This window comes from Patescibacteria group bacterium, assembly GCA_041662665.1.
Lineage (GTDB): Bacteria > Patescibacteriota > JABMPQ01 > JABMPQ01 > JAQVVF01 > JAQVVF01.
In genome coordinates, this window is the sequence record JBAZSC010000001.1 from 461,371 (window position 1) to 576,713 (window position 115,343).

The following is a 115,343-nucleotide window of genomic DNA, read 5'->3' on the forward strand; positions in this document are numbered from 1 at the left end:
ATCATTGAGCCATCATCAGGGAAATTTAATTACTTCACCAAAAATTCAAGAACAAATCGATAAATTTAAAACCAAAAAATAAATGCCAAATCCAGAACAACCAATGCAAGAAAAAATAGCTGATGTTAAAGAACCTCAACAAAAAGTTGAAGGTCTTGAAATTGCGAAAACAGAAGAATTAAAAAAAGTAGTTGCTGCAGCAAATGTTTTAGCAGAAAAAATTGAAAGAAATGAAAATGTCACAGCCGGAGATGTTTTAGATTTAAAAGAGGCTTTGGGACAAGTTAAATTTGATTTCTACGGAGATCCATTAACATCAGAAGAAATAAAAAAGATTCCGAATTTACAAAAAAATATCGAAGTTTATAAAGGGATTAAGGCGAAAAAATTTTTGACTGGAGATTTATCTATACTTACTTATCTACCAGTAAAAATTGCAGAAACTATTAAGCGAGATTTTAAAAGCTCAATGCTATTTCTAAATGGCCTCACTTCTTTATCTGAAGAAGCTGCTAACAATCTCAAGGATTGGTTGAATGAATCAAATTTCAGGACTCTTAGTATTACTGGAATTACTTCATTATCGCCTAAAGTAATTCAAATTCTTGCTCAATTTAAAAGAGAGCCTGCTGTTTCTGAAGAAATTGGCAATCAAATTGATAAATATAGACGACAATCTTATTTATGAAAAAAATACTCATCTTCGGCACATTTGATCTCTTGCATCCAGGCCATCTTGATTTTTTAAAAATAAATATTTATAAAAGATGCTACAGAAATTTAAATTTAAAACCAAAAAATAAATGCCACATCCAGAACAACCAATGCAAGAAAATTTAGCCGACATTAAAGAGCCTCAACAACAAAAAGCTGAAGGTCTTGAAATTGCAAAAACTCCAGAATCAGAAAGAGTTATTGAATCTGCAAATAATTTAGCTGGAAAAATTGAACGAGATGAAAAAGTTACAGCTGGAGAAGTTTACGATTTAAGAGAAACTTTGGGACAAATGAAATTTGATTTTTATGGCAATAATCTGACAATCAAAGAAATTAGGCAAGATCCAAATATTCAAAAAAATATTGGAATATGGCAAGAAATAGAAAGTGGAAATTGGAGAAATCGTGAAAAGCTTACAATGCTTCCACCAAAAATAGCCAGAGCTTTTAAAAATGTACCTGGAGATGATGTTTATCTAAATAATCTTTCTTCGTTGCAACCAGAATCAGTCAAAGCAATAAAAGATTGGGAAAAGGTTAGATTTTTACATCTTGATGGGATATCAAATATTTCAAAAGATGTCGCAACAGCTTTAGCGGCCTGGCATGGAGAAAATTTACATTTACGCGGGCTTACAACAATATCACAAGAGGAAGCTAAAGCATTAAAAGATTGGTCAGGAACAAGGTTGTATCTTTCAGGACTCATTTCTATATCTGATGAAGCTGCAGAAGAACTTAAAAAATTTAGTGGTTTTATAGATTGTCCAGATGAAATTCAAAAACAGATTTATGGAATTAGTTTAGTTAGAAGAAGAATTCCAATGAGATAAAAAAGATTTATTAAAAATTTCTCAAATCTTAATATGAAAAAAGTTTTAATTTTCGGTACATTTGATCTCTTGCATCCAGGCCATCTTGATTTTTTAAAAATAAATATTTATAAAAGATGCTACAGAAATTTAAATTTAAAACCAAAACATAATGCCAAATCCAGAACAACCACAACCAATTCAAGAAAATTTAGCTGACGTCAAAGAACCTCAACAAAATAATGTAGAAGGTCTTGAAGTTGCTCATGGGGAAGAATTAGAAAATGTTGTTGATGCAGCAAATGCTTTAGCAGAAAAAATTGAAAGAGATGAAAAGGTTACAGAAGGAGAAGTTTATGATTTGCGAGAAGCTTTGGGACAAATGGAATTTAATTATGGTGGAGATTCAATGTCTATCACTGAAATTCAGAAAATTAAAGATTGGAAGAAAAATCTTGAAATCCTAAAAGAAATTAACGCCGGTAGCTTTAAGCATATTAGAGAGCTTACTTTTTTGACTGTCTCAGCTGCAGACGCTATAAGAAAAAAACGAGATGTAGATTTTTTGATAGGAGATTCAACCATACCTTTTGATAGTCTTGCTTCACTTTCTGATAGAGCCGCAGAATTGCTAAGTCATTGCAAATTGTCAAATTTACGCTTTGACAAGATAACCTCTTTATCTGATCAAGCTATTGAACATTTATCAAATTTTTTTGGAGAACTTTATCTCAAAGGTCTTACTTCTTTGTCTGATAATGCTGCAGCTTCATTATCTAAATCTGAATGTTTAGTTCTTGCGCTTGATGGTTTAACTTCTTTGTCTGACAAAGCTGCAGAATCACTCGCTGAATATAAGGGTCAATTAGCAATAAAAAAAGAATTCAGACTGAAAATCAATCAATTTAAAACCAAAAAATAATATGCCAAATCCAGAACAATCGCAACCAATGCAAGAAAATGTAGCAGATGTTATAGAGCCCAAACAAAATACTGAGCCAAATATTGAAATTGCCCAAACGCCAGAATTAGAAAACGTTGTTGACACAGCCAACGTTTTAGCAGAAAAAATTGAAGGAGATGAAAAAGTTACAGAAGGAGATGTTTATGATTTGCGAGAAGCTCTGGGACAAATGAAATTTGATATTGGCGGAAAAATGATGACCGCAAATGAGCTCAGAGAAAATCCAGAATTACTAGCAAATTATAGGATTTTGCAAGAAATGAAAAAAGGTAATTTTTCTAATATTCAAAATCTAACTAATCTTTCTTCTGAAACAGCAGAATTTCTTGTAAAACAAGGATTTAAGGTTGGAAATATATTAGACTTTAGAAAAATAAAAAAATTATCTTTAGATTCATTGAGAATTTTATCGAAATGGGAAGGAACTGCAATTGATTTTAGCGGATTAACTGATATGCCAAAAGAATTAGCTCGAATTTTGAAAGATTTTAAAGACGTTAGAAATTTAGACTTTAATGGTCTAACTGATTTGCCAAGCGAATCAGCAGCTATTTTAAAAGACTGGAATGGAGATTGTCTCTCTTTTGATGGACTTGCAACAATATCAAGAAATACAGCAAAAGAACTAAGCAAATGGAAAGGATTTTTTTTAGAGATAAGAGGAATCAAAACTCTTGATCAAGAAACAGCAAAAATTTTAGGAAAATGGGAGAGCACAAAACCCCGAGTACCATTATTTCCAAAAATAGGTCATCGTACTTACTCAAGACGTTTCATCGAGGCTCCAATCAATATTTTAAATCAAATTCATGGAAGATAAATAATATGTCAAACCCAGAGCAACTAATGCAAGAAAATTTAGCAGATGTCAAAGAACCTCAACAAAATGTTGAAGGTCTTGAAATTGCCAAAACACCTGAATCAGAAAAAGTTATTGAATCTGCAAATAATTTAGCTGGAAAAATTGAACGAGATGAAAAGGTTACAGAAGGAGAAGTTGATGATTTGCGAGAAGCATTGGGACAAATGAAATTTGATATCAATGGAGAAATGATGACCATAGAACAGATTAAAGAAAATCCAGAAATGAAAATAAATTTCAAAATATTTCAAGAAATTCAATCTGGAGATCTACAAAGAAAATATAATGTCGGACTTACGTTAGGGATTACATTTCTTCCTAAAAATATTGCTGAAGTGTTGAGCCATTATAATGGAACGCTTAACTTTCACAGACTTTCATTCATATCGGATTCAGCCGCAGAAGCATTGAGCCATCATAAAGGCACTCTTCATCTTAATAAACTTTCCTCTTTATCCGATAAAGCAGCGGAGTCATTGAGTCGTCATCAAGGATTTTTTCTCTATCTTATTGGGCTGTCTTCCTTATCTGATAAATCTATAGAATCATTGAGCCATTATCATGGTGGGCTTTTTCTCAGTGGTCTTTCTACTTTATCGGACAATGCCGCAGAATCATTGAGTCATCATCAAGAAAGTATTTATCTTGAAGGTCTTTCTTCTATATCTGATGCTGCCGCAGAATCATTAAGCCATCACGACAAGTATTTAGGTGTCTCGCCAAAAATTCAAGAACAAATCAATAAATTTAAAACCAAAAAATAATATGCCAAATCCAGAACAACCAATGAAAGAAAATATAGCCGACATTAAAGAGCCTCAACAACATAATGTTGAAGGTCTTGAAATCGCAAAAACACCTGAATCAGAAAGAGTAATTGAATCTGCAAACAATTTAGCAGGAAAAATTGAACGAGATGAAAAAGTTGCAGCTGGAGAAGTTTATGATTTGCGAGAAGCATTAGGACAAATGAAATTTGATGTTGGCGGAGAGATGATGACAAAAGAACAAATTAAGCAAATTCCTGATCTGCAAGAAAATCTAAAAATAATGAAAGAAATTAAAGCTAGAGATTGTCGTAGAGCAAAGCAACTTACATTTTTAACGCAAAAAACAATAGAAAATTTAGGCAAACTTGTTTATAATTTTCATTTAGACGGGATAACATTTTTGACTGATACTACCGCAGAATCATTAAGCCACCATCACGGAGATCTTTATCTGCTAAACCTCACTTCGTTATCTGACGCTGCTGCTGAATCATTGAGTCACCATCAAGCAGCACTTTTTTTTAACAGACTATCTTCTTTATCTGATGCAGCTGCCGAGTCACTCAGTCGTCATTCAGGACTTCTTGGCCTCAATAACAGCAATCTCAAAAGACAGATAGATAAATTTAAAACCAAAAAATAAATGCCAAATCCAGAACAACCACAACCAATTCAAGAAAATATAGCCGACGTTACAGAGCCTCAACAACAAAATGTTGAAGGTCTTGAAGTTGCTCATGGGGAAGAATTAGAAAATGTTGTTGATGCAGCAAATGCTTTAGCAGAAAAAATTGAACGAGATGAAAAGGTTACAGAAGGAGAAGTTGATGATTTGCGAGAAGCTTTGGGACAAATGAAAATAGATGTTGGCGGAGAAATAATGACACTAGAAGAATTCAAAGGAACTTATCTTGAAATCTTAAAAGAAATCAAATCTGGAAATTTAACAAGAAGTAACGAGCTCCGCTTTTTGACTGATTCTGTTGCTACGACGTTGGAAAACAGTAGAGGTACAATTTTTCTTAGTGGACTTACTTCATTGTCTGATTCAGCCGCTGAAATTTTAAGTCATCATCATTTTGATATTATTCTAAATGGCCTTACTTCTTTATCTGATTCTGCTGCCGAGTCTTTTGGCCATCACCGTGGAAATCTTTTTCTTAGAGGTCTTACCTCTTTATCAGACAAAGCAGCTAAATCTCTGGGCCATCGCTACGGAGATCTATACCTCGATAGTCTCAAAACTTTATCGGATTCTGCTGCTGAATCTTTGCGCCATCTTGATGGAAGCCTTTATCTTGATGGTCTTAGTACATTATCGGATTCTGCTGCTGAATCGTTCAGCAATCAAAGCTGGCGAGTTTATTTTATGGGCTTAGTCTCATTGTCAGACCAGGCAATCGAATCATTAAGTCATTTCAAAGGTAATTATCTTGGAGTTCCAGATAACATTAGTGATAAAATCAACAAATTTAAAACCAAAAAATAATATGCCAAATCCAGAACAACCAATGCAAGAAAATTTAGCAGATGTCAAAGAACCTCAACAACAAAATGTTGAAGGTCTTGAAATTGCAAAAACTCCGGAATTAGAAAAAGTTGTTGACGCAGCCAACGTTTTAGCAGGAAAAATTGAACGAGATGAAAAAGTTACAAAGGGAGAAGTTGATGATTTAAGGGAAGCTTTGGGGCAAATGAAATTAAATGTTGCAGGAATCGAAATGACACTTGAAGAAGCAAAAACAAAAGGAAAATTCTACATTGAATTTCTGCAAGGAAAATTTGAACATCATTCAGAGTTAACAATTCTAACTCCAGAAATGGCACAAATAATCGCTGATAGTCACCGTTGGTTCAGCTTCCCAAAAGTTACAGAAATTTCAGACGAGACAGCGAACATTTTGGGTCGGCATGACAGAGATTTAAATCTTTCGGGCTTAACCTCATTAACTGATAGCGCTGCTAGAGCACTTGCTAGACACAAGGGTAACATGAGTGCCTTAGGTTTATCTGGCTTAACCGAAATTTCTGATGAAGCTGCAAGATGGTGGGGAATGAACAGAAATAGCAGATTATTTTTTAACGGCGTAACAACTCTTTCTGGAGTTGCTGCAGCAAGATTATCAGCACATGAGTCTGATCTTTATTTGGAAAAATTAGTTGCTCTTCCCGAAGACGTTGCTGAAGGACTTGGTCGTTTTGGAGGCTATGAATATAATACTCATATTTTAGATCTGTCTGGCGTTGAAGATCTTTCAGCTGAAAGCGCAAAAAATTTAGTTTCTAATCCCTATAAAAAAATTAATTTAGGACTAAAAAATATTTCTGATGAAGTTGCTGAACATCTAGGTAAATTAAAAGGTGATTTGCATCTTGAATCTCTGACCGAAATTTCATTAGAAGCTGCTGAGGGGCTATCTCATATTGAAGGTGCTTTAGTTTTATCAGGACTTACCTCAATATCGGATGATATAGCGAAAAAATTGGCAAAGGTTAAAGGCGCTCTAAATTTGCAGGGCTTAAAAGAGTTGACTCCAGATGTAGCATCAGCACTCGCAACACATACAGACGAAGATGTTTTGTGGTTGCCAAAACTTCCTGATACTCCAAAAGAAGTTGAAGAAATTCTTGCTGACAAAACAAAAAAAAGATTAGTTATGTGGTGGAAGTAGCTTTAACAATAAATATATGAAAAAAGTTTTAATCTTCGGCACATTTGATCTTTTGCATCCAGGCCATCTCGATTTTTTCAAGCAAGCAAAAAAACTAGGGGACTATCTTGAAGTTATTGTTGCTCGTGATCAAACAGTCAGCGCAATCAAAAAACATCGGACATTATTCAATGAAAAAGACAGATTAGCCAATGTCAAAAATCAAAAGATTGTTGATGAAGCAAAATTGGGAAATTTAGATGATCCATACAAAATAGTAAAACAAGAAAAGCCAGATATTATTGCCTTAGGCTATGATCAAAAATCATATACAGAAGAATTAGAAGACAAAATCAAGGAATTCGGTTTTAAAACAAAAATCGTCAGATTAAAATCATTTAAACCAGAAAAATATAAATCATCGAAATTAAAATTAAATTTGTAAACGGTAGCGACAGGGCACTGCCCTGTCGCTACGCCATACAATATGAACATATTCTATGACATCCACACAACCTGTAAAAATCTAGAAGAAGCCAGAAAAATTGGCCATGCTTTAGTTTTACAAAAATTAGCAATTTGTGTTAATATAATAGAAAAGGTCAATTCAATCTATTGGTGGGAAGGAAAAATAGTTGATGAGAGTGAATCCTTGTTATTATTAAAAACAAAAAAAGAAAAAGTCGATCAAGTAATCAAGTTGATAACTAAAATGCACAGCTATAAATTGCCAGGCATTTCAGTTTACAAAATCGACAAAGTCACAAAAGAAATAGAAAAATGGATTAATGAGTCGTTGAAGTAGTATTCGTAATTCGCAACATTTGCATTATTTGTACTTTGTCCGCCGAAGTCCCGCAGGACGAAGGCGGAGATTTGTATTATATTTATTTAATAAAACCAAACAAATGAAAACAAAAATCCTCGTTTTTGCTTTCGCATTGTTGCTCTTGCTACCGATCGGCTTTGTTTCAGCTTATGACATCAGGAGTACAGAAGGAACAGCAACAATCTCAAGCACAGAAACAATTCAAGACGATCTCATGATCGCCGGACAATCAGTCCAAATTGATGGCGTTGTCTCTGGCGATGTTTATGCAGTTGGACAAACAGTCACAATAAGTTCAGACGCAAAAGTTTTAGGAAATTTATTTACTGCTGCTCAAATAGTAAATATTGATGGAACTGTTGAAGGCGATGTTTTTGCTGCTGGCGCAAATGTAAATATTACTGGCTCAGTAAAAAATGGCATTATGGCTTTTGCTGGAATGATTTCTGTTGCTCCAAAAGCAACTCTAGATAGCAATAATGCAACATTTTTCGGTGGCACAATTGATATTAGTAAAAATGCCAATTTCTCAAAAGATTTAATTGTTAATGGCGGTGTAACTAATTTCAAAGGTACAGTTGATAATAATTTAACAATTAATGCTGGTACAGTTGATGTTTCAGGACAAGTCAAAAAAGATGCAACAATTACTGCTTCGGACAAATTAGTTTTTAATTCCGGTGCTAAAGTTGATGGCAATTTAAATTATACAGCTCCAGAAAAAGCAGAATTTAAGAGCGGATCAAGTGTCTCTGGTGAAACAAAATTTACTCAATTTACAAAAGAACAACAAAAAAATGTTGGCAAGAAAAATCATTCAAACTGGTTTGCAATGTCAGCATTCAAAATCGCTTCAGGTTTTGTCAGCATGATTTGTTTAATTGTTGTTTCAATTATTACGGCTGCAGTTGCAAAAAAATACAGCTTAAATTTTGTTGAACAATTAAAAACAAAGACTTGGGCATCATTAGGTTGGGGCCTATTAGTTGTTTTTGTTGCACCGATTGCTATGCTAATCTTGTTTGTAACAATTATTGGAATTCCATTGGCTTTGCTAGTTTTACCAATTTACATTGTCTTAATGTATTTTGCAAAAGTATTTGCTTCAATCTGTACAGGCTACTTCATTATCAAATCAATCAACAAAAAAGAACCAAATTTGATCTTATCAGCAGTTTTAGGTGTTATTGTTTTGAGCATAATAATGATGATTCCATTTATAGGATTTTTAGCAAAATTAGCTGTAATTTCTCTAGGTATTGGTGGTATTATTCTAGCTTGCAAAGCATATCATAAGAATTCTTCAGCAAAAAAAGCCTAACTTAGTTACAGATTGACAATTTCGTGATTTTCTTATAACTTATAAGCAAACAGTTAACAGTTAACATTTTACAGTTAACAGTTAATTGTTAATAGTTAAGTGTTATTTTATGCTTGATATTAATCTTATCAGAAAAGACAAAAAATTAGTCATGAAAGCTCTTCATGACCGCAATATGAAGTTTGATATTGATCATCTTTTAGATTTAGATTTGGAAAAAAGAAGATTGCAAATGAAAGTTGACGAACTTCATGCCAAACAAAATAAAGCATCTGATGAGATTGCAAAGCTTGAAGGCTCAAAAAAACAACAAGCCATTCTTGATATTAAAGGTACTTCTGAGAGATTAAAAGACCTAGAATCAAAATGCAACAAATTAGATGAAGAGCTTGAAAAATTAATGTATGAACTTCCAAACATACCAAGACCAGATGTTAAAGTTGGCAAGAATGAATCTGAAAATGAAGTTATTAAAAAAGTAGGCGAGCCAACTAAATTTGATTTTGATCCAAAAGATCATTTAGCCTTAGGCGAAAAATTAGATTTAATTGACACAAAGAGAGCTGGAAAAGTTTCTGGTTCTCGTTTTAATTATTTAAAAAGAGAATTAGTTTTGTTAGAATTTGCTTTAGCCAGATTTGTCATTGATGAATTAACTAAAGACGGATTTATTCCAGTTATTCCTCCTCAAATCGTTTCTGAAAAATCAATGCAAGCAATGGGTTATCTTGCTCATGGCGGAGAAGAGGAGACTTATCATTTTGCAAAAGACAAACAATATTTTATCGGTACTTCAGAACAATCGGTTGGTCCAATGCACATGGATGAAATTTTTAAAGAATCAGATTTACCAAAACGTTACATTGCATTCTCAACTTGCTTTAGACGAGAAGCAGGATCCTATGGCAAAGATACTTATGGAATTTTACGCCAGCATCAATTTGATAAATTAGAAATGTTTGTTCTTGCCAAGCCAGAAGAATCAGACAAAGAGCATGAATTTTTATTAGGTCTTGAAGAAAGATTAGTCAAAGCTCTAAATTTGCCTTATCAAGTTGTCAAAATGTGTACAGGCGATTTAGGTGATCCAGCAGCTCGAAAATATGACATTGAAACTTGGCTTCCATCACAGAAAAAATATCGTGAAACTCATTCTGCATCAACTTGCACAGATTTTCAAGCTCGCAGATTAAACATCAAATATCGCGATACAGAAAAAAATAAAAATGAATTTGTTCATACTTTGAATGGCACAGGTTTTGCCATCGGCAGAATCTTAATTGCTATCATGGAAAATAATCAACAAAAAGACGGCTCAATAAAAATTCCAGAAGTTCTATGGGGATATTGTAATATCAAAGAGATCAAGCGTTCATAATTTTTGTCCATTTGTTTCATCCGCGTGAAATCAGTTGAATCAGTTTCGGCGGATTTAACGGATTGCAAGCGGATATGTATCGATTTAAATAATGTAATTCAGCAAAAATGATTAATTACAGAACATGGCTTGAGATAAATGAGCAAGCCCTAATTTATAATTTACAGCAATTCAGAAAAATTATCGGCTCTCAAAAAATTTTAGCAGCAGTAATAAAATCAAATGCTTATGGGCATGGACTTTTAGAAGTTGCTAAAATTTTAGAAAAATCAGAAGCTGATTGGTTTATTGTTGACTCAATTGATGAAGCACTCACACTAAAACAAAAAAACACTAAAACAAAAAAACAAATAATTATTTTAGATTATACAATTTTAAATAGATTAGAAGATGTTGTTAAAAATGGTTTTCGTCAAGTAGTTTATAATAAAGAAACAATACAAAAGCTTGGTGAAATTTCAAAAAAATTAAACAAAAAAGTTTATATTCATTTGAAATTAGAAACTGGTATTTCTCGCCAAGGAGTTTTAGAAGAAGAGATCAAGGATATAATTAAATTAATTAAGAAATTTCCAAATTTAATTTTGGAAGGTATCTTAGCTCATTTTGCAAATATAGAAGATACAACTGACCATTCTTATGCGCAAATGCAATTAGAGAGATTCAAGAAAATGATTGCTATTGCTGAAAAAGAATATGGCCAAAAAATTAAAATCAAACATACTGCAAGTTCTGCAGCAACAATATTATTTCCAGAAACTCATTTTGATCTAGTTAGAACTGGCATTAGCATTTATGGCTTTTGGTCATCAAATGAAACAAAATTATCAGCTACTCACAAAAAAATTAATTTTAATTTAAAGCCAGTTCTAGAATGGAAGACAATAATTGTAAAAATTAAAAATCTAAAAGCTGAAACTCCTGTTAGCTATGGACTAACAGAAATTTTGCATCAAGATTCAAAAATCGCTGTTGTGCCAATTGGATATTATGATGGTTTTGATCGCAAATTATCTAGCATTGGAAATGTTTTGATTAAAGGCAAGCGCTGCAAAATTTTAGGTCGTATCTGCATGAATATGTTTATGGTTGATGTCTCGCATATTGAAAATTTGAAGCTTGAAGATGAAGTTATTTTGATAGGCAAGCAAGGCAATGAACAAATTACAGCTGATGAAATTGCCAAAAAGATTAATACAATAAATTATGAAATTGTGACACGTATTAATCCGCTGATTAAAAGAATTATTGTATAAATTACAAATCCCAAATCCCAAATCCCAAACAAATTACAAATAACAAATTACAAAGATTTTTGTTTGTGATTTGGAGCTTGTGATTTGTTTGGAATTTGTCACCCTTCGGGTGATCTCCCGTAGGGAGAGAATTTGGAATTTGTTTTTTAAGTTAATATTATGATAGGAATTTTCGATTCCGGCGTCGGCGGTCTGACCGTTGCTCGCCAAATTATAAAAAAATTACCAGAATATCAGATTATTTATTTTGGTGATACAGCTAGGACTCCTTACGGAAATAAAAGCAAAGAAACAATTATTAAGTATGCAATTCAGGATACTAAATTTTTATTGAAAAATGGTGCGAAAATAATTGTTATTGCTTGCCATACAGCCTCAGCAGTCGCTGCAACAGAACTTCGAAAAAAGTTTCCAGATGTCCCAATTTTTGATGTTGTAAAAGCTGGATTGATTAAAGCTGAAAGAGTCACAAAAAATAATAAAGTTGGAATTATCGGAACAAGAGCAACAATTTTTAGCCAAGTCCATGAAAATTATTTAAAAAAACTTAATAAAGACATCAAAGTTTATACTGAAGCTTGTCCATTGATTGTTCCACTAGTTGAAGAAGACTGGATCAATCGTCCTGAAACAAAAAAAATTGTAAAATATTATCTAAAGCCTTTTCGAAAACAAAAAATAGACACTTTAGTTTTAGCTTGCACTCATTATCCTTTAGCAAAAGAAGCAATCAAAAAAGCAATCAAAAGAAAAATTAACATTATCGATCCAGGAGAAGAAGTAGCAAAAGAATTAGAGCTATTTTTGAAAAATCATCCAGTAATTGAAAAAAGATTATTAAAAAGCAAGAAACACAAATTCTTTGTCAGCGATATTCCATTCAAATTTCAAGAATTTTCCGAAAAAATATTAGATCAAAAAATAAAAGTCAAACAAATAAGTCTTGATTAATGGAAATATTATTTACCAAATTTAATTTCGTACTAGCATTTGCTTTGGCTTTTTTGGTTACTTTATTATTCACTTATCTAATTAGAAAAGTAGCTTTACAGTATCAGATTGTTGATCGTCCCAACAAAAAAAGAAAAATTCACCGAAATAATATGCCACTCATGGGAGGACTGGCAATTTATCTCGGTTTTTTTATTTCGCTTAGCTATTTCATTTTAATCGACAGAGATTTTTTTAGTGGTTACATGTTGCCAAAATATATTTTAGGATTAGCACTGGGAGGATTAATCCTAATTATTGGTGGAATTATTGATGACAAATATAATCTAAGTCCAAAAAAACAATTTATTTTTCCTATTATTTCTTGTTTAATTGTTATAGTTTCTGGAATCGGAATTACATTTATCAGTAATCCATTCGGCAACACAATCAATTTAGATGAAATAAAAATACAGCTTTTTACGATTAATAATATTCCATATTTTTTCACAGTTTTTGCTGATATTTTTACATTGATTTGGTTGCTTGGCATGATTTACACTACAAAATTCTTAGATGGTATGGATGGATTAGTTTCTGGAATTTCTGTAATTGCATCAGTCATATTATTTTTCTTAAGCTTGAGTACAAAAGTCATGCAACCAGAAACAGCTTTGCTCTGCATTATTTTAGCTGGTGCATCATTAGGATTTTTAATTTTTAATTTTCATCCAGCCAAGATATTTTTAGGCGAAGGCGGAAGCACACTCATCGGATTTATGTTAGGCGCACTAGCTATAATATCTGGTGGCAAAATCGCAACAGCATTATTAATAATGGGCATACCAATTCTTGATGTTATTTGGGTAATTTTAAGACGTATCTTTAAACACAAATCTCCATTCGAAGCAGACAGGCAACATCTTCATTTTCGCCTTTATGATTTAGGCTTCTCACAAAGAACAGCTGTCATTTTTCTCTGGTCAATTTCAGCATTATTTGGCCTTTTTGCACTCTTTATTCAAGGCAAGGATAAAATATTAGCCTTTGCTATATTACTTGGCTTAATGGTCATTTTAGCGATTTTACTTGTAATTTTTTTCAAGAAAAAACAGACTAGAAAGTCTGTAAAAGGTTCAAGGTAAAATGCAACAAGGATCAGCAATGATTTGATCACAAAGATCTTTACAAAGTGGCAAATGAGGGATGCCTTTCATTTGGCAAAGTTCAACAACCTGAGGCCCAATAATTTGTCCGCCAACTTCTTCTGCATAAAGTACGATTTTGATTTTGCTAGCAACACCATCCATTAAATCATTGTTAGCAGCATGAATGTCAGTTACTTGAATAACAGTATAGGTTTGCATCAACTGTCTGTTCATTCTAACTCGAAATTCATTTCTTAAATCACTGACAATATAAATAACGAAATTCTTATACTTATCGCTTTCTTCATCAACACTTGGTTTTCCTTCAGTTTCGCTATCTACAGCAGGATCCTTAGCAAGCTTTTTTCGGCCCATCTCTTTTTTCCCTCCGCGCCTCCGATCCAAATATAGAATAGCAGATTATTTGCATCTGCACAAATTTAAATAAAAAAAAGACAGGTTTACTGTCAAAAAAAGAGCTACAGCTTTGAAAAAATTGAATGAACGAGGTCGACCAAGATCGGAATCTCAGTCTTCCCCCAGAAATACTCATAGTTTTCCGCCAGCTCTTCTCTCGCACTGCTCATCACAATGCAAGGAATATTGGCAGAATCACAGTATCTCTTCACCACATCGCCACAGGCAATAGGCATGTGGTAATCAGTGATCACGAGGTCGAAATGCCCCTGATTATTGAGAACATCCAGGGCGTTTCGTCCATCGCGAGCACATGAAATTTCATAATCTTCCATCTCCAGAAACATCATGATCGTTTCCCTGTTATCAGCATTGTCATCGACCACCAGGATCCTCTTGCTCCCCCCCATTTCACCCCCCCTTTGCCACCCCCCAGGTGACAAATAATGATATCATAGAACATCAAAAAAGTCAAGAGAAAAAGACTTGACCAATCTAAAAAATAGGCATATACTGAATCTATGACAAAATTTGCAATTATAAAAACAGGCGGAAAACAATACAAAGTCTCTGAAGGAGACATTATTTTAATTGACAAAATTCTAGAGCCAAAGAAGACTTTAGAATTTAAAGAAGTGCTTTTATTCGTTAATGAAAAAGATACTAAGATTGGTGCACCAAAAATTTCAGGAACAAAGGTAGAAGCTGATGTTTTGAGAGCAGAAGTAAAAGGCGATAAGGTTTTGACTGTTAAATACAAGTCTAAAAAAAGATTCAAAAAAACAGTTGGTTTCAGACCAAGATACACAGAAGTAAAAATTACAAAGATTTCGTAATATAATACGAATTTACGAATTTATGCAAATGTTGCAAATATGCGAATCATACAAATACTAATATAATAATAAAAAAGACTGCTAGAAATAGCAGTTTTTTGTTATTAAAAAACCGCATATAAATTAACGGTTTTAAAATTAGAAATTAGAAATTAACGCTAGTATTCTTTTCTTCCTTTCATCGCATTACTTAAAGTCACTTCATCAGCATATTCCAAATCTCCGCCAGAAGGAAGACCGCGAGCAATTCTTGTCGTTTTTATACCTAATGGTTTTACTAATTTTGCAATATACATTGCTGTTGCTTCACCCTCAAGATTTGGGTTAGTTGCCAATATAATTTCTTTTGTTTCTGGATTTTGTTTTAAGCGATTCAGCAATTCATTAATTCTAAGATCTTCAGGACCGACATTATTTATCGGAGAAATTGAGCCATGCAAGACATGATATTGACCATTGAATTCGCCAGAAGAATTAATCGCTACAATATCCATTGGTTCTTCAACAACGCAAATCAAAGATTTATCGCGTCTAAAATCAGAACAGATCGGGCAAGGATTTTTTTCAGTCAAATTAAAACAGCAAGAACAGAAAGTTACAGTCCTTTTTAATTCAGATAAGGCTTTTGCAAAAGATTCAACATCAGAAGCATTGGATTTTAATAAATAAAAAGAAAGCCTAGAAGCAGTTTTAGGACCAATGCCAGGAAGTTTGGAAAATTCAATTATTAAATTTTGTAATGGTATTGGGAGTATGTTCATAAATAAATAACAATTAAGATACAAGAAACAAGATACAAACAAATTACAAATTCAAAAAATCAATAACCAAACACTTTTAACACTAGCTAGTTTGGTTATTATAATTTGGATATTGAATATTGTTTGTTTCTTGTATCTTTTAGTTCTACATTTGTGGCATTTGGATTTCACCAGATTGCATTTTTCTCATCATCATAGCTTGCAATTCTTTGTTTGCTTTTGAAAAAGCATCTTTGATTGCGTTTTGCAATTTGTCTTGATTACCAGCAACTAACAATGATTCGTCAATAAAAACTTCTTTAATTTTCTGACTGCCATCCATTGAAATTTTTACTTGGCCATTTAATGCCTCGCCAGTTATTAATTCTGATTCTAATTGTCTTTTCATTTCGCTAGCTTGTTTTCTTAAACTAGCTAAATTTTTTAGCTGCTCAAACATTATTTTAAAAATTACTTTATAAACTTTATAACTTTAAGAACTTTATAACTTTTATATTTCGCGTCTTTTCTCCAGATTTCTAAAACTCGCTACATTTTGTTCAAAGAATAAATCAACAACTCCTGTTGGTCCATTTCTATGTTTTTTAATATGAATTTCTGCAATATGTTTTCGATCTGTATCTTTTTTATAAACTTCTTCGCGATAAATAAACATAACAACATCAGCATCTTGTTCAATACTACCACTTTCTCTTAAATCTGACAATTGTGGTATCTGCGGAGTTCTATTTTCTACAGCACGAGACAACTGCGATAATGCCAGTACTGGCACATTGAGTTCGCGAGCAATACCTTTTAGCGCTCTAGATATTTCTGAAACCTCTTGAACTCTGCTTTCTGTATTTCTTCCTTCCATCAACTGCAAATAATCAACAACCAAAAAACCTAATCCATGTTCAGCATGCAATCTTCTTGCTTTTGTTCTGATTTCCATAATGTTTGAAGAAGGGGAGTCATCAATGAATAATGGCGCTTCTGATAAGACGCCCATTGCATGTCCAATTCTTGGAAAATCATCATCTTCTTCGCGATCAGAAAGTTTTCCAGTTCTCATTCTCCACAAATCAACATTCGCTTCAGAACATAATATTCTATCAACCAATTGTTCTTTTGACATTTCAAGACTGAATATGCCAACTGGAATCTTTTGCTTGGCAATATTTTTAGCAAAATCAAGAGCAAGAGATGTATTATGTACCAAAAAATCATTAGCGATAAAATTGTGCGTTGAATTTATTGATAAATCATAAACTTGTTTTTTGCCAATATATTTTATACTTTTTATTTTATCCCAAACTATGTCGCTTTCAGCTAATTCTAAAAGCTTTTTTGATTTTAAAACTGTTGCTAATTTTTTAATAGTTTCTCTTCTTGGATTTCGTCTAAAAGCATGAATATTATGAGTTAACGGCAAATTTAATTTTTTATAAATTTCTTGCCATGTTTTTTTGCCTTTCGCTTTTTTGACTAAATGCCAAACCTCAATTGGCAGAGTATCATAAGTCCAGCCAGATGTTTTTTTATTTACGAATTTTTCTAATTTTGCAAGCTGTTTTTCTTTGCCAAAAATTCCAATTTCTTTTGCAAATCTGCTAATATTTTCTTTATTCCTTATTTCTATTTCAAAAGCAGTTCTTACTTCATTATTATATTTAATTTTTTTAATTCTTAATTTGCTTATTATGCCAAATCTCAATAATAAATGTTGGATTTGTTTTATTAATTTTTCCGATATTGATGAATAGGATAATCCATAATTATTTTTGCCTAAATAAGCAGAGCCATCACAAGAGAATAGGCGATTCAAAAATAATGCAACAAATTCTTTTTTTAAGCTAAATATAATCTCTGGTACGAACTTATTGCCAGCTGATTTACCCATTAGATCTAATTGTTTTAACCACTTAGTAACAGAATTACTATCTTCCAATTCATTACGCAACTTTTTAATTTGGTTTTGAGTTTTAAGCGGCAATTTTAAATAATCTAATATACTTTTTAAAGTTTCACATGTTGGCAACCAATGACCATTGATAATAGCTGAAAAACCCGCGTGGCTTAAACCAATACTTTTTTCAATATCCATTTGTTTTTGATTTGTTTTTATAACAAATGTTTTTAGCAATTCGCCAAACTTTTTTATTTTTTGCTTATCTTTAATTTTCGTACTAGAAACTCTAAAACTTGGAGTTCTTTTTCCGTTAAAATCAGATAACATAAATTTCACATTAGGAAATTTAGTAACTGAATTTTGAAAATCAGAAATTATCTTTTTATTATTGTTTGTAAAAATAGGGCAGTGTGTTGTTAAACCACCATCAGCAATAAAATAAGCAAGGCATTTAACTTTATGAGATTCAAGACTTTTTTTACCAAATATCGGAATGACTCTAGGACGACCAATCCGCTGACCAGCTTTTAATTTTAATAATGGCTTCCATCCGTCAATTGTCAAAAAAGGATGCGTCAAAGTTGTCTTGATTTTATATCCAAGCGCTGTTTCAATTTCATAAACTGGTTTTATATGATCATCCAAATAATTGCTAATTTCAGTTTTCTGTATTTTTAACTCATTATTTAGAGTCAAAATATTTCTTAATTTTTCTTTGTATGCCTTTTCAATTGTTAACATACTGCCTGTTTCAGGATCAATTATTTCCGTATCTGCTGTAACGCATTTTCCCATACTAGGTCTAGCAGCTAAAATAATCAAATCAGATCGCTGAAATCCAGCCAATACATTATCAAGATCTGGAAAGCCAGTTGGAATTCCACGCAATTTACTGCCATCTCGATGCAATTCATCAATTCTCTCAAAAGCATCAGTTAAAACATCTTTAATAACAATAAAATTTTGTTTTAAATATTTTTGAGAAATGCCAAATAATTTTTGTTCAGCTTCATCCAATAATTTTTCTATATCTTTTCCTTCTTGATAACCTAATCTTGAAATATCGCCAGCTGCAGTAATCAATTTTCTTAAGGTTGATTTTCTCTGAACTATTTTAGCATAATGAATAATATTTCCAGCTGTTGGCACAATGTTTGCAAGAGAAACAAGATAGCTTCTTCCGCCAATTAAATCCAAATGTCCTTTGTCAGTTAAAGAGTTCGCCAAACTTACCACATCAATTGGTTCTCTTTTTTCGTACAACTCAAGCATTGAAGAAAAAATCATGCTATTCTTTTCTTCATAAAAATCTTCAGACCGCAAAAAATCAGAGACTTTGATAATCGCATCTTTATCAATCAAAAGAGAGCCTAAAACAGATTTTTCAGCTTCTTTGTTTCTTGGTGGCAATTTTTCAACAACGTCGTTTTGGTTTTCCATGATATAACAATACATCTCGTTATGGCTGGTTTCAGAGTCCTCTCTGAAACCACATCAACGATTATTAAGTGGTTGCAGAAAGGATTCTGCAACCAGCGATTACGTGAAATTAAATTACAATGTATTCATATCAATATATCATTTTAACATAAAAAAACAATCCTCAAAGTTGAGGATAATTTAATAATAAAAAAAGATCCAGAAGGATCTAAATAAAGAACATGATTATGTTTAGGCAGAAGGCGCGTGCATTACAATGAGGTTGAGAAGCTGAGTCTTATCGAGTCCAAGCCTCGTTGCCCAAGAACCAAATGTGTCATGACGAGAGTCAACATTCATCTGACGACTCAATTCATCAATAAAGAAATGAAGGCAGGCTCCCATTTGCTTTTCGTCTTTGCATGGGCATACCATTTTTACAATGCGACCACGACGCTTTTCGCGAGTGTAAATAAAAATGGAACGGCTTTCTGCACCAGCTTTTGGACAATCCTCAGTAACGTCAACAACCTTTTCAGTCACGCAAGTTACACCTGTGGCAGAATCAGACAAGCCACTTTTATACGTAAAAGGATTGAGCACCTTTGCCATGTCTTTCTCCTCCTTGGCCTGGTTTTCCGGCCATCAAAAAAAGCATTAATCATAATAGCTCTTTTTTAATAAAATATCAAGATTTTGTTATCTTTATAAGTTCCCTTAAGGTTGAGGATAATTATGGTATAAAAAAATTCTCAAAAAGAGAATCATCAAGGATCTTCGTAAAAAGCATAAACAAAATCATCTTTGTCATAATCATATTCAGTTTTAAGACGTGCACAAAAATTTACCTTCCAAAGACATCTTCCCAGGGATTTGGATCTACATAAAGAGCATAAACATAATCATCTTTGTCATAATCATGGCCAGTTTTAGACGTGCCCAAAAATTTACCATTACAAGTTATTTCATTCCATTTCTCTAGTGTCACCGTTTGAATAATTATTCCAGTAGTGCCTGGCGAAGCATCAGTTTTTTCTTTGCAATTAAGCTGAGCATCTTTTTTTCTCAGAACAATATAAACAACACCATCTGATGAAAATTTTTCAATCTTCCTAATATAACCGTCGAGACATAACACTGTGAACTCGAGTTCATTACCCGTAAGATCAGATATCCCAAGATGTCCAATCTTTTTTGCTAATTTGTTATAAAGAGCAAGCTTTTGACGCATTTCTTGAATTGGCGTCTTCGATCCCATCGCTTCCTCCTTGGCCTGGTTTTCCGGCCATCAAAAAAGAGCTTTAATAATAATAGCTCTTTTTTAATAAATTATCAAGATCTTGTTATCTTTGCTCCTTTTTCAGTATCTTCAATTTCAAATCCTGCTTCTATAATTTTGCTTCGCAATTCATCGGCTTTTTTCCAATCCTTATTTTGACGGGCAAATTCACGTTCTTCTACTAATCTGTTTACAAATTCCGGAACATCAATTTTTTCAATCTTTTTTAAATTTAATCCCAAAACTTTATCAAAATCAATTAGAGTTGCTTTTTTAATTCCATCATCTAAATCAGACTTTAGCATTTCCCAAACAACAACCAAAGCCTTTGGCATATTTAAATCATCATTTACAGCCTCTAAAAATTTTAGCTCATACTCTTTATCAATTTTACCAATCTTACTAATTTTACCGATTCTTTCATGAAGTTTATTCAAAGAATTTTGAGCAGATTTCAATCCAGACCAGCTGAAATTTAATTTTGTTCTATAATGCGCTGTTAAACATAAATATCTAAAGTCAAGAGGGGAGAAGCATTCTTTTTTTAAGTCATTTAGAGTATAAAAATTGTGCAAGCTTTTTGACATTTTTTTGCCATCTGCTAAAAGATGCTCGCCATGAATCCAATAATTTGCCAAAGGTTTTCCTGTTTTACTTTCTGATTGAGCAATTTCATTTTCGTGATGGGGGAATATTAAATCAACGGCACCAGCATGAATATCAATTGTGTCTCCCAAAGCATCTTGAGCCATTGTTGAACATTCAATATGCCAGCCAGGTCTCCCCTTGCCTAATTTTGTCTCCCAAAAAACTCCGCCATCTTTTTCTGTCCAATTTTTCCATAGCACAAAATCCCGTAAATTATCTTTATCATATTCATCAACATTTACTCTCGCGCCAATTTTTATTCCTGCTTTATCAAGATGGGAGAGTTTGCCATAATCTTTAAACTTATTAATTTTGAAATAAACAGATCCATCATCTACCTTGTAAGCAAAGCCTTTGTCTAGTAGTACCTGAATAAAATCAACCATTTTTTCGATATACTTTGTTGCATTTGTAACAACATCAGGTTTGATTATATTTAATTCTTTTAAATCTTCAAAAAATTTATTTTCATAATTCTTTGTCAATTTTGCCAATTCATTTTTATTGCCATTAGCTGCTTTAATAGTTTTATCATCAACATCAGTAATATTCATGACATGTTTTACTTTGAAATTATTATAAAGCAAAACTCTCTTTAGAATGTCTCCTAAAGTATAAGTCCGCAAATTACCAATCTGAGCATAATTATAAACAGTCGGCCCGCAAACATATAGACCAACTTGATTATCTTTTAATGGTTTAAATTCTTCAATTTCTCTTGATAATGTATTGTAAATTTTTAGCATAGTTTTGGTTAAGGGTTACTACCCAGCTTTTGCTGGGGTTCGGTGAACTTTAGTTCACAGTCGAGTTTCTTGCTGCAACTAAAGTTGCCCAAACCCCAACTAAAGTTGGGTCATAGATTTCTACCTTTAAAATATCATTTTTAAAATTATTTTACAAATAGCGCATTCGAAAAAGAATTAGTAAGATTCGAAAACGCATTCGAGTGAGGCACAAAAAAAGAGACCAATAATAGTCTCTAAACCTCCAAAAAATGAACGATTTCTGCCTCAATTAATTCAAAAGGACGTCCTTTCTTGATCTTTAAAATCATTCCAACATCAATTCCAGAAAATTCAGAAGAAGTCAAAAGCGCCAAGAAATGCGGATTAAAATTTCCGATCATGACAAGCTTTTTCTTTGTCTTCAATCTGCCAACAAGTTCATCATATGTTCCAATTCCGCCCTCAAAAGCAATCACCAAATCTGGCGCATCAATCAAAAGTTGCCGTCTGATTGCAGGTCCGAAATCAATTTCTTCAAAACCAGGAAATTGAAGTTTTAACAAGCTTGTATTGATTGAGCCAGGCGTTGTGATCTTTTTTTCAAGCAATGACTGATAAACGATTCCAGTTCCGCCTCCAATGAAGCAAGCCTGCATAATACCCGAGTTGATACCTCCATGAACTACTAAATGTCCTAATTGAATCAATCTTTGCGTAATTCTTTCCGCCAATTCTTTGTCCAAACCACCGCACACTGCTCCGCCAATGATTGCGATTCTGGCCATCTCTCTCCCTCCTTCTTTGTGGCTAGGAAAACAGAAGACTAAGCACAATGAAGATAATTATTGTTACGAGCGCAATAATCCAATGAAATGACGTTTCAAGATAAATAAAGAATAGATCATACTTCGTCAGTGGTGTCGTTTTCTTAGCTGCAAGGCAAAGTATCTGGAGTCCAAACATCAACGCAAAAAATACAATGATTAGGGTATTCAGCCAAGATGGTGAATTATAAAAATATGTTGCGGTCCGAGAGTGAAAAGAGACAGCTACTGTACAAACGCAAGAAATAAGAAATGCCATGGCAAGCTTGATATTAGTCGGAGAATGTGTTTCATAAAGCTGATCTACGCTTATTCTCTTACCAGCATTATAGTCAGCGAGAGCAGTCATCAGAGGTCTAACTTTTGATGCAATATATTTGTAGGTTAGAACAATTGCAACTGTCATAGCAAGAAAAATAATAACTTCAAAAACAATTGTTCCTGTGCTCATTGTTCCTTATCCTCCCTCTCTTCTGGACTATACATTTTATTGTCAAAAGAACAATCAAAAAATTATATAATCAAAATACTTTTTTGTCAAATCAAAAAAGCCAGTATTTAACTGGCTAATATTTCACCCTTTGGGTGACCACCCGTAGGGTGGTAATATCCGAATTTCCTAATATCCGAATATTCTAATTTCTAATATTCCAAAATATTTCTAAAAATCAAAACGAAAATTAAAGACTTCCAGAATTACGGACATCAGCTCTTTTCATCGGCCATTCTGCTTTTCCAGATTTATCAAAAAAATCAGACAAATTCCAGATATAAACGGAACTATCAGAAAGGCTAGAAATAACTTCCAAAACCTTGTTATTATCAACATCAGATAAAGATGGATATGTTAAAAAATTTCCACCTTTTGATTCAGTAGCTAATGGCCATGAATCTCTAATTTCTTCGCCATTATTTTTCCAAGCATAAATTCGATCATCAGAAGTACCTAAGACTTCAATATTTTTATCATCATTAATATCCGCCAAATTAATATATTTTATTGTCTGTGCAGCAGTTTTTGGCCAGCCCTTAATTTCGGATCCTAATTCGCCTAAGACATGTACTCCAGATTTATTAGCAAAAGAAATATTGGCAATTTCATTATTATCAACATCACCAAGAGCTAAATCAGAAACTCCATCTTCAAAATTTATTGTCAGTAATTGCTCTCCAGTTTTTGAATAAACTAAAATGTCTTTTTCCTTTGTACTAACAATAATATTCATGTCAGTCTTGTTAGTAACATTTCCAATTACAACTTCCATATTAGCAGAAGCAGAATCAATTGTTTTAGGATATCCAGATAATGTTTGTCCATTATTTTTTAAAACAGAAAGCTCATTTTTTCCTGAAGACAAAGAAGTGAAAATAATTTCAGATTTTGTGTCAGAATCTAAATTGGCAGTTGCTAAATCAGAACTTATTTTTTCACTTGTTTCTTTTGGCCAGCCAGACACAATTTCGCCAGCATTAGATATGACATAAATAATTCGATCGCCAAATGCAGCAATTTCCATTTTATTATCAGAAGTAATATCAGAAATAACAGGAGTTCTTTCTGATGCCAAATTATCTAATGTTTTTGGAAAACCATTTTTAATATCAGCATTGCCGCTAAACGCGTAAACAGCTTTGTTTGTTGAAATCACAACATCAAGCTTGCCATCCAAATCCAAATCTCCAATTGCTGGAACTGATGTACCTAAATATTCATCAATTTTTATTGGCCAATTTGGAACTTCGGATCCATCATCATTTAAAGCATAAACTAAATGCTCATTTGTCCCAAAAATAATTTCTGGCTTTTTGTCAGCATCAATATCACCAACAGTTGTTCTTGATGGAAGACCGCTGATACTTCTTGGCCAGCCAGCTTTGTAAACCAAAACAGGAAATAAATCTTTAATGTTTGGTCCGCTAGCTTTTTTCTTTACAATTGATTGTGGAATGATCTGTTCATTTTTGTAGGCGCCTTTATATACAGTATATCCCATTGCTGCCATCATCGCAGCACCAGCAAATAGAACGCCAATCAAAGTGCCAACACGAACTTTGGTTTTTGTTTGTGTTAGTGTTTCGGGCATAATTTTGTTATTTAGTTATTTTGTTATTTAGTCATTAATTTCTTTTCCAGTCCATTCTTCCAAAACTTCATCAATATCAATAGCTTTTATTTCAGGAAGTTTTGTTCCTGCTTTATCCTCTTGTGCTGACAATTGCAATCTTTCAATTTTTTCATTAACCTCTAATTCTTTTTGAGATAATTTTTTAATTTCTAATGGAGAAGTTGTTTTTTCTCTTTGTTGCTGAACTTTCAAAAGTTTTTCTTCAAGTTGCTTAATTTTGCCAGGAGCATCAATAACTTGCAATCTAACCATTGCCGAAGCTTCATCAATTAGATCAATTGCTTTGTCTGGCAGATATCTATTTTTGATATATTTATCAGATAATCTAGCAGCTGCCTCAATTGCTTCAGGAGTAATAATTACTTTATGATGATCTTCATAAACTTTTTTTAGACCATTTAAAATTCTAATTGTCATTTCAACATCAGGTGGCTCAACCATAACAGGCTGAAAACGTCTCTCCAAACTCGCTTCTGGTTTTATGTATTGATTATATTCATCCAAAGTTGTTGCACCTACAGCCTGCAGATCACCACGAGCTAATGCTGGCTTAATAATATCAGAAGGATCCAAAGCGCCTTCAGCGCCTTTTGATTGAACAATAAGATGAACTTCATCAATAAATAAAATAATTGTTCTATTTGAAGCTTTTAATTCATCCATTACTTTTCTTAATCTTTGTTCAAATTCTCCTCTATATTTTGTGCCAGCAATCAAACTACTAACATTGAGAGCTAATACTCTTTTGTTTTGCAAACTTTCTGGAACTTTTTTCTCAACAATTCTTTGCGCTAATCCTTCAACAATTGCAGTTTTTCCAACGCCAGCTTTACCTAAAAGAATTGGATTATTTTTTGTTCTTCTAGATAATATTTGAGTGATTCTTTCAATTTCAGATTCGCGGTCAATGACTGGATCCAATCTTTTTTCTCTGGCATCAGTAGTTACATCTCTAGAATAAGAATCCAAAATTGGAGTTTTTCCTCCGCCCTTAGGCATTTTATAACTAGATCCTCCTGATCTTTTGAATCGATCGCGATTCATCCAAATTAAATAACCTAAGGCAACAACAACCAAAAAAACAATTCCCCAAATACCAGTTGACATAAAATTTTATTTTAATTTTAAATTTGATCTTAGAAGAATTTAACTTTCTTCTTCTACCTATATTTTAATAAATAAATTATACAATAAAATAAAAAAAATAACCAACTAACAATTAACAATAAAGCAATTTAACAATTTTTAATTATATGTTAATATATTTGTAAGTTAACATTTATCTATGGCAACAAAACAACACGAAACAGCTCCAGACGTAGAATCGGAAATCGAAAAACTAAAAGCTCAACTTGAAGAAAAAGAAAAAATGCTTGCAACTCAAAAAGCTGAAGCACCACAAGAAGCAACACAACAAGTTGAACAAAAAGAAGAATTAGAAAAAAGAGAGCAAGCAGAAAAAGCAGTCGCTGAAATAAAAACAGCGCCAGCAAAAGAACAAAAAACTGTTTCACCTTCAATGACTGATGCTGATTTAGTCAAAGATCTCCAAAGTGTAATGACTATGGACAAGCCTCAACAAGTCAAGACCTTGATCTATTTAGCATTTAAAAAAGGAGTTCGATATTCTTTTAGCATTGCAAAACAATTAAAAGATCCATATCTTTTAGACGAATTCCATGATACACTAGTAGATGAACTTTATCAGCAATTGTTGAAAAAACGCAAAATTTAAATAAAACAAATCTAAAAAATGCAAAATCAAATCCAAAGCTTAATTAGCTCAATTAACCAGTCTTATTTTGGTATTATTTTTATTATCGGTTTTTTTGTTTTAGGAATAATTTTGATTTTCATTTTATTATCAGTAATGCGTAATAGAAATGTCATTCCGCATTCTTTAAATATGATTACTTTGCTTATCTCGGTTCCAAAAGAAGGCAAGCAAGCCATGGAAGAAGCAAGAAAGGAAGAAAAAGAAATGATTTCTGTTGCTGAAACAATGTTTGCAAATATTTATTCAATAGAGACAGCATCAAATCGTTTTATGTCTGGACTTTATGGCAAGGAATATGTTGCTTTTGAAATTGTTGCACACAATGGAGAAATTCGTTTTTATGTTTCAACTCCAAGAAGACTAAAAGATTATGTAGAGAAAACAATTCATTCTCAATATCCAAAAGCCTACATTTCCGAAGAAGGCGAATACAATATTTTCAAACCAAAGAGCCAAGTAAAAGGCACAATGTTAGTTTCTGAAAAACAAAATTTTTTACCTATTAAGACTTATCAAACACTAGAATCAGATCCTCTTAATGCAATTACTAATGCCTTAAGCAAATTAGATGAAAAAACAGAAGGCGCAGGAATTCAGTACTTAATTAGACCAGCAAGTAAGGCTTGGATGAAAAAAGGTCCATTTATCGCCAGAAAAATGCAACGAGGTGAAACTTTTGAATATGCTTCTGCAGGTCTTTTTGGTAAACTTTTTAAAAGAAAACAAGAAGGCAAATCTACAGTTTTAGAGCAAGCTATTTTGCCAGGTACGAATCCTCAACAGCAACAAATGGAACAAACAATGCTCTCTCCAATGATTCAAGAACAATTAAAAGCATTGGAAATCAAATCTTCTAAGCTTGGCTTTGAAACAAATATCAGAATTATTTCGTCATCAGATATGGAAACAAAAGCAGAAGCAAATTTAAGAAATATTGTCGGTGCTTATACACAATATGTTGATAATAATGCTAACAAATTTATAGAAAAAAAAGTCAGCACAAAAAACGTTGTTCAAGGCTTCATTTTTCGAACTTTTGATGAAAAGAGAAAATGCATTCTAAATACCGAAGAATTAGCTTCATTATTTCATTTGCCAACAAAATTTACTGAGACTCCAAATATTCATTGGCTATTAGCGAGAGATGCTCCAGCTCCTCCAAACACTCCAAAAGAAGGATTATTATTAGGTAAAAATGTTTTTCGTGGAATTGAGACTCCTATTCATATTAAAGATGATGATCGAAGAAGGCATATGTACATTATCGGTCAAACTGGTGTCGGTAAGTCAAATCTTCTTACAAATATGATTATTCAAGATATTCAGAATGGCAAAGGACTTTGCGTTATTGATCCTCATGGCGATTTAGTAGAAAGCATTTTACCTTTTGTTCCAAAAGAAAGAGTTGATGATATTATTTTATTTGAGCCATTTGATATTAATCGTCCAATGGGTTTGAATATGCTTGAATTTAAGACCGAAGATCAAAAAGATTTCGCTGTTCAAGAAATGATGGCAATTTTCTATAAATTATTTCCTCCAGAAATGATTGGTCCTATGTTTGAGCACAGCATGCGTAATGTCATGCTGACATTGATGTCTGACAAAGAAAATCCAGGAACTTTAGCAGAAATTCCTCGTATGTTTACAGACAATGATTACGCAAAAGAATGGATTGCAAAATTAAAAGATCCAATTGTTAAAGCTTTCTGGGAGAAAGAAATGGCAAAGACCTCAGATTTCCACAAATCTGAAATGCTCGGTTATTTAATTTCAAAAGTTGGTCGTTTCGTTGAAAATGAAATGATGAGGAATATTATTGGTCAAAGCCATTCTTCATTTGATTTAAGAAAAATAATGGATGAAGGCAAGGTTTTGCTCGTTAATCTTTCCAAAGGCAAAATGGGAGAAGCAAATTCATCTTTGCTTGGTTTAATTATCGTTTCAAAAATCCAAATGGCTGCATATTCAAGAGCTGATATTCCAGAAGAAGAAAGACGAGATTTTTATCTTTATGTTGATGAGTTCCAAAATTTCGCAACAGATAGCTTTGGCTCCATTCTGTCTGAAGCTAGAAAATATCGACTAAGCTTAATTGTTGCACATCAATATATTGCTCAGCTTGAAGAAAAAATTAGAGATGCTGTCTTTGGCAATGTCGGTTCTTTCTGTTCATTTAGAGTCGGCGTTGCAGATGCCGAAATCGTTGCCAAAGAATTTGATCCAGTTTTTAATGAAAACGATGTTATCAATATTGAAAAATTTCATGCTTATATCAGATTAATGATTGAAAGCGCAAAATCAAAAGCATTCACAATGGGAACTTATCCGCCATCAGAAGGAGCAAATCAAAAAATCGCTAATGCTGTTCGAGAATTATCTCGCTTGCAATATGGCAGAAGCAGATCAATGGTAGAATCAGAAATCATGGAACGAGCTCAAATCGGTGTTGCCGAAAAAAAGGCACTTGAAGTAGCTGGAGAGAAAACTTTATAGCGAGAATTATGAATCAAGAATTACGAATCATGAAATCATTATTCTTTATTCATAATTCATTATTCATCAAAAATACTTGCTTATTTTAATAAATATGCTAAAATAAAACCATTACATTCGCATATTTGTAACATTTGCATAAATTCGTATATTCGTATTATACTTTAAATAAAATAAAAACAAATATATGTCAAATCAAAAACCAGTAGACTTAGAATTTTTGCGACAGATGCTTCAAAGCGCTGAGCGCAATATTCAAAGCGCAATGCGACTTTTAGAAGACAAAAAAGAATTAACTTCTGCCGAGATCAAACAGCTTGAAAAAAGAGATAATGATTTCAAGAAAAAAGCAAAGAAACTTTCTATATTAGAAAAAGACAAGATAATCGAAGGTGTTTTTGATGGACAAAACATGATTGGACCTGATGAAAAACAATATCCAATTCCTGCAAATTATGCTTCAAAATCAAAATTAGTTGAAGGCGATGTTTTGAAATTGACAATTGCTGGTGACGGCACATTTATGTACAAGCAAATTGGTCCAATAGAGAGAAAGAAAATAATTGGTACGATTATCAAAGAAGATGGTGAAATAAAAGTTAATGCAGAAAATAAAAAATACAAATGTTTGACAGCATCTTTGACATATTTCAAAGCTGAAGAAGGCGATCAAGTCACAATTATTGTTCCAAAAGATAAAGAAAGCACTTGGGCTGCTGTAGAAAATGTCATCAAAAAAAATAATGGTGACGCTGTTTTGTCAGATGATTTAGAGATCTAACGCAACAGATTTTCACAGATTTAAGACAGATAATGACAAATTACGCAGATTAATTTTACTTATGAACTTCATAGATAAAATCACTCAAAAATATCCAACAGTATATCAATTTTTTAAATTTGTTGTTACTGGCGGTATAAATACTATTGTTGATTTTGGCGTTTTGAATATTTTAATTTTTTCGACTAGCAAATCATCTGGAATTTATTTTTCAGTTTTTAAAGGTATTTCATTTACTGTCGCAGTTATCAACAGTTATTTTTTCAACAGATTCTGGACATTCAAAGACCGTCAAGAAAAAAATCCAGCAGCTCAATTTGGTAAATTCATTTTAATTAGTGTTATTGGTTTTGGAGTTAATGTCGGAGTCGCATCTTTGATTGTAAACGTTATTGGCGCGCAATTTGGAATTACCGAACATCTATGGGCTAATATCGGTGCTCTTTTAGCAACTGCAGTCTCATGGATTTGGAATTTCACAGGTTATAAATTTTGGGCTTTCAAGAAAACAGTTAACAATTAACTTTTAACAGTTAACAAACTAAAAATGTTTACGAGGGATAAAACATTTAGGTTCCGAAATTTTAAGGTATACAAAGATTCTAAAATTTTTTATAGAAATATAAATAATATTACAAAGATATTTCCAAAAGATTGCCTTTATGAATTAACTAGTCAGTTAAAAAGAAGTGCACTATCAATTGTTTTAAATATTGCTGAAGGATCAGCAAAAGAATCGGATAAAGATTTCAAGAGATATTTAGGCAATTCTCTTGGATCAATTAATGAGGTAGTAGCTTGTTTAGATATAGCTTTTGAAAGTAAGTATGTTTCAAATGAGGTCTACTTGAAACTTGTTGACCAGGCTCAAGGTATAGCAAAACAGTTAGGAGGATTTTACAAAAAATTAAAAAATAGTTAGTATTTAATAGTTAACATCAGTCAATTGTTAACTGTTAAATGTTAACTGTTAACTGTTAATTATGTTGGCTCTATACCGTAAATACCGACCGAGCAAATTTCAGGAGGTTATCGGCCAGGATCATATTACACAAACATTAATCAATTCTTTAAAGATGGGCAAAATGCAACATGCCTATCTTTTTTGTGGTCCAAAAGGAACAGGAAAAACAACAATGGCAAGGATTATTGCCAAAGCTGTCAATTGTTTAGATTTAGAAAATTTAAAACAAACAGGCGAGCCATGTTTGAAATGCGAAAATTGCAAAGAAATCCAAAATAATTCTTTAGATATTATTGAAGTTGATGCTGCTTCAAATCGAGGTATTGATGAGATTCGAGAGCTTCGCGATGCTTCCAGATTTACGCCATCAAAATTAAAATTTAAAGTTTTCATTATTGATGAAGTCCACATGTTAACAAAAGAAGCTTTTAATGCGCTTCTTAAAACATTGGAAGAACCGCCAGCTCACATTCTCTTTATTTTAGCAACAACCGAACATTTTAAAGTTCCAGATACAATCAAATCTCGTTGTCAGCGCTTTGATTTAAGAAAGATTTCAATTGATAATCTAATTTCTCATTTAAAAACTATTGCAGAAAAAGAGAATATTAAAATAGATGATAATTCTTTAAAATTAATTTCTGCAAATGCCAGCGGTTCATCAAGAGATGCTTTAAGTTTATTAAGCAGTCTATCCGCATTTGCTGATTCCAATTTAACTTATGAAAAAGTTAAGGAAATATTAGGCATTACTGATCAAATCATTTTAACAAAGTTTGTTGATTTCATAATTAACAAAGATTGCCAATCAGCAATTAAACAAATTAATGAATTAGTTGATAATGGCGTTAATTTAAATCAATTCAGCTTAGATCTAATTGATTATTTAAGAAAATTATTGTTATTGAAAGTAAGTCCAGAATTATCAAATCTTTCCGGATTTAGTATTTCGGATGAGCAAACAAAAAAAATGCAAGATCAAGCTTCAAAAATTGATCAGATTTTTTTATTAAAATTTATTGATTCAGTAATAAAAAGAAGCAAAGAAATTAACGATACGCCATTTGTCCAACTTTCACTTGAATTAGCAATTATTGAAAATTTGCCAGAAAAAACAAATGTTCAACAACAACCAGAATTGCCAGTAGCGCCAGATTTGCAAAAGCCTATTGTCGAAAATAAAATAGAACAGCAAACTGTTAGCCAAGCAAAACCAATAATCAGCGAAACACCAAAAACAGAAATTGCCAAGCCAGTTGTTGCAAATAATAATGAAGCTGCAAAACCAATTACTCAAAATAACTTGCCAAGCCAAAATCAACCATTTAGCGATTTGAATATTTCTAAAATTCAAGGACAATGGCCGAAAATAATTGCCGAGATAAAAAAAGCAAATTATTCTTTAGCAGGCATTTTGAATACTTTGAAATTAATCAGTTTAGAAAATAATTTCTTAACTCTTGCATGTCCATATCCATTTCATCAAGAAATAATTCATGAAATGAAAAACAAGATTTTACTTGAGGAAGCAATTACTAAAATAGTTAATACAAAAATATTAACGAAGCTCATCTTGATGAAAGATTTGCCAAAAGAAGTTCAAGAAAATATTAATAAAGAAAACGTCCAAAAAGAAAAACAAAAAACAGCAGATCTTTATAATGCTGCTGTCTCTGCGTTCACAGACAATATATAATTTTTATAACCATTAGATATATTTTCTGCATTTTCTGCGATTAATAATTTTGCAATCAAAAATTATTAATTCTGCGTCAAAAATTTTGTCACAAAAATTTTTGACTCAGCGTAGATAATTATTCTTCGCCTCCAGTCCCGCCACCGCCAGTTTCACCTCCGCCTCCTCCTTGTCCGCCAGAAAGCATTGAGTCAATTTTTGCTGCATTATCCTCTTCAGCTTTGTCCAGCTTTTCAAATTGATTTGATTTAGACGCTCTATCAAAATATTTTGTTTGTTCACTTTGTTCCAATCTATCAATTTCTTCTTGAGAATATCTACTTCGATCAACATCAGAACTTGGCTGTCTCTGTAAGCCTTGCTGTTGTTGGCCAGCTTTCTGCAATCTAACGTCTTCTTCAACTTGTCTTCCAAAAGCTCCTGTTTGAGATATCTCGCCTTGTTGCTCAACTTTTTCTACCCATTCAGGAGTTTTCATTCCACCTTTTTGCATTTCGCCTTTTTGTATCTCCTGTCCTTTTACTTCTCTTGAAGGCATTTCTGGTTTTTTGAAAGTTTCTTGTTTTGCTTGAGTTGGTTGCTCAATAGTTTTCATTACCTTTTTGGCACCGGATTCACTCATGCCTTTTTCCTTAAGAAATCTCTCAGTTTCACTTGTCGACATCTTGTAGCCTGGAGCTTCTTTTAGAATATTTTTTGCTGTTTGTCCGCCTCTTTGCGACCAAGATGTTTTTGAGCCTTTCATTGCTTGTTTTAATTCTCTTTTTCCGATGTATGCCATATTTTTATATTTTAATTTTTTAAATTATAGGATTGTTTAAGCCATTTCATCAATTCTGCATTAATATCTTTTTGATCATGAACATCTATGCAAATTTTATAAAAATTTGCAGAAATTAAAACGCATTGTTTCAATCTTAATTTTTTAATTTTCTTATCAAAAGCAAATCTTATTTCCAGACCATCTTTTTTAGGTAATATTGCGACAAAATCATAATTGCCATATAAATGTATGCAACACGGCAAAGAAATTATTTTGCATTTTCCAACTTTTTTATTAACTTGTTCAACAAAATAATCAAAAATTTTCTTAGCCTTTTCTTTATTTTTAAAATGTTGTTGAAGAGGAATTTTTTGGCAGCTATGAGGTTGTCCTGTTTTTTCAAAAATCCTTCCGCATTTTTTGCAAGTCCACATAATTATTTCTTAATATTTTAACATTTTTAGTATATCATATTTGACAATATTTTAAAGCAAGGATAAAATATTCGTAATGTTAAGTTCAAAGTAATTTTTCATTTATAATTTAGCATTTATAATTCGCAACGTTCCGGGGTCGTCTAATGGTAGGACAGTAGCCTTTGAAGCTGCTTATCTTGGTTCGAATCCAAGCCCCGGAGTTTTTGTACTTAAAAATTAGTAAAACATGAAAATAAATTGGGATAAAATTAGCGAAAAAAGTATAGAAAAATCAAAATGGCGTAAAATGATTAGAAGAAAATTTGCATTTCCAAATGGCAAAGCAGTCGATTTCGATTTAAAAAAAGAAGGTCCATTTGTTTGCATTTTAGCGATAACAAAAAATAATAAAGTAATACTTGCAAAACAATTTCGTCCAGGTCCAGAAAAAATATTATTAGAATTGCCAGGCGGTTATATAGACAAAGGCGAAACACCAGCAAATGCAGCTAAAAGAGAATTATTAGAAGAAACAGGATATATTGGCAAAATAAAATTTATTGGCAAAAGCTTAGACGATGCATATTCAACTTTAATTAGATATAATTTTGTTGCAACTAATTGCATTAAAAAAGATGTTAAAAATATTAAAAAAGATCAAAATGAATTTATTAAAATTGTCGAAATGCCAATTAAAAAATTTCGTCAGCATTTACAAAGTGGTATGCTGACTGATATTGAAGTCGGATATCTTGGATTGGATTTTCTCAAATTACTTTAAAATTATAAAAAAAGCTGCAACAAAAAATATTACCATTTTTAATTGCCAAAAAAAATGATATACTAAATATATAAAAATTATCTATAAAACAAAATTAAATTTTAATTTATGGCATGTTTTGTAGCACCAACTGTTGCAGCAATTATTGCAACTGCAGTTAGAAAAAAAGTTAGTCTAAAATATCATTTCGATTGGCTATTATTAATGCTTTGGGGAGGTGTAATTGTTTTAGTTGTAGACCATTTAGCTAGTGGAGAATTAATTTTAAGATTCCCATTTTTGACAAGGAGTTTGTCTGATATTGTTCCAGAAATAATAAAAGTCGGAATACCAATGACCATTGCAATCTTTAGTGCATGGATAATAATGGTTTTTCTCTCGTTAAAGATTAAAAAACCTAAAAACAATTTATTAACTAATCATTAGCAAATAATTAGCAGTTACAAAAAATTGAATAAATTTTTTTAACAGCAAATGATTAGCGACTTATTAATTAACATAAAAACAAAATGGAAATCTTAGCATCAATCCTAGGGATCATGCTTGCAGCTGCAGCCATTGCCGCAGTCATCAGCGCATTTTTCTTTTGGATTGGAGGTAAAATCGTCGGTGTAAAAAAAGCAACATTCGGCAGAGCAATTTTAGCAGCTATTGCTGCAGCAGCTGCAACTTGGATGATTTCATGGTTAATGTCATTCATTCCAGGTGTTGGCACAGTTTTAGGATTCATTTTAGGTGCAATTATCGTCATTTTCATTATTAAAGCATCATTTGAAATTGACACTTATGGCAAGGCATTTTTGGTTTGGATTTTCTATTTAATTGCACAAGGAATTGCAATTTTTATCGTTCTTCTTACTTTTGGCGGAGCTTTGATTGACTTATTCAACAAATAAAAGCTTTCAATTTAAAAAGACTAGTATCATCATATTAGTCTTTTTATTTTGTAAAAATTTAAATTTACTAAAAGCATTGCAAAATTTTAGTAATGTGGTATAATAATATACCGTAAATTCTAAGCTAATTATCAGGAAAAATCTATACTTTAAATTTCATGAATTCAAATAAACTTCAGGATAAAACAAAATTTATCAGACGTAAAATAATCCAATGTTTTTTGGCATTATTTGTCTTGGCAATTAGCTCTTTATTAATTAAAGAGCATTATTTCAATAAAAAAGATATTAATATTACAAAAGAAGCAGAAGCAAAGTCAGAAGAAATAGTGCCAAAACCTGTACAATTGCCAAAGGAGATTGATCCGACCCAAACAACAAAATCATTAGAGAATTATTTAACAAATTTGTCTGGAGAATATGGATATTCTGTCATTGATTTAAAAAGCAACAAAAGTTATGGTTCAAGAGAGAGTAATCAATATTTTATGGCTAGCACTTGCAAAGTTGCTATTTCAGCCTATTTGTATAGTCAGATAGAATCAGGTAAGATTAATCCAAATACTAAACTTATTTTCCAAAAAAGGTTTTATGAAAATGGTACTGGTATTTTGCAGTTTGAAAAACCAGGAAAATCATACAAAATTAGCTATCTAAATGAGTTAATGATTCAAAAAAGCGATAATGTTGCGACAAATATTTTAATTAATTATTTAGGAGTCTCAAATATTCAGACTTTCTTAAATAATTATAAAATCACAGGAATGAATATTTCAAGCAATACTACAACTCCAAAAGCGATGTCATCTTTACTGCAAAAAATTTATAAAAATGAGATCATTTCCAAAGAATCAACAGACAAGTTAATTTATTTAATGATTAATTCGATTGATGATGATCGCATCGTTGCCGGTGTTCCAGCAAATATCATTGTTGCTCATAAAATTGGCAGTTATGGAAAAACAACTAATGATGTTGGCATAGTTTACTTGAAACATCGACCATACGTAATTAGCATCTATTCCAAAAAAACATTAAAACAAGATATTGCCGAAATAGCGATTGCCAAAATTTCGCAAACAATTTTTGAATTTGAAGATTCACAATAATTATAAATAAAATGAGGTAGCATGTCTGCATTTTCCGCGTTAGCTTCCGCGCAATTCCGCGTAAATATATAATCACAGAAAAACGCATAAATGAACGCAGAAAACACAAAATAATATCTCAACATAAATGAAAATACAATACGATTTAATAGTAATTGGTGCAGGTCCAGCTGGAATCATAGCTGCTGGCAGAGCAGGCGAGAGAGGTCTTTCCGTACTTTTGATTGAAAAAAATCCAAGAATTGGCGCAAAATTATTATTAACAGGCAAAGGCAGATGCAACATTACTCATCAAGAAGATGATCCAAAAAATTTCATCAACCAATTTGGCAAAAACGGAAAATTTTTATACAAAGCTTTAAATAATTTTAGCATTCAAGATACATTAAATTTCTTTCATAAATTAGGTATTAAAACAAATGTTGAGCGAGGCAATCGAGTTTTTCCATCAACTGGTTCAGCATTAAACGTTGTTATGGCATTAGAAAGATATTTGATCAGAAACAAAGTTCAATTATCAGCAGACACTAGAGTTTTAAAAATTGTTAAAGAAGGCAACAGAATAATTAAAATCAAAACATCAAAAGGCGATTTTATAGCCAAAAATTATTTATTAACAACTGGCGGAAAATCATATCCAGAAACAGGCGCAACAGGCGATGGCTTTGAATTTGCAAAAGAATTAGGGCATAATATAATTCCTCCAAAGCCAGCATTAACTCCAATTCTAGTTAAGGAACAATTGATTAAAGATCTGCAAGGTCTGAATTTAGAAAATGTTAATATCAGTGTTTACCAAAATAACAAAAAGCAGGATGAAAGATTTGGTGAAGCGTTATTTACTCATGAAGGAATGAGCGGACCAATCATTTTAGACATGAGTAAAAAAATTGGAGAGTTGCTAAAAAATGGACAAGTTGTTTTGCAAATAGATTTTAAACCAGCACTAGATTTTCCAAAATTAGATTTAAGAATTCAAAGAGATTTCAAAGAATTCCATAATAAAGAATTTAAAAATAGCTTAAATAAACTTTTACCGCAAAAATTGATTCCAGTAATTGTTAAATTATCCAATATCAATCCAGATAAAAAAGTAAATTCAATTACCAAAGAAGAAAGAAAAACCTTGATTCATTTATTAAAAGAATTTAAACTAGAAGTTCAGGGGCTAACTGGTTTCAAAAAAGCAATTGTAACTTCAGGCGGAATAGATTTGAAGGAAATTGATCCAAAGACAATGAAATCAAAAATTATTAATAATTTATATTTTGCAGGTGAAATCCTAGATTTAGATGGACCAACTGGCGGATATAATTTGCAAGTTTGCTGGAGTACTGGATATTTGGCTGGAGAAAACGTTACTAAATAAAAAAACGGTATGAACCGTTTAGTAATGAGCAAAAAATATTCTTTAAAAGTTTAGTGGAGAAAAAGATTAAGGCAAAGGAAATCCAAGAACAAAATGGCCAAAAGCAATGTAACCTGCACAGAACAAAAAGCATAAAAACATTAATTTTAAAAAAGCCTGCCAATCGACATAATCAATATTCCATGAGACTGTCCATTTGCGCATCCGTCTTCTCCTTTTCTAGAATGAGCTAAACTAATCATAATCTTACCTAATAATTTGTCAATTAATTAAATCTAATGAAAAAAAGTTACATCGCAATCGCAGTCGTTATCATCGCAATTATTTTAATTTTTATTTTTACAAAAATGAACAACAAAACAACAACAAACGAAAATCAAAATCAAGAAAATACAAATCAAACAGAAGTTGCTAAAAATGAGAATGCTAATGTAAATGCAAGCGTTAACGAGCCAAAAAAAGCTAATGAAGCTAACGAAGTTGGAGATGCAAAATTAGGAGATGCTAATGGTCTTAAATCTGAAATTTTGAAACCAGGAACAGGTGATAAGCAAGTCAAGAATGGTGATCTTGTTTCAGTTCATTACAAAGGAACATTAGAAAACGGCAAAGAATTTGATTCAAGTTACAAATATAATCAGCCATTTGAATTTACAGTTGGAGCAGGCGAAGTTATTAAAGGTTGGGATTTGGGTTTAGTTGGCATGAAAATTGGAGAAAAAAGAAAATTAACAATTCCATCAGAATTAGGCTATGGCGAAAGAGGTGCAGGTACTGTTATACCTGGCAATGCAACTTTAATTTTTGAAATAGAATTATTAGAGATAAAATAATATCAGATTTGACACAAAGATAATAATTTAGTATACTAAATCTACGAAATTCTACTGAATTTTCAGTAGAATTTTTGTTTTAAGCTTCCGCATTTTCTGCGTAAGCTTCTGCGTTTTTCCGCGTAAAAATAATTCTTATGATAAACATTAGAAATATCGCAATCATCGCTCACGTTGATCATGGCAAAACTACTTTAGTTGATGCGCTTTTGAAGCAATCAAAAACACACATGAAAAAAGAGGTTTCTGAAAAAACCTGCATTATGGATAGTAACGAATTAGAGCGTGAAAGAGGAATTACAATTTTCTCCAAAAATGCTTCAGTAATTTATAAAGGAACAAAAATTAATATTATTGATACTCCAGGTCACGCTGATTTTGGAGGTGAGGTGGAAAGAGTATTAAAAATGGCTGATGGCTGTTTGCTTTTGGTTGATGCCAAAGAAGGTCCAATGCCTCAAACAAGATTTGTTTTGAAAAAAGCATTAGAAATGAAACACAAAATTATTGTTGTTATCAATAAAATAGACAAGCCATTTGCAAGACCTCAATATGTTTTAGACAAGACTTTTGAATTATTCTTAGAATTAGGCGCTGATGATGAATCAGCTGATTTTCCAGTTATTTATGCATCAGCAAAACAAGGAAAAGCTGGCACAACTCCTGAATTAGAAAAAATGACTGATATCACTCCATTGTTTGATTCAGTTTTAGAAAATATCAAAGCTCCAACTGGAAGTGATAGCGAGCCATTGCAAATGTTAGTTACTTCAGTTAGTGAAGACAATTTTAAAGGCAGAATTGCAATCGGCAGAATTTACAATGGCCAAATTAAAAATAAGCAAGAAGTTATTCAAATCAATCGCGAAGGCAAACACATCAAAGCTTGGTTAACAGCATTGATGACTTTTGATGGTTTAGAGCGATGCGAAGTTGATCAAGTTGGTTGTGGAGATATTGTCGCAATTTCTGGAATTCCAGAAGTTAAAATTGGCGAGACAATCGCTGATCCAGCAAATCCAAAAGCATTGCCATTATTGAGTATTGAAGAGCCAACTATAAAAATGACTTTCAGTATTAATGATTCTCCATTTGCAGGAAATGAAGGTAAATTTACAACTTCAAGACAAATTGCTGAAAGATTACACAAAGAATTAAAAACTGATATGGCTCTAAAAGTTTTAGATACTGCCGAAGGAACTTGGATTGTTTCAGGACGCGGTGAATTGCATTTGGCAATTTTAATCGAAAGAATGAGACGTGAAGGATTTGAATTCCAAGTCTCTCGTCCTCAAGTAATTTACAAAGAAGTCGATGGACAAAGAATGGCTCCTTATGAGAGAATTTTTATTGAAGCTCCTGAAAAATATCAAGGCATAATTATTCAAAAATTAGGCAGTCGCCATGCCGAATTAGTTGATATGAGAATTGACAGCGGAATCGTTTATTTAGAATTTACAATTCCAACAAAAGGCTTGTTCGGTTATCGCAGTCAATTTAAAACAGATACTCATGGCTTAGGCATTATGAATGCAAGTTTTTACAAATATCAGCCAGATAATTTTGTATGGAAAGAAAGAGATCAAGGATCTTTAATCTCAAATGAAAAAGGCAAAACTTGTCATTATGGTTTAACAAACGTTCAAGATCGCGGTGTCATGTTTTTCCATCCTGGTATTGATGTTTACGAAGGCCAAGTTGTTGGTCAGCATTCTAGATCAAATGATTTAGTTGTTAATGTTTGCAAAGAAAAAAAATTATCAAATATGCGTTCAAAAGGCGAAGGTGTTGCTGTCCATTTTAATGCTCCAAAAGTAATGGATCTAGAAGACGCATTAGAATATATTGCTGATGATGAATTAGTCGAAGTTACTCCTTTAAATATCAGAATCAGAAAGAAATATTTATCAGAAAATGACAGAAGAAAACACACACGTAAATAATAACCGCTAATTTCTAATTTCTAATTTTAAATTTCTAATTTTCATTAAATTTTCAATATTTAATTTCTAAACACTACGAAAAGCAAATGAAAATTTAAGCATTAGATATTTAATAGAAATTAGTAATTAGAAATTGAAAATTCGTCAGTTCAGAAAATCTATTTACTTTTTTAAATAATAGTATATACTATATTTAAGCTTACAAGTTGTCTTAAACAACTTGAGGTCGAGTAGGCGGTTATATTAAATTTTAATTACAAAAAACGATGTTTAATAACGATAACGGCGCTCCAAGACAAATGGTACAAGGTAACTGGACATGTTCAGATTGTGGTAAAGAAATCACAGAATTACCTTTTCAACCATCAGGAGACAGACCAGTACATTGCAAAGAATGTTGGGCAAAAAAAAGATCAGAAAATAGATCAAGTTTTCAAGACAGAGCACCAAGACAAATGGTGCAAGGAAATTGGGCTTGCTCAGAATGTGGCAAACCAATAACAGAATTACCTTTTGAACCAAAAGGTGATCGCCCAGTATTATGCAAAGATTGCTGGAGAGCAAAAAGACCAGCAAGATTCTAATTAGATTCTTAAAAAGTCTTTCTTAGTCAGCCGTAGTGCTTTGCACGAAGGCTGATGATAAATAAGACCGCTGTAAAAGGCGGTTTTATTGTGCAAAAATATTTTCTTGATTTAAATATTTATAGTGCTATACTAAACAAACTGGCAACAAGCCAGTTCACGCGACAAAGGAGGAAAGAAAAATGGGACCAGGTGAAAAGCCGATCCATTTGCACGTTGCTGAATTAATCCGAGTTTGTGCCTGCAGATGCTCCAATTTAGCAGAAATTCCTGCCGAAGAAAAAATCCACTTGCCTCGAATTTTGCGACTGCTATGTTCAATCCTTGAAAATTCAAAGCTAAGTGAGATTGAAATACCAGAAATTGAGCATGAATTAGAAGGAGTAATCGGCATATACTGCAGAAAAGATGAGAGAATTAATCCTAATGATGAAGCAAATGTAAATGAAATCAGATTCGATGATTTTGATGCCCAAACGAGAATAACATTGTTAAGTCTAAAATTAGAACTGGAAAGAAAGCGTCAAGAATCAAAGAAATCAAGTTAGCTGTACCTTTTTATGAGCATTTGCTCATTTTTTTATCCACAATTATATTATCTTTACATTAAAAATCATGTTGTTATACTTAAGCATACATAATTTTCAATTACAAAACATTAATTTAGCATCCGAATAATCCGCATGTAATCCGTAAGACTCCGTGAGAATCTATTGACAAAAGGTAGGGTATCTGCTATACTAATATATTAATTTTTAACAAGGCAAAGACCATAATACAATGATGCAAAACGATGATGTCCCTCTTCCTGAGGAAAATTATCAAGTAAGCAAAACAATCATAAATTTAATAACTACTAACAGAAGTCACTAGTTTTTTGGGCTTCTTTTTTAATTTACAAAATAATTTATATATGAAAAAAAACAATTCTTTAGAAGGCAAAACAATTCTCTTAGTCAATACTGGCACATCCAAGAAAAAATTTATCATCCAAAGATTAAAAAAACTTGGCTTGAATATTGTTGTTTTACATAAAGAAAAAAACTGGGCAAAAGATTATGTCAAAGATTGGATTATTGCCGATACATATAATCATACCGAATCATTATCAAGAGTTCGAGAATATATTGAAAATCATCCAAAAAGAAAAATTGATGGTGTTATTACTTTCTGGGAAGATGATATTTTGTTAACTTCAAAAATTGTTGATCGATTCAATTTTATTGGCATTCCTTATGACATTGCTCGTCAATGCCGTAACAAATATTTATTCCGCCAATTCTGTGAAAAAAATGGCATCAAAGCTCCAAGACATAGAATTGTTCATACAAAAAAAGATTTAATCAAAGTTGCCAAAGATTTTAAATTTCCATTAGTTATAAAACCAGCTTTTGGTTCTTCTAGTGCTTATGTTGTCAAAGTTCACAATATGGAAGAATTAGCTGAAACATTTAATTATGTTAAAAAGAATATTTCTACAGATTCAGAATCAGCTTTGACTGATGGTTTTGAAATTTTCGTTGAAGAATATTTAGATGGCGATGAAGTTGATATTGATATTTTAATGCAAAATGGCAAAGCTAAATTTCATTCAATTTCTGATAATTATAATAAAAGCCATAATCAATTTTTCGTTGATAGTGGACAAGCTATTCCTTCCAGTTTGCCAGCAGAAAATCAGGAAGAATTATTAGACTTAGCTGAAGAAACATTAGAAAAATTTGGCATTCAAAATGGCTGTATTCACTTTGAAGCAAAATCTACTCCAAAAGGAGCTTATCCAATTGAATTGAATTTGCGTATGGGTGGAGATTATGTTTATTCTTATACTAAATCAGCTTGGAATATAGATTTGATTGAAAATTCTGTCAAAATCGCAACTGGTGAATTTATAAAAATTAAACAAAAAGAAACACCAGATAAATATCTAATTGGTTGGGATTTGCATCCTGATCAATCAGGCATGCTAGTTGAATTAGACATTGATGAAGAATTAAAAAATAAAAAATGTTTAGAAGATCTTAATTTATATAAAGAAATAGGTGATCCAATTTTGATTCCTCCAGAAGGTTATGAAAGAATTGGCTGGCTTACTGTTTCTGGTGAAAATCCATTAGACGCTCAAGATAATTTAAAAGATGTTTTAAAGCACATCAATTTTCGAGTTACCAAATTTGATAATGAATCATCTTTAGGCAAGACATCTCGTCTTAATAGTTTATCAGCTGCAGTATTCAATAAAAACTTATTATTAAGCGCTGCAAAATTCGCCAAAGTCAGACGCATTGATAAAAAAGACCAGCGTAATCTGCATATTGGCATAGTTGGCAATGCAGTTGATTATTCAGTTTCAAATACTTTTAAAACTGAATCAATTGGTCAAGCAATGGTCAAAACTTTGCGCAATCGCGGTTATCAAGTTACTTTTTTTGACTTCAATAATTTAACAAAAGCGTTTAACGAATTAAAGCACAGCGATATTGATCTAGCCATAAATATTTGTGATCGTTTAAATAATTCTGAAAAAGCGCAAGCAGAAGCTGCTGCAATTCTTGAATCATTGCAAATTCCTTATGTCGGTTCTGATTATTTTACGCTTGCTTTATGCCAAGACAAAATCAAAGTTAAAAAATTATTAAGTTATCACAACACACCAACACCAGCTTGGGATTATGCTTATGAATTAGATGAAGAAATTAATCCAGATTTAAAATATCCATTAATTGTCAAGCCAGGAAATGCAGACAGCGCTATTGGCATTACAAATGATTCAGTTGTTAAGAATAAAAAAGAATTAAAACGACAATTGAAAAAAATTATCGGCGAACTTGGCATGCCAGCTTTGGTTGAAGAATATATTGAAGGCGATGAATATGATGTTTCAATTTTAGGAACAGAAATAGAAGACATTAAAGTTTTACCTTTAGCTCGTTCTAGTTTCAAAAAACTTCCAAAAGATTATTGGCACATTTATACTTATGACGCAAAGCATCAAAAAAATCATCCAATTTACAAAAAAATTAGAGTTGAACGTCCAGCCAAAAATTTAAGCAAAAAATTAGAAGCTTTAGTAACAGAAATTGCAATTGATGCTTATGCAATTCTTGATTGTCGCGATTATGGTCGCGTAGAAATCAGAGTTGATTCAGATGGCAATCCATATGTTTTGGAATTAAATCCAAATACATCAATTGGTAATATTGACTTTTTGCCTCAAGCAGCAAAATTAATGGGTCTTGAATATGCGGACTTTTTAGAAGAAATAATTAATCTAGCAATCACTAGATATAAATCTCAAAAAACTCCAGTGCCATTTGCTAATGGACATGCTAAAAAGAATAATGTCCTAAGGCAAACTGCAAAAATCAAAAATATTTCGCCAGAAGCAATAGCTGTTCAGCAATAAAATATAATAAAATAAATCCTCGCTCATGCGGGGATTTTTGTTGACTTTTTTAAATTAAAATAGTATGCTCTAACACGTAACCAACTCAACCAGAGTTGGTCGCTCATTCAGGAGGAGAGAACAATGGCTGAAGAAAGAGAAAGATTTGATCAATTGATTTGTAAGGCAATCAAAGATTCATTCCGTAAAGTATTTTTTAGTAATGAAGTCAGTGAAGAAAGAGTTGAGATTGCGCGTCAAACTTTAAGGGACCTATGCGAAATGCTGGAGACTGCAGCTTACAAGAAAGAGCACATTCAAGAAACTGTTGATTTCTTAAAGCATATCAGTTACGATCCTTATCGTCACGATGATTGGGCAAGAAGATGTTTGGATAGTTGTATTTATCGACTAAAGGCAAGAGTAAATGCTCCTGAAGAAAGCAAGGTGTTGCAACCAAACGATTTTCCAAAAGACAAGCCAGGAGATGAATAGCTGAACCTTCTTATTTAGTGAGTTACCCTCACTTTTTTTTTACATTTTTTAGAATTTAGTATAATCTAATTAGTTGTTGCTCTGGCAGAACAGACAGGAGGAAACATGCCGAACCCAAAGTTGTTTCGAGAAAATGTGCTTGCAAATATTGACGCCTGCTGTCAAAAAGGTTTTTCTTTATCGCTTGCAAGACCAGATGATAAAAGTTATCTATCAATTCGCCTTGATTATCTGATTGCGCAATGTGAATTACTCGAAGGGTCAGCAATGAATGCAGATGAAATGAAATCAACAATCCATGCATTGTTGCAAGCTAGCATCAAAATTGTCATCGATTCAGGTTCTCGTAGTTTTGGTATTTTGGGATGTAGAATCATTGAAAGCTGCATTTATCGTCTTCAAAACAGATTGGCAACTTTGTAAAATATAATCAGTAGGCGATCTTTTTCATAGTGAGTTACCCTCACTTTTTTATTTGCTCAAAAAAATAATTTCTCTTTACTTTAAGCAAAGAAATGCTATCTTAGAGCTAGCTGGCTCGCAGACAAGAGCCATGTACTTTGGAAGAGGAGGAGCAAATGGCAGAGCCAGAAAAATCAAAGTTGATGCACGAATTGATTTGCAAGGAAATGCTAAAAATCGTTGAATTGGCTTTTGGAAAGATTGAAGGTGTTGTTTCCGCAAATTCTGCAAAGAATATTTGTTTGGATGTTGTGAGAAGGCTTTGTTGTATTCTTGAAGAAGTTGAAATGAAACCAGAGCACATCAAAGAGACAATAAAATCTCTTGGCCGGACGCAAGGTTTCATCAGATTGCTTGAAGGTGCAACTTTTGAAATTTCGACAGATGATTCAGACCGGCTTGACAGAATTCTTGAAAGTTGTATTTCGCGCCTTCATATCAAGCTAAATCCGCCTGAGCAACCAGGTCCAAGCTTTGTTGGGAGTTGTGAAAGAAAACCTGATCCAGGTGCATTGCGATAAACAGAACCTTTAGTGAGTAATCCTCACTTTTTTATTTGTCCAAAAAAATAAAATCATGCTATAATAAATTCAACAAAAAATTAGTGTATTCGCAGTATTCGCATATTCGTATCATTTGCATTATTTGTATATTCGTATTATATATTTAAAAATAAAAAACAATATGAAAACAGGTACATTGTCTAGTTATTCGTGGGCGATGATTCTTAGAGGTGTCATTGCAATTTTATTCGGCGTTCTAGCATTATTTTGGCCAGATTTGACATTAGAATTGTTAGTCTTTTTATTTGCATTCTATGCTTTGTTTGATGGCATTATCGCAATTATCGCTTCAATCAGTTCAATCAAGCATCACAAAAATTGGTGGGCATTTATGTTAGAAGGTTTGCTTGGCATTGCCGCTGGAATTTTCGCTCTAATTTTACCGGAAGTTACATTATTTATTTTGCTTTATGTCATTGCTGCATGGGCAGTAATAACAGGATTAATGGAAATAATAGCTGTCTTTTCTGTTGGTTGGGACGAGCCAACAAAATTATTAATCGGTTTAGCAGGTTTAGCTTCAATTATTTTGGGAGTAATTATGTTCTTATATCCATCCGGAAGTTTATTAGTTTTGTCATGGCTATTAGGAATTTATGCTTTAATATTTGGAATATTATTAATGATGTTCGGTGTCCAAATAAAGAAAATTGATAAATAATTTTAAAGTATTTGTATTATTCCGCATGTAATCCGTCGAATCCGCGTACGCGGATATAACGGATTAAATGCGGATAAAAATTTATGCAGGAGCATATTAAACCTCACAAACTTAAAGATGTTTTGAAGGAAAGTGATCTGTGGATAAAAAATGTAAAAAATACTGAACGCATAATGGATTTTTGCAGTGCGATTTTTGCTTTTTCCGTTACCTTACTAATAATTCAAATTGCTGTTCCGATAGATTGGACTGAAAAATCACTTTATGATGAATTTCAAATTTTATGGCCAGAGGTCTTAGGTTATCTTATTTGTTTTTATGTTATTGTAAAATTTTGGATGAGCAATCTGCATATGTTTAGTTACATCAAGATTTTAAATAGAAATTTCTTGATTTTAATCTGTGTTATGCTTCTAACAATTACTTTTTTGCCATTTCCATCAGATCTTTTTAGTACTCATTTTAATAAAATTACAACAACTATGATTTTCGGTTTGAGCATTGCTCTTGTTGCTTTTATGACTTTTCTAGTCTGGCTTTATTTATACTTTCACAAAGAATTGCATTTCGAAAATATCGATAAAAAAGTAATTTTATACAATTCATTTTTAGCTTTCAACATTGCATTATCATTCGGATTAGCTGTTGCTTGTATGATGTTAACAAATAACATTAATCTGATGTGGATATTCTATTTAATCTTTATCATTTTATTCAATTTCATCACTCGCAAAATCGCAAAAAATTACGCAATCAAATAATAAATCATAAATCAAAATGAAAAAAATTATTGTAAGCGCATTAGCACTTATCGGTTTGTGTTTTAGTCTTAGTCAAGTATTAGCTTATGACACATCATCTCCAGAATTAAAAATCTATAATGCTAATACATTACGATTAAACAAAGGTTTTTTTGCTTACGACAAAAACTTTAAGGGCGGTGCAAGTGTTGCTTTTGCAAAATTAGATGACAGCAATAATAATTTTATAATCACTGGTGCTGGTTATGGTGGCGGACCTCAAGTTAAAATTTTTGATAAATTTGGAAACGAAAAATATTCATTCATGGCTTTTTCATCAAACTTCAAAGGTGGAGTTAATGTTTCTGCTGGAGATGTTAATAAAGATGGCTATGACGAAATAATTTGTTCTCAAGCAAGTTCTGGCCAAGCTTGGATAAAAGTTTATGACAAAACAGGTAAAAAAGTTATTTCAAATTTTTTAGCATTTTCATCAGGCTTTAAAGGCGGAGCAAATGTTGCCTCAGGCGATATTAATGGCGATAAAAAAGATGAAATAATTGTTGGCGCAGGCTATGGAGGCGGTCCACAAGTTCGAGTTTTCAATAAAAAAGGCAATCCAATATTTTCTTCTTATCCTTTCGCATTTGATTACAAAGGCGGAGTAAATGTTGCGTCTGGAGACGTTGATAATGATTTAAAAGATGAAATTATTGCAAGCCAAGCATCAGAAGGTCAAGCTTGGGTAAAAGTTTTCAAAGCTAATAAAGATGTCACTGTTCTTGGAAATTTTTTAGCCTATGATAGCAAATTTAAAGGCGGTGCAACTGTTTCAGCAATTGATGTTAATAATGATAAAAAAGCAGAAGTCATAACAGGTGCTGGATTTGGTGGCGGTCCTCAAGTCAAAGTTTTTACAGCTTCAGGCAATTCTTTAGGCAAAGATTTTTTTGCCTTTGACCAAAATTATAAAGGCGGAATTAATGTTGCTTCTGGCAAATTAACTAATACAGGAAAAAACAAAATTTTAGCATCAGTTGCAAGCTACAAAGGAGAAAGAGGAAATTATCCATATCAAAAATACATTGAAGTTGATATTAGCGAACAATGGTTGAAATATTTTCAAGATGGCAGAAAAATAGGTTATTCTCTAGCATCAACAGGTAATTATGGCACAGACACTCCATTGGGCACATTTTTCATTTTTTCCAAAAGGCTTTCAGTTCGAATGTCAGGGCCTGGTTATGATCTTCCAGGAGTTCCTTATGTATTATCATTCTTAGGTCCATATACAATTCATGGCACTTATTGGCATAGCAATTTTGGACACAGAATGAGCCATGGCTGTGTTAATCTGCCAACACCTTTTGCAGCACAAGTTTATAATTGGGCAGATATTGGTACTCCAGTTGTGATACATTCGTAAAAATATAAAAAACTAAAAATAAACTTTTTTAATAACATTTTTTATATTTTTAAGTTTTTAGTTTTTATCAGCAGTCATTCGTATGTGCCCTTTCGCTAAGGCTATTCGCATACTGTGTATAACTCAATTTACTTTTTACCCTATTTTTGCTAAGCTTTTATAAGAACGAAGAGAGACAAATTTATTAATAATTTAATTTTCCCACAACTGGGAAACAGGAGAAAACAATGGAAGCATATTGTGTAAAATGTAAAGCTAAACAAGAAATGTCAGACGCAAAAGAAATCAAGATGAAAAATGGCAGACCAGCAACAACTGGTAAATGCCCAAAATGCGGAACAAAGATGTTCAGAATCGGAAAGGCAAAATAATTTTTTAGAAAACTAAAAATATCAAAAAGAGCGCAAAGCTCTTTTTTGATTTGTAAAATTTGTTTCTGCGTATTTCGCGATTAATAATTTTGCAATCCAAAATTATTAATTCTGCGTTATTCTGCGAAAATATGATTTCGGATTTAACGGAAAATGATTCAAAAAATATTAAAATATTGTAATCCATAATTTGAGCTGTTATAATCAAATTAAGTCAACCTGCATGCCTTAATTTACATTTGAAATTTATTTCTGGATTCATCTATTTTTCTGGATCTAATTTTTCAAATAGTATGCATTCCGGTTGACAGGTGAAACATTATGATTAAGAAATTAGCTTATAGCATTATATTTCTGGGTTTATTGGAATCAATTATTTATTTTCAAAAATCAAATATTATTCTCATTATTGCTTGTGTTCTATTATTTCTACTTTCAATTGTCTCATCTGTTCGTCTTAAAGCATTACAAAAAATTGGTTTTTGGGGACAAGTAAATATTTCGATTTTGCCTTTATCTTATATTTTGAGTACTTCTGTCTTTCTGTTTTTCATTCCGGAATTATTCAATCTCCAGCAGATTTATATTGCGCTCGTTGTTATTATATTTTATGGCGCTTTAAAACTTGTTGATAATGTTTGTAAAGATATTAACAGTCGTAAATCATTTAAAACCTGTGATTTTCTGATTACAATTTCAGCTTTTCTATTTTATTCTAGTATTTTTGGAATGTATCTTTTTTTAAAATGGCCATCATGGATTTTTCTCATCCTCTTGGCTTTAGTCACTTTTATTTTAACTTACGAATTTTTTTGGCATAATATGCTCCTCAAAAAGCATATTGTTTATTCGTTGATTTTGACCTTAATAATATCAGAAATTAGTTGGGCACTGACACTTTGGCCAACAGGCTTTTTGCCAAGATCAATGGTGATTTTTGCAGTTTTTTATGCTTTTACCACTCTATCTAAACATAATTTTAATAAGACTTTAAACAAGAAAACTGTTATCAGCATAATCATAATTTCTATAATAATGCTATGTTTGGCTTTGCTAACGACACAATGGGAATTCTAACGTGAATTGCTCCATTGCTCCATTGTTAAATTGTTAACTGTTTTTGAAGATTAACAATTTAGCAATTTAACAATTAAACAATTTAGCTTAATTAAAGCAAAAGACGCTGTATTACCAAAAAGTCTTGACAAATAAACCGCGTTATGTTATATTTAGACGTATGAAAAATTTACTTAATCTAAAAAAATATTGGTTAATTCTTATTGCCTTCACTCTAATCTTTAGTGTGATAGGTTTTGTTGCTTCTGTTGTCCAAACTCAAAAATATGAGTCAACAGTCCAACTTTTAGTTATTCAGAAATATGGTGATCAGTTTGATGCTTTTACAGCCAAAAGATCAGCAGAAACAGTTGCTGAAACATTATCAAGCGTTGTTTATACAAGCTCATTCATGAATCAAACTTTAAATGCGCCTCTTGGCATAACTGATAATTTTCCAAAAGATTTAAAGGAAAGAAAACAAGCTTGGAAAAAAGAAATCAATGCTAGATTATTAGAAGGCGGTAATTTCCAAATTATCGTTCGTGATAAAGATAGAGATCAAGCTGAAAAAATAGCTTATGGCGTTGCCTATATATTTGTTACAAATGGTAGCGAATATCATGGTGGTGGTCAGCAAGTTGATATTAAAATGGTTGAAAAACCAATTACTTCAGTCAAACCTGTTAGCCCAAACATCTATTTAAATACAATCTTAGGCTTTGTTGCTGGTTTATTCACAGCAATTGGAATTATATTCTTGCTTCCTGAAAAAAAGGAAGTAAAGAAGACTAAAATAATTAAAAAAGCAGAGCCAAAATTTCCATTCAAAAAAGCTACTTCAACTGTTCCAGAGAATTTACCAATAGCTAAAACTTTCGAAAAATCAGAAGATAAAAAAGGTTATACTGGCGAGGAATACTCTGAAAATAAGGTTGATGAATGGGTGAAATCAGGAAGAAAATAATTTAATAATTTCAATATAAAAACGAGTTTCAAAAAGAGACTCGTTTTTTGTTTGTAAAAAAATATTAGAAATTAGAAATTAGAAATTTTTACGAGTAAATTATCCAATATCTAATTTCCAATTTCTAATATTTTAGCTAATTTCTTCACCAACTCGTTCCAATCAAAATCCTTCTTTACGCGTTCATACCCATAATTTCCTAGATCATTAGCTAATTTCTCATCACGTAAAATTTTAATTAAACTATCAGTAATTTCCTTAATATTCTCTGGATTTACTAATATGCCAGTTTGACCATCTAAAACAGCTTCAGCAACACCACCGGAATTTCCGGCAATTACCGGCTTTTTACAGGCATTTGCTTCAAGATAAACAAGACCAAATCCTTCAATATCTTTTTTATTTTCCATCTCTTTTGAAGGCATAATAAAGACATCGCAAAGATTATAATAAAAATTCAAATCTTTATCAGTGATTTTAGTATAGATTTTGACCTTGTCATCTAGCCTTAAATTTCTGATTAATAATCTTAATTTTTCAAGAGTTGGTCCATTGCCAATAATGTAATATTTTGCATTTGGAACGCGTTTCAAAACATTTGGCATTGCTTTGATCACTAATTCATGATTTTTGCGTGGCACCAATCTTCCGCAAGTTAAGATAATCTTTTGATTCTCTAGTTCAAATCTTTGTTTAATTTTAAGGGAATCTAAAGGATGAAAAAGCTCGGTATTTACGCCAGGTGGAATTTTAATAAACTTTTCAGATAACATGTTTTCAGTTTCTGAATTAGTTGTTTTATCATCGCTTTTCAAAAAGCCAAATTTAGAAGCAATATAATCACGCATAAAATCAGTTGTCACAACAATATTCTGCGCATCGTCCAAAACCCTTTTCATCATCTTTTTGTGAAATCCAGACTTGCTATCAATCTCTTTGATTTCTGTTCCATGAGTATAAACAATGTAGGGGATATGTAATATTTTTTTAGCCAAATAAGCAGTCATGCCCATTGGATGAATATGACCGCAGTGGATAACTTTTACTTCATTTTCTTTTACTATTTTTCGTAATGTAAAAAAGTAATCAACAGAGCTCAAGCCAAACATTCTAAGAGAGCTATTATAGCTTTTTCGGATAATTTTAAAGCCTTGTTTTTTATCAAAATCGGACGCATTAGAATTAATTGGTGCCCAAACTACGACCTTATCAGAAGGCAATCTTTTGCAAATGTTATAAAGATAATTTTGAATTCCACCTCTTTCTGGAGGAAAGAAATAGGTGAGAAATAATGATTTTTTCATGAAATTTATGAATTGAATATTGAATATTTAATATTGGCGTCGAGAGTCGGATAATATTCAATATTTAATATTCAGTAACTTTATTCTACCAAATAATCAAAAATCACACAAATATTGCTATTATATTGGCTTAAACAAGGGAAAGTGATAAAATCCCATTGACAAGATTTTTAGATTGTGCTAATCTACTAAGTTACAATCCTCAGGTTCTGGAGAGAAAGGCAAGAACACTCACAACGAGAGAGAAAACGAGGAGGCAAGGGAAATGAAGCGCACCAACAACATGCTCAAGATCGTGGCGGCGGGTTTCGTGATGTTCATGATGATGTTCAACTTCAACCCCTTCTACAACTACTTCTACGACGAGGACGAGGGTGTCGCGTACGCGCAGGGCGAGCAGAGCGAGAAGGTGGAGTGGAAGATGTTGGACGCTGGGTTCCAGGGTCAGAACGTGGCCTGGAAGAGCGAGTGGTCCTCCATGGTCATGGATGCGAAGTCGATGGTTGATATGAATCCGCTGAGTTGTGTAGAGGTGAAGGGTTTCGAGGACGTGATTGGCTACGGCCAGTCCAAGCAGGAGCGCCTGGAGATCCGGGTCGCGGGTGGCGAAGAGCCCCTGCGGCAGGATCGGGCGCGCAAGCGGATGATCTACGTGATGAGCAAGATTCGTGAGACTGGGCTGGAAGGTGCACAGGTCAAGGAAGGAATCCCCGTCATCAACGCCCCCAAGGGGCAGCGTGGCGCGGTGATCACCCTGATCAAGGATTGCATTCCCAAGCCGCCTGTTGCCTGCTGGGATACGAACCAGAACAGCCAGTGTGACTACGAGGAAGACGTCAACAAGGACAACAAGTGTGATGTCATCGACTGCAGGGGCGACGATGGATCGAACGGTCGGAACGGCAAGATGGACATCGACTACGACTTCATCGGCCAGTACATGGTGAGCTTCGAGCGACCTGACTTCTACGGCTTCGAGCTTCGCGTCAACTTCCCGGTCAGCGACATGCTGATGCTGGGACTGGGCGCGGAAGCAGGGAAGTCGGACGGTGTGGCGGCGGCGGGATTCGAGCTGGCTGGAGAGTACGATCTGAACCGCTACTTCAAGCCTCGTCTCTCCCTGGTCGGTCGGGCGTTCGAGCTCGACAATCATCTCTACTTCGGTAGGGGTGAGATCGGCGGAGGGCTGGGGTTCGTCGGCGAATTCGCGGAGTTCGACCACCTCTCCCTGATCTACGAGCTCCGAGGAGAATGGAAGGGAGAACTGGCGACGGGCAGGCGGGAATGGAAGGACGTGAAGTCCGGGGTCTTCGACCTCGGCCTCCGGTTCTAGTTCGAGAAGCTCCGGGCGCCCGACAAGACAACCGGCTGACAAGAAGTCGGGCGCCCGGTTCCGGTGGCAAGAACGGTTCGAGAGGAGGTGTGCGATGAACGCGTTCGCGAAGTTCCTGTTCTGCCTGCTGATCGGTCTGTGCCTGTCCATCAACTGGAGCTGCGCGCTCCGCGAGGACGCCCAGCCGCCGGAAGACGGTGGCGAGGGCGAGGGAGAAGGCGAGGGCGAGGGTGAGGGCGAAGGTGAAGGGGAAGGTGAGGGTGAAGGCGAAGGAGAAGGCTGCGAGGGCGAAGGTGAGGGCGAGGGCGTGGAGTGCCAGGACGGTGAGCTCCGCCCGTGCAACTGCGACAGCGGCGACGTCGGCTACCAGACCTGCAAGGGAAGCTGGGGCGAGTGCGTCTGCGACTGTGGCGGCGACTGCGAAGGTGAGGGCGAGGGCGGCGAGGGGGAGGGTGAAGGTGAGAGCTGCTCGGTGTGGATCCAGGATGGGATGCTGTGTGGTGACATCGCTGGTCTGACTTCGTGGACGTTCGGCTGCATGCCTCCGGGTGTGGAGTCGGTCTGCGAGCTGAAGACCTTCGGTGGAACCTGCACGATGATCCCGACTGGTGTCGACTCCGCGTGGCCCCGTTCGATCAACGGTGTCTGGCTGACAGTCGTGGGCTGCATGGCTCGCGACGGTCTCCAGATCACCAGCGATCCGAGCGGCGGCCACTACCTGACCCTGCCGTAAGATCTTCAATCCCGCCCGACAAACGCAAGTGCGTCGGGTGCGGCCTCTCTCAACACAACAACAAGCAATTCCTGTACATTCTGTTCCTTTAAGAGTTCACTTCAGTGAGCTCTTTTTTTATCCGCCGAAGCCTGAAAGGCGAAGGCGGATTTTGTTCAAATTTTAGAAACTCGGTTTTATGGGTAAAGAAAAATTAACGTATTTCTGGGATAGTTAATTTAAGTTAAGTAAAATGTTGCTTTGCACAAAAACCGAGTTTCGTAACGTCGTAATCAACACGCGAAACTCGGTTTTTTCGAAAACCGAGTTTCAAATCAGCTGTGATTTTACGTATTTATAAAATCACATAGAATTGCCCCAAAAGGCATATTTTACTATAAAAGCAATATCATACCAGCTCTATATCAATCTCACGCTAGGCCAAAAACCTTGACAAATTTAGCCATTGTAGTATACTTATAAGTTAAAAATCCAGCCACCTGTACTTTCGGTAAGCGCCCATAGCTCAGCTGGTAGAGCTGCGGACTTTTAATCCGTCGGTCGAGGGTTCGAATCCCTCTGGGCGTACCACGTCAGTCGTTCCTTCAGCCCGGATGGCGAAAAGGCAGCCGCGCTGGGCTTAAAACCCGGTGGTCCTGAACCAACCGTGCGGGTTCGAATCCCGCTCCGGGCACCATCAACAGCATCTAATCGTGCTGTTTTTTTCTTGTCCAAATTTTTTGTTCAGTTGCTAATCGAATATCAATACTGATTTGAAACTCGGTTTTCGAAAAAACCGAGTTTCGCGTGTTGACTGTAACACTACGAAACTCGGTTTTTGTGCAAAGCAATATTTTATTTTATCTAAATAAACTATTTAAAAAATACACTAATCTTTCTTTACCCATAAAACCGAGTTTCTATTCGAGCGATTTGTGGCCTTAAGGCATTCGTGAGATTAGTAATGTAAAAAGAGTTTGACATAAATACAAAATAGTAGTATTCTCTAATATCCTGTTTAAAGCAAGCAACTTTTATTTATCAATGGAAAAAACTTCGAAGACAGAAACCAGGAGAGCAAAAAGGGAGGAAAAAGGGAATGAGCAAGTTCAGACGTGCTTTTATTATTGCAGGCATTCTTTTGTTTTCGCAAACAACATATGCTGCAAATACTTGTCCAAATTCTCAAGTTTCAGCTTGGACTGAAAAAGGATCAGTTTGTGTTACCGCAAATTTGACTGGATCCGTTCAGATTTTTGCGCCAGAGAATTTCTTGATCTATATCAACAAAGTCAAGGTTTCTGGAATTCAGTACAATCGTGGAAAAGCATATTTCAAGGTTTATTTGATGCCAGGCAAATACGATATTTATGTTGGCACCAACTCAAACAATTACAGGCACGAGACAATTCAGATTCATGCCTCAAAGACTGAATCAGTAACTTTCGCATCGCCAAAGTTGATGTACAATGCTCCGAATGTTTCATATCCAGAAATCAATCCAGAGAAGATTGTGCAGAAATGGGATTTGGTTGATGCTGCTTTGAAGGGAATGGATTGTGTTTATAAGGAATCATGGAAAAAAACTCTGCAAGAGGCAGCAATTGCTTTGTCAAAGGAAGAGCCAACATCCTGTTTGGATATTGCTGGAATCGATGATGTCAACGATTTTGTCGACTTGGCAACGCCAGAAGTCAGAGCAGCAGGTAGTCAAGATGCATTTCATACCATCAGAGCGCAAGGTAGAGCAAGCTTGATCATGTATCGTTTTGAAATGGATTTCAATGTTCCGCCAAAGCGTTTGCGCGAAGGCAAGATTGTGATTAGAGGTGAAAAGGGAATTCGAGGAGTCAGGATTACGCTCGTCAAAGGATGTTTGTCTCAAGCTGTCAATTCAAATCCTGTTGTAAATGTTCCTGATTCAGTAATGGATGTTTGGAGAGCAGGAGATGATGTTGCTAGGAAAAGGAAGCATTGGGAAGCAATCTATGGCGCAAGACTTGTTTTTGGCGCTGGATATAGCACTTACCTTGATAATGTCTTGCAGACTCATCAGATTGAATTCCCAACTGACTTTAATTCAATTCTAGTAATTCCAGGAATGCGTCTTGGAACATCAGACTATGACAATTTCTATCCTTCTGCGATGTTTTCACTTGGCTATGACCTTGTATATCTCAAGCCAAGGATTGGTGGAATTGTTACTGGTCATATCTCAGAAAGAGAAATTGAACGAAGCCTGTTTGCTGGAATTGTGTTTCCTCTGCCTGTCGAAAATTTGACCTTGGGTTCGCAATATGAGTATGGCAATTTTGGCCAAAACGGTTTTCTTTCCATTGGATTCGATCTTTAATAGCTCACATTAGTTGAGCTTTTTTTATGCTTACAAATCTCACAAATGCCTTCTGGCCACAAATTAACACCAATAATTTAGAGAAACTTTTTTTTATTCAAAAAATATGTTACACTAAAAAAAAGTCAATTTCTTAATTTCCGAATTTCTTAATTTCTAAAATTATTAAATGGAAACCATTAAAAACCAAATAAAAAATCTATCAAAACCGGCAATCTATACAGCATTATGTTTTCTTTATGTCAGTATTTTTATTTTGCCAACATTTTTTATTCCTTTTAATATTTTTCTATACCTTTTCGGCATTGGTTTTGCTTCATTATTTATCCTCAAAATTCCAGAAGTTGGCTTATATACCATAATATTATGCACAATGGTTTACGAAAGATTTTTTACTTTGCAGCCAATTGTTTTTGATATTAATATCTACAAAATTTATCCAATTGATGCAATATTATTAGTTACTTTTATCAGTTTTTTAATTCATCATTTTGGCAATCTAAAAAGCAAAGAAATAAAATATACCAGATTAGAAATTGCCACTTTTATTTTCTTTTTAACATTAGTCGTTGCAGTAGTTTACAGTATTATCAAAAATCCAGACAAAGAATTGGCAATTGCAACATTCAAGAATTATAGCTATTTATTAATTTTATTTTTAACGATTTTTATAATAAGGACAAAGATTCAGTTCAAGAGAATTATAAATGTCATTTTAGCTGGTGGCATTATATTAATTGGCTTTATTATTTATGGACTTGCCTCAGGAAATGGGCTTTGGAGTGAATTTACTCCAGGAACAAGATATTTAGCGCAGACACACACGTATTATCTATTATTGCCAGTTTTTATTGCAATTGTTTTTCTAACATATGGCAAGGAAATTTATGGGCATATCAGAACTCAAGCTATAATTTTAATTCAATCAACAGGCATTATCGCAGGTTTGCACCGACATTTATGGCTTGGATTTGGAGCTGGACTTGCTACAATTTTATTACTATCAGACAAAGAAAAAAGAAAAATCGCTCTAAAAAATATTTTAAGCGTTCTTCTTGCAGGTTTGATAATTTTTTCTTTAGTAATTTGGATTGCTGCTTTATCAAATGCCAATCTTAATATTAAGGCTTCATCTTATGTCCAAAGATTTACAGAAAGAGTTCAATCATTGTTTACCTTAAAATCAAGTAATATTGAAGATGCTGCTGGTTGGAGATTAAAAGCATGGCAAGAAGGCTTAATTTTGTATGCCAAAAATCCAGTTCTGGGCATCGGTTTTGGAAAGATGATCAATGTCGAATTCAAAGGTTTCGTTTCTACAGTTGAAATGAGAGCTTTGCATAATGAGCCATTAGGACTATTGATTCAAGCTGGTTTATTAGCTCTTATTCCATTTATAATAATAAATATTTATTTAATAAAATATTTTATTAAGCTTTACAAGACAAAAATAGAAGAACAGCCAGAATTAATTGCCTTATTTGCTTTTTATATCGCTACAATGGTCAGCATGTTTTTTTCCTTGTATTTAGTTACGAATATGCTTAATATATTCTATTGGATTGCAATGGGATTAATTGTCAGTTTGTATAAGATGTACAAGCCTGAGATTAAATAATTATCAATTTTACAATTTACAATAAATTACCAATTTACAATTTTCAAATTATGGTTTTCTGCTTGAAAATTGGTTATTGAAAATTTATTGTAAATTGATAATTGGAAATTGAAAATTTTATGAGAATAGTTCAAGCCAACAAATTTTATTATCTAAAAGGCGGTGCAGAGCGCTATTATTTTAATTTGATAAAATTGCTTGAATCAAAGGGTCATGAGATTATTCCTTTTTCAATGCAGGATGAAAAGAATGAACCAAGCGAATATTCTAAATATTTTGTTAGCAATGTTGATTTTGATAAAAAAGGGCAGAGTTTTAAAAAGGCAAGAAGAGTATTATATTCACTTGAAGCCAAAAAGAAGTTTGAACAACTAATTTGTTCAACCAAGCCAGATCTAATTCATATTCATAATATTTATCACCAGATCTCACCATCAATTCTTACAATTGCTAAAAAATATAAAATTCCAGTTGTTGAAACTTTGCATGATTTTAAGCTTATCTGCCCTAATTATACTTTGTATTCAAAAAACGAACTTTGTGAACAATGCAAAAAATATCGCTATTACAAATGCGCATTAAGAAAATGTATTAAGAATAAATTCTGGCAAAGTTTGTTAGCATCTAAAGAAATGTATTTTCATAAGTTCATCAGAATCTATGAAAACAATGTTAATCAATTTTTAGCGCCAAGCAAATTTGTTTACGATAAAATTTTGAAATTTGGCATTATAAAACCAGATCAAATTACAATTTTACCTGAATTTATTTTTGATTCGACTGGTGAAGGAGTCCTCTCCTTCGCCAAATCGTCGCAATCATATATTTTATATTTTGGTAGGCTTATCAAAGAAAAGGGAATCAAGACTTTAATCAACGCAATGAAACAAGTTAAAGGCTTAGAATTACATCTTGCAGGAACAGGACCAGATGAACAGGAATTTAAAGATTTAGTAAAAAAAGAAAACTTAAATAATATTAAATTTTTTGGCTTTTTAGATCAAGAAAAATTACAGCAAGAAATAAGCAATTCATTATTCGTTATTCATCCTTCCGAAGTCTATGAAACTTTTGGCTTATCGATTTTAGAAAATTATGTTTTAAATAAACCTGTCATCGCATCTAATTTAGGCGCTTTGCCAGAGATAGTAAAAGACAAACAAACTGGTCTTCTGTTCAAAGCAGGCGATAGCCAGGATCTTGCAGATAAAATAAATTATTTAGCTAATAACCAAGATTTAGCTAAGCAAATGGGAGATAACGCCAAAATTTTAACCGAACAAAAATATAGTTCAGATGACCATTATCAAAAGATAATCAAGATCTATGAAGGATTATTATAAATTTTACTAATTCTTACAGTAGGCGAGAAAACGTTTTCTCGCCTTCGTGTTAATTTAGGCAAAGAAAAAATCAGCTCAAGGCTGATTATTTTTAGTGTACAATTATTAGCGTAATCTCAACTGTATCAAGTTTCTGCAAGGTTCATCCGCAATTGAAAAAAGTGCGACAGGACCGTTACTATTATAGAAAATCATTCCTTCTTTGCTCAGAGATGTTATTTCTACGAGCTTATAATCTTGCTTGAAGGATTCAAGACTAGCAGTAGAATCTAAGCCCTTAGCTAGACATTCCCAAGCAGTAACTTCACAAAAAGCTAAAATTCCATAGATATAATGTCGAGGCATTTCAAACACTTCTCCAGGTTTTGGCATGTCAGTTCCAGTACTTTTTCTAAACCAATAGATATGAAGTTCTTTCTGGCCAAGGCAGATAAATTCGCACTGCATTGACTCAAAGATTCTACCTGCGTAGATTCCCTTTGATGCAACTTTAAAAGACAAAGGATACAGATTATAGACATATGCATCAAGTAAGTGTTTTTCTTCGCCATGTTCAGAAATTCGAATAATGACACCCTGACCAACTTGCCATTCATTTTTCATTTGTCCCTCCATTGTCCGCCGTAGCCATTTGAATTGTGGCGAAGGCGGGCTTTTTCTAGGGTGCGACTGTCATAATATTATGCTAAAAATAATCAATTTGCAAGAGTCTAGATGTAATGAATAAATAACTTGTTCACGAGCGTACAACTTTCGTACGTTTTTTTATACCCAAAACCACATTATCCACAAGAAAAGCTTGACTATTAAGCCAAAAACTGCTACACTGCTTAGTCAAATTGAAAATGTCTTAAATAAGCCAAAAAAACAAAGATTTACAAAAAAGCCTTGACAGCAAAGGCTAAAAGTGCTATATTTATACGTCGATAAATAGACATCTAAAATAACCAAAAAACTGAATTATATGCATTTCATGAGGGAGATTTATCCGTTAATTCGCATATTCGTAGATTAGCATAAATTCGTATATTTGTATTATATATTATGAAAATAGCTTTTATAGGACAAAAAGGAATACCAGCTAAATCTGGCGGTGTCGAAAGACACGTTGAGGATTTAGCCACTAGATTGGCAAAACAAGGCCATGAAGTTTTTGTATACACAAGACCAAATTATACTGATCCAAATATTAAGTTTTACAAAAACGTCAAATTGGTATCTTTGCCTTCAATAAACTCAAAAAACTTTGATGCTATTTCTCATACCTTAATTTCAACATTTCACGCTATATTTCAAAAATACGATATTATTCATTATCAAGGTGTTGGACCATCAACTTTAGCATTTATTGCTAGATTATTTACAAAATCAAAAATTATCTCAACTTTTCACTGCCAAGATCAATACCATCAAAAATGGGGTTGGTTTGCAAAATTATATTTAAAATTTGGTGAATTCGCTGCATGTAAATTTCCTCACCAAACTATTGTTGTCTCAAAAATTATTAGACAAATTGCTAAAGAAAGATTTAATACCGAAGCTATCTATATTCCAAATGGTATTAACTTTTTAGATCTTAAAAATCAAAATAGCAATATTTTACAAAAATTCAATTTGGAACAAAATAAATATATTTTGACTGTTGGCCGTTTAGTAAAGCACAAAGGCATTCATTATTTAATTGATGCTTTCAATAAAATCCAAACTGACAAAAAATTAGTAATTGTCGGTGATTCAGCATGTTCTGATGATTATGTTGAATTTATTAAAGAAAAAGCAAAAAGCAACCCAAACATTATTTTAACTGGTGCTGTTTTTGGTAAAGATTTACATACATTATATAAAAATGCTTATTTATATGTTCAGCCATCAGAAGCTGAAGGTTTGCCAACTACAGTATTGGAAGCAATGAGTCATGGAAGATGTGTTCTTGTTTCAAACATTCCAGAAAATATTGAAGCTTTCGCTGGATTTGGATATTTATTCATGAACAAAAATGTTGATGACTTAGCTTCAAAATTAGAAATCTTAAATCAAAGAACTGATTTGATTATGGAAAAAGGTGAAAAAGCAAAAACTTACGCTTTAGAAAATTACAATTGGGACATTTTAAGTCTTCAAACAGAAATTTTGTATGAAAAAACTCTTCAAAATAGAGAAGAGTTATCTTTCAGTTTGCGTAAAATCGAAATCTAGATTATTTCCTGAAAAATAATTTTAAGCTAATTTTCAGCAATTAGTATTAAAGTTATGTTTCAGGAGATAAACTCCAAAATCGAGTTAATCTCCTTAAAGCAGGTGTGGCGCTACTATGTCACCCTGCTTTTATATTACACTAAATTTTAAAAATAAGAATAATGAAAAATAATCTAGCCCTGTTGATAAATATGTTTTATACTTTAATAAAGCGAAAATTGCTTCATTGCTAAATTATTAAATTGCTGTAGCGACAGGGCAGTGCCCTGTCGCTACGAAATAAATAAAATTTTATGATTCAAGGTGTCAAAATCAAACAGTTAATAATTCGTAAAGACAAACCAGATCTAGATCAGAAAAAAGTTAAACCAGGACATTTGCTAGAAATTTTAAGATCTGATGACAAATTATTAACAAAATTCGGACAAACAATTTTTACTGTTGCTTATCCTGGTACAATCAAAGCTTTTCATTGGCACAAAAAACAAGACGATCTTTGGTTTTTCGCGACTGGCAAGGCAACTATTGTATTGTATGATACTCGCAAAAAATCAAAAACTTTTGGCGAGACTCAAGTAATTGAATGCAACACTGAAACAGATCCAAAATTAGTATTAATTCCAATCGGTGTTGCTCATGGCTACAAAGCTCAAGGTAAAAAACCAGTTATGCTTTTTTATCATACAACAAAACCATATAATGCTAAAAATCCAGATGAGCAAAGACTTCCATACAATGATCCAAAAATCGGATTCAATTGGAATAAAATATAAGTAGCTGGTTGCAGAGTCCTCTCTGCAACCACATCAACGTATTAAAATAATTTCAGAAAAGATTCTGAAATCAGCAAATTAGTTTTAAATTTTAAAGATGATATCGATAGATCAAAATCTAATTTCACAAACCTTAGAACAGGCAAAGGATAATCCTCGTCATCGACAAATTTTTCGTTTTCACAAATTAAAAGAACCAGTTCAGAGAATGCTCAATGCTTTATTGCCAGACAGCTATGCTAGACCGCATTACCATTCTGACAAGCCAGAAGTATTTATAATTTTAAAAGGCAAATTAGCAATTATAAAATTTAATAAGCAAGGAAAAATAATTCAGCAAGAAATAATTAAAAGTTCAGGTCCAAATTTTGGCGTTGAAATAAAACCTAAAGAATGGCATAGTATTGTTGCTTTAATTCCATCTGTTGTATACGAAATTAAAAAAGGACCATATATTAAAAAGACTGACAAAGTTTTTGCCAAATGGGCGCCTGAAGAAAACACTGATGAAGGACAAAAATATTTAAAAAAACTTAAAAATATAATACGAATATACAAATAATGCTAATCTACAAAAATACGAATTCGCATATTCGTTGATTAGCATAAATTTATAGATTCGTATCACACTAATGAAGAAATGCATTTTCTGTCAAATTGCAAAAAAAGAATTGCCGTCAGATATAATTTTTGAAAATAAAAATGTGATGGCAATTTTAGATATTATGCCAGTAAATCTAGGCCATGTTTTAGTTATTCCAAAAAAACATTTTGCTACAATGGTCGATGTTCCAGATAAATTATTACAGGAAATGATTGTGGTTTCCAAAAAAGTTGGCAAAGCAATTATGAAAGGTCTGAAAGTAAAAGGTTTTAATTTAAGTACAAGCAATGGTAGAGTTGCTGGACAAAAAATTGATCACGTCCATTTTCATCTTATTCCAAGATTTGCAAATGATGGTTTAAAATTATGGCCACAAAGACAAGGATATAGAGCAACTGAAGCTGAAAAAATTGTTAAAAAAATTAAGAGCAAACTTTAGAAAACAGGAAATAGAAAACAGAAAACAGGTGTGGTCGTTAACTTTTTTCTCTTTTCTATTTTCTATTAACTATTTCTAATCATATGAAAATTTTAGTCACAGGAGGTCTAGGTTTTATAGGCGCAAACTTTATTCGCTACATGTTATCAAAATATCCAGACTATCAAATTGTCAATTTAGACAAAGTTACTTATGCTGGAAATTTTGAAAATTTAAAAGGCATTGATAAAGATCCTCGCTACCAATTTTTAAAAGGCGACATTGCTGATTCTAAATTAGTTAATAGTTTAATTTCAGTTCAAAAGCCGGATGCTATCATTAATTTTGCAGCTGAAACACATGTTGATCGATCAATCATGAATCCAGGCGATTTTATCAATACTGATGTTTTTGGCACACATATTTTACTTAATGCAGTTAAAGATCATAATATAAAACGCTATATCCAAATTTCAACTGATGAAGTTTATGGTGATTTTGATAATGGCGGATTTGCAAAAGAAAATTCACCACTTAGACCTTCATCTCCATATTCTGCATCAAAAGCAGGAGGAGATCTTCAAGTTTTAGCATTCAGACGAACTTACAATTTACCAGTTATGATTACAAGATGCACAAATAATTATGGACCATATCAATATCCAGAAAAAATTATTCCACTTTTTATTACAAATTTATTAGAAGGTAAAAAAGTTCCAGTCTATGGTGATGGCCAACAAATTCGTGATTGGTTGCATGTTGATGATCATTGTTCTGCAATTGATTTGGTTTTACATAAAGGCAGAGATGGCGAGATTTATAATATCGGCGCTAACCAAAATCCAGAAATTCCAAATTTAGATTTAACAAAAAGAATTGTTTTGGTATGCAACAAAGATGAAAAATCAATTGAATATGTCAAAGATCGTGCTGGCCATGATCGTCGTTATGCTGTTGATGTTACAAAAATCAAAACAGAATTAGGCTGGCAACCAAAATATGATTTTGATTCTGGAATTGCACAAACTATTTCTTGGTACCAAAATAATTTAGACTGGTGGAAAAAAATCAAGACAGGAGAGTATTTAAATTATTACAAACAGCAATATGTTCAAAGATAATCTGGCAAACAAGATAATTAAAAAAATTTCATCAAAAGAAATATTTTCTTGCAAATGGTATAAATTAAAACATGATAAATTAATTCTTCCTAATGGTAAAAAAGGCGATTATTTTTATATTCATAAAAAAGGTTGTGTAATGATTATTGCAATTGAGAATAATAATATTATATTAACTGAACAATATCGATATCTATCAAAGAAAAATAGTATAGAGCTACCAGCTGGCGGTTTTGATAATGGAAATCCTAAATTCCATGCTCAAAGGGAATTTGAGGAAGAAACAGGTTACAGAGCAAAATATTGGAAAAAAATAGGAATTTTTTATCCGTATAATGGAATTTCAAATGAGATTTGTCATGTTTTCTTAGCAAAGAATTTAATAAAAACTAAAGTAAATCCAGACGAAACTGAATTTATTAAGATAATAAAAAAACCAGTTAAAGAAGTTTACAAAATGGCAGAACAAAATAAAATTACTGATGGCATGACAATTTCTGCATTATTTTTAGCTAAAAAGTATTTAAAAATATAAATATGAAAATATTAATAACCGGCGCTCGTGGCATGTTAGGCCAAGATTTATGTTCTCTTTTAGAAAAAGAACATGAAATAATAAAATATGATCGCGAAGAATTAGATATTACAAATGCAGAAATGGTTGACGAAGTTCTGCCAAAATTAAATCCAAATGCAGTTATAAATTGTGCTGCTTTTACTGATGTTGATGGTTGTGAAGAACAAACAAAAAAAGAAATTGCCATGAAAGTTAATGGCTATGGACCAGGAAATCTAGCCAAAGCTTGTGCAAAATTAGACATCCCATTTTTTCATTACAGCACAGATTATATTTTTAATGGCCAAGAAAAAAATGGCTATAAAGAAGATTATGACAAAATAGATCCAATCAATGCTTATGGCGAAACAAAAGCATTGGGTGAAAAATTAATTAAAGAAAATTGTACAAAATATTATATTTTAAGAACAGCCTGGCTTTATGGAAAATTAGGCAAAAATTTTGTTGACACAATGTTGCAATTAGCTCAAAAAAATGATAATTTAAGGGTAGTCAACGATCAGCACGGCAAGCCAACTTTTACTTTAGATTTAGCCAAAAGAACAAAAGAAATTCTGGATCAAAAAGTGAAGCCAGGAATATATCATGTAACCAATGAAGGAGAAGCGAGTTGGTACGATTTTGCTAACGAAATTTTCAAAATTAAAGGCGTAAAAATAAAAGTTACGCCATGCAAAACTTCTGAATTTCCAAGGAAAGCTATAAGACCAGAATATTCCGCATTAATAAATACTAAATTACCGGCAATGAGAAAATGGCAAGAGGCGTTAGCCGAGTATTTAGCAAACTAATTTTCAATTATCAATAATCAATTTACAATAAATTTTCAATTCACAATTCTCAATGAGCTGTTTGTAAATTAGTTCATTGGAAATTGATTGAAAATTGGAAATTGTAAATTGAAAATTAAATCATGAAAGGCATTATTTTAGCTGGAGGGTCGGGAACACGTCTATATCCGTTAACTCAAAGCATCTCAAAACAGATCATGCCAATTTATGACAAGCCGATGATTTATTATCCATTGTCGATTTTGATGCTTTCAGGAATTAGAGAAATTTTAATTATTTCAACTCCAAGAGATATAACAACTTATCAAGATTTACTTGGCAACGGCAAAAAATTCGGCCTAAAAATTTCTTATGCAGTTCAACCTTCTCCAGATGGATTAGCACAAGCATTTATAATTGGTGAAAAATTTATCGGCAAAGATAGCGTCAGTTTAATTTTAGGCGATAATGTTTTTTACGGTCATGGATTTAAAGGCATGTTAAAAAAAGCATCCAGAATAAAAAAAGGCGCTGTAATTTTTGGCTATTATGTTAATGATCCAGAAAGATATGGCATCGCTGAATTTGATAAAAAATTTCGAGTTTTAAGTATTGAAGAAAAGCCAGAGCATCCAAAATCAAATTACGCAATTACTGGTTTATATTTTTATGATAATTCAGTTGTCAAAAAAGCAAAATCTTTAAAACCATCAGCAAGAGGCGAGTTAGAAATTACAGATTTAAACAGATTATATTTAAATGAAAAGAAATTAAAATTAGAAATGCTCGGCCGAGGATTTGCTTGGCTAGACACTGGCACTCATGAAAGTCTTTTAGATGCCTCAAATTTTATTCAAACAATTGAAAAAAGACAAGGCTTGAAAGTTTCTTGTCTTGAAGAGATTGCTTATACAAATGGTTATATTAACAAAAAGCAATTATTAAAATTAGCAGAACCGCTGAGCAAGAATCAGTACGGTCAATATTTGCTAAAGATTGCTAATGAAAAAAACTTATTCTAATTTATGAAAGTGATAAAATTAGATGGTGCAAATATGGATATCGATCTAGTATCTGAAGACAAAACATCTTGGAAACAAATGAAATGCCCATGGAACGAAAAAGATAAAAATAATATTCATAAGTGTGCAATTAAAAATATATCAATCTGTAAATATTTTTGCGGTGTTGAATACTTAGATAATGTTTTATGCTGTTATCCAGAAAAAAATATTGTGAAAGATAATAAACAGAAAAAGTAATTTATATATATTAGCTTTGCTATAGCCAATTTTATGTACAAAATCAAAATCAAAACAAAAATTTTAATAACCTTAGCGTTATTATTCATACCGATCTTCTCAATTAAAGCAGCGTACTTCAACCCTGACAATATTTTAACAGACGAAGAATATACAAATTCCAAATCATTAACAACATCAGCGATTCAAAGATTTTTAATAAAAAAGGGAAGTGAATTGGCAGTTTTACAATACAATGGTAAAAGCGTTGCTAAAATTTTTCATGATTCAGCTGTAAAATACGGTATTAATCCAAAATTATTAATTGCAACTGCACAAAAAGAACAAAGCACTATCACTGATTCGAGTCTTTCAGATTATCAAAAAAAATATTTAATGGGTTATGCTGTTTTTGATCGATTCAACCCTATTCAATACAAATACCAAGGAATTCCAAAACAAATTGATAGCGCAGCTTGGCAATTTCGCCAATATATAGACAATCCAAGTTATTATGGCTATCAAAAAGGTTTAACAAAAACAACTTCTGATGGTTATACAGTGACTCCAAAAAATAATGCAACAGCAGGATTATATAATTACACTCCACATGCAGGTTTAGGAAAAGGTGCAACAGTTGATGATTCAGGAAATGGAAATTTTTTGTTCTGGCAAATCTGGACAAACTGGTTTGCAAATTATTATCCAAATGGAACTTTATTAAAAATAGAAGGAGATGATACTCTTTATGTTTTGCAAGGAGAAAAAAAGAAACCTTTTCTTTCAGACAGAATAATCACAACCTCAAAATATAAAGATACTCAAGCAGTTGTACTGTCAGCAGATCAAGATAAATATTTGACTGGCAAGCCAACAATTTTTCCAGATGGCACATTACTTTATGATCAAAATAATAATTATTTCATAATTAGTCATAAAAAAATCAGGCGTTTTCAATCACTAGATGTCATGAAAAAATTAGGTTATCACAAAACTAATGCCCAATTTATCGATCAAAAAGGAAAAGATTATTATGAAAAAGATTTACGAATTAAAGAAGACGTTGTTTTTCCAATCGATGGTACAGTAATTTATGAAAAGACATCAAATATAAAATATTTACTGGAAAATAGTCAGAAGCGTCCAATTATTAGTGACAAAATTTATAATAATCAATTTGATTCAAGAAATTTAGTTGCAGTTTCAAAAGCAACATTAAACAAATTAGAAACTGGCAGTCCAATTTTATTTCGAGATGGCACATTAATCAAAGATGGCGCTTCTAATTTATATGTCATTGAATATGGCAAAAAGCGACCAATTTCCAAAACAACTTTTGAAAAAATGGGTTATAAATATGAGAATGTAATTTTGACTCAATATAAACTCAGAAAACTTCATGAAACAGGAAAAAAAGTTAAAATCTAGTTTAGTTAAATGTACGTCATTGTACGGAAAAAAGTGTTTAATTGATAAGAAAAAAATAAGGAATAGGGTCTCTGTTTATGCTGTCATAATTGATAATGGAAAAATATTATTAACAAATTCAAGAAACACGAATAAGCTCTTTTTACCTGGCGGAGAAGTTGAGAATGATGAAACAATAGATCAGGCATTAAAAAGAGAGCTCAGAGAAGAAACAGGAATTAAAATAAAAATAAAACATTTTTTAAATTTTAAAGAAGTGTTTTTTTATTATGATCCATGGGATGAGGGATACCACAATTTTTCTTTTTTCTATCTTTGCAAACCGATCACCAAAAAGCTAACAGAAAAATATCAAGTTGAATTTGATGAATCAGAAAAACCAGTCTGGAAAAAATTGTCAGAACTAAAAAAGAAAGATTTTCAATTTCCAACCTACGACATTATTAAAAAATTCTTGATTGTAAAATAATTTATGATTAAAGAAAAAGACTTTAAAATTACAATGAATCAGATTTGGATATTAGCAAAGCCTTATTTAGAAATGGGGACAATGAAAAATTTTATTATCCATTCAAAAGGAGTTTTGTTAGCTATGACAATGTTGTTGAAAAAAGAAAAAGGTGACAAAGAAATTTTATTGCCTGCAGCTATTTTACATGATGTTGGTTTCTCTAAAGTTTCAAAAGAATTGCAAAAAAGTAATGATAAGGCTGTAAAGACAAAAGTGTTAAGACAGCATTTAGAATTTGCGCCAGAAATTATAAAGGAAATTTTAAATAAAGTCGGTTATAATAAAAATGATATTGATGAAGTTATTCAAATTGTTATAGCTCATAAATTTCAAGATCCAAAAGAATTAGATAAACAATTATTAATTGACGCAGATACATTATCCGATGTTTTTAAAGAACAATTTTATTCTGATGCAAAAGCCTACAATAAAACTCCTCAGGAATTTTATAACGTTAGAAAAGATAACAAATTTTATACAAAAACAGCAAAAAACATTTTTTATCAAGAATTAAAAAATAGAAAAGAAGAAATTTTTATAAAAAAATAATTCACGTAGCGACAGGGCACTGCCCTGTCGCTACCAAAACATTATGAAAATATTAGTCACAGGCGGTGCAGGCTTCATTGGCTCGCACATTGTCGATAAATTAATAGCAGAAAATAATGAAGTTGTTGTTATTGATAATTTATCAACTGGCAAAAAAGAAAATTTAAACAACAAAGCAAAATTTTATCAAGCTGATATCAAAAATTTTGAAGATGTAGAAAAAGTATTTGAGCAAGAAAAACCAGAATATATTTGTCACCAAGCAGCTCATGCCTCAGTTTCAGAATCAGTCAAAGATCCAATTTATGATGCTGAAAATAATATTTTAGGATCAATAAATATTATAAAATTAGCAATCAAATATAATATTAAAAAAATAGTTTTCGCTTCAACAGGTGGCGCAATGTATGGCGATGCTGAAATTATTCCAACGCCTGAAAAATCAGAAACAAAGCCGGTTTCTCCATATGCTGTTACAAAGCTTGCAGTTGAAAAATATTTATATTGCTTCAATTTTTTAAATAAGTTAAACTATACTATTCTACGCTATGCAAATGTTTATGGCCCAAAACAAGATCCATTTGGTGAGGCTGGAGTAGTTGCAATTTTTAGCCAAAAAATAGTTAATAATGAACAGCCAATAATCAACGGCGATGGCAAATACACTAGAGATTATGTTTATGTTACAGACATCGCAAATGCAAATTTATTGGCATTGAAAAGTGAAAAATCGCAAAATATTTACAATGTAGGAACTGGAATAGAGACAGATGTTAATACAATTTTCCAGAATTTATCTAAAATTTCTGGAAAAAATATTCCTGAAAAACATGGTGAAGCAAGAAAGGGTGATCATAGAAAAGGTGCAATCGATTCAACAAAAATTAAGCAAGAATTAAATTGGCAACCAACAGTTAAATTAGAAGATGGTTTGAAAGAAACATATAAATGGTTTTCGAACTTAAAATCCTAAGCACTAAATCCTAAATACTAAACAAATCCAAATTACTAAAACTCAAATTTTCAAAGGTCGCAACATTGTTTTATATTTTGTAAATTAGAATTTTGAATTTGTTTTGAGTTTAGTATTTAGGATTTAGTGCTTTCTAATCTAAATTAATTTTAACAAGTCAAAAATAAAACATGAATAAGTACATCTTTACATCAGAGTCAGTAACAGAGGGACATCCTGACAAAGTAGCAGATCAAATTTCAGACTCAATTCTGGATGAATTATTAAAACAAGATCCAGATTCAAGAGTCGGCTGTGAAACACTAGTCACAACTGGATTAGTTGTTGTTGCAGGCGAAATTACAACCAAGGCATATGTTGATATTGCAAAGATAGCAAGAAAAACAGTTAAAGAAATCGGTTACAACAAGCATGAATATGGTTTTCATCATGAAGATTGTGGTGTTGTCGTAAGTATAGATGAACAAAGTCCAGACATTGCCATGGGTGTTGATAAAACTAAAAAGAAAAAACAAGGAGCAGGCGATCAAGGCTTGATGTTTGGTTATGCGACAAATGAAACAGAAGAATTAATGCCATTGCCAATTATTTTGGCTCACAAGCTTTGCCAAAAATTAGCAGAAGTAAGAAAAAATGGGACTTTAAATTATTTAAGACCAGATGGAAAATCAGAAGTTGCTGTAGAATATGAAGACAATAAACCAAAAAGAGTTAATACAATTGTTATTGCAGCTCAACATGATGAAGATATAAAATTAAGCCAAATAAAAAAAGATATTATTGAAAAAGTTATTAAACCAGTTTGCGGTAATTGGTTAACTAGAAAAACAAAATTCTTTGTTAATGCTACTGGTAAATTTGTTAAGGGCGGACCTCCAGCTGATTGCGGTTTAACTGGCCGAAAAATAATTGTTGATACTTATGGTGGTCATGGAAGTCATGGTGGAGGCTGTTTTTCAGGTAAAGATCCATCAAAAGTTGATCGTTCAGGTAGCTACATGGCAAGATATATTGCCAAAAATATTGTTGCATCTGGAATAGCAGAAAGATGTGAAATTCAAATCGCTTATGTCATTGGTGTTGCTGAGCCAATTAGTATTTTAGTTAATACTCACAACACTTCAAAAATCAGCAATGAACAGATTGAAAAAATAATTCGACAAGTTTTCGATCTAACTCCAGAAGGAATTATTGAAACATTGAAATTGAAACGTCCAATCTACAAAAAAACAGCAGCTTATGGACATTTTGGTCGCAAAGACAAAGATTTCACTTGGGAAAAAACGGATAAGGTAAAAGAAATCAAGAAATTAATTTAATACAAATCTACGAATTTTATGCTAATCTACGAAAATACGAATGCGCCGATTCGCATATTTGTAGATTAGCATATATTCGTAAATTCGTATCACACTTATGAAAATCGCAGTTGTCGGCACTGGTTACGTTGGCTTAGTCACTGGTGCATGTTTGGCAAAAGTAGGTCACACAATTACTTGTGTAGATATAGATAAAAATAAAATTGCCAGATTAAAAAAAGGCATTATTCCAATCTATGAGCCAGGCTTGGACAAAGTTGTCAAAGAAGTAATAAAAAAGAACAAGCTTAGTTTTGATATTTCATTAAAAAATGTTTTAAGCGAAGTGCAAGCTGTATTTATTGCAGTCGGCACTCCAGCCAGAAAAGATGGCAAAGCTGATCTAAAATATGTTTTTGACGTTGCAAAAGAAGTAGGTGAAACCTTGGCCGCCGAAGCCAGCAGGCGAAGGCGGCAGGATTATAAAGTCATTATTAATAAAAGCACAGTACCAGTTGGAACAGCAAAAGAAGTCACAAATATTATTGCAAAATATTATAAAGGCGAATTTGCTGTTGTCTCAAATCCAGAATTTTTGAAAGAAGGCTATGCAGTTGATGATTTTATGAAGCCAGACCGAATTGTCGTTGGCACTTCTTCCAAAAAAGCTAAGAAAATAATGCAAGAAATTTATAAACCTGTAAAAGGTAAAAAAGTTTTTACGGAAGTGCAAAGTTCAGAGATGATTAAGTATGCATCAAATGCTTTTCTAACAACCAAAATTTCTTTTATCAATGAAATAGCAAATCTTTGCGAATTAGTCGGTGCTGATGTAAAAGAAGTTTCCTTTGGAATGGGATTAGACAAAAGAATTGGCAAGAGTTTTTTGAACGCTGGAATTGGTTATGGTGGTTCCTGTTTTCCAAAGGACACTACAGCCTTAAATCAAATTGCTGGTACAAAAGGTTATGATTTTAAATTGCTAAAGGCAGTTATTGAAGTTAATTCAAAGCAAAGAAAATACGTCATTGATAAATTAGAACAAGTTTTCGGCAATTTAAAAAATAAAAGAATCGCAGTTTTGGGCTTAGCTTTCAAAAATAATACCGATGATGTTAGAGAATCAGCTTCGATAGATATTATCAGAATGTTGACCGGAGTTGGCGCAAGAGTAAAAGCCTATGATCCAAAAGCAAATGATAACGCAAAAGAAATTTTAAATTCTGGAGTTAAAATTACTAATGATCCATACGAAGCAATAAAAAATTCAGACGCATTAGTAATTGCAACAGAATGGCCAGAATTTGCTAATTTAGATTTTGATAAAATCAAAACATTATTAAAAAAGCCAATCATAATTGATGGCCGAAATTTGTTAAATTCTGTTATAATAAAAAAACTCGGCTTTCAGTATTATGGAATTGGCCGAGCTTAAAATCAAAAATATAAAAACTTAAAAATATTTTTCTACCCTGGCCATGTTTATCCGCCGATTTATCTGCCGTAGTTTTTAACGAAGGCAGAAGTAACGACGGAGGCGGACCAGGGGTTTTTATTTTAAATCATTTTGACTATTATCTAACAACAAATAAGATATTAGCCATATTAAAACACCAGAAAGTATTGAAATTATAATACTTAAAACAATTCCCAAAGACATAATTTTTACAAAAATTAAAATTGCAGCAATTAATCCTAAGAAAAAAGCAAGTATCGAAAATTTCCAAGAATTTTTTTCTTGATTTTCTGTAACTAATTTATCATCATTGTCTTTAATAAGAATTAACAATATTCCAGAGATAATAACAATTGCAAGTATATAATTCAAATTGATAAAATTACTAACAAAATTATCAAATATCTGATCAATCAAAAAGAAAAATAAATAGCCAATCAAAAAAATTCCAAATATTTGTTGAAAAATAATATTTAATATATCTTTATAATTTTTTTGCCCAGACAAATTTTTTTCCATAATAAACTAAGTAAAACAATTAAATTTTGTAAGTAGTGTCCGCATATTCCGCGTAAGTTCCGCGTATTTCCGCGCAAAAAATTAATTTAACAAACATATCTTATTATCAGTTTAAAATAAAACATACAAAAAATGTATTTTTATCGGCTATATTTTAGATCAATTCTATTTATTTTGACATCTCCAGCATCATTACGGTTGTATTGAGGAAATATCAATAATAAATTAAAATTATTTTTTTCATCTAAATATAAATTATTAACATCAAAATCAGCACTTGCATTTGTAGTACCATTTTTTTCCTCAGGCTTTTCAAAATAATCAGAAATAATATAATTGCAACTCTCTTTATTGAATTTTGCAAAATCAGAAAAATTAATCAAATTATTTACATTTAATGCTTGTAAAGATTCCATATTAGTAGCAATCAAATTATTAAAATCAATGTTCAAGTCAGCCTTTGGCATAAATATTTTTGAATATATATTGCGATTAAAAATATATGGCTTATCAATTTTTATGATATCTAGTTCTTTCTTTTGAAATTCTGGACCAAATTCAGTAACCATTCCTTTTTCTTTAGTGATTGTAACAGTTTGCAAAGCAGAATCGCGAAGAGCTGTAAAAGACATATTTCCGCTATTTGAATATAAATCAACGCTTTTTTCTGGATCTAAAAGTTTAATATTGTTGACAAAAGCCCAATATTTTTGTTTTGTTATTAAAGAATCAAATACAATATCATCACTAGCATCAAGATAAATATTATAAAAACCTTCTTTTAAATTTGGTATCGTAACACTTAAATTTTTGATAGCTGAAGCAACTTCATCGCCTTTTTCATTTCCATCATCAGATATATTTTTTTCTAAGATCTTTTCATCTCCTCTAAAAATAAAAATATTAAAATCACTTTTTTCTTGTAAAGTATTCAAGTCTTGATAATCAAAATTAAAATCTAAATCTTCATTTGCTAAATATGTTTTGATTATCGTAAATCCATTTAATTGATAATCAAAACTATTAGTGGAAGATGCAGGAGAATAATCAGGCACTTTAGCAAGATCATTAAGTCCATCTATATTAAAAGTGCAGATTTTCTCTTTTTGTATTAGATTTGGAATATCATTCATAAAACTGCCAACATCTTCATAATCATAATTTACCCAATTTTTTTTAGGATTTTTTTCTTTCAAATATTCACTATCTTTGTCATACATCAATGCGCAATTTTCATATTCAGCAACTGGATCAATATCACTTTCTGATTGAAGTTCCTTAACTTTTTTTTCGCAAATATCATCGCCTTTCTGGTATAAAATTTTGCTTTGATTTTTATCAGCTATTCTATACCAATCCAAATTATCAAAAAGCTTATTCTCTAAAATTTTCGTTGCATTTTTGTATGTTGGTTTATATTTAAATGGACTCTTTAAAGCAATTGATGCCATGACAAAATTTGTATTTTGATTTTCGTATTTTACTTTTACATTCAAGTTATTAAAAGTCTTAAAAACTTTAATTTTTAATTGTGCTAAAAATCCAGTAACTCTGCGGTAAGTCTGGCCAGTTTTTAAATTTTTTTCAGCATTATCCAATCCAATAGTTTCAGTTACATAAGCAGGTAACTTACTCGAATTAAAAACTATTGCTAACTTTGTAGATCCAAATGGCCCAAAATAAGAAAACAGAGCATAAATCAAAATAATAGCAATTACTACAATTGAAAAAATTCGCGCTATTTTTGCGTAAGTTTTTGTATTTAGTTTCATATATTAAAAGTATACCATATATTTTACATCAATAATATAAAATTGAAAACTTGACAAGTGGATAATCTTTTGTTACGCTATTTTGAAGCAAATCTGTGCCGAAGTACCGAAAAACAACCCGTTTCCGAGAGAAGAGGAGGAGAAAAAGATGAGAATCCTGAACTTTCTAGTATTTTGTGGAGTTGCTTGTTTTTCATCGACTGCTTATACTCAAGAAGAATCCGAAAGCAAGTCGGATATTGCTATTGTTTTGATGTCTGAAGAAACTCATGATCAGAGAATGGTAGATGATGCTGTTGAAATGATTATTGCCAAATTTTCAAATGAAAAGATCCAGTCTTCTGGCAAAGAAATGTTTGGCAGTGATTCTGATGAACAGATCAAAACTTGTCTGAAAGACAATTCTTGTGTACAAAAAAAAGCTGTGGAAAAACATGTTTCCCGAGTATTTTATGGAACTTTGGCTAGTGACAGAAGAGTTGAAAATGTTGTAGTTATCACTCCTGGCAAGAGATACAATAAGATCAAGGATGTTGTTCCAGTAGAGAAGAAAACTCTGACTATTAGACTGACTATGTTTGATGCAGTCAACAACAAGGTTGAAATGTCATGGGTGAGCAAAAAGATTGAACCAAGCAAACTCGCTTCTGAAGTTCTGACTGACATTGCTTCCGAAGCTGTTCGTATCTACAAGGCAAGTCCACTGACCTGGCCAGAAACAAAAAAGCCAAATACTGAAGTCAAGGTTGAAATTGTAAATGTCGATCCTGTTTCAGAACCAGCCAAGCCAGTTGTCGAAGAAGTGCAGGAAAAGCCAATCGTTCTGCTGGATCCTGAAGTGAGCAATTTGGATTGGCATTTCTGGACGAGCGTTGGCGGTGCAAGTGTCGGTGTAATCTTGATTTCTGCAGGCAGTTACTACGGTCTCAAGTCAAGCAATGCTAGCGACAATTATGATGCAACCAACATTCAGACCCAGGCAGAAAGCTTTAAAGATGAAGCAGAATCTGCTGGATCAACTGCTAACATTATGTTTGCTTCTGGTGGAGTTCTGATTGCAGGCAGTGCAGCTCTTTATGTTCTTGATCAATTCGGTATTCTCGATGCCAATGAATCACCTCAGGCAGTTTTCGTGCCAAAAGACGGCATGTTCTGTTTGAACCTTTCGTTCTAAACGCTATTTTTGGCGTTTTTTTATTGCCTGAAATCCTATATTTTACGTTCAGCTTAAATATTATATTTGAAAATAATAATGCTTCTAGGCTCAAAAATTGACAAAATTATACAAAATATCCATAATAAGCCATTTTCTCTTGCCAAAATTTTATGATTATGCTATTATAATATGAACAGAAAACCAGGAAAGGTCGGTTACAGGACCGAACCTTCACATCAAGAGAGGAGGAAGAGAGATGAGACAAACAGCATTAATGTTTTTGTTGTCCTTGTATTTTGTTGGTTGTATTGCAGAGTTGGCACCTGCTGATGAAAAGAATGGAAAGAATCTTTGTGATGAAAATGCACGTTGCTCTGATGGCTATACTTGTGTTTGCAACATGAATAATCATTCCAAGATTTGCGTGAAGAATCCGAATGCTGAAATGATTTTGGCAAACAAGTCTACTGTCTGTGAAGAGACTATGTCTGACACCGGACCCGATGCTGAAGCTGACGCCGAAGTTGGAACAAGCGCTGATATCGACGCTGATTCTAACGCTGAAGCGGACGCTGAAGTCGGAACGCCTGATGAAGATTCGACGACTGATACAGATGCCAACGCTTCTACCGATGTCGAGCCTGATGAAGGCAACGATGTTGGTAATGACGCTCAGCCTGATGTCTCGCCTGACAATGGAACCGATCTCGGTTCTGATGTCGGTGAAGATGTTCCTTGTATTCCCGCAACCGAAATCTGTGATGGCGTTGACAATGACTGCGATAGCTATACTGACGAAGATTTCAACAATCTGAATCAGTCCTGTTCTGTCGGACTCGGTTTGTGTGAGAACGAAGGCGTTTACGTTTGTAGTACCGATAGAAGCACAACTGTTTGTAATGTTGCAGCTTTTCAAGCTTATCCTGAAGAATGTGATGACATGGACAACGACTGCGATGGCCAAACTGACGAAGATTTGGTTGGCTGTTGCGACGTTGACGCTGTTCAGGAATGCGGATCTGATGTTGGGGAATGTGTGAAGGGCGAGATGACTTGTCAGGAAGATGGCAGTTGGGGCGACTGTGAAAACGCTGTTGGTCCGACTGTTGATCTTTGCGACAGTCTTGACAATGACTGTGATGGCGCAACTGACGAGGATTTTCTGAATCGAGGGATGGAATGCCAGATTGGTCAAGGCAACTGTCTTTCTAATGGCAATTATGCTTGTACTGAAGATATGTTTGGAACTTTCTGTGCAGCTCTGATCATCCAGCCGTCCAATGAGGCTTGCGATCAGCAGGATAATGACTGCGATGGCGCAACTGATGAGGACTTGGTTGGATGTTGCGAGCCTAACGATCAGGTCGAATGCGGATCCGCTGTCGGCGAATGCCGTAAGGGTCACAAGACTTGTTCGATTGATGGTGTGTGGAGCGAATGTCTTGAAGAAGTGAAGCCAATGGCTGAACTTTGTGATGGCAAGGATAACAACTGCGACGGTCAGACAGATGAAACCTTTGCTAATCTGAACAGCGAATGTCAGATTGGGCGTGGTGAATGTCTGTCGATTGGTCGCATGACTTGCGGTGTTGATCAGCAGTCAACGTCTTGTAATGCAGATATCCTCACCGGCAACGATGAGATCTGTGATAACAAAGATAATGACTGCGATGGCGATGTTGACGAAAATCTGCTGCGTGAATGTGGCAGTGACGTCGGTGAATGTGAGATCGGTATCCAATCTTGTTTTGCTGGTGGCTGGCTTGCCTGCGAAGGTGAGATTCAGTCGAGCGACGAGATTTGTGATAACCTTGATAACAATTGCGACGGTAATACAGATGAAGGTTTCAACATCAACGATCAATGCTTTGAAGGTCTTGGCGAATGCCAGGCTGAAGGCGTGATCGTTTGTGTTGATGAGAATATGAGTGCTTGCAATGCAGTTGTCGGTCAGCAGTCGGAAGAGACATGCGATGGCTTGGACAACGATTGCGATGGCAATACAGATGAAGAGTTGGAAAATTGTTGTATTCCTGATACCATTTCCGAATGCGGTATTGACACTGGCGAATGTGTGAAGGGAACTTCCACTTGCCAGGCAGACCGTACTTGGGGTTGGTGTTTGGATGCAACTGGACCATCGGATGAAATCTGCGATGGATTGGATAACAACTGCGATGGCGAAACAGACGAAGGTTTGACTGGTTGTTGCTCACCTTCCGTTTCTCGCAACTGCGGATCTGATGTGGGCGAATGCTCTCATGGGACGCAGATTTGCTGGGAAAGCCGTGAGTGGGGCGAATGCCAGAATCAGACTTTGCCTGCAAATGAAATCTGCGATGGACTTGACAATGACTGCGATGGCCAGACAGACAATGGATTCGACCTCATGGCTGAAGCCAATAACTGCGGCCAATGCAATTATGTTTGTGGCAGTCAGGGGACAGTGAGTACTACTTGCGAAGCAGGTGAGTGCGTTCTGACGTGCAGCCGCTTCCGAGTTGATTTGAACACTGATCCGACTGACGGCTGTGAATGTGAAGTCACCAATTGCGGTGTGGAAATCTGCGATCAGGTGGACAACGATTGTGATGGTGCAATTGACGAAGACTGTGATTCTCTCGTCATGTACCTGAGCTTCGATGGACACATGAATGATGGATCTACCAATGCCAACAACGCTCTCAACCATGGCGCCACTTACACTGCTGATGCAGTTTGTGGCCAGGCAGCATCGTTCGACGGAGTCGACGATTATGCCGAAGTGGCTGATAGCGTGAGCATGGATTCGATTGTGAATGAGTTTACGATTTGCGTTTCAGCAAATGTGACTGATTACGAAAGAGGTGATGTTGTATTCTCAAAGTTTAGGCTGCAACCAGCACTTGGAATCGAATGGAACGATGTAACTATGGAAAACAACTGGACATTCTTTTTAAACCGAGTAAAGCTTGCTCAGGGAAGAACTGTTAATGTGAATCAGTGGATTACTTTCTGTGGGAAATTCAAGCAAGGAGTTTTTACTGCATACATTGATGGCGAACAAATTTGGCAAGGTAATGCTCAAAACCCAGTTGGCGGTATTACCTATATTGGGTCTAACGATATGCCACCAGCCAAGAACAGCCACACAAAGATTGATGAGACTACATTTTATAACGTTGCACTTTCCGATGAGGAAATCCAGCACTACTTTGAAATCATGAAACGCTAGCACTTTTTTTACCACAGATTTTTCTGTGGTTTTTTTGTACAAAATAAAAACTTCCTTGCATATTTAGCAAGGAAGTAAAACAAATAATATTAAATTAATAAACAGTTAGATAAAATCCTGTAGGATCTGAACCTGCACCAGTATCATCATAAAAATCAATCGTAACCGATGTTGTACCAACAGACCTAATAACAGCAAATAAACTTGTACCAGAAATAAGAGGAGTAACATTAAAATAATTAGAAGAAATATTTGTTGTTGCTCCAAAATCAACTGTATATCTTCCAGCTGTTGAATTATAGCTAGGCGTTATTGTTGTTCCATTAGCTAGTTTGTTAAATTGGGTGGCTGCTGTTGGAGTAGAGGGAGTCGAAGTGTTAATATACGCTGCCGCCTTTACAACTCCATCCATAGAAAAATCCATTTTATCACCAGTTACAGAAGCACTTTGCAAATTACCAGAAGTTATAGTTTCGCTAGCAATTTTATTTCCAGTTACAGCGCCTTCGCCAATTTTTCCATTTGTAACAACACCAGTTCCAAGATTATCAGCACCAACAATATTGCTACCTTGCAAAATTCCGCCAACTTTGACATTTCCTTGAACTTTCAAATGATCCTTGATATAAACTTTTTTGCCTTTGACAGGATTTCTGATAAAACCTTTTACTAACAATTGTCCTTTATTGCTGTTTGTTCCAACAGTCAATGTTTTTTTTACTAGACCAGTATCAATGGTCCAGACAGATGCTGCGCTTGCAAAAGCAGTTGTAAACAACAACGCGCTTCCTAAAACAAGCGACAACCCTAAAAATCTTTTTTGTTTCATTTGTTTGTATTAATTATTTTTTAAATTTATAAGTAATTTTAATTAATTTTTATGCGTAAATTCTGCGTTTTCTGCGTTCGATTCTGCGTTAGTCTGCGTTATAACAAATTAAATATTACGAATTGTGCTTAATTTTTCAGCCTTTGTAATTAATTAGCACTTCTTATCAATTTATGATTTAAGCTCAATAGTTGGAAAAGCTTTTATTTTACTAATCTTTTCATACTCGATATCACTTAGAATTCGATGACCTTTTAAAGTATCAACTAAAACAATTATTTTTTCATCTAACTTTCTAATAATCAAAATAACATCACCCTTTGCAGAATCAATTTTATTGATCAAAGATTCTTCAACATGATCAATTTTATTTGTTAATTCTTTTTTAATACCATCAACTTTAATATTTAATATTTCTAAATCTTCTTTTGTTGCGGTCTCTTCAAAACCTTTTGCAACCATTAATGCAAGTTCTGAAATTTTTTTATCGAATTTTTTATCAAGTCTTTTTTCTTGTTGATTAAAACCAATATCCATTTTTTTATCAAGTCTTTTTTCTTGTTGATTAAAACCAATATCCATTTTTTTATCAAGTCTTTTTTCTTGTTCTTTAAAACCACTATCCATTTTTACGGATAATTTTTCAAACTTTGTAGATATCTTTTCAACCTTTGTAGATATCTTTTCAACTTTTGTGCCAAGCTTTTCAATCAATTTGGCCAAATCATTAATTGTAATTTCTTTTTTTATTTTCATGAATTCAAAAATTTTATCACCAAAATTATAACACATTTTTTCTAAGTCAACAAATATACTGTTGATAATAAATCAAAGTTGACAAATATCAATTTTAAAAGTATTATATATAAATCGTACCTTGCCAAAAAGAGAACAGGAGGGAAGAGATGAAAAGGGAAATGACATTAGTTATTTTATTGTCAATTTTGCTTGCATCTTGTATGAGCTATCCAGAAAGAATCAAGGCTTACACAACCGGCAATCCTGGAAAGCCATTTAGAGTCTTAGGCAGTGCTGAAGCAACATATATTCCCCAAGGATATTCCAAAAAAGTTGCGCCTGGTCTGAAAAGCTATGAAAGAAATTATGAAAAATATGGCGACACAAAAACTCATGTCAGCAGCTATAATTTGGAAGCTCCGCCTGATTTGAAGCCTGATTATCAAGAAGCAAATCGACTGATGCTCATCATGGCCTATCGTCAATATGGATCAATTCTTGCTGCAGTTGTTAATGTTCGTTATTCAACTTCCAAAGAATATTATGCAGAAGGTGGTAAGGTTGATACCAATTTACAACGAATGCGCGTGAAAGCTTCTGGCACAGCTGTCTGTTTTATTGATCGGCAAAACAAATGCATTGCCTATGATGATGATTCTGTAATTGAAGAAGAGTCTACAGCAGTTGCTTCAATTCCAAAAGAAAAGCCAGTTGCAATGAATGATTCACCAGGAGAAAAGTTGCTTGTTTCTCGAAATATTTTAGGAAGTGATTTGCTATCAACCAAAACTGATACTGATACAAAGAGACATTCAAAAGGATTCAAGAAAGGATATTTTTACGATTATGATTTATTTTCGATTAGAATTATGGAATTCAAAACTCCCAAAATTGCAAAAAGTTATCTTGAATCTCTGGGTAAAAAGCCAAATGCCAAAAGAGTCAACGAAGGATTCTATTGGCTTAGTCAACAAGATTCTGAACAAACTTCGTACCTAGTATATCTGCTTGATCCGACAAAAGTTGTTGCTATTTATCCTGCTGATAAGAGCTTAAGTACAGCTGCAAAAATTTCAGCTGAGTTGGAAAAGAAATAATGTTCTATTTTTAGTCTCAATCGAAGAAAGTCTTCGATTTTTTATTTTAAAATAAAAAAAACCGAAGAAAATCTTCGGTAGAATCTTACTCCTTTTCGAGCTCTTGATTGATATATCCAGAGCCATCTGAAGCTTCAAAAACACGAGGAAGACTATTCCAATCCCAATCATAAGTAAATGTCTTAAAGCCAGGCTTTTTGATTTCAATTTTAAATGGATAACTAGGCAAATTATCAAGAGTTAATTCAGCAGAATCACCAGGTTTCACAGATTTCAAAACGCCACGTCTTTCACCACTTATAAATACTTCTGAATCTTCTTGCCCGATAAAATCAATCCTTCGCACTTTCTCAACTTTCTTACTTCTTGTAACATACTTTTTCTGATCACTATCATAATAATTAAAATATTTCGTTACAGAACCACCACCTGAACTATCCGTTGTGACGAGCATTGGAAAATTGCCATCCGTATTTGGCTGAACGTCCTTGATTGATGGCGCGCTTTCGAAAATCATTTTCGGTGATTCATCGACAATTGACCACAGATTAGAATAACAATTGCCAGATCTTGCATGGCAAGTATCTGAAACTAGCACTTCATCAATTCCATCACTATTCAAATCTTTCACTTCAGAGATTCCGCAATTATCCATGCTGTTTTCTTCATCACAATTATGATGTTTGCAATAGCAAGAAGCTAATGCAGTTTCCTTCAGTGCAGTTTCTAGATTCGTCTTTCTAATTGCTTTGAAATCTTCTGATTCTGGACAATTGGCATCAACTTCAACTGAAATGTTCCGCAGTTTGAAGCCTTCATCGAAAATTTCATAAGACAATGTCAAACATTGCTGATAAATGAAAACACCAGGTCTGCGACCAGCAACGCCATCTTCAAAATTACCTGCAAAAGTAAGGAGAGAATTTCTAGACTCTTTGGGCGTGCATGTATTATTCACAGAAATTCTCACTTTGATTTCAGCTTTTTCATCACGCGTCAACTTTTCAATCTGTTCGGGATTTGTCAAAGTAAAAGTGCAATTCAAGTTTCCAGATGAAAATCTTCTAGCCAAATTAATATAATACAAATTCACATCCTGCTCAATTTGTTTTTCTTCAACTTCTTTTTTGCATGACACTAGAGAAGAAATCGCAAGAATCGCCAGCAAAAGTGCTAGTGTTTTTCTCATGACTTTTTCCTCCTCCTCTCTCGTTTTTGGGAGTAAAATTTTAAAAGAACAATACCATAACATACGCTAAACTTTAAATTTTGTCAAATAAAAAAAACCGAAATAAATTCGGTTAAAAGAGCAAAAAATTACAAACAAAGTCTTAGAGGCATTCTCCCATAAGGTTGATCAAAGCTTTTGCAAGTTGTGCCAACAGGACATTCACTAAACAAATTGCAATTATCACAAGTTACTCCCAGATCTTGACCACGATCTTTTTCCTCAAAACAAGCTTCGGTGCAAGTTCCTACAAGACATGGCAAATCAAAATCACAATCACTGTTTTGCGAACAAGGTTTGCCAATTCCATGATTTGGCAAATCCATTTCATGAGTTGCTTTTTTCACAGCTTCCAAGACATTGATTCTTCTCCAATAATGAAAAACACCGTCAGGATAAGTAACTAGAATTTCTGTTGCTGATTCATACATAATTCTTCTAACTTCATCAGGATTCAATTCTGGTCTTATCTCTTTCAGTAAACCAGCAAGTCCAGCAACCATTGGCGAGGCAAAAGAAGTACCTTCTCCAATTGAATAAGAATTATCAAGACCCAACAATCTTAAATCCTTTCCAGGTGCAGCCAATGTCAAAATATTAGGATCATCATTTTGAGAAAAATTTGAAAAAGTAGTTCTATTCTCAAGACCATATTGGTCATAATAAGTTGCACCGACAGAGATAACTTCAGGATAAGCAGAAGGATAATGGTTTGTCGCATCAATGAAAGTATTGCCTGCTGAACAAACAATGACAACGCCATGTTTGTTTGCATACACTACTGCCAAGTTCAGCATGCCCAAAGAAAAATTATTTGCTGATAAAGTATTTCCGCTATAATTTATTACCGATGCGCCTCTTTTTGTTGCCATTACAATTGCCGAAACCAGCGTTCTTATTAAACTATGGTTTTCGCCAGTATCAGGAAAAATCTTGTATGCCAGAAAATCAGCATTATATGCAATTCCATTAATTCCTGTGCCATTATTTTGAGCAAAGATAATTCCAGCAGTTGCAGTTCCATGCCCATCAGAATAATAGACATTGTTATCAGTATCAGCAAAATCATATTTTTCAACATCTAAGCCAGCAAATTCTTGATGATTCAAGTCAAAGCCATTATCCAAATCCGCAATTTTGATAGGATGAAGAGTAATACCATTTTGTTCAATGAAGTCATAAGCTTGTGCTAATTTGATTTTCTCAAATCCCCACAGTCCAGCGTCATCTTTGCCTTCAATATCCAAACTTTCAAGCTGTACAGCATAATTCTTTTCTGCCAATTCGACATTATAATTAGCGAGCAATGTATCAATCTTTTGTTCAATTTCTTCAATGGAATTGCAATCAAACTTTAATTCATAAATATTTAAATCAGGAATGAATGCCGATATTTTTGCATCAACAATTCCAAGAACAATTTCAATGCCAGAAATGCTCACATCATCCTTGAATTTGACAAGCAACGTGTTAGTTGAAGCAATATTTCCATCAGAATCAACAACATTTAAATTTATATCAATTGGTGTCAGATAAAAATCTTCAACTTGCCAAATTACACTTTCGCAATAACTATCATCACAAAGCTTCTTTGCTGTTTCAGTGCCAGTGAATTTACTTTCTTCATCTGAATCAGTACAAGCAATCATTAAAAAGGCTAGGCAGAGCAAACTGGTGTTTCGCATCTTTTTCCTCCTTCTTGGTCATTAACCTAGAATTTGTAATGAGCTAACCAAAAATATAATTAAATAATATAACATAAAAATATAAATTTGTAAAACAAAAACGGGATTTTAGCCCGTTTCTTAGATTTAAATTAATTTAAGAGCTGCGTAATGCCTTTTTAAAATAAGGTATAGTTTTTTTAAGTCCAGAAGTTAAATTAATCGTTGGTTCCCAATCTAAAACTTTTTTAGCCAAAGAAATATCAGGTTTTCTTTGCTTTGGGTCATTGATTGGCAAAGGCTCATAAATAAGTTTACTTTTTGATTTTGTCAGTTTTATCACAAGATTTGCCAATTCAAGCATTGTAAATTCTCCAGGATTGCCAAGATTTATTGGACCAGTAATTTTATCATCAGTTTCCATCATTTCATAAAGTCCATTTACTAAATCATCTACATAACAAAATGATCTTGTTTGCTTTCCTTTGCCATAAATAGTTATTGGTTTATTTTGCAAAGCTTGAATAAGAAAATTTGAAACAACTCTGCCGTCATTCATAGCTAATCTCGGACCATAAGTATTAAAAATTCTAACAATCTTTATTTTCACTTTATTTTGTCGCCAGTAATCCATAAATAATGTTTCAGCACATCGTTTTGCTTCATCGTAGCAAGATCTAGGACCGATTGGATTAACATTGCCCCAATAGCTTTCTTTTTGCGGATGGACTTTTGGATCGCCGTAGACTTCTGAAGTTGAAGTTAACAAAATTTTAATCTTTAACCTTTTTGCTAAACCAAGCATTTGGATCGCACCTAAAACATTTGTTTTAGTTGTCTGAATTGGATCCTTTTGATAATGAATCGGTGCTGCAGGCGAGGCAAGATGGTAAATCTGATCAACTTCAATATATAACGGCCAAGTAACATCATGTCTAATGACTTCAAAATAAGGATTTTTTAACAAATGAATAATATTTTGTTTTTGGCCAGTAAAAAAATTATCAACACATATAACCTCGTTGTCTTTTTTTAACAAGTATTCACATAAATGTGAACCTATAAACCCCGCACCTCCAGTAACTAAAATTCGTTTCATAAAATTTAATTCTAGTTCTCAATTATTAATTCATAGTATATAATACTTTCATAACATTATGTCATCATTTTTATATAAAATCAAACAAAATTTAATCGCAAGCTTATTTTTAAAAAATACTGTAATTTTATTTTCAGGAACAATAATTGCCAGTGTCTTAAATTATCTTTTTAATTTAATTATTGGTCGCGTATTAACAGTTGATGAATATGGCCAATTAGTCTCTCTCGAAAGTATATTCTTAATCGTAACAATGATTGGCGGCGCGATTATTTTAGCAGGAACTAGAAAAGTTGCGGAATATAAAGCTAACAAAAATTTTGCAAAACTTGCTCAATTCAAATCATATTTTGAAAAAAAATTCTTGTATTTTGGAATTATTGTTTTCATAATTTTAACGGCATTTTCAGATTTAATTGCTCAATATTTAAAAATTCAAAAAGCCCCAATTATTATTATGGCTTCATGTCTTATTCTTGCGTATGTGGGTAGTTTTTATATATCTATATTGCAAGGTTTACAAAGATTTAAAGCACTTTCTATTGTAAATGTTATAGGTACAATTCTTAAGATTATATTGGGCGTTGGATTAGTTTTGCTTGGATTTTCAGTTTCCGGCGCTGTAGTTGGTTATGTTTTTCCTTCAGTTATTTGTGCAGTGATTATTTATTTGTTATTAAGGGATATAAAACTGAACAAGGCAGATTTTATAAATCTTCAGTCGATAAAAATTAGCACTAAACAAATTCAAAGCATTAGCTATTTTTTTATTACATCTCTTTGCTTAACCCTTTTATATAATATTGATTTGATTTTAGTCAAACATTATTTTTCTAATAATGACGCGGGACTCTATAGCTCTTTAGCAATGCTAGCTAGAATAATTTTTTTCGGAACAGGTATCATTGCATCTGTTCTCTTGCCAATGGCAACTGAAAAATTTGAACGCCAAGAAAAACATCAACATTTATTTATTTATGCCTTGTTACTAGTCACAGTTTTGGGAATATTATTAAACATCTTATATTTTATTTTTCCTGAGCAAATTATAAAAATGCTATTCGGCGCAAAATACCTACAAAGCAGTAATCTTTTAGGAATAATGAGCGTTGTAATGACTGCATATTCCATTTTAAATCTGATTATTACATATTTAATTTCTATTAAAAAATTTATATTTTTACCAATTCTTGCAGCTGGCTCAATTTTGCAAATTATATTTATAATAATTTTTCATGCTTCACTTTTTCAAGTTATTATGATATGTTTAATTATAAATAGCTTGATCTCGCTTATAAGTTTTATGTTTGTTTATTTTCCTAAAGAAAAGAATAAAAATTATGCCGAACATCTCAATAGTAGTGCCGGTTTATAACGAATCAAAAAATTTAGATTTTTTTTGCAGAGAGATCAATTCAGTTTTGAATAAAATACCAAATTTGACTTATGAAATAATTTTTGTCAACGATGGGAGCAAAGATAACAGTCGAAACGTTCTTAAAAATTTAGCGAATCAAAATAACAAAATTAAATATCTTGATTTTACAAAAAACTTCGGCAAAGAAATTGCAACAACGGCGGGCTTGAATTTTTGCCAAGGCGAAGCAGCAATTACGATTGATGCCGACTTGCAACATCCACTTTATTTAATTCCAAAATTTATAAAGTATTGGCAGAAAGGGCATAAAGTCGTTATCGGTGTCAGAAATAAAAGCAAAAGTGATAAGACTACCAAAAAAATTGGTTCCTGGATGTTCTATAAAATAATAAATAATATTTCTGAAACAAAAATGGTTCAAGGATCAACAGATTATCGGCTTTTGGATCGCCAAGTTATTGATGAATTTAATAAACTTAAAGAAAAAAATAGAATAACACGTGGTCTAATCGATTGGCTCGGTTTTGATAAGAAATATATATATTTTGATGCACAAGACAGAAAAGAAGGAAAACCAGGTTACAGTTTTTTAAAATTAGTTAGGCTCGCTTTTTCTTCTTTTGTATCAATGAGCCTTTTTCCTTTAAAACTTGCTGGCTACTTAGGAATATTTATTATGATTGGTTCAGGAATTTTCGGAATTTATATGTTTTTCACAAACTATATTTTAGGGATGAAAAATTTTTCAGGGCCAGCAATTTTAGCAATTATAAATTTATTTTTAATTGGCATTGTTCTAAGTTGCTTAGGCTTAATTGCCTTGTATATCGCTAACATCAATTTTCAGGTTATTAATCGGCCATTATACATTATAAATAGTAAAAAGTTATAAAGTTTTAAAGTCCATAAAGTACTTTATAACTTTTTATTTTATAACTTTATAACTGTTTGAAATACACGTTTGTCATTCCAGTCAAGGAAATTAATGATTATATAAGAGAAACCATTCCCAATATTTTAGAAATTAAGCGAGATGATTTTGAAATAATTATTTATCCAAACGAAATTAATTCAGAACATTGGCCAAAAACAAAGCAAATTTCTACAGGTCCAGGCGGACCAGCAATGAAAAGAAATCTAGCAATCAGAGATGCAAAAGGTGAAATATTGATTTTCGTTGACGATGATGCTTTTCCTAAAAATAATTTGTTGGAAATCCTTGATCAAGATTTTAACGATAAAAATATTATTGCTGTTGGCGGTCCAGCTTTAACACCTAAAGAAGACAATTTTTGGCAAAAGGTTTCGGGTGCAGTTTTTTTAAGTAATTTTTCTGGCGGTTTTCCAGAACGTTATGTTCAAGTTGGCCAAAAAAGATTTATCAATGATTGGCCAAGTGTCAATTTATCAATCAGAAAAAACAATTTTCAAAAAGTCAAAGGTTTCAATTCGGAATATTGGCCAGGTGAAGATACTAAGTTATGTATTGACCTATTAAAAGAAAATAAAGGCAAAATAATTTACGATCCAGAATTAATTGTTTATCATCATCGCCGTCAAGGTTTGTTAGAGCACTTAAAACAAGTTGGCAATTATGGAATTCATCGCGGTTTTTTCGCCAAGAAATATCCAGAGACTTCTTTAAAATTAAAGTACTTTGTTCCAAGCTTCTTTTTATTATTTATTATTTTGGGAGCTATATCTAGTATCTTTTCAAGCATAATCCTTCGTCTCTACATTTTAGGCTGGATAATTTATGCGCTTTCTTATATCAAGATTTTCTTCGACATTCACAAATACGAAAAGAATATCCTAATAATTTTTAATACTTTTTACTACATTTTTTTAACACACATCTGGTATGGAACAAGATTTTTACAAGGATTTATTTTTACTAAAAATTTAAAAAGCAAATACCGATGAAAATATCAATTTCGTATCCGCCAATGCAATCAAAAAAAGGCACGCCTTTATTATCACAAAATCGTCAATTCCAATGGTTTAATTCGCCAACCTATATTTTTCCAGTTATTCCAGCTTATGCTGCAACTTTATTATCAAAAAATGGTTATCAAGTTTTTTGGCATGATGGCATTGCCAAAGAGCAGACCTATCAAGAATGGCTTGCCGATATTATTAACACAAAGCCAGATATTCTAGTTATTGAATCAAAAACCCCAGTCATAAAAAAGCATTGGAAAATTATTGATGAATTAAAGGCAAAAAACAAAGAATTAAAAATTGTTCTAATGGGTGATCATGTGACAGCAATGCCAGAAGAATCATTGAAAAATTCAAAAGCTGATTATATTTTAACAGGCGGAGATTTTGATTTTCTTTTGCTCAATCTAGCAAATCATTTAAGCAAAGGCGAAAAACTTGAGGGTGGAATTTGGTTTAGAGAAAATGGAGCATTGAAAAATTCAGGTCCAATTGATTTATTAAAACATGATTTAAATTCCTTGCCAATGGTTGATAGAGAATTAGTTAATTGGCAATTATATGCCTACAAAAATGGCAATTTTAAACATACTCCAGGCACATACATGATGTCAGGACGTGATTGTTGGTGGGGAAGATGTTCATTTTGTTCTTGGACAACATTATTCCCAGGCCAGCATTTCCGTACTCGATCTGCAAAACAAGCTTTGGATGAAATAGGTCATTTGATCGATTTAGGTGTTAAAGAAATAATGGAAGATTCAGGTAGTTTACCAATAGGAGATTGGCTACTAGAATTTTGTAATGGCATGATTGAAAGAGGTTACAACAAAAAAGTTACCATGAGTTGCAATATGAGGATTAGCGGCATCAAGGATCCAAAAATTTGGCAATTAATGAAGCAAGCTGGTTTTCGTTTTGTATTATTTGGTCTAGAATCAGCAAACCAAAAAACACTAGATAAAATTAATAAAAATCTTAAAGTTGAAGAAATTGAATATGGTTTAAAAATTTGTAAAGAAGCAGGCTTAGAACCGCATATCACTGCAATGATTGGTTATCCTTGGGAAACAAAAGAAGATGCTCAAAGAACTGTTTGTCTTGCCAAAGATTTATTTAAAAAAGGTTATGTTGATACTTTGCAGGCAACTGTTTTAATTCCTTATCCAGGTACACCATTATATAAGTATTGCTTAGAAAATAATTTATTGAATTTTACAGATTATGATCGTTTTGATCAACGAGAACAAGTAATGAAGAGTGTTTTAACTACAGAAGATGTTAAAGAGTTGACTTCAGGATTATATAAAGCTTTTATGACGCCAAAATTTATCTTGAAAAAAATCAGCCAGACTAGAAATATGAATGATCTTAAATTTTTGTGGAAAGCAGGAACAAAAGTTTTAGGACATCTAATGGATTTTAAAAGCTAATTTTACTGACTATCCATGACAATCCCTTTAATATCAGTAATTATAACGACAAAAAATGAAGAAGATAATATTAGATATTGCCTAAAATCAATAAAACAGCAAACATATCCGAAAGAATTTATTGAAATGATTGTTATAGATAATAATTCTACGGATAAGACAAAAGAAATTGCCAAGCAATATACAAAGCTAGTTTTCAATTTTGGTCCAGAAAGATCGGCTCAAAGAAATTATGGAATTAATAAATGTCATGGAGAATATTTTTTACAACTCGATGCTGATCAATCACTAGACAAAAACGTAATTGAAGAATGTGTAAAAAAAATTGTCAATTTCAAAGATAATGATAAGTCAAACAATTATTTCGCAGATATCGCTTTACAGGTACCAGAAAATATTGTCGGAAGTAAAAATTACTTTAATAGAATAAGAAATTATGAAAAAGTATTTTATACAAATTCAGTAATCGATTGTGTAAGATTTATTCCGACAAAAATAATAAAAGATATTGGAGGATATGATTGTTCTCTTAACGGACCAGAAGATTGGGATTTGGATCAGCGCATTAGGGAAAAATGTTACATTGATATTATTGATAGCCATATGGATCATAATGAAGGGAATGTAACTTTTTTAAAATTCTTGGAAAAAAAATGGTACTATTCAAAATCCTTCGGAAAATATATAAGTAAATGGGGAAAAAATAATAGATATGTTAAACTAAGGCTTGGTTTTTTTTACAGATACATAGGAGTTTTTGTAGAGAATAAAAAATACAAAAATGTCTTAATTCACCCAATGTTATTCGCAAGCCTGATTGGCACTAAATTAATACTAGGCGGAGTATTTCTTGGCCGAACATTCGCTGATAAATTCAAAACAAGATGAACAAAATTTTTTTGACAGGCTCAACAGGTTTTATAGGCAAAAAATTATTAGATAAAATTTCTAAAAACAAAGATAACTATATTATTTGTTTAATCAGAAATGAGAATAAAGCAAAGAAAAAGCTATCAAATATCAAATATATAGAAGGCGATTTAAATCCTAGCAAATACTTCAGTCTTTTATCAAATTGTAATTATATAATTCACTTAGCAGCTGAACTAGATTCCAAAAATGAAGACATTTTCAGAGTTAACGTTGATTTTACCGAAGCTTTAATAAGTGCTTGTAATAAAAATATTAAAAAGTTTATTTTTTTTAGTTCTATTACTGCGAAACGGAATGATACGGTTGCATACTCTGAATCAAAGAAAAGAGCCGAAGAAAAAATAAAAAAATATAATAAGCCTTATCTAATTATTCGTCCTGCCTGGGTCTTGGGAAAAGATTCGCGAAGTACAAAAAAATTTATCAGCTATCTCAAAAAATTTCCAATTCTACCAATAATAGGAAACGGAAAAACTTTACTGCAACCTATATATATTGACGATTTAATAGAAATTACAAACACTCTCAGCTTCAATAATTTTGAAACCAACAAAAGTATAGAAATTGCTGGAAAATATCCAGTTGCTTATGAAGAATTTATTAATTATTTTCTTAAGAGAATGGCAATAAATAAAAGTAAAATTCATTTACCAATATCTATTTGCAAACAAATCGCAAAACATTCGAATCTTCTTTCTCTGGATGCAGTCAGCGATTTTGCAAATAATACCATCGCTGATATCTCTTATCTTAAAAAAGCATATAATTTTACTCCTTTAGACTATAAAGAAATTATCAATAAAATAGTAGAATAATCTTAATGAAAAAATTAAATATTTCAATAATCGGAACAGGTGCAATTGCAGAAAGTGCTCACTTGCCAAGTCTATTAAGTATTCCCCAAACGAATATCGTTAGTATTTGCGATTTAAAAAAAGATAAATTAGAAAAAATCGGACATCAGTTTAATATTAGCAAAAAAGAAACTGATTACCACAGAGTACTCAACGATCCATCAGTTGAAGCTGTAATTGTTTCCACAAATGCACCAATGCATGAAAAAATCGTTTTAGATAGCCTAAAATCAGGAAAACATGTTTTTGTCGAGAAGCCGATTACAACTTCAATTGAAGCAGCAGAAAAAATTTTAAAACTACAGAATGAGACAAATCTTTCCATTATGGTTGGCTATCAACTTCGTTTTATGCCGAACCATATTAAAGTGCGTGAATATCTAAAACAAGATATAGTGGGAAAAATTTATCTTGGACACATTAGATCTGAAACATTAGTAATAAAACCAGAAGAAACATTATTAATAGATTATGGAACGCATTTTTTTGATTTAATAAGATGGTATTTTGAAGGAAAGAAAATAGAATCAGTATCTGGCACAGTTATTTACGATAATGAAATTCAAGTAGGTGCAACTACCACTATTGTATTTGAAGATAATATACAGACAATAGTTGAAATCTATTGGGTGCCAAAATGGAATTGGAGTAATGTTAATCGGACAGCTGAATTTATAGGTGAAAAGGGAAAAATATCTACACAAATGAGCATACCTGCTATAAAACTGTGGAGATGTGATTCATTCAGAGATAAAATATTAGGTGAAAAAAACTTTACTCCTAAAGAGGTTTCTAATGTGTACATGTCAGCAGGAGATATCGCTTATAGAAAACAACTTGAAGTATTTGTTGATTGCATCTTGAATAATAAACCTGTACCGACGAATGCTTATGACGGTCTTATTGCTCTGAAAATTGCTCAGGCCTCTTTGCAATCACATCAAGAAAAAAAAGTAATAACAAATATTGAATGAAAAATCAGGTTTCAATAATTGACGGTAAAATAGATTTTGGAAGAATTATTCCAAAATATTTTGATTCAACTAAAATCAAAGATTCAACAATATTAATCAAAATTGATACGTACTCTGGATTAAAATCACAACAATCAGGAACTACAACAAATATCAAATTAGTTGAAAGTTTGATTCAATCACTTAATGTCTTTAGCCCCAAAAAAATATTAATTGCGGATTCCGAAAATAAAGATGATCTGAACTTAATTTTTGATACAATCGGTTATTCAGAATTAACTTTAAAATATCAAAATGTTGAATTGCTAAATCTAAGTCATGGCAGAACAGTTAGTTATATCGGAGAAAAAGATTATAAAATTCGTAATCAAGAATTTTCTGAAAAACTAAATTTTATTGATTTTTTCATAATTTTCTCAAATCTAAAAAGTCATGTTGCAGAAAAAATTTCTGGATGTTGGCTTAGCCAATTAAATTATCTAGCAAATAATGAACAAAAAATTGTTTTACAGCCTTTCTCATTTTATATCGCTTATGATTTGTACAGATTTTTTAAGCCAAGTCTTTGTATTCTAGATGCTACGACTATTCTAGGTACTATGGGTCCTGTTGAAGGTCAGCCAAGAAAAATGAACAAGATCATAATTGGCAATAATCCTTGTCTTACTGACATTTGCGCTGCTAGATTATTAAAATTAGACTATAAAACTATTCCAACACTAAAATATGCAGTTAAAAAGCTAAAACTCAAGAAAATAGTTGAAAAGATCACTGGTCAAATTCAGCCAATAAATATTGATTTTCAGAAACTCTCAAGTTTACATTTTTTCATTTTTAAATTTTCTTATTTTATTAATCGTTTATCAATTTATCTAAATAATTTCGCTTATCTAATTTTTTTAGGAGGAATGGCGCTAATTTCTATTGGTGGAAAAGATCTTGTCACGGGCAGATGGATGTCAATAAATAATTATTTTAAAATCGCAAAAGAAGTAATTACAAAAATTAATAAAGCTGATAACCTATTGAATTTAAAAATAACAATTAATAATCACGTTAAAGAACAAAGTATTTCATAGCTATTTTATTTACTGAAAAAGTTAAAATGTCTGAATTAAATATTCCATTGGTTTCAATAATTATTGCAACCAAGAATGAGGAAAAAAATATTAAAAATTGCTTAAGATCTATCAAAAAACAAACTCTATCAAAAAATAAAATAGAGATTATTGTTGTTGACAATAATTCAATTGATAAAACGAAAAAAATAGCCAAACAATTTACCAATATTGTTCTAAATTATGGTCCTGAAAGATCAGCACAAAGAAATTTTGGCGTTTTACATGCTAAGGCAAACTGGATTCTATATCTCGATGCTGATATGATTTTATCAAATCACGTTTTAGACGAATGCTTAACAATGGTTCGAAGAAATAAAAAGCTCATTGGATTATATATTCCTGAAATTATTATAGGTAAAAGTTTTTTAAGTAAAATAAGGCAATTTGAAAGAAGTTTTTATAATGCAACTGCCATAGATGCTGTTCGTTTTATAAAAAAAGATATTTTTCTAAGCGTAAAAGGTTTTGACGAATCGTTAAATAGTGCTGAAGACTGGGATCTTGATAAGAGGTTGAAAGAACATGGAACTGTCGGAATAATTGACAATCCTCTTTTTCACAACGAAAAAGAGCTATCTTTAAGTAGATATTTATCAAAAAAGGTTTATTACACTAAAAGTTTTGAAAAATACATATCTAAATGGGGCTCTAGTGACAAAGATATCAGAAAACAACTCGGTTTTTATTATCGGTTTTTAGGCGTTCATTTTGAAAATAGTAAATGGAAAAAAGTTATTTCACATCCAATCCTTAGTTTAGGCGTATATTATTTACATTTTAGAAAAGGATTGATTTATCTATCTCAAAAAAATCAATGGAAAAAGAATCCTTCAAAAATAAAGAATTAATTTTTTGTTCTTTTGCGCCTGTTGGGTTAGATGATTACGAGTCTTATTTTAAAGAAAATTTCTCTGATTTTATCTATCTAAAATGGAAATTTCCACATGGAGACAAAAATACTAGTTCTTTCTTAAGACATTATAGGGAACAAGAAAAAATTATAGACAAAAAAATATTATCTCCAATAGTCTTTAGGAATAGGTTATTATATTTTATTTTTCTGCCTTTTAATTACATGCTATATTTCTGTCAAGCTTTATTTTATCTTTCTAGAAAAAAAGAAAGAAAGAAAAGGATATTCTTTGGCATAAATTATATATGTACATTTTACGGGATATTCTTGAAAAAAATTGGTTACATTGATTTTATTATTTATAGAGTGATGGACTTTTTCCCATTGCCAAAAAAAGGTATCTATCGTTTTTTGACCAGAATATTTTATATAATGGATGCATTTTGTTTAAAAAATGCAGATTCTATTTGGTTTACAACTAATCGACACATAATCGGGCGTCAAAAATATGGCTATTTTAAAGATTATGCTAAAAAGTCACAACTTATTCCACTTGGCATTAATATTGATAATTGCCAATTAAAATTAATTAAAAAAAATTCAACCCCCACATTAGTTTATTGCGGCATAATAAGCAAATACCAACTTCTGGATTTATTATTTGAAAGCGTAAAGGAATTAAAAAATGAATTTCCAAATTTAAAACTTGAAGTAATCGGTAGCGGACCTGATGAAATCTATTTCAAAAAAATAGCTAAAGAAATGGGAATTGATAAAAATATATTTTTTCATGGTTTTATAGAAAACATGGACGAAGTAAAAAAAATAATTTCTAGAAGTCATCTTGGAATAGCATTGTACAAAGATGAAGAAAACTATATGAAATACACTGAGCCAGCCAAGGTTAAATATTACTTAAATTTTGGTGTCCCAGTTGTAATTTCAAAAGTTCCAGAAATTGCGCATGAACTTGACGAAAAGAAAATTAGCTTTTCAGTCAACAATAATAAAATAGAACTCGTTCAGGTTATTAGAAATTATTTATTAAATCAAAACCAGCAGAAAATATATCAAGAAAACATTAAAAATTTTTTGCCAACTATAGATATTAATAAATTATTATCTAAAAATTTCAAGCAAACTTTTACTAGTGAATATATTTATGATTAAACGATATTATTATTATATAAAAATTAACTTTTTAAGCATTTTAGATTATATATTTGGTGAATGGCGACGACTTGGAATAAAACCTAAAGAAATTGTTGTAGATTTAGGCTGTGGAGGCCGTCCATTGCCCAGAGCTGATATAATAGTCGATAAATTTTTAACAGGATTTACAGAAAGACCAACTGATTTCATTGATAACAAGGCTTTCATCATTCAATGTGATATTGATCATCTGCCTTTCAAAAATAAATCCATAGATTTTGTTTATAGTAGTCATGTTATTGAACATTTAAATAATCCCGCAATTTGCTTGAATGAAATGGAGAGAATTGGGAAGAGAGGATATATTACTTGTCCTTCAGCTTTACGTGAACAAATCATGGCTCTTAAAATGCATTTATGGTTTGCAGAAATAAAAGATAATAAGATTATCTTATTCAGAAAAAAACAACCGTATCCCGAATTTATTAATAATTATTTTGATAAATTTTTAGCATCTGAGCAAAGCTACATCTGGCATAGTTTTGAAAGAAGTTTTAGAAAAGAATTTTTTATCAATTATTTTTGGAAAAATAAAATTAATTACGTAATTCATGATCTGCAAAATATTCAAACCTGGAAAATAGCAGGCGAAACTGAATTTCAACCAGAGAAGAATTTCCTTTTAAGTATTAGAAAGAGCATAATTATTTTCACCTCACAAACGATTAAAAAGATCTTTAGTAAGCAAATTGATATAGAAAAAATTTTATGTTGTCCAAATTGTCATGGAAATATAAAAATTAATGATGAATTTGTTTTTTGCGAAAAATGTAATGAAAAATACCAGCATCAAGACAAAAGAATCTTTTATTTTGTTCAGAAATATGATGCATAAATTCCAAGTTCGTTTAATAATTTAAAAAGATATATTATGGAAATTAATTTTAAAAAAAATTTTAATTTGATAGTTTTTTATCATTTAAGAAATCTTTTTGAACAAATTAAAATAATTAAATTAATCAGAAATGTTCGGTATAATAAAGAAAAAATTAAAAAGCTTCAATTTTTTTCATCCTTTATGAAAGAAAAAGATTTAGTTTTTGATGTTGGAGCTAATGTCGGCATCTATTCAGAATTTTTTCTTGGATTAAAAACAAAGGTTGTGGCAATCGAACCTCAAGTTAAATGCGTAAAGTATTTGGAATATTTATTTAAAAATAATAAAAATGTGGCAATCGAAAACGTAGCTCTAGGCAAGAATGAAGAAACGGGCGAAATTTTAATAAGTAGAACAAATGACGGACATTCATCAATGTCAAATGATTTTATTTCGTCTATTAAAAAAAGCAATAGATTTTCTAATGACACATATTATTTTTTTGACAGAAAACAAGAAGTTAAAATCGCAACACTTGATTCGCTAATCAAGAAATATGGAATTCCAAAATTTATTAAAATTGATGTTGAAGGATTTGAATACAACGTTTTACAAGGATTGACTCAACCTATAAAAGCGTTATCTTTTGAGTTTTTCCCTGATTTTTTCGATCCAACCAAGAAATGTATTCAACACTTAGAAAAATTAAATAATTACCGTTTTAATTATTCATTGAGAGATTTTTATCAATTAGAATTGCCAAAGTATGTGACAGGTACTGAATTAATCAAAATTATTTCAAACTTTTCTGAAAAAAACATATATGGCGAAATATATTGCAGAATCGAGAAATAATTATTTATCTTTAACAAAAATTATGATTGAGCAAAAAACAAATAGTAAAAAAACATTATCACTTTTGCATAAATATTATATCTTAATTAGAAATATTAGATATAAAGAGTATATTGATGAAATTGAAAAAATTAAAAACGCCGAGTACGCTGATTTTTCCAGTTTTAGCGGTATTAGGAAAGAAAATTTTGCCAAATGTATCGATCAATGGAATAATTATATTTCTAAAAATAAAATAGATTATAATAATTTAGATAAATATTATTCAAATTGTAACACAATAACAAATATTGAGGATCAATACAGTAGAGTGAATCTATATAAAGTATTAAAAGAATCAATTAAAAGTTTAAACAAAAAAATAAATTATCTTGATTTTGGTTGTGGAAGCGGTTCTTTAAGCTTTAATTTCATTAAGTTTTTTCAGGAGGGCTATTTTTTAGACTTTCATAGCATGTCTCAAGAATTTTTAAAATATAGAATAAACTTGAATAAAGATTGCAGAAATAATTTACATATTTTAGAACCACAAGAAATTGATAAAATAAAAAACAACTCACTAGATATTGTATTAATATATGATGTTTTAGAACATTTACCAAATCCATCAGCAACCTTGAAAAAAATATCCTCTAAAATCAAAATCGGTGGTTTTATAGTATTTAGAGCGCCATGGGGAGACACATTTTTTGGTAAGCATCCTGACCATAATATATTTTCTAGAAAAGAAATGATCAAAAACGGAGGCATGAAATTGCTTAAAGAAAAGTACGCTAAGATTAAATCAGTTTGTATTCTTGATTATTATTATAAACAAGGCGTTTTTCAAAAAATAATATAGTTTTTAAAAAAAATGTATAAGATTTTAGTTTTGAATTTACCAGGTAATGTAATGAAAGCTGGTTCAAGATGGTATAATGTTATTCAAAATTCAGCAACATCGCTAAGATACTCTCCATATCCTTGGTTTATGGGTTATTTAACATCATTATTAAAAAAAAATAATTTTGAAGCTAAACTTATTGACGCTATTGCGATGGAATGGAATTTTGAAAGAACGCTAGCTTTTATTAAAAAATTTAAACCAAAATACATAATTTGCGAACCTACATGGGTAAGTGAAGAAAGCGATAAAGATTTTTTAAGTAAAATTGACAAAAAAATAATCAAAATTGCGGTTGGAAACTATGCTACAAATTATCCATTTAATTGCTTAAAAAAAATACCAATAGATTATGTAGTTATCGGAGAATATGAATTTTCGATACTAGATTTTGTTAAGTCAGGTAACAAAATAATACCCAAAAATTTTGTAAGTAAAAATAAGAATAGTTTTGACAGATCAGAATTAGTAGATTTGAATCTCCTGCCTTTTCCAGAACGCAATGATACTCCGATTGAGTATTACAATGAACCATCTTGTTTTGGACGCAATATCGTAATGGTATCTTCACGCGGCTGTCGTTTAAAATGTAGTTTTTGTAATGTAGAATGCATATATGGCAAACATATCTACCGGACCAGAAATGTTAATAATGTAGTAGATGAAATGGAATATTTGAAAAAAAATTTTAAATTCGATGAAATATACTTTGATGATGACAATATGGTTGCCAAAAAAGAACATATAGATGGAATTTGTAAAGAAATTATTAGGAGAAGATTAAAAATAAAATGGCTATGCATGGGTGATGGTTTAATCGATGATCAGACTCTGGAATTACTTGCGCTAGCTGGCTGTGTAACATATAAATATGGGCTTGAACATCTTGACGAACAAGTTCTTAAAGCCATCCCGAAACCATTAAAAAGAGAACGTTTATTAGAAATAATTAAAAAATGCAAAGAGCTAAGAATGAGATCATACGTCAATCTGATTTTTGGACTTCCGCAATCAACTTTTAAAAAAGACTATAAAATGTTTCAGGATGTTCTTAAAGCTAATCCAGACTTATTACAAATTTCAATTGCTACTCCATATCCAGGCACATTATTCTTTCAAAAAGCGAAAGCTAATGGTTGGCTTATCTCAGAAGATCCTAGTTATTTCGATGCTACTGGAAAAAGTGCTGTTTCATATCCAAATTATTCCGCAGAAGAGATTCAAAAAATGTTTAACTTAGGCTGGAAGATGTGGTATAAGCATGTTTTATTTAAGAAACCAAAAACACTTTTATTTTTCGTTAACAGTGAAATAAAAAGAAACGGATTATTAAGTACTCTTAATAAAATGACTTCTTATTCTAAAAAAATTATCAACTAAATTAATCAAACAATTGCAAAAAAATAAGATTCTTATTACTGGTGGAGCAGGCTATGTAGGCTCTAATCTTGAAAAATTTCTCAAAAAGAAAAATTTTATGATTTACTGTCTCGATATTCTCCCCAAAATAAAAAAAAATTATTTTCAAATTAATATTGTCAATAAAAAGCAAGTTTTAAATTTTCTTAAAAAAATTAAACCCGATATCATAATTCATACTGCAGGTTTAAGCAATCTAAAAATTTGCGAAGAAAATAAAAAATTAGCATATCAAATCAATATTCAGGGAACAAAAAATCTAATTTCAGCAATTAAGAATATTGACCAAAAAATTAAATTAGTATTTTTTTCTTCCGACTATGTATTTGATGGAATAAATGGAAATTATAAAGAGAATTCTATACAAAAACCAAGGACTGAATATGGAAAAAATAAACTTCAATCCGAAAAAGATATTAAAGATAACTTAAATAACTATATAATTTTGAGAACTGCCAACATATTCGGACATAATGGCGGCAACTTTTTTAATTTCGTTGTAAAAAACTTGTTAGAAAATAAAAAGATCGAAGTTTTTAACGACGTATTTTACACTCCGACTTACATTGATTATTTATTAGACTCAATCTATTATTTATTACAAAATGATTTTAACGGAACTATTCACATCGCAGGTGCTGAAACTATATCTCGTTATCAATTTGCTAAAAAAATAGCTTGTTCACTAAAAATAAATCCAAGGCTTATTAAACCTATTAAACAAGGAAACGGACTTATTTCAAAAAATGTTTCGCTTAATTCAAGCTATTCAAGAAAAATAATTAAAAATTATTATCCCAGTATAGATAAATCTCTTCATCATAATTTTTTGAATTTGCAGTATCCGTATTTTTATTTTGAAGATCAACGAGGTAAAATATTAGGATTGCTCCAGACAGGAAATTGGAAAGAAATTAACTACATAGAATCACAAAAAAAATGCATACGAGGTAATCATTATCATAAAAGAACAAAAGAAGCCTTTTTCATTATTGATGGTAAAATCAAAGTCATTCTTAAAGATTTAAAAAACAACAAAACTAAAATATTTTATGTCCAAAAGGGTGACATTTTTATCGTAAACAAGTATGTTCTTCATACTTTTGAAATTATTAAAAATGCATCTTGGATTAATATGCTTTCAAAGCCAATGAACGAAAATGATAAGGACATTCATCGAATATAATTTTTTCTGGTAATAATATTTATAAAAATATATACTACTAGATAGACACAAATAATTTTAAATAATATTTTTATGAGCACTCATTCAGTAAGGAGAGAAAAAGTCTTAATAACAGGGGGGACAGGTTTGTTGGGATTATCACTAATACAAAATGCACCTAGAAATTATGATATTTTTGCCACTTATCATAGATTTCCTACAAAGATTCTTCCAGATTTCAGTAATTGTAAATATATTTCATTAGATGTTACTGACAAAAAGAATGTAATGAAACTGTTCAAAAAAAATAAACCTAAATATTTAATTCACACTGCATCAATAGGAAGTGTTGATTTTTGCGAACAACATAAAAAAGAAGCTTTCAAGATTAACGTTTTGGGTGGAAGAAACATGATTGAGGCGTGTAAAAAGTACGATACTAAAATTATTTACACATCATCAAATGCTGTGTTCGATGGAAAAAATCCTCCATACAAAGAAAGCGACCAAACAAAACCTCTGGATTATTATGGCAAAACAAAACTGCAGACCGAAAAAGATATTTTGAAAAATAATATTAAATATTGTATTGTGCGTCTTATGACTATGTACGGATGGAATCATTGTAACGAAAGGCCAAATCCAGTCACTTGGCTTCTGGATGAATTAAAAAACAATCGTCAAGTCAAAGTGGTAGATGATATATACAATAATCATTTATACGTTAAAGATGCTGCTAAAGCTATATGGCAAATAATCAAAAAAAATAAATCAAAAATCTATCATCTAGCCGGACCAAAAACAATTTCTCGTTTTGATCTTTCATTAAATGTAGCCAAAACCTTTAAACTTAACCAAAATTTGATTCAACCCGTTGATTCTTCATTTTTTCCGTCATTAGCACCTCGACCAAAAGATACAACCTACCAGATCAATAAAATGATCAAAGAATTAGGCGTTAAACCAATGAGTCCTCTAAAAGGTTTACTTGATATGAAAAAAAATCAGCCTTCCTGGAAAAAAAGTTAAATATGAACAAACCTAAAAAAATATTATTAATTTCACATATTGCTAATTCGATCGGACCAGTCCAAAAAATGGAAGAATTTTTAATTCAAAAAAAATCATGCTTTGCTGTTATTGGACATCCTTACGAGTTTACGTCAAACGAAAGTTTTTTAAAAATATATAGTAATGGTAAAATTATAAGCGAAAAGAAGATTATCCGTAAAAAAAAGTTAAGTGCAATTGCCTATATCGAAGATATTTTTTTATCAATTAGGATCTATAAAAAATATCTAGATAGCAATTTTGAATTATGCTTTGGATTTGATCCACTTAACGCCATTTCAGCCATTATCATCAAAAAAATATATAGGATAAATAAAGTGATCTATTATTCTGTAGACTATGCTGAAAAAAGATTTGAAAACTTTTTTCTTAATTATATCTATCATCTTTTAGATAAATTTGCTAGTAGGCACGCTGATTATTGCTGGTCAGTTTCAAATTCTATTCGTAATATTAGAAAGCATTTAAGAATACCAGATAAAAAAAACATTTTAGCGCCGAATGGGCTAAATATTAATGAAATTTGCACAACTCCAGAATTTCCTAAAAACAATATTTTTTATATCGGGGTGCTTTCAAAAACGAAAGGCGTGCATAGTCTAATCGACATAATGCCACAAATTCTTAAACAAAATCCGCTAGTTAAATTACACATAATTGGCGGAGGTCCAGATGAAGAATTTCTTCAAACTCTTGCGCAGAAGAAAGGAATAAGCGATAGAATTAATTTTTATGGATATACGAAGCAAGAGCGAACAAACAAAATTCTTTCTCTTGGTGGAATCGGTGTTGCCCCTTATGAAGATACCGAGGATTATGTAAGATTCTGCGATCCTCTCAAAGTAAAAAATTATTTAGCAATGGGAATTCCTGTCGTTATGACAAAGATTCCAGCACTTGCAGAGGAGATTGAAGAAAATAGTTTAGGTTTTGCAGTCGAAAACAAAAAAGAAATGGCTGATAGAATCAATGAAATTCTGTCAGATTCAAACAAATATATGTTATTTAGAAATAATGCATTAAAAGCAAAAAAGATGTATGATATTAATATGATTTATGACCAAGCTTTTCAAAAAATATCTTACAATATTTAAATCATTTGAAATATGCAAAATACGAATGTGATTCAAGATCAAAAATATTTTTTCGATTTAAATGCCCAAAAAGAAGAAAAAAAAGTAAACAAAAACAACTTTTTCTATATTTATAATACAGAAATCATCTATTCTGGTTTTAATTGGTTATCTGATAGAAAGAAGATAATTGATTATGGATGCGGGACTGGTAAAAACATTGAAATGTTTTTGGACAATACGAACGACAAAAGCAAGAGTTTTATTGGTGTTGATATTTCTGATGAAGCAATTAAAAAGGCAAAAGAAAAATTTACAGAAAAACAATATAATTTCATCAAAATTTCAAACAATAAAATACCGCAAATTGCTGATATGGGAACCGATGGAGCTTATATGATTTGTGTTTTACATCATAGTCATGAACATCAGGCAATTTTTAACGAAATTTATAAAAAATTGAAGAAAAATGGGAAATTTTACATTGTAGATTTAACAGCAGATAACATAATTGTGAATTTTGCAAGAAATGCTTTTACAATATTGCCAAAAAAATTTAGGAATAGCTTTAGCGATGACCTAGTTGTTGATGGAAAAATTCCAGAAAAATATGTAGTTAATATCAATAGTGTTGTCCAACAACTTAAACAAACTGGCTTTGAAATTCAGGGGATAGATAAAAGTGAACTTTTTTTATTTATTGCAAGCTGGGTAGAAAAATTTGTCCCTATAAGTTGCAATGATTCTAACCTTTACTGTAAATTACTAAGAAAATGCCATCAACTTGAAAAGAAAATGCTTAAAATTAATTATTTTAATAAAAGGGCTCATGTTTTTTCAATAAAATGCATCAAAAAATAGACAATTCAAACAATTGTATGCCGTCACAGCATGGAGGCTATTCACCAGGAAAAGAAAAGCCAATGCTGAATATAATAAATGACATATTGAAAGAGAATAAACGTGGTTTTAAATTAATTGACATAGGATGTGGCGACGGATTTTTTTTAAACATGTTTTATCAAATTTTAGAAGAAAAAAAAATTGATTTAGATAATGTTAAACTGGTTGGAATTGATAAGCATGAATACCATAATTCTTCAAGAAATAATAAAATTTTTTTTCTCAAAGAAGATATTTTTGAAATTGAAAAGCATTTCCCACATAATTATTTTGATTTTGTAGTTTGTTCAGAGGTCATTGAACATGTTGTCGAAACAGATAAATTGATTAAGAAAATTAAAAAGATATTAAAACCAAATGGTTTTTTATTTTTGACTACACCAAATTTAGCTTCATATCACGGCAGATTTTCGTTATTAATGGGTCTTTTACCACTCGCGAGTGAAATAAGCAATGAAAATGCAAAATTTGGAAAAGGCTTTTTATCGAAATATTATTTTACTTCGTCAAAACCGATTTTTCATGTTCGCGTCTTCACATTAAAAGCCCTAAAAGAATTTATTATTTTTCACAAATTAGAAATAAAGAACATTTCTGGTTTTGATTACAAGATGCCTTGGTTTTGGAAAAAAATTCCTTCATTTGCACCTGGAATTTATATGATTTGCCAAAATACAAAAGATTTTTAAAAAAATAAATATAGGCAATGTTTGATAAAATAAAAAACAACAAATTAATATCTATTTTCAAACGAGAAAGTGTTTTGGTTGTTGTATTCGCATTTATCGCAATTTTTTTATTTTTAAGTAGGGTATTGTTTAAAGAGGGTTTTCTGTCATTTTCGGATTATCTGCATTTTTTTAATCTTGAAAAATTAAACTTATTTTTTTCCGTCTGGAAAGAAGATAATAGCGGCTTTTTAGCAATTACGGAAAATATTTTATTATTACCGTTATTAATTCCGATGTACTGCCTCAGTTTTTTTGTTCAGCCGATAGTTATAGATAAATTTATATCATTTATATCATTTTTTATCGTTATTTTATCAAGTTATTACTTCTGCAAAAGTTACATTAAAAAATATAGTATACTAGGAACCCTATTGATTGTGTTTTCTTTTTTCTTCATAGCCTCATTATCATTTGGTTGGACTCTTATTGGCTTCATACCATTCTCAGGCAGTATTCTGATGGTTGCTTTTTTTCATCGTTTTAACGAAACTAATCAAAAGAAATATTTGGTTTTTTCGATTATTAGTGCTTTGTATTCATTTGTTTTAATTCAATATTTTGCTTTGAGCTTGTTTTTTATCTTTACTGAATTACTATTTTACCAAAACAAGAAAAAAGTTATTAAAAATATTATCATTTTTTTAATTGCATCCATATTGATGAATGCTTATTTTATTATACCTTTTTTTATTAGTTCAAAACTTTATAAATTTAATCATTATAAATATGTTGACCCATTCGCATCAATAGAAATTGTAAAAAGGTCGAATTCTTTTTCCAAAACCCTAGCTTTCCAAAACAGCGGACCTGGAGGCAAAGATCTTTCCGCATTTTTTTCATCTAACTATGTAAAAATTCCTTCTCTTATTCTATTAATAATGGTCTTATTGCTATTAATCAAAAAAAACAGACCAGACAAAACCAGTGCATACAGTCTATTAATGGTGATATTTTTAACGCTTGGATTAGGAGGATATAGTATTATCTACGTCTTGCTTTTTAAATATTTTCCGATGTTCTTCATTTTTAGGGATGTTTTTAAATTTACTCCATTTGCACTATTGGCTTTTGTTGTTCTATTTTTGTTGCTTTTAAAAGATAATAAAAAAATTCCGATATATGTTATTGCAGGAGTTATGCTGTATCTGATCGTTGCATGTCCGTTGTTGACCGGAAATTTGATGGGCAATATTAAACCTTATGTTTTGCCAAATGAATATTACGATATTTCAGAAGATTTAAATTCAAAAAAAATAGAATCAAATGTTTTAATTTTTCCTTTCGCATACCTTTTTTCCGAATTTAGTTGGAATAAAGGATCATACCAAATGGCAAATCCATTAAAAATGCTAATCATGAAGCCTGTCATTTTTGATGAATTTTTTAATAATAATTTGAATATTTTACAAAAGAAATATATTGAAAATTTTACTTTTGATAATAATTTTGATAATAAGTTTGCATCTTTAAATAGTGTAAAATATATCGTATTTCAAAAAGATCAGCTCAACACTTTTTCAAGAAATTACAGTCTAACGCAAAAAAATATCAACAATTATTCCAACCCAAATTTTATCGAAGGTCAAAACACAAAATATCTCGAACTTTATACTCTAAAACAAACTCTGCCTATAATTTTTACGCCTCAAAAAATTTCTATCGAGCAAGGCGATTTTAAGCTTGCAAGCATAGATATTTTAAATACTGTTTACTATAAATCGCAAGAAGATAATTCTATTCTAGAAAAAGTACAGAACTCTCTTTTGCAAAATTCGCAAAAACCGATTATAGAATTTAAGAAAATTAATACAACTAAATATAGAATCTTTCTTCATAATGTAAAAAATACAACACCTCTTGTTTATAATTCAACCTTTCATAATGGCTGGAAAATATATTTAACTAAAAACAATTCAAAAATTTTGCCAGAGAAGGAAAAAATAAATGAACTCTATAAAATTATTGAAAATAATGAACAGGAACAAGCAACAAAAGAAGAAGTAACTTCATATGTCAATAGCGGTTTGATTACAGCAATAGGTGATCTTAAAGAAAAAGAGATTAAGCACAAAAAATGGTTCAAAGGCAGGACTAGTATAGATCATATTGAAAAATATAATATTGATTTTATTTCAAAAAATAATAACGGAACAATTCAAAACAACAACTTAGATGATGGAAAATTATATGAAACGTGGTTCGCACTCAAAAAAAATGGAAATAACTTGTTTGGACTAAATAAAAATGTTGTTGAATTAGCAGACGTAAAACATTTGATCGCAAACGAATATGCAAACAGCTGGATTGTTGATCCTCAAGAGATTTGTAAAAATAATAATTTCTGTCGTAAAAATAGCGATGGAAGCTATGATCTCGAACTAGTAATTGAACTTTGGCCACAAAGATTATTTTATATTGGATTAATAATTACAGTTGCAACCATTTTTGTACTATTTTGCTATTTAATTTTTATTTTATTCAAAAATAAATCAACCCAAAAAATTGCTCAAGGAACCAAATAATAACGTAAAAAAAATAGGTATAATAGAAATCTGTATATTCTTTCTCTTTATAATTATAAGTATCTTTTTTTATCCTGCAATCTTACATCCTAATACCCAAATTTCAGGTCAAGGCGGGGGAGATGATTATGGGACAATATATAATTTTTGGTGGAATAAATATTCAAAAGATAATAATCTAAATCTTTATAATAATCAGCTTTTGAATTATCCATATGGAAATAATTTTTATCAAAATCTTCAACCTTTTTGGAATTTTATAATTAATAATATTCTACTAAATTTTTGTTCTGATATTTGTAGCTATAACATTATAAATTGGATAAGTTTTCCATTGTCAGCAATCGCTATGTACTTTCTTGCTTTTTATTTAACTAAAAACAGATTTATCAGTCTATTAGCTGGTTTAATGTACGCTTTTACACCATATCATTTTATACGAACAACAGGGCACATTTTTTTAGCTCAAATTGAATGGATTCCATTATATGTATTATATCTTTTGAAAACATTTAATAATCCAAACTATAAAAATTCAATCTTAGCTGGATCTTTTTTGGCGTTAGTATTTTTATCAGATCCTTATTATGCTTTATTTGTAGTTTTTTTTACAATCATGTTTTGGATTATAAAACTATTTTTTGGTTATAAACAAGCAGTGCTTAAATATTTTTTTATAATAACTGTTCTTGCATTTTCTTTATCTGCAATCTTTTATTTACCAGCATATTTTCAATCAAAGAAAACTTCAAATCTCGTTGCACCTCGCGCTACAGAAGAATTATATAGATGGGGATTGAATCAAGTAAAATATTATTTTATTCCATCTCAGTATAACTATTTGCTTGGTAATTTTTGGAATAAAATTTTTTATAAAAACCAAGGCATGCCAGATTTTGAGTGGCTAGTTTATCTGGGTATACCAGCGATAATTTTTGCAATTTATTGTCTATACCAATGCTTTAAAGGTAAATTTGAAAAAGATAAAAAATCGATTATTGTAATTTTTTTAGCTTTAGCTATTTTTAGTATTATATTCTCTCTAAGACCACCACTTTCGCCAACTCTTTGGATTCACAAGATCTTGCCAGTCTTTCGAGTTTATTCTAGAATGTTTGTCTTCGTTGATCTTTCTATTATCATACTTGCAATTTATGGATTACAGTATTTCCTAAATGTTCTAGCAAATAACAAGTTTCTAGCCAAGCATTTTTCAAGTTCTCAAATAAAAATATTTATTCTCGCTTTTATATTTTTGATTATATCAGTCGATTTTTTACCTTCTTTTGAAACAAAAAATATTGGTAATGTTCCAGAAGAATATTTATGGTTAAAAAACCAGCCCCAAAATACTGTTATTGCAGAATATCCATATACGAATCGCAACTTCACACCAACGCAAACATATATGTTTTGGCAAAGAATTCACCAACACCCAATTATAAATGGACAACCAGAACCGGATCCAACAGGAAAAGAAAGAATTCGATTACAAATATTTGATATTACGAATAATTCAACTCCAATCGCTCTAAAGAAAATGGGTGCAAAATACATTTTTCTGCATAAAGACTATTATAATAAACCTGATCTTAAAGATAATCCTGTTTTGCCAGAAAAAATACTTAATATTACTGATTTTGAAAATATTAATCCAAATCTAAAATTAGTTAACGTTATCAATCAAACATACATTTATGAAATAAAATAGCTTTGTATTTTTAATTACTTTTTGATAAAATGTCAATATGATAGCAGTTCGTAAAATTATCTTTGTTTTCACATTAATTTTAATACCCATTTTTTTCACCCTAATTATTTTGAGGTTGCTTTTTAATACCCAGTTTAATTATTACTCATACTTAGATTATTCAATTCTTTTGGCAATTATATTAGATGTTATAATTTTGAATCGCGTATCCAGCAAAAATGGATTTAAAAGAGAAAAATCTATGCTGATTTTTTTAATTAGTTTCTTAAGCATTGATTTAATTTGGCTGATAGAAAAAAGAATTACTATCCCAATAAGTGTTTATCAAGAATCTATGCTATTTCCATTTAGAATTATCGCCTTTTTGATTCTTATTGGTGTATTTTTTTTAGCACTCAACAAACAGCCACTTGGAATTAAGTTAAAAATACTACTTCTCAAATTAATAGATCCGCGTTCGATCATTTTTCTTGCAATTATCTTTTTATCAATATGTTGTTTTTTTCTTTTTTTCAAAGCTGATCCAATTGCAGAAAAAGCTGCAAACGTCGCTTATTTATTGCTTGTCATTGGAGCAATTGGTTTATTCATACAGTATTTAATCAATTTGAGAAGAGAAAGAAAAAATAAGTTGCCAAAAATATGAATAATATCCTAACATTTTTTAAAACAAAGCAAAAACTAAAAATTTTTGTTATCTATTTTATTTTTGGAATAATAGTTACGCTTCCGGCAATTTTTTTAATACCAAGTCATCTTGCGATTGACCCTAGCTTATCAGCTGAAAATGCACGATATTTTGATCTAATTAATAATTTTGACAATAAATTCACTAATCGATCAGTCATGACTGTTATATTTGAAATTTTTAATCCTTTATTTTTAGGATATCTTTTACATTTAGTGCTTTTCGAACCATTGGCATTTAATATTTTTTGGCTATTATTCTTTCCATTTGGAGCTTTTGGCGGTTTTTTACTTCTCGAAAAAATATTTAAAAAAGAAATTAATATCTTAAGTATCATTTTTGGTGGAATAATATTTGGGTTGCTCTCCTTGATTTTTTTTCCAGTAGTCTTAGTCCTTTATTTCATTTTCTTTCTCTTAAAATTTCTTGATAACCCAAGTCCAATCTCTGCATTACTTACTTTACTCTCTTATATTTTTATTGTTGGTTTTAATCTATTTTTTGCGATTTGTACGCTTCTATTAACGATTATAATTATTACTTTTAGACTTGTGCCAGTTTTCAAAGATCTTCTTAAGAAGGAAAATATCTATAACCTATACAAAATTGCAATTTTATTTTTAATGCTCATATTTATTTTTGGATTAAAATATTATTTCTTATTTCATAAAATCGAACCGTTCGGACTAGAAAATCAGTATTTCCTATATAATTCTTTTTCTTTAACTGATGCTTTTAAAAACGTTATTCCTTTTTTTCAAAGCTTTGCTATTATATCAATCGTCGGAATAGCCGTATTGTTATTAATAATTTTGTTATTAGTATCATCTTCTTTTACCTTCAAAAAAAATAGGTGGGTAGCCCTTTCATTTTTCCTTTCAATTCTTTTCTTTGTTTTTTCATTAGGACCATATCTAAAAACCAGCGGTCAGATTTTCGATACACAAATTCCATTACCTTATATATTTCTGTATCGCTTTTTTCCATATTTCAATCAAACAGTTGATTTGCGAGAATTTCTTATTTTTGCACTTATATTTTTTATAATCGTTTTGACAGCAGGGTTAAACTATTTTTTCCTAAAATTTAAACTTAATCCAAATAGAAGCATATTAATTACGAGCATTTTAGTTGCACTTATTTTTACACTTAGTTGGATTGCTTGGAAACCAAGTGAGAAAATTCCAGAATTTTACAAAAAGTTATCACCGAATGAAGTTATGGTTTATCTAACTTTTTTATCGAAACAACCATCTTCATTTCTCTACAATAAATCAGATACTAAAAATAATGTAATTCTAAATCAAAGTTTGTTTTTTGAAAATAGAAAAAATATTGACCTCGATCCAATAGTAAACAATTTAACCGGCAAAAGCGATCAAATTTATTTTATAAAAGAAGATTCTGATCAAATTATTAATTATTTTAGAGATAAAAATGTCAAATATCTAGTAATAGATTCACAATTACTAGAAAAACAGAGAGAAAATTCCGATGGTATCATCAATTTCAGAAAAATAGTTAATTTTGTAAAAAATAATGCAGTCGGAACAGGACAATTAGTAGGCGATAAACTAATCTACAGAATAAGTAATAAAAATACACCAAATAATTTAATCGTTTACCAAGGAAAGAATTGGTCGTTACCAGATTTTGATCCAACTATTTTCGCAACAAATGGTATAAAAACATTTAATAAAGAGAGGTGGATGTTAAACGATTCTACTTTTATTATTCAAAATATTTCTACTCAAACAACAGACGCTGAGTTATACTTTGAAGCGAAAACAGAAGCTGAACTAAGAAATATTTATGTAACGTTAAACAATGAAAATGTAGATAAGCTAATTATTAGCCCAAACAAAAAAGCATTCGTTATCATTTTGCACAATTTAAAACAAGGAAAAAACATAATTCAATTCCACGTTAAAAAATATTCAGGTGATGAGATTGAAAATATAGATGAATCGAATAAGATAAGAGAATCTGTTCAATTTAACAATGTAAGAATTAAACAATTCAATGAATCTTCTGTTCTTGATTTTTCAAAAGAACTTGAGCTTGGTGATAATTCAAAGATTATGATGTATCCTGAAATTAACGAATTGAATAATAAAAACGGTTTCGTTAATGAGTCTGATTTTATTAATGCAAAAGAAATTATTGAAAAACCATCAGTGATTAGCAATATATATTTTAATGATCTGTTTATACAACCCAATATAAATATTTTAGATAAAAATTATTATTATAAAACTGGACAAGATGCCATTAATAAGTATAATGTAAGATACATTGGAATCTACAAGAAATGGCTTTCAAAAACAGATTTTACAAATTTAGTGAAATTTATTATTAGTAATACTGGCATAGAAGATATTCAAATTAATAATGATGAACTTATTGTTTTCAAACTTAAAAATCCGGATAATGATCTGCAACCACTGATTGAATTTGTTAGCAATTGGGATTTAAATTATTGGAACCCGCAACTTAATAATTATTTTAATCTAGCGTATAGCGATTCAAAAATAAGCATTATAAATTCTTACGACGCGCCCAGAGACATAAATTTTTCTTTTAAAATTAATGAGACTAATCAAAATCGGAAATTAAAGATTTATCTCAATGAAGATTGGACGAATGAACAGGAATTGTTTATTATTGATACAAAAAACGACAAAGATAACAATATAGTTTTAAAAAATTTAAAACCTGGCAATAACGAAATTACCTTCAAGCTTTTTGATGAAAATAATAATGAAATTTTTAAGGAAAATAATAGTATAGGCACAGCAATATCAAAATTTAAAGCTGAAATTGTTGAAATGCCAATTAACGAAGATTTATCGAATAATGAATATTGCGATGCGCTTTCTTCAAGTAAAATAATTAATTTAATTCAAGATAACTTTGAAGATGAAAAACAATCACGAGAAAAATGGCAATTCAGCCCATCAACAATATTTTCACAAAAGGAAAAAATTGAAGGTAAGCAATCAATAAAATTTAACAATGAGACAGGTGAATCTACAGGAGAAATAAAATTTGATAATTGCCCAGAAAAAATAACAACCACCTTTATGATTAATCCTAAAAAATTTATTCCTGGAGCAGATTTATCAATTACATTCACTGATAATAATCCTTATAGTATAACTAATTTTCAGCCATCTAGTCCAAATCGTCTTGTTTTTCTGTCTACAACAAAAGCGCTATATCTCTCAAAGGATGGAAAAATATACGAATTCAAGCATAACCTACCTTTGAATGAATGGTCAGAAATTAAATTAGTTTGGACAAAAGAGGGTAAGCTAGAGTTCTATGAAAATAATGAATTAGTTTTATCCAAAGATGACTATGGCAATAAAACTCCAGTTGGCTTTAAAATTGCACCTGGAGGAGTAAAACCAAAAGAAAATCTCGATATCTATTTTGATGATTTTAAGCTAAATTTTGAATGACACAGGCAAATAATATTACAACAAAAAAAATAACAATAGTTATACCTTGCTATAATGAAGAAAAAACAATTAGCAAGGTTATTAATGATTTTAAAAAAGAATTGCCAAATGTGGAAATAATAGTTATAGACAATAATTCTAATGACAATTCTGTTAAATTGGCAAAAGAGAGTAATGCAATCGTGATGACTGAAGAAAAACAAGGCAAGGGCTATGTTGTTCAAAAAATGTTTGATGAAATCGACTCTGATATTTATATTATGGTTGATGGAGATGATACATATTTTGCTGACGATGTACACAAGCTGTTACAACCTGTATTTGATGGGAAAATTGATATGAGTGTT

115 protein-coding genes and 3 tRNA genes (2 of these 118 only partly in view) are annotated in these 115,343 nt (G+C 31.8%); 95 read left to right on the forward strand and 23 right to left on the reverse strand.

Going from position 1 to position 115,343, the window contains the following annotated elements; all coding sequences use genetic code 11:
- The 18 genes from WC663_02370 to WC663_02455 form a co-directional block, all read left to right on the forward strand.
- Positions 1–82 carry the 3' portion of a hypothetical protein gene (locus WC663_02370; GenBank protein MFA6296171.1) on the forward strand. It extends 569 nt beyond the left edge of the window, so the window shows 82 of its 651 coding nt (coding positions 570–651); its start codon lies beyond the left edge, outside the window; the stop codon is at positions 80–82.
- Positions 83–688, forward strand: a complete 606-nt coding sequence (locus WC663_02375; protein MFA6296172.1) for a hypothetical protein — start codon at positions 83–85, stop codon at positions 686–688.
- On the forward strand, positions 685–840 hold the full coding sequence (locus tag WC663_02380) for a hypothetical protein (GenBank protein ID MFA6296173.1): 156 nt from the start codon (positions 685–687) through the stop codon (positions 838–840). The genes WC663_02375 and WC663_02380 overlap by 4 nt, the downstream gene beginning before the upstream one ends.
- Positions 804–1,550: a hypothetical protein gene (locus WC663_02385; protein ID MFA6296174.1), complete on the forward strand. Its 747-nt coding sequence runs from the start codon at positions 804–806 to the stop codon at positions 1,548–1,550. Before WC663_02380 ends, WC663_02385 begins: the two co-directional genes overlap by 37 nt.
- Before the next feature lie 33 nt (positions 1,551–1,583).
- Positions 1,584–1,748, forward strand: a complete 165-nt coding sequence (locus WC663_02390; GenBank protein ID MFA6296175.1) for a hypothetical protein — start codon at positions 1,584–1,586, stop codon at positions 1,746–1,748.
- Positions 1,702–2,451, forward strand: coding sequence for a hypothetical protein (locus WC663_02395; GenBank protein ID MFA6296176.1), 750 nt, complete (start codon positions 1,702–1,704; stop codon positions 2,449–2,451). Before WC663_02390 ends, WC663_02395 begins: the two co-directional genes overlap by 47 nt.
- Before the next feature lies 1 nt (position 2,452).
- Positions 2,453–3,313: a hypothetical protein gene (locus WC663_02400; protein MFA6296177.1), complete on the forward strand. Its 861-nt coding sequence runs from the start codon at positions 2,453–2,455 to the stop codon at positions 3,311–3,313.
- A gap of 5 nt (positions 3,314–3,318) precedes the next feature.
- The gene (locus WC663_02405) at positions 3,319–4,119 is read left to right on the forward strand and encodes a hypothetical protein (GenBank protein MFA6296178.1); all 801 of its coding nucleotides are present in this window, start codon (positions 3,319–3,321) and stop codon (positions 4,117–4,119) included.
- A gap of 1 nt (position 4,120) precedes the next feature.
- Entirely contained in the window at positions 4,121–4,768 is a 648-nt protein-coding gene (locus WC663_02410; protein ID MFA6296179.1) for a hypothetical protein, read from the forward strand.
- Complete coding sequence (locus WC663_02415) at positions 4,769–5,614, forward strand: hypothetical protein (GenBank protein ID MFA6296180.1); 846 nt, start codon at positions 4,769–4,771, stop codon at positions 5,612–5,614. It begins immediately after the preceding gene.
- 1 nt (position 5,615) lies between these two features.
- Positions 5,616–6,797, forward strand: coding sequence for a hypothetical protein (locus tag WC663_02420; protein ID MFA6296181.1), 1,182 nt, complete (start codon positions 5,616–5,618; stop codon positions 6,795–6,797).
- A gap of 16 nt (positions 6,798–6,813) precedes the next feature.
- A complete protein-coding gene (locus WC663_02425) occupies positions 6,814–7,221 on the forward strand; it encodes an adenylyltransferase/cytidyltransferase family protein (GenBank protein MFA6296182.1) in 408 nt (135 codons plus the stop codon).
- Positions 7,222–7,263: 42 nt separating this feature from the next.
- A complete protein-coding gene (gene cutA, locus WC663_02430) occupies positions 7,264–7,581 on the forward strand; it encodes a divalent-cation tolerance protein CutA (protein ID MFA6296183.1) in 318 nt (105 codons plus the stop codon).
- Positions 7,582–7,684: 103 nt separating this feature from the next.
- Positions 7,685–8,926, forward strand: a complete 1,242-nt coding sequence (locus tag WC663_02435) for a polymer-forming cytoskeletal protein (protein MFA6296184.1) — start codon at positions 7,685–7,687, stop codon at positions 8,924–8,926.
- 109 nt (positions 8,927–9,035) lie between these two features.
- A complete protein-coding gene (serS, locus tag WC663_02440; GenBank protein ID MFA6296185.1) occupies positions 9,036–10,304 on the forward strand; it encodes a serine--tRNA ligase in 1,269 nt (422 codons plus the stop codon).
- Positions 10,305–10,411: 107 nt separating this feature from the next.
- Positions 10,412–11,560, forward strand: coding sequence for an alanine racemase (alr, locus tag WC663_02445; protein ID MFA6296186.1), 1,149 nt, complete (start codon positions 10,412–10,414; stop codon positions 11,558–11,560).
- A gap of 159 nt (positions 11,561–11,719) precedes the next feature.
- Positions 11,720–12,511, forward strand: coding sequence for a glutamate racemase (murI, locus tag WC663_02450; protein MFA6296187.1), 792 nt, complete (start codon positions 11,720–11,722; stop codon positions 12,509–12,511).
- On the forward strand, positions 12,511–13,635 hold the full coding sequence (locus tag WC663_02455) for an MraY family glycosyltransferase (GenBank protein ID MFA6296188.1): 1,125 nt from the start codon (positions 12,511–12,513) through the stop codon (positions 13,633–13,635). Before murI ends, WC663_02455 begins: the two co-directional genes overlap by 1 nt.
- Here WC663_02455 and WC663_02460 read toward each other — a convergent pair.
- Both WC663_02460 and WC663_02465 read right to left on the reverse strand, forming a co-directional pair.
- On the reverse strand, positions 13,627–14,013 hold the full coding sequence (locus tag WC663_02460) for a hypothetical protein (GenBank protein MFA6296189.1): 387 nt from the start codon (positions 14,011–14,013) through the stop codon (positions 13,627–13,629). The two genes, WC663_02455 and WC663_02460, sit on opposite strands and share 9 nt — an antisense overlap.
- Positions 14,014–14,117: 104 nt before the next feature.
- Positions 14,118–14,465, reverse strand: coding sequence for a response regulator (locus tag WC663_02465; protein ID MFA6296190.1), 348 nt, complete (start codon positions 14,463–14,465; stop codon positions 14,118–14,120).
- A gap of 111 nt (positions 14,466–14,576) precedes the next feature.
- Here WC663_02465 and rplU point away from each other — a divergent pair, with 111 nt between their 5' ends.
- Entirely contained in the window at positions 14,577–14,891 is a 315-nt protein-coding gene (rplU, locus tag WC663_02470; protein MFA6296191.1) for a 50S ribosomal protein L21, read from the forward strand.
- Positions 14,892–15,049: 158 nt separating this feature from the next.
- Here the strand turns inward: rplU and recR are convergent, their stop codons facing one another.
- From recR to WC663_02520, 10 genes are all read right to left on the reverse strand, one after another.
- Entirely contained in the window at positions 15,050–15,652 is a 603-nt protein-coding gene (recR, locus tag WC663_02475) for a recombination mediator RecR (protein MFA6296192.1), read from the reverse strand.
- Between the two features lie 145 nt (positions 15,653–15,797).
- Positions 15,798–16,091: a YbaB/EbfC family nucleoid-associated protein gene (locus WC663_02480; GenBank protein MFA6296193.1), complete on the reverse strand. Its 294-nt coding sequence runs from the start codon at positions 16,089–16,091 to the stop codon at positions 15,798–15,800.
- 51 nt (positions 16,092–16,142) lie between these two features.
- Positions 16,143–18,983: a replicative DNA helicase gene (dnaB, locus tag WC663_02485; protein MFA6296194.1), complete on the reverse strand. Its 2,841-nt coding sequence runs from the start codon at positions 18,981–18,983 to the stop codon at positions 16,143–16,145.
- 231 nt (positions 18,984–19,214) lie between these two features.
- Positions 19,215–19,535, reverse strand: a complete 321-nt coding sequence (locus WC663_02490; protein MFA6296195.1) for a hypothetical protein — start codon at positions 19,533–19,535, stop codon at positions 19,215–19,217.
- A 271-nt stretch (positions 19,536–19,806) separates the two neighbouring features.
- On the reverse strand, positions 19,807–20,220 hold the full coding sequence (locus WC663_02495) for a hypothetical protein (protein MFA6296196.1): 414 nt from the start codon (positions 20,218–20,220) through the stop codon (positions 19,807–19,809).
- 74 nt (positions 20,221–20,294) lie between these two features.
- Positions 20,295–21,635: a cysteine--tRNA ligase gene (gene cysS / locus WC663_02500; protein MFA6296197.1), complete on the reverse strand. Its 1,341-nt coding sequence runs from the start codon at positions 21,633–21,635 to the stop codon at positions 20,295–20,297.
- A 236-nt stretch (positions 21,636–21,871) separates the two neighbouring features.
- Positions 21,872–22,402, reverse strand: a complete 531-nt coding sequence (locus WC663_02505; protein ID MFA6296198.1) for a hypothetical protein — start codon at positions 22,400–22,402, stop codon at positions 21,872–21,874.
- Positions 22,403–22,424: 22 nt separating this feature from the next.
- Entirely contained in the window at positions 22,425–22,892 is a 468-nt protein-coding gene (locus WC663_02510) for a hypothetical protein (GenBank protein ID MFA6296199.1), read from the reverse strand.
- A gap of 229 nt (positions 22,893–23,121) precedes the next feature.
- Positions 23,122–24,525, reverse strand: coding sequence for a VCBS repeat-containing protein (locus tag WC663_02515; GenBank protein MFA6296200.1), 1,404 nt, complete (start codon positions 24,523–24,525; stop codon positions 23,122–23,124).
- Positions 24,526–24,552: 27 nt separating this feature from the next.
- A complete protein-coding gene (locus WC663_02520; protein MFA6296201.1) occupies positions 24,553–25,674 on the reverse strand; it encodes an AAA family ATPase in 1,122 nt (373 codons plus the stop codon).
- Positions 25,675–25,852: 178 nt separating this feature from the next.
- Here WC663_02520 and WC663_02525 point away from each other — a divergent pair, with 178 nt between their 5' ends.
- The 6 genes from WC663_02525 to dnaX all read left to right on the forward strand — a co-directional run bounded on the left by WC663_02525 (position 25,853) and on the right by dnaX (position 32,281).
- Positions 25,853–26,302, forward strand: coding sequence for a hypothetical protein (locus WC663_02525; GenBank protein ID MFA6296202.1), 450 nt, complete (start codon positions 25,853–25,855; stop codon positions 26,300–26,302).
- A gap of 18 nt (positions 26,303–26,320) precedes the next feature.
- A complete protein-coding gene (locus tag WC663_02530; GenBank protein ID MFA6296203.1) occupies positions 26,321–28,840 on the forward strand; it encodes a type IV secretion system DNA-binding domain-containing protein in 2,520 nt (839 codons plus the stop codon).
- 187 nt (positions 28,841–29,027) lie between these two features.
- Positions 29,028–29,621, forward strand: a complete 594-nt coding sequence (locus tag WC663_02535; protein MFA6296204.1) for a hypothetical protein — start codon at positions 29,028–29,030, stop codon at positions 29,619–29,621.
- A gap of 61 nt (positions 29,622–29,682) precedes the next feature.
- Positions 29,683–30,144, forward strand: coding sequence for a GtrA family protein (locus tag WC663_02540; GenBank protein MFA6296205.1), 462 nt, complete (start codon positions 29,683–29,685; stop codon positions 30,142–30,144).
- Between the two features lie 24 nt (positions 30,145–30,168).
- Positions 30,169–30,543, forward strand: coding sequence for a four helix bundle protein (locus tag WC663_02545; protein ID MFA6296206.1), 375 nt, complete (start codon positions 30,169–30,171; stop codon positions 30,541–30,543).
- Positions 30,544–30,604: 61 nt separating this feature from the next.
- Positions 30,605–32,281, forward strand: a complete 1,677-nt coding sequence (gene dnaX / locus WC663_02550; protein ID MFA6296207.1) for a DNA polymerase III subunit gamma/tau — start codon at positions 30,605–30,607, stop codon at positions 32,279–32,281.
- 118 nt (positions 32,282–32,399) lie between these two features.
- Here dnaX and WC663_02555 read toward each other — a convergent pair whose 3' ends face one another.
- Positions 32,400–33,062, reverse strand: a complete 663-nt coding sequence (locus WC663_02555) for a hypothetical protein (GenBank protein MFA6296208.1) — start codon at positions 33,060–33,062, stop codon at positions 32,400–32,402.
- Between the two features lie 11 nt (positions 33,063–33,073).
- Positions 33,074–33,478 carry a DUF5655 domain-containing protein gene (locus WC663_02560; protein ID MFA6296209.1) on the reverse strand — a complete coding sequence of 135 codons (405 nt, stop codon included), beginning with the start codon at positions 33,476–33,478 and terminating at the stop codon, positions 33,074–33,076.
- A gap of 132 nt (positions 33,479–33,610) precedes the next feature.
- Between WC663_02560 and WC663_02565 the strand changes: the two genes are divergently transcribed.
- From WC663_02565 to WC663_02660, 20 genes are all read left to right on the forward strand, one after another.
- Positions 33,611–33,681, forward strand: a tRNA-Gln gene (locus WC663_02565).
- A 26-nt stretch (positions 33,682–33,707) separates the two neighbouring features.
- A complete protein-coding gene (locus tag WC663_02570) occupies positions 33,708–34,241 on the forward strand; it encodes an NUDIX hydrolase (protein ID MFA6296210.1) in 534 nt (177 codons plus the stop codon).
- Between the two features lie 108 nt (positions 34,242–34,349).
- A complete protein-coding gene (locus tag WC663_02575) occupies positions 34,350–34,667 on the forward strand; it encodes a hypothetical protein (GenBank protein MFA6296211.1) in 318 nt (105 codons plus the stop codon).
- Positions 34,668–34,750: 83 nt separating this feature from the next.
- Positions 34,751–35,137: a hypothetical protein gene (locus WC663_02580; protein ID MFA6296212.1), complete on the forward strand. Its 387-nt coding sequence runs from the start codon at positions 34,751–34,753 to the stop codon at positions 35,135–35,137.
- Between the two features lie 158 nt (positions 35,138–35,295).
- Positions 35,296–36,246: a serine hydrolase gene (locus WC663_02585; protein MFA6296213.1), complete on the forward strand. Its 951-nt coding sequence runs from the start codon at positions 35,296–35,298 to the stop codon at positions 36,244–36,246.
- Positions 36,247–36,373: 127 nt separating this feature from the next.
- Complete coding sequence (locus tag WC663_02590) at positions 36,374–37,615, forward strand: NAD(P)/FAD-dependent oxidoreductase (protein ID MFA6296214.1); 1,242 nt, start codon at positions 36,374–36,376, stop codon at positions 37,613–37,615.
- Between the two features lie 347 nt (positions 37,616–37,962).
- A complete protein-coding gene (locus WC663_02595) occupies positions 37,963–38,448 on the forward strand; it encodes an FKBP-type peptidyl-prolyl cis-trans isomerase (protein ID MFA6296215.1) in 486 nt (161 codons plus the stop codon).
- Between the two features lie 140 nt (positions 38,449–38,588).
- Positions 38,589–40,391 (forward strand): translational GTPase TypA, encoded by a 1,803-nt coding sequence (gene typA, locus WC663_02600; GenBank protein ID MFA6296216.1) that lies wholly within the window; start codon positions 38,589–38,591, stop codon positions 40,389–40,391.
- 266 nt (positions 40,392–40,657) lie between these two features.
- Positions 40,658–40,975, forward strand: a complete 318-nt coding sequence (locus WC663_02605; protein MFA6296217.1) for a CxxC-x17-CxxC domain-containing protein — start codon at positions 40,658–40,660, stop codon at positions 40,973–40,975.
- A 182-nt stretch (positions 40,976–41,157) separates the two neighbouring features.
- A complete protein-coding gene (locus WC663_02610; GenBank protein MFA6296218.1) occupies positions 41,158–41,523 on the forward strand; it encodes a hypothetical protein in 366 nt (121 codons plus the stop codon).
- Between the two features lie 365 nt (positions 41,524–41,888).
- Positions 41,889–44,381, forward strand: a complete 2,493-nt coding sequence (locus WC663_02615) for an ATP-grasp domain-containing protein (protein ID MFA6296219.1) — start codon at positions 41,889–41,891, stop codon at positions 44,379–44,381.
- 123 nt (positions 44,382–44,504) lie between these two features.
- The gene (locus tag WC663_02620) at positions 44,505–44,855 is read left to right on the forward strand and encodes a hypothetical protein (GenBank protein ID MFA6296220.1); all 351 of its coding nucleotides are present in this window, start codon (positions 44,505–44,507) and stop codon (positions 44,853–44,855) included.
- A gap of 105 nt (positions 44,856–44,960) precedes the next feature.
- Complete coding sequence (locus WC663_02625; GenBank protein ID MFA6296221.1) at positions 44,961–45,278, forward strand: hypothetical protein; 318 nt, start codon at positions 44,961–44,963, stop codon at positions 45,276–45,278.
- A gap of 155 nt (positions 45,279–45,433) precedes the next feature.
- Entirely contained in the window at positions 45,434–45,838 is a 405-nt protein-coding gene (locus tag WC663_02630) for a hypothetical protein (protein MFA6296222.1), read from the forward strand.
- 163 nt (positions 45,839–46,001) lie between these two features.
- Positions 46,002–46,541 (forward strand): DUF308 domain-containing protein, encoded by a 540-nt coding sequence (locus WC663_02635; protein ID MFA6296223.1) that lies wholly within the window; start codon positions 46,002–46,004, stop codon positions 46,539–46,541.
- Between the two features lie 83 nt (positions 46,542–46,624).
- Entirely contained in the window at positions 46,625–47,302 is a 678-nt protein-coding gene (locus WC663_02640) for a TMEM175 family protein (protein MFA6296224.1), read from the forward strand.
- Between the two features lie 16 nt (positions 47,303–47,318).
- Positions 47,319–48,707, forward strand: coding sequence for a L,D-transpeptidase family protein (locus WC663_02645; GenBank protein ID MFA6296225.1), 1,389 nt, complete (start codon positions 47,319–47,321; stop codon positions 48,705–48,707).
- Positions 48,708–48,934: 227 nt separating this feature from the next.
- Positions 48,935–49,078 (forward strand): DUF5679 domain-containing protein, encoded by a 144-nt coding sequence (locus WC663_02650; GenBank protein MFA6296226.1) that lies wholly within the window; start codon positions 48,935–48,937, stop codon positions 49,076–49,078.
- Positions 49,079–49,399: 321 nt separating this feature from the next.
- Positions 49,400–50,155: a hypothetical protein gene (locus WC663_02655; GenBank protein ID MFA6296227.1), complete on the forward strand. Its 756-nt coding sequence runs from the start codon at positions 49,400–49,402 to the stop codon at positions 50,153–50,155.
- 160 nt (positions 50,156–50,315) lie between these two features.
- Positions 50,316–51,101 carry a Wzz/FepE/Etk N-terminal domain-containing protein gene (locus WC663_02660; protein ID MFA6296228.1) on the forward strand — a complete coding sequence of 262 codons (786 nt, stop codon included), beginning with the start codon at positions 50,316–50,318 and terminating at the stop codon, positions 51,099–51,101.
- 110 nt (positions 51,102–51,211) lie between these two features.
- Here the strand turns inward: WC663_02660 and WC663_02665 are convergent, their stop codons facing one another.
- On the reverse strand, positions 51,212–52,405 hold the full coding sequence (locus tag WC663_02665) for a glycosyltransferase family 4 protein (protein ID MFA6296229.1): 1,194 nt from the start codon (positions 52,403–52,405) through the stop codon (positions 51,212–51,214).
- Positions 52,406–52,670: 265 nt separating this feature from the next.
- On the opposite strand from WC663_02665, the gene WC663_02670 reads away from it, so the two are divergent.
- From WC663_02670 to WC663_02700, 7 genes are all read left to right on the forward strand, one after another.
- The gene (locus WC663_02670) at positions 52,671–53,738 is read left to right on the forward strand and encodes a hypothetical protein (GenBank protein ID MFA6296230.1); all 1,068 of its coding nucleotides are present in this window, start codon (positions 52,671–52,673) and stop codon (positions 53,736–53,738) included.
- Positions 53,739–53,832: 94 nt separating this feature from the next.
- On the forward strand, positions 53,833–54,471 hold the full coding sequence (locus WC663_02675) for a hypothetical protein (protein MFA6296231.1): 639 nt from the start codon (positions 53,833–53,835) through the stop codon (positions 54,469–54,471).
- Positions 54,472–54,965: 494 nt separating this feature from the next.
- Positions 54,966–55,041 (forward strand) — tRNA-Lys (locus tag WC663_02680).
- Between the two features lie 17 nt (positions 55,042–55,058).
- A tRNA-Leu gene (locus tag WC663_02685) sits at positions 55,059–55,147 on the forward strand.
- Positions 55,148–55,549: 402 nt separating this feature from the next.
- Positions 55,550–56,803 carry a hypothetical protein gene (locus tag WC663_02690; protein ID MFA6296232.1) on the forward strand — a complete coding sequence of 418 codons (1,254 nt, stop codon included), beginning with the start codon at positions 55,550–55,552 and terminating at the stop codon, positions 56,801–56,803.
- A 169-nt stretch (positions 56,804–56,972) separates the two neighbouring features.
- The gene (locus tag WC663_02695) at positions 56,973–58,421 is read left to right on the forward strand and encodes an O-antigen ligase family protein (GenBank protein ID MFA6296233.1); all 1,449 of its coding nucleotides are present in this window, start codon (positions 56,973–56,975) and stop codon (positions 58,419–58,421) included.
- A gap of 119 nt (positions 58,422–58,540) precedes the next feature.
- A complete protein-coding gene (locus tag WC663_02700; GenBank protein ID MFA6296234.1) occupies positions 58,541–59,764 on the forward strand; it encodes a glycosyltransferase family 4 protein in 1,224 nt (407 codons plus the stop codon).
- A gap of 105 nt (positions 59,765–59,869) precedes the next feature.
- On the opposite strand, the gene WC663_02705 is transcribed toward WC663_02700, so the two are convergent.
- Complete coding sequence (locus WC663_02705) at positions 59,870–60,379, reverse strand: hypothetical protein (protein MFA6296235.1); 510 nt, start codon at positions 60,377–60,379, stop codon at positions 59,870–59,872.
- Between the two features lie 429 nt (positions 60,380–60,808).
- On the opposite strand from WC663_02705, the gene WC663_02710 reads away from it, so the two are divergent.
- The 15 genes from WC663_02710 to WC663_02780 all read left to right on the forward strand — a co-directional run bounded on the left by WC663_02710 (position 60,809) and on the right by WC663_02780 (position 73,658).
- A complete protein-coding gene (locus WC663_02710) occupies positions 60,809–61,960 on the forward strand; it encodes a glycosyltransferase family 4 protein (protein ID MFA6296236.1) in 1,152 nt (383 codons plus the stop codon).
- Between the two features lie 293 nt (positions 61,961–62,253).
- Positions 62,254–62,733, forward strand: coding sequence for a dTDP-4-dehydrorhamnose 3,5-epimerase family protein (locus WC663_02715; protein MFA6296237.1), 480 nt, complete (start codon positions 62,254–62,256; stop codon positions 62,731–62,733).
- A gap of 97 nt (positions 62,734–62,830) precedes the next feature.
- Complete coding sequence (locus WC663_02720; GenBank protein ID MFA6296238.1) at positions 62,831–63,295, forward strand: WbuC family cupin fold metalloprotein; 465 nt, start codon at positions 62,831–62,833, stop codon at positions 63,293–63,295.
- Between the two features lie 70 nt (positions 63,296–63,365).
- The gene (locus tag WC663_02725) at positions 63,366–63,776 is read left to right on the forward strand and encodes an HIT family protein (protein ID MFA6296239.1); all 411 of its coding nucleotides are present in this window, start codon (positions 63,366–63,368) and stop codon (positions 63,774–63,776) included.
- 83 nt (positions 63,777–63,859) lie between these two features.
- A complete protein-coding gene (rfbB, locus tag WC663_02730) occupies positions 63,860–64,876 on the forward strand; it encodes a dTDP-glucose 4,6-dehydratase (GenBank protein MFA6296240.1) in 1,017 nt (338 codons plus the stop codon).
- A complete protein-coding gene (locus WC663_02735) occupies positions 64,863–65,411 on the forward strand; it encodes an NUDIX hydrolase (GenBank protein MFA6296241.1) in 549 nt (182 codons plus the stop codon). The genes rfbB and WC663_02735 overlap by 14 nt, the downstream gene beginning before the upstream one ends.
- Positions 65,412–65,413: 2 nt before the next feature.
- Positions 65,414–66,244, forward strand: coding sequence for a dTDP-4-dehydrorhamnose reductase (rfbD, locus tag WC663_02740; GenBank protein ID MFA6296242.1), 831 nt, complete (start codon positions 65,414–65,416; stop codon positions 66,242–66,244).
- A 122-nt stretch (positions 66,245–66,366) separates the two neighbouring features.
- Positions 66,367–67,245 (forward strand): glucose-1-phosphate thymidylyltransferase RfbA, encoded by an 879-nt coding sequence (gene rfbA, locus WC663_02745; GenBank protein MFA6296243.1) that lies wholly within the window; start codon positions 66,367–66,369, stop codon positions 67,243–67,245.
- 3 nt (positions 67,246–67,248) lie between these two features.
- Entirely contained in the window at positions 67,249–67,485 is a 237-nt protein-coding gene (locus tag WC663_02750; protein ID MFA6296244.1) for a hypothetical protein, read from the forward strand.
- A gap of 33 nt (positions 67,486–67,518) precedes the next feature.
- Entirely contained in the window at positions 67,519–68,892 is a 1,374-nt protein-coding gene (locus WC663_02755; GenBank protein MFA6296245.1) for a hypothetical protein, read from the forward strand.
- Positions 68,864–69,361, forward strand: a complete 498-nt coding sequence (locus WC663_02760) for an NUDIX hydrolase (protein MFA6296246.1) — start codon at positions 68,864–68,866, stop codon at positions 69,359–69,361. The genes WC663_02755 and WC663_02760 overlap by 29 nt, the downstream gene beginning before the upstream one ends.
- Before the next feature lie 3 nt (positions 69,362–69,364).
- Positions 69,365–69,952 (forward strand): HD domain-containing protein, encoded by a 588-nt coding sequence (locus WC663_02765; protein ID MFA6296247.1) that lies wholly within the window; start codon positions 69,365–69,367, stop codon positions 69,950–69,952.
- 43 nt (positions 69,953–69,995) lie between these two features.
- Positions 69,996–70,925, forward strand: a complete 930-nt coding sequence (locus WC663_02770) for an SDR family NAD(P)-dependent oxidoreductase (protein MFA6296248.1) — start codon at positions 69,996–69,998, stop codon at positions 70,923–70,925.
- A 170-nt stretch (positions 70,926–71,095) separates the two neighbouring features.
- Positions 71,096–72,244, forward strand: coding sequence for a methionine adenosyltransferase (gene metK, locus WC663_02775; protein MFA6296249.1), 1,149 nt, complete (start codon positions 71,096–71,098; stop codon positions 72,242–72,244).
- Between the two features lie 97 nt (positions 72,245–72,341).
- Complete coding sequence (locus tag WC663_02780) at positions 72,342–73,658, forward strand: UDP-glucose/GDP-mannose dehydrogenase family protein (protein ID MFA6296250.1); 1,317 nt, start codon at positions 72,342–72,344, stop codon at positions 73,656–73,658.
- A 117-nt stretch (positions 73,659–73,775) separates the two neighbouring features.
- On the opposite strand, the gene WC663_02785 is transcribed toward WC663_02780, so the two are convergent.
- On the reverse strand, positions 73,776–74,186 hold the full coding sequence (locus tag WC663_02785; protein ID MFA6296251.1) for a hypothetical protein: 411 nt from the start codon (positions 74,184–74,186) through the stop codon (positions 73,776–73,778).
- A gap of 152 nt (positions 74,187–74,338) precedes the next feature.
- A complete protein-coding gene (locus tag WC663_02790) occupies positions 74,339–75,970 on the reverse strand; it encodes a hypothetical protein (GenBank protein ID MFA6296252.1) in 1,632 nt (543 codons plus the stop codon).
- 148 nt (positions 75,971–76,118) lie between these two features.
- Here WC663_02790 and WC663_02795 point away from each other — a divergent pair, with 148 nt between their 5' ends.
- From WC663_02795 to WC663_02805, 3 genes are all read left to right on the forward strand, one after another.
- On the forward strand, positions 76,119–77,144 hold the full coding sequence (locus WC663_02795) for a hypothetical protein (protein ID MFA6296253.1): 1,026 nt from the start codon (positions 76,119–76,121) through the stop codon (positions 77,142–77,144).
- 485 nt (positions 77,145–77,629) lie between these two features.
- Positions 77,630–77,941 (forward strand): hypothetical protein, encoded by a 312-nt coding sequence (locus WC663_02800; GenBank protein MFA6296254.1) that lies wholly within the window; start codon positions 77,630–77,632, stop codon positions 77,939–77,941.
- Positions 77,942–77,967: 26 nt separating this feature from the next.
- Positions 77,968–80,340 carry a MopE-related protein gene (locus WC663_02805; protein ID MFA6296255.1) on the forward strand — a complete coding sequence of 791 codons (2,373 nt, stop codon included), beginning with the start codon at positions 77,968–77,970 and terminating at the stop codon, positions 80,338–80,340.
- 94 nt (positions 80,341–80,434) lie between these two features.
- Here the strand turns inward: WC663_02805 and WC663_02810 are convergent, their stop codons facing one another.
- Together WC663_02810 and WC663_02815 are read right to left on the reverse strand one after the other, a co-directional pair.
- Entirely contained in the window at positions 80,435–81,169 is a 735-nt protein-coding gene (locus WC663_02810) for a hypothetical protein (protein ID MFA6296256.1), read from the reverse strand.
- A 171-nt stretch (positions 81,170–81,340) separates the two neighbouring features.
- A complete protein-coding gene (locus WC663_02815) occupies positions 81,341–81,925 on the reverse strand; it encodes a hypothetical protein (protein ID MFA6296257.1) in 585 nt (194 codons plus the stop codon).
- A 149-nt stretch (positions 81,926–82,074) separates the two neighbouring features.
- Here WC663_02815 and WC663_02820 point away from each other — a divergent pair, with 149 nt between their 5' ends.
- Positions 82,075–83,004 (forward strand): hypothetical protein, encoded by a 930-nt coding sequence (locus WC663_02820; protein MFA6296258.1) that lies wholly within the window; start codon positions 82,075–82,077, stop codon positions 83,002–83,004.
- 85 nt (positions 83,005–83,089) lie between these two features.
- On the opposite strand, the gene WC663_02825 is transcribed toward WC663_02820, so the two are convergent.
- The 3 genes from WC663_02825 to WC663_02835 form a co-directional block, all read right to left on the reverse strand.
- The gene (locus WC663_02825; protein MFA6296259.1) at positions 83,090–84,193 is read right to left on the reverse strand and encodes a hypothetical protein; all 1,104 of its coding nucleotides are present in this window, start codon (positions 84,191–84,193) and stop codon (positions 83,090–83,092) included.
- A gap of 128 nt (positions 84,194–84,321) precedes the next feature.
- Positions 84,322–85,917: a S8 family serine peptidase gene (locus tag WC663_02830; GenBank protein ID MFA6296260.1), complete on the reverse strand. Its 1,596-nt coding sequence runs from the start codon at positions 85,915–85,917 to the stop codon at positions 84,322–84,324.
- A gap of 136 nt (positions 85,918–86,053) precedes the next feature.
- Entirely contained in the window at positions 86,054–86,995 is a 942-nt protein-coding gene (locus tag WC663_02835; protein MFA6296261.1) for a UDP-glucuronic acid decarboxylase family protein, read from the reverse strand.
- A gap of 58 nt (positions 86,996–87,053) precedes the next feature.
- Here WC663_02835 and WC663_02840 point away from each other — a divergent pair, with 58 nt between their 5' ends.
- The 24 genes from WC663_02840 to WC663_02955 all read left to right on the forward strand — a co-directional run.
- On the forward strand, positions 87,054–88,370 hold the full coding sequence (locus WC663_02840; protein MFA6296262.1) for an oligosaccharide flippase family protein: 1,317 nt from the start codon (positions 87,054–87,056) through the stop codon (positions 88,368–88,370).
- A complete protein-coding gene (locus tag WC663_02845; protein ID MFA6296263.1) occupies positions 88,336–89,265 on the forward strand; it encodes a glycosyltransferase family 2 protein in 930 nt (309 codons plus the stop codon). The genes WC663_02840 and WC663_02845 overlap by 35 nt, the downstream gene beginning before the upstream one ends.
- A 56-nt stretch (positions 89,266–89,321) precedes the next feature.
- Entirely contained in the window at positions 89,322–90,296 is a 975-nt protein-coding gene (locus WC663_02850; protein ID MFA6296264.1) for a glycosyltransferase, read from the forward strand.
- Positions 90,293–91,747, forward strand: a complete 1,455-nt coding sequence (locus tag WC663_02855) for a radical SAM protein (GenBank protein MFA6296265.1) — start codon at positions 90,293–90,295, stop codon at positions 91,745–91,747. The genes WC663_02850 and WC663_02855 overlap by 4 nt, the downstream gene beginning before the upstream one ends.
- 15 nt (positions 91,748–91,762) lie before the next feature.
- The gene (locus WC663_02860) at positions 91,763–92,635 is read left to right on the forward strand and encodes a glycosyltransferase (protein ID MFA6296266.1); all 873 of its coding nucleotides are present in this window, start codon (positions 91,763–91,765) and stop codon (positions 92,633–92,635) included.
- Positions 92,632–93,495, forward strand: coding sequence for an NAD-dependent epimerase/dehydratase family protein (locus WC663_02865; protein ID MFA6296267.1), 864 nt, complete (start codon positions 92,632–92,634; stop codon positions 93,493–93,495). The genes WC663_02860 and WC663_02865 overlap by 4 nt, the downstream gene beginning before the upstream one ends.
- A 5-nt stretch (positions 93,496–93,500) precedes the next feature.
- Positions 93,501–94,508, forward strand: coding sequence for a Gfo/Idh/MocA family oxidoreductase (locus tag WC663_02870; GenBank protein MFA6296268.1), 1,008 nt, complete (start codon positions 93,501–93,503; stop codon positions 94,506–94,508).
- Positions 94,505–95,587: a DUF362 domain-containing protein gene (locus WC663_02875; GenBank protein ID MFA6296269.1), complete on the forward strand. Its 1,083-nt coding sequence runs from the start codon at positions 94,505–94,507 to the stop codon at positions 95,585–95,587. Before WC663_02870 ends, WC663_02875 begins: the two co-directional genes overlap by 4 nt.
- Before the next feature lie 26 nt (positions 95,588–95,613).
- The gene (locus WC663_02880) at positions 95,614–96,477 is read left to right on the forward strand and encodes a glycosyltransferase (GenBank protein MFA6296270.1); all 864 of its coding nucleotides are present in this window, start codon (positions 95,614–95,616) and stop codon (positions 96,475–96,477) included.
- Positions 96,444–97,652, forward strand: coding sequence for a glycosyltransferase (locus tag WC663_02885; GenBank protein MFA6296271.1), 1,209 nt, complete (start codon positions 96,444–96,446; stop codon positions 97,650–97,652). Before WC663_02880 ends, WC663_02885 begins: the two co-directional genes overlap by 34 nt.
- A complete protein-coding gene (locus tag WC663_02890; protein MFA6296272.1) occupies positions 97,645–98,529 on the forward strand; it encodes a class I SAM-dependent methyltransferase in 885 nt (294 codons plus the stop codon). The genes WC663_02885 and WC663_02890 overlap by 8 nt, the downstream gene beginning before the upstream one ends.
- A 36-nt stretch (positions 98,530–98,565) precedes the next feature.
- A complete protein-coding gene (locus WC663_02895; GenBank protein MFA6296273.1) occupies positions 98,566–99,366 on the forward strand; it encodes an FkbM family methyltransferase in 801 nt (266 codons plus the stop codon).
- Positions 99,335–100,207 (forward strand): class I SAM-dependent methyltransferase, encoded by an 873-nt coding sequence (locus WC663_02900; protein ID MFA6296274.1) that lies wholly within the window; start codon positions 99,335–99,337, stop codon positions 100,205–100,207. Before WC663_02895 ends, WC663_02900 begins: the two co-directional genes overlap by 32 nt.
- A gap of 12 nt (positions 100,208–100,219) precedes the next feature.
- Positions 100,220–101,629: a radical SAM protein gene (locus tag WC663_02905; protein MFA6296275.1), complete on the forward strand. Its 1,410-nt coding sequence runs from the start codon at positions 100,220–100,222 to the stop codon at positions 101,627–101,629.
- A 13-nt stretch (positions 101,630–101,642) separates the two neighbouring features.
- A complete protein-coding gene (locus WC663_02910; protein ID MFA6296276.1) occupies positions 101,643–102,854 on the forward strand; it encodes a sugar nucleotide-binding protein in 1,212 nt (403 codons plus the stop codon).
- A 72-nt stretch (positions 102,855–102,926) separates the two neighbouring features.
- Positions 102,927–103,862, forward strand: coding sequence for an NAD(P)-dependent oxidoreductase (locus tag WC663_02915; protein MFA6296277.1), 936 nt, complete (start codon positions 102,927–102,929; stop codon positions 103,860–103,862).
- Between the two features lie 2 nt (positions 103,863–103,864).
- Positions 103,865–104,998, forward strand: a complete 1,134-nt coding sequence (locus WC663_02920; protein ID MFA6296278.1) for a glycosyltransferase — start codon at positions 103,865–103,867, stop codon at positions 104,996–104,998.
- Positions 104,999–105,010: 12 nt separating this feature from the next.
- The gene (locus WC663_02925) at positions 105,011–105,838 is read left to right on the forward strand and encodes a class I SAM-dependent methyltransferase (GenBank protein MFA6296279.1); all 828 of its coding nucleotides are present in this window, start codon (positions 105,011–105,013) and stop codon (positions 105,836–105,838) included.
- 17 nt (positions 105,839–105,855) lie between these two features.
- On the forward strand, positions 105,856–106,569 hold the full coding sequence (locus tag WC663_02930) for a methyltransferase domain-containing protein (GenBank protein MFA6296280.1): 714 nt from the start codon (positions 105,856–105,858) through the stop codon (positions 106,567–106,569).
- Positions 106,570–107,624: 1,055 nt separating this feature from the next.
- The gene (locus WC663_02935) at positions 107,625–109,133 is read left to right on the forward strand and encodes a hypothetical protein (protein MFA6296281.1); all 1,509 of its coding nucleotides are present in this window, start codon (positions 107,625–107,627) and stop codon (positions 109,131–109,133) included.
- Complete coding sequence (locus WC663_02940; protein ID MFA6296282.1) at positions 109,114–110,844, forward strand: hypothetical protein; 1,731 nt, start codon at positions 109,114–109,116, stop codon at positions 110,842–110,844. The genes WC663_02935 and WC663_02940 overlap by 20 nt, the downstream gene beginning before the upstream one ends.
- Before the next feature lie 241 nt (positions 110,845–111,085).
- Complete coding sequence (locus WC663_02945; protein ID MFA6296283.1) at positions 111,086–111,490, forward strand: hypothetical protein; 405 nt, start codon at positions 111,086–111,088, stop codon at positions 111,488–111,490.
- Positions 111,487–114,996 carry a hypothetical protein gene (locus WC663_02950; protein MFA6296284.1) on the forward strand — a complete coding sequence of 1,170 codons (3,510 nt, stop codon included), beginning with the start codon at positions 111,487–111,489 and terminating at the stop codon, positions 114,994–114,996. The genes WC663_02945 and WC663_02950 overlap by 4 nt, the downstream gene beginning before the upstream one ends.
- Positions 114,993–115,343, forward strand: partial view of a glycosyltransferase family 2 protein gene (locus WC663_02955; GenBank protein ID MFA6296285.1) — the start only. Its footprint extends 582 nt past the window's final position; 351 of the gene's 933 nt are visible here — the first part of the coding sequence; the start codon lies at positions 114,993–114,995; its stop codon lies off the right edge, out of view. The genes WC663_02950 and WC663_02955 overlap by 4 nt, the downstream gene beginning before the upstream one ends.

Bases quoted from the DNA above. Each gene is read 5' to 3' on its own strand.
- WC663_02460 (MFA6296189.1), bottom strand. From the start codon at position 14,013: ATGGGCCGAAAAAAGCTTGCTAAGGATCCTGCTGTAGATAGCGAAACT.
- WC663_02410 (MFA6296179.1), top strand. From the start codon at position 4,121: ATGCCAAATCCAGAACAACCAATGAAAGAAAATATAGCCGACATTAAA.
- WC663_02525 (MFA6296202.1), top strand. From the start codon at position 25,853: ATGGCAACAAAACAACACGAAACAGCTCCAGACGTAGAATCGGAAATC.
- WC663_02895 (MFA6296273.1), top strand. From the start codon at position 98,566: ATGGAAATTAATTTTAAAAAAAATTTTAATTTGATAGTTTTTTATCAT.
- WC663_02640 (MFA6296224.1), top strand. From the start codon at position 46,625: ATGCAGGAGCATATTAAACCTCACAAACTTAAAGATGTTTTGAAGGAA.
- rfbD (MFA6296242.1), top strand. From the start codon at position 65,414: ATGAAAATATTAATAACCGGCGCTCGTGGCATGTTAGGCCAAGATTTA.
- WC663_02610 (MFA6296218.1), top strand. From the start codon at position 41,158: ATGGGACCAGGTGAAAAGCCGATCCATTTGCACGTTGCTGAATTAATC.
- WC663_02760 (MFA6296246.1), top strand. From the start codon at position 68,864: ATGAAACAGGAAAAAAAGTTAAAATCTAGTTTAGTTAAATGTACGTCA.
- WC663_02880 (MFA6296270.1), top strand. From the start codon at position 95,614: ATGTCTGAATTAAATATTCCATTGGTTTCAATAATTATTGCAACCAAG.
- WC663_02645 (MFA6296225.1), top strand. From the start codon at position 47,319: ATGAAAAAAATTATTGTAAGCGCATTAGCACTTATCGGTTTGTGTTTT.
- WC663_02695 (MFA6296233.1), top strand. From the start codon at position 56,973: ATGGAAACCATTAAAAACCAAATAAAAAATCTATCAAAACCGGCAATC.
- dnaB (MFA6296194.1), bottom strand. From the start codon at position 18,983: ATGGAAAACCAAAACGACGTTGTTGAAAAATTGCCACCAAGAAACAAA.
- WC663_02780 (MFA6296250.1), top strand. From the start codon at position 72,342: ATGAAAATCGCAGTTGTCGGCACTGGTTACGTTGGCTTAGTCACTGGT.
- WC663_02720 (MFA6296238.1), top strand. From the start codon at position 62,831: ATGATATCGATAGATCAAAATCTAATTTCACAAACCTTAGAACAGGCA.
- WC663_02915 (MFA6296277.1), top strand. From the start codon at position 102,927: ATGAGCACTCATTCAGTAAGGAGAGAAAAAGTCTTAATAACAGGGGGG.
- WC663_02705 (MFA6296235.1), bottom strand. From the start codon at position 60,379: ATGGAGGGACAAATGAAAAATGAATGGCAAGTTGGTCAGGGTGTCATT.
- WC663_02455 (MFA6296188.1), top strand. From the start codon at position 12,511: ATGGAAATATTATTTACCAAATTTAATTTCGTACTAGCATTTGCTTTG.
- WC663_02380 (MFA6296173.1), top strand. From the start codon at position 685: ATGAAAAAAATACTCATCTTCGGCACATTTGATCTCTTGCATCCAGGC.
- WC663_02870 (MFA6296268.1), top strand. From the start codon at position 93,501: ATGAAAAAATTAAATATTTCAATAATCGGAACAGGTGCAATTGCAGAA.
- WC663_02415 (MFA6296180.1), top strand. From the start codon at position 4,769: ATGCCAAATCCAGAACAACCACAACCAATTCAAGAAAATATAGCCGAC.
- WC663_02865 (MFA6296267.1), top strand. From the start codon at position 92,632: ATGAACAAAATTTTTTTGACAGGCTCAACAGGTTTTATAGGCAAAAAA.
- WC663_02590 (MFA6296214.1), top strand. From the start codon at position 36,374: ATGAAAATACAATACGATTTAATAGTAATTGGTGCAGGTCCAGCTGGA.
- WC663_02595 (MFA6296215.1), top strand. From the start codon at position 37,963: ATGAACAACAAAACAACAACAAACGAAAATCAAAATCAAGAAAATACA.
- WC663_02655 (MFA6296227.1), top strand. From the start codon at position 49,400: ATGATTAAGAAATTAGCTTATAGCATTATATTTCTGGGTTTATTGGAA.
- WC663_02675 (MFA6296231.1), top strand. From the start codon at position 53,833: ATGAACGCGTTCGCGAAGTTCCTGTTCTGCCTGCTGATCGGTCTGTGC.
- WC663_02920 (MFA6296278.1), top strand. From the start codon at position 103,865: ATGAACAAACCTAAAAAAATATTATTAATTTCACATATTGCTAATTCG.
- WC663_02885 (MFA6296271.1), top strand. From the start codon at position 96,444: ATGGAAAAAGAATCCTTCAAAAATAAAGAATTAATTTTTTGTTCTTTT.
- WC663_02750 (MFA6296244.1), top strand. From the start codon at position 67,249: ATGAAAGTGATAAAATTAGATGGTGCAAATATGGATATCGATCTAGTA.
- WC663_02710 (MFA6296236.1), top strand. From the start codon at position 60,809: ATGAAAATAGCTTTTATAGGACAAAAAGGAATACCAGCTAAATCTGGC.
- WC663_02375 (MFA6296172.1), top strand. From the start codon at position 83: ATGCCAAATCCAGAACAACCAATGCAAGAAAAAATAGCTGATGTTAAA.
- WC663_02815 (MFA6296257.1), bottom strand. From the start codon at position 81,925: ATGAAAATAAAAAAAGAAATTACAATTAATGATTTGGCCAAATTGATT.
- WC663_02465 (MFA6296190.1), bottom strand. From the start codon at position 14,465: ATGGGGGGGAGCAAGAGGATCCTGGTGGTCGATGACAATGCTGATAAC.
- WC663_02690 (MFA6296232.1), top strand. From the start codon at position 55,550: ATGAGCAAGTTCAGACGTGCTTTTATTATTGCAGGCATTCTTTTGTTT.
- cutA (MFA6296183.1), top strand. From the start codon at position 7,264: ATGAACATATTCTATGACATCCACACAACCTGTAAAAATCTAGAAGAA.
- WC663_02545 (MFA6296206.1), top strand. From the start codon at position 30,169: ATGTTTACGAGGGATAAAACATTTAGGTTCCGAAATTTTAAGGTATAC.
- WC663_02605 (MFA6296217.1), top strand. From the start codon at position 40,658: ATGTTTAATAACGATAACGGCGCTCCAAGACAAATGGTACAAGGTAAC.
- WC663_02395 (MFA6296176.1), top strand. From the start codon at position 1,702: ATGCCAAATCCAGAACAACCACAACCAATTCAAGAAAATTTAGCTGAC.
- WC663_02735 (MFA6296241.1), top strand. From the start codon at position 64,863: ATGTTCAAAGATAATCTGGCAAACAAGATAATTAAAAAAATTTCATCA.
- WC663_02950 (MFA6296284.1), top strand. From the start codon at position 111,487: ATGAATAATATCCTAACATTTTTTAAAACAAAGCAAAAACTAAAAATT.
- WC663_02570 (MFA6296210.1), top strand. From the start codon at position 33,708: ATGAAAATAAATTGGGATAAAATTAGCGAAAAAAGTATAGAAAAATCA.
- WC663_02425 (MFA6296182.1), top strand. From the start codon at position 6,814: ATGAAAAAAGTTTTAATCTTCGGCACATTTGATCTTTTGCATCCAGGC.
- WC663_02930 (MFA6296280.1), top strand. From the start codon at position 105,856: ATGCCGTCACAGCATGGAGGCTATTCACCAGGAAAAGAAAAGCCAATG.
- WC663_02630 (MFA6296222.1), top strand. From the start codon at position 45,434: ATGGCAGAGCCAGAAAAATCAAAGTTGATGCACGAATTGATTTGCAAG.
- WC663_02495 (MFA6296196.1), bottom strand. From the start codon at position 20,220: ATGGGATCGAAGACGCCAATTCAAGAAATGCGTCAAAAGCTTGCTCTT.
- WC663_02670 (MFA6296230.1), top strand. From the start codon at position 52,671: ATGAAGCGCACCAACAACATGCTCAAGATCGTGGCGGCGGGTTTCGTG.
- WC663_02580 (MFA6296212.1), top strand. From the start codon at position 34,751: ATGGAAATCTTAGCATCAATCCTAGGGATCATGCTTGCAGCTGCAGCC.
- WC663_02890 (MFA6296272.1), top strand. From the start codon at position 97,645: ATGATTAAACGATATTATTATTATATAAAAATTAACTTTTTAAGCATT.
- serS (MFA6296185.1), top strand. From the start codon at position 9,036: ATGCTTGATATTAATCTTATCAGAAAAGACAAAAAATTAGTCATGAAA.
- WC663_02725 (MFA6296239.1), top strand. From the start codon at position 63,366: ATGAAGAAATGCATTTTCTGTCAAATTGCAAAAAAAGAATTGCCGTCA.
- WC663_02620 (MFA6296220.1), top strand. From the start codon at position 44,505: ATGGCTGAAGAAAGAGAAAGATTTGATCAATTGATTTGTAAGGCAATC.
- dnaX (MFA6296207.1), top strand. From the start codon at position 30,605: ATGTTGGCTCTATACCGTAAATACCGACCGAGCAAATTTCAGGAGGTT.
- rfbB (MFA6296240.1), top strand. From the start codon at position 63,860: ATGAAAATTTTAGTCACAGGAGGTCTAGGTTTTATAGGCGCAAACTTT.
- WC663_02530 (MFA6296203.1), top strand. From the start codon at position 26,321: ATGCAAAATCAAATCCAAAGCTTAATTAGCTCAATTAACCAGTCTTAT.
- WC663_02400 (MFA6296177.1), top strand. From the start codon at position 2,453: ATGCCAAATCCAGAACAATCGCAACCAATGCAAGAAAATGTAGCAGAT.
- metK (MFA6296249.1), top strand. From the start codon at position 71,096: ATGAATAAGTACATCTTTACATCAGAGTCAGTAACAGAGGGACATCCT.
- WC663_02385 (MFA6296174.1), top strand. From the start codon at position 804: ATGCCACATCCAGAACAACCAATGCAAGAAAATTTAGCCGACATTAAA.
- WC663_02770 (MFA6296248.1), top strand. From the start codon at position 69,996: ATGAAAATATTAGTCACAGGCGGTGCAGGCTTCATTGGCTCGCACATT.
- WC663_02810 (MFA6296256.1), bottom strand. From the start codon at position 81,169: ATGAAACAAAAAAGATTTTTAGGGTTGTCGCTTGTTTTAGGAAGCGCG.
- WC663_02585 (MFA6296213.1), top strand. From the start codon at position 35,296: ATGAATTCAAATAAACTTCAGGATAAAACAAAATTTATCAGACGTAAA.
- WC663_02625 (MFA6296221.1), top strand. From the start codon at position 44,961: ATGCCGAACCCAAAGTTGTTTCGAGAAAATGTGCTTGCAAATATTGAC.
- WC663_02435 (MFA6296184.1), top strand. From the start codon at position 7,685: ATGAAAACAAAAATCCTCGTTTTTGCTTTCGCATTGTTGCTCTTGCTA.
- WC663_02505 (MFA6296198.1), bottom strand. From the start codon at position 22,402: ATGGCCAGAATCGCAATCATTGGCGGAGCAGTGTGCGGTGGTTTGGAC.
- WC663_02535 (MFA6296204.1), top strand. From the start codon at position 29,028: ATGTCAAATCAAAAACCAGTAGACTTAGAATTTTTGCGACAGATGCTT.
- WC663_02840 (MFA6296262.1), top strand. From the start codon at position 87,054: ATGTCATCATTTTTATATAAAATCAAACAAAATTTAATCGCAAGCTTA.
- WC663_02560 (MFA6296209.1), bottom strand. From the start codon at position 33,478: ATGTGGACTTGCAAAAAATGCGGAAGGATTTTTGAAAAAACAGGACAA.
- WC663_02945 (MFA6296283.1), top strand. From the start codon at position 111,086: ATGCTGATTTTTTTAATTAGTTTCTTAAGCATTGATTTAATTTGGCTG.
- WC663_02510 (MFA6296199.1), bottom strand. From the start codon at position 22,892: ATGAGCACAGGAACAATTGTTTTTGAAGTTATTATTTTTCTTGCTATG.
- WC663_02420 (MFA6296181.1), top strand. From the start codon at position 5,616: ATGCCAAATCCAGAACAACCAATGCAAGAAAATTTAGCAGATGTCAAA.
- WC663_02900 (MFA6296274.1), top strand. From the start codon at position 99,335: ATGGCGAAATATATTGCAGAATCGAGAAATAATTATTTATCTTTAACA.
- WC663_02650 (MFA6296226.1), top strand. From the start codon at position 48,935: ATGGAAGCATATTGTGTAAAATGTAAAGCTAAACAAGAAATGTCAGAC.
- WC663_02700 (MFA6296234.1), top strand. From the start codon at position 58,541: ATGAGAATAGTTCAAGCCAACAAATTTTATTATCTAAAAGGCGGTGCA.
- WC663_02825 (MFA6296259.1), bottom strand. From the start codon at position 84,193: ATGAGAAAAACACTAGCACTTTTGCTGGCGATTCTTGCGATTTCTTCT.
- WC663_02660 (MFA6296228.1), top strand. From the start codon at position 50,316: ATGAAAAATTTACTTAATCTAAAAAAATATTGGTTAATTCTTATTGCC.
- WC663_02875 (MFA6296269.1), top strand. From the start codon at position 94,505: ATGAAAAATCAGGTTTCAATAATTGACGGTAAAATAGATTTTGGAAGA.
- WC663_02925 (MFA6296279.1), top strand. From the start codon at position 105,011: ATGCAAAATACGAATGTGATTCAAGATCAAAAATATTTTTTCGATTTA.
- WC663_02935 (MFA6296281.1), top strand. From the start codon at position 107,625: ATGTTCTTCATTTTTAGGGATGTTTTTAAATTTACTCCATTTGCACTA.
- WC663_02845 (MFA6296263.1), top strand. From the start codon at position 88,336: ATGCCGAACATCTCAATAGTAGTGCCGGTTTATAACGAATCAAAAAAT.
- WC663_02665 (MFA6296229.1), bottom strand. From the start codon at position 52,405: ATGAAAAAATCATTATTTCTCACCTATTTCTTTCCTCCAGAAAGAGGT.
- recR (MFA6296192.1), bottom strand. From the start codon at position 15,652: ATGAACATACTCCCAATACCATTACAAAATTTAATAATTGAATTTTCC.
- WC663_02765 (MFA6296247.1), top strand. From the start codon at position 69,365: ATGATTAAAGAAAAAGACTTTAAAATTACAATGAATCAGATTTGGATA.
- WC663_02405 (MFA6296178.1), top strand. From the start codon at position 3,319: ATGTCAAACCCAGAGCAACTAATGCAAGAAAATTTAGCAGATGTCAAA.
- WC663_02795 (MFA6296253.1), top strand. From the start codon at position 76,119: ATGAGAATCCTGAACTTTCTAGTATTTTGTGGAGTTGCTTGTTTTTCA.
- WC663_02905 (MFA6296275.1), top strand. From the start codon at position 100,220: ATGTATAAGATTTTAGTTTTGAATTTACCAGGTAATGTAATGAAAGCT.
- WC663_02390 (MFA6296175.1), top strand. From the start codon at position 1,584: ATGAAAAAAGTTTTAATTTTCGGTACATTTGATCTCTTGCATCCAGGC.
- WC663_02820 (MFA6296258.1), top strand. From the start codon at position 82,075: ATGAAAAGGGAAATGACATTAGTTATTTTATTGTCAATTTTGCTTGCA.
- WC663_02615 (MFA6296219.1), top strand. From the start codon at position 41,889: ATGAAAAAAAACAATTCTTTAGAAGGCAAAACAATTCTCTTAGTCAAT.
- WC663_02715 (MFA6296237.1), top strand. From the start codon at position 62,254: ATGATTCAAGGTGTCAAAATCAAACAGTTAATAATTCGTAAAGACAAA.
- WC663_02575 (MFA6296211.1), top strand. From the start codon at position 34,350: ATGGCATGTTTTGTAGCACCAACTGTTGCAGCAATTATTGCAACTGCA.
- WC663_02635 (MFA6296223.1), top strand. From the start codon at position 46,002: ATGAAAACAGGTACATTGTCTAGTTATTCGTGGGCGATGATTCTTAGA.
- WC663_02515 (MFA6296200.1), bottom strand. From the start codon at position 24,525: ATGCCCGAAACACTAACACAAACAAAAACCAAAGTTCGTGTTGGCACT.
- WC663_02540 (MFA6296205.1), top strand. From the start codon at position 29,683: ATGAACTTCATAGATAAAATCACTCAAAAATATCCAACAGTATATCAA.
- WC663_02520 (MFA6296201.1), bottom strand. From the start codon at position 25,674: ATGTCAACTGGTATTTGGGGAATTGTTTTTTTGGTTGTTGTTGCCTTA.
- WC663_02800 (MFA6296254.1), top strand. From the start codon at position 77,630: ATGCTGAAGCTGACGCCGAAGTTGGAACAAGCGCTGATATCGACGCTG.
- murI (MFA6296187.1), top strand. From the start codon at position 11,720: ATGATAGGAATTTTCGATTCCGGCGTCGGCGGTCTGACCGTTGCTCGC.
- WC663_02755 (MFA6296245.1), top strand. From the start codon at position 67,519: ATGTACAAAATCAAAATCAAAACAAAAATTTTAATAACCTTAGCGTTA.
- rplU (MFA6296191.1), top strand. From the start codon at position 14,577: ATGACAAAATTTGCAATTATAAAAACAGGCGGAAAACAATACAAAGTC.
- cysS (MFA6296197.1), bottom strand. From the start codon at position 21,635: ATGCTAAAAATTTACAATACATTATCAAGAGAAATTGAAGAATTTAAA.
- rfbA (MFA6296243.1), top strand. From the start codon at position 66,367: ATGAAAGGCATTATTTTAGCTGGAGGGTCGGGAACACGTCTATATCCG.
- WC663_02855 (MFA6296265.1), top strand. From the start codon at position 90,293: ATGAAAATATCAATTTCGTATCCGCCAATGCAATCAAAAAAAGGCACG.
- WC663_02480 (MFA6296193.1), bottom strand. From the start codon at position 16,091: ATGTTTGAGCAGCTAAAAAATTTAGCTAGTTTAAGAAAACAAGCTAGC.
- alr (MFA6296186.1), top strand. From the start codon at position 10,412: ATGATTAATTACAGAACATGGCTTGAGATAAATGAGCAAGCCCTAATT.
- WC663_02860 (MFA6296266.1), top strand. From the start codon at position 91,763: ATGACAATCCCTTTAATATCAGTAATTATAACGACAAAAAATGAAGAA.
- WC663_02555 (MFA6296208.1), bottom strand. From the start codon at position 33,062: ATGGCATACATCGGAAAAAGAGAATTAAAACAAGCAATGAAAGGCTCA.
- WC663_02830 (MFA6296260.1), bottom strand. From the start codon at position 85,917: ATGCGAAACACCAGTTTGCTCTGCCTAGCCTTTTTAATGATTGCTTGT.
- WC663_02835 (MFA6296261.1), bottom strand. From the start codon at position 86,995: ATGAAACGAATTTTAGTTACTGGAGGTGCGGGGTTTATAGGTTCACAT.
- WC663_02790 (MFA6296252.1), bottom strand. From the start codon at position 75,970: ATGAAACTAAATACAAAAACTTACGCAAAAATAGCGCGAATTTTTTCA.